Annotated in this window: 78 protein-coding genes (1 of these 78 running past the window's edge); 59 read left to right on the top strand and 19 right to left on the bottom strand. The window is 72.5% G+C overall.

Going from position 1 to position 86,076, the window contains the following annotated elements; genetic code table 11:
- Positions 1-886, bottom strand: an 886-nt coding sequence (locus ABT008_RS16690) for an acyl-CoA dehydrogenase family protein (protein ID WP_502890440.1), incomplete at its 3' end; no start/stop codon positions are given.
- Positions 887-975: 89 nt separating this feature from the next.
- On the opposite strand from ABT008_RS16690, the gene ABT008_RS16685 reads away from it, so the two are divergent.
- Entirely contained in the window at positions 976-1,452 is a 477-nt protein-coding gene (locus ABT008_RS16685) for a MaoC family dehydratase (protein WP_350697104.1), read from the top strand.
- A gap of 52 nt (positions 1,453-1,504) precedes the next feature.
- On the opposite strand, the gene ABT008_RS16680 is transcribed toward ABT008_RS16685, so the two are convergent.
- From ABT008_RS16680 to ABT008_RS16670, 3 genes are read right to left on the bottom strand one after another with little or no spacing between them, the layout of a single operon-like run.
- Positions 1,505-2,020, bottom strand: a complete 516-nt coding sequence (locus ABT008_RS16680; protein WP_350697103.1) for a flavin reductase family protein — start codon at positions 2,018-2,020, stop codon at positions 1,505-1,507.
- Positions 2,017-2,835, bottom strand: coding sequence for a VOC family protein (locus ABT008_RS16675; protein ID WP_350697102.1), 819 nt, complete (start codon positions 2,833-2,835; stop codon positions 2,017-2,019). Before ABT008_RS16675 ends, ABT008_RS16680 begins: the two co-directional genes overlap by 4 nt.
- A complete protein-coding gene (locus tag ABT008_RS16670; RefSeq protein ID WP_350697101.1) occupies positions 2,832-3,569 on the bottom strand; it encodes an enoyl-CoA hydratase/isomerase family protein in 738 nt (245 codons plus the stop codon). Before ABT008_RS16670 ends, ABT008_RS16675 begins: the two co-directional genes overlap by 4 nt.
- A 193-nt stretch (positions 3,570-3,762) precedes the next feature.
- Between ABT008_RS16670 and ABT008_RS16665 the strand changes: the two genes are divergently transcribed.
- Genes ABT008_RS16665 through ABT008_RS16615 form a run of 11 tightly spaced genes read left to right on the top strand, consistent with a single transcriptional unit; the run spans position 3,763 to position 15,819 of the window.
- Positions 3,763-5,286, top strand: coding sequence for an ABC transporter substrate-binding protein (locus ABT008_RS16665; RefSeq protein WP_350697100.1), 1,524 nt, complete (start codon positions 3,763-3,765; stop codon positions 5,284-5,286).
- 2 nt (positions 5,287-5,288) lie between these two features.
- A complete protein-coding gene (locus ABT008_RS16660) occupies positions 5,289-6,131 on the top strand; it encodes an ABC transporter ATP-binding protein (RefSeq protein ID WP_350697099.1) in 843 nt (280 codons plus the stop codon).
- On the top strand, positions 6,128-7,051 hold the full coding sequence (locus ABT008_RS16655) for an ABC transporter permease (protein WP_350697098.1): 924 nt from the start codon (positions 6,128-6,130) through the stop codon (positions 7,049-7,051). The genes ABT008_RS16660 and ABT008_RS16655 overlap by 4 nt, the downstream gene beginning before the upstream one ends.
- A 5-nt stretch (positions 7,052-7,056) precedes the next feature.
- Positions 7,057-7,944, top strand: coding sequence for an ABC transporter permease (locus tag ABT008_RS16650; RefSeq protein WP_350697097.1), 888 nt, complete (start codon positions 7,057-7,059; stop codon positions 7,942-7,944).
- Positions 7,941-8,732 carry an ABC transporter ATP-binding protein gene (locus ABT008_RS16645; protein WP_350697096.1) on the top strand — a complete coding sequence of 264 codons (792 nt, stop codon included), beginning with the start codon at positions 7,941-7,943 and terminating at the stop codon, positions 8,730-8,732. Before ABT008_RS16650 ends, ABT008_RS16645 begins: the two co-directional genes overlap by 4 nt.
- Positions 8,723-10,153 carry a zinc ribbon domain-containing protein gene (locus ABT008_RS16640; RefSeq protein ID WP_350697095.1) on the top strand — a complete coding sequence of 477 codons (1,431 nt, stop codon included), beginning with the start codon at positions 8,723-8,725 and terminating at the stop codon, positions 10,151-10,153. Before ABT008_RS16645 ends, ABT008_RS16640 begins: the two co-directional genes overlap by 10 nt.
- On the top strand, positions 10,143-11,327 hold the full coding sequence (locus tag ABT008_RS16635; protein WP_350697094.1) for an acetyl-CoA acetyltransferase: 1,185 nt from the start codon (positions 10,143-10,145) through the stop codon (positions 11,325-11,327). The genes ABT008_RS16640 and ABT008_RS16635 overlap by 11 nt, the downstream gene beginning before the upstream one ends.
- Positions 11,324-12,247: an SDR family NAD(P)-dependent oxidoreductase gene (locus ABT008_RS16630; RefSeq protein WP_350697093.1), complete on the top strand. Its 924-nt coding sequence runs from the start codon at positions 11,324-11,326 to the stop codon at positions 12,245-12,247. Before ABT008_RS16635 ends, ABT008_RS16630 begins: the two co-directional genes overlap by 4 nt.
- A 1-nt stretch (position 12,248) precedes the next feature.
- A complete protein-coding gene (locus tag ABT008_RS16625) occupies positions 12,249-12,743 on the top strand; it encodes a VOC family protein (protein ID WP_350697092.1) in 495 nt (164 codons plus the stop codon).
- Positions 12,743-14,266 (top strand): class I adenylate-forming enzyme family protein, encoded by a 1,524-nt coding sequence (locus tag ABT008_RS16620; protein WP_350697091.1) that lies wholly within the window; start codon positions 12,743-12,745, stop codon positions 14,264-14,266. Before ABT008_RS16625 ends, ABT008_RS16620 begins: the two co-directional genes overlap by 1 nt.
- Complete coding sequence (locus tag ABT008_RS16615; RefSeq protein WP_350697090.1) at positions 14,263-15,819, top strand: class I adenylate-forming enzyme family protein; 1,557 nt, start codon at positions 14,263-14,265, stop codon at positions 15,817-15,819. The genes ABT008_RS16620 and ABT008_RS16615 overlap by 4 nt, the downstream gene beginning before the upstream one ends.
- Before the next feature lie 3 nt (positions 15,820-15,822).
- Here ABT008_RS16615 and ABT008_RS16610 read toward each other — a convergent pair whose 3' ends face one another.
- Entirely contained in the window at positions 15,823-16,806 is a 984-nt protein-coding gene (locus ABT008_RS16610) for an MBL fold metallo-hydrolase (protein WP_350697089.1), read from the bottom strand.
- 70 nt (positions 16,807-16,876) lie between these two features.
- Here ABT008_RS16610 and ABT008_RS16605 point away from each other — a divergent pair, with 70 nt between their 5' ends.
- The 10 genes from ABT008_RS16605 to ABT008_RS16560 all read left to right on the top strand — a co-directional run bounded on the left by ABT008_RS16605 (position 16,877) and on the right by ABT008_RS16560 (position 27,669).
- Positions 16,877-18,424 (top strand): AMP-binding protein, encoded by a 1,548-nt coding sequence (locus ABT008_RS16605; RefSeq protein WP_350697088.1) that lies wholly within the window; start codon positions 16,877-16,879, stop codon positions 18,422-18,424.
- A gap of 30 nt (positions 18,425-18,454) precedes the next feature.
- Positions 18,455-19,606: an acyl-CoA dehydrogenase family protein gene (locus tag ABT008_RS16600; RefSeq protein ID WP_350697087.1), complete on the top strand. Its 1,152-nt coding sequence runs from the start codon at positions 18,455-18,457 to the stop codon at positions 19,604-19,606.
- A 13-nt stretch (positions 19,607-19,619) separates the two neighbouring features.
- On the top strand, positions 19,620-20,648 hold the full coding sequence (locus ABT008_RS16595; protein ID WP_350697086.1) for an acyl-CoA dehydrogenase family protein: 1,029 nt from the start codon (positions 19,620-19,622) through the stop codon (positions 20,646-20,648).
- Positions 20,649-20,721: 73 nt separating this feature from the next.
- Positions 20,722-21,822, top strand: a complete 1,101-nt coding sequence (locus ABT008_RS16590) for an LLM class flavin-dependent oxidoreductase (RefSeq protein ID WP_350697085.1) — start codon at positions 20,722-20,724, stop codon at positions 21,820-21,822.
- The gene (locus ABT008_RS16585; RefSeq protein ID WP_350697084.1) at positions 21,819-22,823 is read left to right on the top strand and encodes an LLM class flavin-dependent oxidoreductase; all 1,005 of its coding nucleotides are present in this window, start codon (positions 21,819-21,821) and stop codon (positions 22,821-22,823) included. The genes ABT008_RS16590 and ABT008_RS16585 overlap by 4 nt, the downstream gene beginning before the upstream one ends.
- Positions 22,820-24,367: a class I adenylate-forming enzyme family protein gene (locus ABT008_RS16580; protein WP_350697083.1), complete on the top strand. Its 1,548-nt coding sequence runs from the start codon at positions 22,820-22,822 to the stop codon at positions 24,365-24,367. The genes ABT008_RS16585 and ABT008_RS16580 overlap by 4 nt, the downstream gene beginning before the upstream one ends.
- On the top strand, positions 24,367-25,365 hold the full coding sequence (locus ABT008_RS16575) for an LLM class flavin-dependent oxidoreductase (RefSeq protein WP_350697082.1): 999 nt from the start codon (positions 24,367-24,369) through the stop codon (positions 25,363-25,365). Before ABT008_RS16580 ends, ABT008_RS16575 begins: the two co-directional genes overlap by 1 nt.
- A gap of 9 nt (positions 25,366-25,374) precedes the next feature.
- Positions 25,375-26,346 carry an enoyl-CoA hydratase/isomerase family protein gene (locus tag ABT008_RS16570; RefSeq protein ID WP_350697081.1) on the top strand — a complete coding sequence of 324 codons (972 nt, stop codon included), beginning with the start codon at positions 25,375-25,377 and terminating at the stop codon, positions 26,344-26,346.
- A gap of 7 nt (positions 26,347-26,353) precedes the next feature.
- On the top strand, positions 26,354-27,337 hold the full coding sequence (locus tag ABT008_RS16565) for an LLM class flavin-dependent oxidoreductase (protein ID WP_350697080.1): 984 nt from the start codon (positions 26,354-26,356) through the stop codon (positions 27,335-27,337).
- On the top strand, positions 27,334-27,669 hold the full coding sequence (locus ABT008_RS16560) for a VOC family protein (RefSeq protein WP_350697079.1): 336 nt from the start codon (positions 27,334-27,336) through the stop codon (positions 27,667-27,669). Before ABT008_RS16565 ends, ABT008_RS16560 begins: the two co-directional genes overlap by 4 nt.
- A gap of 237 nt (positions 27,670-27,906) precedes the next feature.
- Here the strand turns inward: ABT008_RS16560 and ABT008_RS16555 are convergent, their stop codons facing one another.
- Together ABT008_RS16555 and ABT008_RS16550 are read right to left on the bottom strand one after the other, a co-directional pair.
- Entirely contained in the window at positions 27,907-28,272 is a 366-nt protein-coding gene (locus ABT008_RS16555) for a hypothetical protein (RefSeq protein WP_396748209.1), read from the bottom strand.
- 52 nt (positions 28,273-28,324) lie between these two features.
- Positions 28,325-29,518 (bottom strand): DUF418 domain-containing protein, encoded by a 1,194-nt coding sequence (locus ABT008_RS16550; protein WP_350697078.1) that lies wholly within the window; start codon positions 29,516-29,518, stop codon positions 28,325-28,327.
- A 259-nt stretch (positions 29,519-29,777) separates the two neighbouring features.
- On the opposite strand from ABT008_RS16550, the gene ABT008_RS16545 reads away from it, so the two are divergent.
- Both ABT008_RS16545 and ABT008_RS16540 read left to right on the top strand, forming a co-directional pair.
- Positions 29,778-30,779: a GntR family transcriptional regulator gene (locus ABT008_RS16545; protein WP_350697077.1), complete on the top strand. Its 1,002-nt coding sequence runs from the start codon at positions 29,778-29,780 to the stop codon at positions 30,777-30,779.
- 375 nt (positions 30,780-31,154) lie between these two features.
- A complete protein-coding gene (locus tag ABT008_RS16540) occupies positions 31,155-32,375 on the top strand; it encodes a hypothetical protein (protein ID WP_350697076.1) in 1,221 nt (406 codons plus the stop codon).
- 22 nt (positions 32,376-32,397) lie between these two features.
- Here the strand turns inward: ABT008_RS16540 and ABT008_RS16535 are convergent, their stop codons facing one another.
- Positions 32,398-33,216 carry an MOSC domain-containing protein gene (locus tag ABT008_RS16535; protein WP_350697075.1) on the bottom strand — a complete coding sequence of 273 codons (819 nt, stop codon included), beginning with the start codon at positions 33,214-33,216 and terminating at the stop codon, positions 32,398-32,400.
- Between the two features lie 154 nt (positions 33,217-33,370).
- Here ABT008_RS16535 and ABT008_RS16530 point away from each other — a divergent pair, with 154 nt between their 5' ends.
- From ABT008_RS16530 to ABT008_RS16500, 7 genes are all read left to right on the top strand, one after another.
- Positions 33,371-34,579, top strand: coding sequence for an MFS transporter (locus ABT008_RS16530; RefSeq protein WP_350697074.1), 1,209 nt, complete (start codon positions 33,371-33,373; stop codon positions 34,577-34,579).
- 88 nt (positions 34,580-34,667) lie between these two features.
- Entirely contained in the window at positions 34,668-36,224 is a 1,557-nt protein-coding gene (locus tag ABT008_RS16525) for an ABC transporter substrate-binding protein (RefSeq protein ID WP_350697073.1), read from the top strand.
- Complete coding sequence (locus ABT008_RS16520; protein ID WP_350697072.1) at positions 36,221-37,270, top strand: ABC transporter permease; 1,050 nt, start codon at positions 36,221-36,223, stop codon at positions 37,268-37,270. Before ABT008_RS16525 ends, ABT008_RS16520 begins: the two co-directional genes overlap by 4 nt.
- The gene (locus tag ABT008_RS16515; protein WP_350697071.1) at positions 37,267-39,321 is read left to right on the top strand and encodes a dipeptide/oligopeptide/nickel ABC transporter permease/ATP-binding protein; all 2,055 of its coding nucleotides are present in this window, start codon (positions 37,267-37,269) and stop codon (positions 39,319-39,321) included. Before ABT008_RS16520 ends, ABT008_RS16515 begins: the two co-directional genes overlap by 4 nt.
- Positions 39,322-39,324: 3 nt before the next feature.
- Entirely contained in the window at positions 39,325-40,077 is a 753-nt protein-coding gene (locus tag ABT008_RS16510) for an ABC transporter ATP-binding protein (RefSeq protein ID WP_350697070.1), read from the top strand.
- 190 nt (positions 40,078-40,267) lie between these two features.
- The gene (locus ABT008_RS16505) at positions 40,268-41,071 is read left to right on the top strand and encodes an AfsR/SARP family transcriptional regulator (protein WP_350697069.1); all 804 of its coding nucleotides are present in this window, start codon (positions 40,268-40,270) and stop codon (positions 41,069-41,071) included.
- Positions 41,072-41,100: 29 nt separating this feature from the next.
- Positions 41,101-41,553: a nuclear transport factor 2 family protein gene (locus tag ABT008_RS16500; protein ID WP_350697068.1), complete on the top strand. Its 453-nt coding sequence runs from the start codon at positions 41,101-41,103 to the stop codon at positions 41,551-41,553.
- 46 nt (positions 41,554-41,599) lie between these two features.
- On the opposite strand, the gene ABT008_RS16495 is transcribed toward ABT008_RS16500, so the two are convergent.
- Both ABT008_RS16495 and ABT008_RS16490 read right to left on the bottom strand, forming a co-directional pair.
- A complete protein-coding gene (locus ABT008_RS16495; protein WP_350697067.1) occupies positions 41,600-42,307 on the bottom strand; it encodes an SDR family NAD(P)-dependent oxidoreductase in 708 nt (235 codons plus the stop codon).
- An 82-nt stretch (positions 42,308-42,389) separates the two neighbouring features.
- Entirely contained in the window at positions 42,390-43,301 is a 912-nt protein-coding gene (locus tag ABT008_RS16490; protein ID WP_350697066.1) for an MBL fold metallo-hydrolase, read from the bottom strand.
- Positions 43,302-43,396: 95 nt separating this feature from the next.
- Here ABT008_RS16490 and ABT008_RS16485 point away from each other — a divergent pair, with 95 nt between their 5' ends.
- The 7 genes from ABT008_RS16485 to ABT008_RS16455 all read left to right on the top strand — a co-directional run bounded on the left by ABT008_RS16485 (position 43,397) and on the right by ABT008_RS16455 (position 49,645).
- Positions 43,397-44,251: an AfsR/SARP family transcriptional regulator gene (locus tag ABT008_RS16485; protein WP_350697065.1), complete on the top strand. Its 855-nt coding sequence runs from the start codon at positions 43,397-43,399 to the stop codon at positions 44,249-44,251.
- 13 nt (positions 44,252-44,264) lie between these two features.
- Positions 44,265-45,338: a phosphotransferase family protein gene (locus ABT008_RS16480; RefSeq protein ID WP_350697064.1), complete on the top strand. Its 1,074-nt coding sequence runs from the start codon at positions 44,265-44,267 to the stop codon at positions 45,336-45,338.
- Positions 45,339-45,405: 67 nt separating this feature from the next.
- On the top strand, positions 45,406-45,939 hold the full coding sequence (locus tag ABT008_RS16475) for a flavin reductase family protein (RefSeq protein WP_350697063.1): 534 nt from the start codon (positions 45,406-45,408) through the stop codon (positions 45,937-45,939).
- On the top strand, positions 45,936-46,988 hold the full coding sequence (locus ABT008_RS16470; RefSeq protein WP_350697062.1) for an LLM class flavin-dependent oxidoreductase: 1,053 nt from the start codon (positions 45,936-45,938) through the stop codon (positions 46,986-46,988). Before ABT008_RS16475 ends, ABT008_RS16470 begins: the two co-directional genes overlap by 4 nt.
- Before the next feature lie 8 nt (positions 46,989-46,996).
- A complete protein-coding gene (locus tag ABT008_RS16465) occupies positions 46,997-47,914 on the top strand; it encodes an amino acid ABC transporter permease (protein ID WP_350697061.1) in 918 nt (305 codons plus the stop codon).
- A gap of 8 nt (positions 47,915-47,922) precedes the next feature.
- Positions 47,923-48,708 carry an amino acid ABC transporter ATP-binding protein gene (locus ABT008_RS16460; protein ID WP_502890441.1) on the top strand — a complete coding sequence of 262 codons (786 nt, stop codon included), beginning with the start codon at positions 47,923-47,925 and terminating at the stop codon, positions 48,706-48,708.
- A 37-nt stretch (positions 48,709-48,745) separates the two neighbouring features.
- The gene (locus tag ABT008_RS16455) at positions 48,746-49,645 is read left to right on the top strand and encodes an ABC transporter substrate-binding protein (RefSeq protein WP_350697110.1); all 900 of its coding nucleotides are present in this window, start codon (positions 48,746-48,748) and stop codon (positions 49,643-49,645) included.
- A 13-nt stretch (positions 49,646-49,658) separates the two neighbouring features.
- Here ABT008_RS16455 and ABT008_RS16450 read toward each other — a convergent pair whose 3' ends face one another.
- The gene (locus ABT008_RS16450) at positions 49,659-50,690 is read right to left on the bottom strand and encodes a ketoacyl-ACP synthase III family protein (RefSeq protein ID WP_350697060.1); all 1,032 of its coding nucleotides are present in this window, start codon (positions 50,688-50,690) and stop codon (positions 49,659-49,661) included.
- Between the two features lie 262 nt (positions 50,691-50,952).
- Here ABT008_RS16450 and ABT008_RS16445 point away from each other — a divergent pair, with 262 nt between their 5' ends.
- Genes ABT008_RS16445 through ABT008_RS16430 form a run of 4 tightly spaced genes read left to right on the top strand, consistent with a single transcriptional unit; the run spans position 50,953 to position 54,752 of the window.
- The gene (locus ABT008_RS16445) at positions 50,953-51,957 is read left to right on the top strand and encodes an acyltransferase domain-containing protein (protein WP_350697059.1); all 1,005 of its coding nucleotides are present in this window, start codon (positions 50,953-50,955) and stop codon (positions 51,955-51,957) included.
- Positions 51,958-51,980: 23 nt separating this feature from the next.
- Positions 51,981-53,249 (top strand): beta-ketoacyl-[acyl-carrier-protein] synthase family protein, encoded by a 1,269-nt coding sequence (locus ABT008_RS16440; protein WP_350697058.1) that lies wholly within the window; start codon positions 51,981-51,983, stop codon positions 53,247-53,249.
- A complete protein-coding gene (locus tag ABT008_RS16435; protein WP_350697057.1) occupies positions 53,246-54,457 on the top strand; it encodes a ketosynthase chain-length factor in 1,212 nt (403 codons plus the stop codon). Before ABT008_RS16440 ends, ABT008_RS16435 begins: the two co-directional genes overlap by 4 nt.
- 31 nt (positions 54,458-54,488) lie before the next feature.
- Entirely contained in the window at positions 54,489-54,752 is a 264-nt protein-coding gene (locus ABT008_RS16430) for an acyl carrier protein (protein ID WP_176092683.1), read from the top strand.
- A gap of 46 nt (positions 54,753-54,798) precedes the next feature.
- On the opposite strand, the gene ABT008_RS16425 is transcribed toward ABT008_RS16430, so the two are convergent.
- The 5 genes from ABT008_RS16425 to ABT008_RS16405 form a co-directional block, all read right to left on the bottom strand.
- Complete coding sequence (locus ABT008_RS16425) at positions 54,799-55,749, bottom strand: aromatase/cyclase (RefSeq protein ID WP_350697056.1); 951 nt, start codon at positions 55,747-55,749, stop codon at positions 54,799-54,801.
- An 84-nt stretch (positions 55,750-55,833) separates the two neighbouring features.
- Complete coding sequence (locus ABT008_RS16420; RefSeq protein WP_350697055.1) at positions 55,834-56,991, bottom strand: amidohydrolase family protein; 1,158 nt, start codon at positions 56,989-56,991, stop codon at positions 55,834-55,836.
- A gap of 42 nt (positions 56,992-57,033) precedes the next feature.
- On the bottom strand, positions 57,034-60,126 hold the full coding sequence (locus ABT008_RS16415; protein WP_350697054.1) for an AfsR/SARP family transcriptional regulator: 3,093 nt from the start codon (positions 60,124-60,126) through the stop codon (positions 57,034-57,036).
- A gap of 77 nt (positions 60,127-60,203) precedes the next feature.
- Complete coding sequence (locus ABT008_RS16410; RefSeq protein WP_350697053.1) at positions 60,204-61,235, bottom strand: LLM class flavin-dependent oxidoreductase; 1,032 nt, start codon at positions 61,233-61,235, stop codon at positions 60,204-60,206.
- A gap of 16 nt (positions 61,236-61,251) precedes the next feature.
- Positions 61,252-61,710 (bottom strand): MarR family winged helix-turn-helix transcriptional regulator, encoded by a 459-nt coding sequence (locus tag ABT008_RS16405; RefSeq protein ID WP_131053973.1) that lies wholly within the window; start codon positions 61,708-61,710, stop codon positions 61,252-61,254.
- Positions 61,711-61,908: 198 nt separating this feature from the next.
- Here ABT008_RS16405 and ABT008_RS16400 point away from each other — a divergent pair, with 198 nt between their 5' ends.
- The 3 genes from ABT008_RS16400 to ABT008_RS16390 all read left to right on the top strand — a co-directional run bounded on the left by ABT008_RS16400 (position 61,909) and on the right by ABT008_RS16390 (position 66,081).
- On the top strand, positions 61,909-63,399 hold the full coding sequence (locus ABT008_RS16400; RefSeq protein WP_350697052.1) for a DHA2 family efflux MFS transporter permease subunit: 1,491 nt from the start codon (positions 61,909-61,911) through the stop codon (positions 63,397-63,399).
- Positions 63,400-63,493: 94 nt separating this feature from the next.
- A complete protein-coding gene (locus tag ABT008_RS16395; RefSeq protein ID WP_350697051.1) occupies positions 63,494-64,471 on the top strand; it encodes a quinone oxidoreductase family protein in 978 nt (325 codons plus the stop codon).
- Positions 64,468-66,081, top strand: coding sequence for an FAD-dependent oxidoreductase (locus tag ABT008_RS16390; protein ID WP_350697050.1), 1,614 nt, complete (start codon positions 64,468-64,470; stop codon positions 66,079-66,081). Before ABT008_RS16395 ends, ABT008_RS16390 begins: the two co-directional genes overlap by 4 nt.
- Here ABT008_RS16390 and ABT008_RS16385 read toward each other — a convergent pair.
- The gene (locus tag ABT008_RS16385) at positions 66,058-67,437 is read right to left on the bottom strand and encodes an AfsR/SARP family transcriptional regulator (RefSeq protein ID WP_350697049.1); all 1,380 of its coding nucleotides are present in this window, start codon (positions 67,435-67,437) and stop codon (positions 66,058-66,060) included. The genes ABT008_RS16390 and ABT008_RS16385 overlap by 24 nt on opposite strands.
- Positions 67,438-67,634: 197 nt before the next feature.
- On the opposite strand from ABT008_RS16385, the gene ABT008_RS16380 reads away from it, so the two are divergent.
- Both ABT008_RS16380 and ABT008_RS16375 read left to right on the top strand, forming a co-directional pair.
- Positions 67,635-68,555: a zinc-binding dehydrogenase gene (locus tag ABT008_RS16380; RefSeq protein ID WP_350697048.1), complete on the top strand. Its 921-nt coding sequence runs from the start codon at positions 67,635-67,637 to the stop codon at positions 68,553-68,555.
- Positions 68,556-68,580: 25 nt separating this feature from the next.
- The gene (locus tag ABT008_RS16375; protein WP_350697047.1) at positions 68,581-69,369 is read left to right on the top strand and encodes an SDR family NAD(P)-dependent oxidoreductase; all 789 of its coding nucleotides are present in this window, start codon (positions 68,581-68,583) and stop codon (positions 69,367-69,369) included.
- 51 nt (positions 69,370-69,420) lie between these two features.
- Here ABT008_RS16375 and ABT008_RS16370 read toward each other — a convergent pair whose 3' ends face one another.
- Positions 69,421-69,726, bottom strand: a complete 306-nt coding sequence (locus ABT008_RS16370) for an antibiotic biosynthesis monooxygenase family protein (protein WP_131054866.1) — start codon at positions 69,724-69,726, stop codon at positions 69,421-69,423.
- Positions 69,696-70,811 carry an alkene reductase gene (locus tag ABT008_RS16365; protein ID WP_350697046.1) on the bottom strand — a complete coding sequence of 372 codons (1,116 nt, stop codon included), beginning with the start codon at positions 70,809-70,811 and terminating at the stop codon, positions 69,696-69,698. The genes ABT008_RS16370 and ABT008_RS16365 overlap by 31 nt, the downstream gene beginning before the upstream one ends.
- 312 nt (positions 70,812-71,123) lie before the next feature.
- On the opposite strand from ABT008_RS16365, the gene ABT008_RS16360 reads away from it, so the two are divergent.
- The 12 genes in view from ABT008_RS16360 to ABT008_RS16305 are tightly spaced (at most 18 nt apart) and all read left to right on the top strand, a layout consistent with a single transcriptional unit that may run on beyond the window.
- Positions 71,124-72,779 (top strand): ABC transporter substrate-binding protein, encoded by a 1,656-nt coding sequence (locus ABT008_RS16360; protein WP_350697045.1) that lies wholly within the window; start codon positions 71,124-71,126, stop codon positions 72,777-72,779.
- Between the two features lie 18 nt (positions 72,780-72,797).
- Entirely contained in the window at positions 72,798-73,808 is a 1,011-nt protein-coding gene (locus tag ABT008_RS16355) for an ABC transporter permease (RefSeq protein ID WP_350697044.1), read from the top strand.
- Positions 73,808-74,692: an ABC transporter permease gene (locus ABT008_RS16350; protein WP_131054862.1), complete on the top strand. Its 885-nt coding sequence runs from the start codon at positions 73,808-73,810 to the stop codon at positions 74,690-74,692. The genes ABT008_RS16355 and ABT008_RS16350 overlap by 1 nt, the downstream gene beginning before the upstream one ends.
- 2 nt (positions 74,693-74,694) lie before the next feature.
- Positions 74,695-76,734: a dipeptide ABC transporter ATP-binding protein gene (locus ABT008_RS16345; protein WP_350697043.1), complete on the top strand. Its 2,040-nt coding sequence runs from the start codon at positions 74,695-74,697 to the stop codon at positions 76,732-76,734.
- Positions 76,731-78,782: a hydantoinase/oxoprolinase family protein gene (locus tag ABT008_RS16340; protein WP_350697042.1), complete on the top strand. Its 2,052-nt coding sequence runs from the start codon at positions 76,731-76,733 to the stop codon at positions 78,780-78,782. The genes ABT008_RS16345 and ABT008_RS16340 overlap by 4 nt, the downstream gene beginning before the upstream one ends.
- Positions 78,779-80,467, top strand: coding sequence for a hydantoinase B/oxoprolinase family protein (locus ABT008_RS16335; protein WP_350697041.1), 1,689 nt, complete (start codon positions 78,779-78,781; stop codon positions 80,465-80,467). The genes ABT008_RS16340 and ABT008_RS16335 overlap by 4 nt, the downstream gene beginning before the upstream one ends.
- Positions 80,460-82,145 (top strand): hydantoinase B/oxoprolinase family protein, encoded by a 1,686-nt coding sequence (locus tag ABT008_RS16330; RefSeq protein ID WP_350697040.1) that lies wholly within the window; start codon positions 80,460-80,462, stop codon positions 82,143-82,145. Before ABT008_RS16335 ends, ABT008_RS16330 begins: the two co-directional genes overlap by 8 nt.
- Positions 82,142-83,389, top strand: coding sequence for an amidohydrolase family protein (locus tag ABT008_RS16325; protein WP_350697039.1), 1,248 nt, complete (start codon positions 82,142-82,144; stop codon positions 83,387-83,389). The genes ABT008_RS16330 and ABT008_RS16325 overlap by 4 nt, the downstream gene beginning before the upstream one ends.
- Positions 83,386-83,799, top strand: a complete 414-nt coding sequence (locus ABT008_RS16320) for a nuclear transport factor 2 family protein (protein WP_350697038.1) — start codon at positions 83,386-83,388, stop codon at positions 83,797-83,799. The genes ABT008_RS16325 and ABT008_RS16320 overlap by 4 nt, the downstream gene beginning before the upstream one ends.
- Positions 83,796-84,800 carry a zinc-binding dehydrogenase gene (locus tag ABT008_RS16315; protein WP_350697037.1) on the top strand — a complete coding sequence of 335 codons (1,005 nt, stop codon included), beginning with the start codon at positions 83,796-83,798 and terminating at the stop codon, positions 84,798-84,800. The genes ABT008_RS16320 and ABT008_RS16315 overlap by 4 nt, the downstream gene beginning before the upstream one ends.
- Positions 84,797-85,126, top strand: coding sequence for a TIGR04076 family protein (locus ABT008_RS16310; RefSeq protein ID WP_350697036.1), 330 nt, complete (start codon positions 84,797-84,799; stop codon positions 85,124-85,126). Before ABT008_RS16315 ends, ABT008_RS16310 begins: the two co-directional genes overlap by 4 nt.
- Positions 85,126-86,076, top strand: the 5' portion of a protein-coding gene (locus ABT008_RS16305) for an LLM class flavin-dependent oxidoreductase (RefSeq protein ID WP_350697035.1). 48 nt of this gene lie beyond the right edge of the window; 951 of the gene's 999 nt are visible here — the first part of the coding sequence; the start codon lies at positions 85,126-85,128; the stop codon falls past the right edge of the window. Before ABT008_RS16310 ends, ABT008_RS16305 begins: the two co-directional genes overlap by 1 nt.

Raw genomic sequence — 86,076 nt, 5'->3', positions numbered from 1 at the left:
CCTCCAGCTTCATGCCCATGTCGGCGAGCATGAACTGCACACCCTGGAACTCGGCGATCGCCTTGCCGAACTGCTTGCGCTCGGCGACGTACCCCTTGGCGTAGTCGAGCGCACCCTGCGCGATGCCGAGCGCCTGCGCGGCGATGGTGACCCGGGTGTGGTCCAGCGTCTTCATCGCGGTGCCGAAACCGGTACCCGGCGCGCCGATGATGCGGTCGGCCGGGATGCGGACGTTGTCCAGGTAGACCTCGCGGGTCGGCGACCCCTTGATGCCGAGCTTCTTCTCCGGCGCACCGAAGCTGACCCCGGGGTCGGAGCGTTCCACCAGGAACGCGGAGATGCCCCGCGAGCGGGCGTCCGGGTCGGTCACCGCGAAGACCGTGTAGTACTCGCTCAGGCCGGCGTTGGTGATCCAGCGCTTCACGCCGTTGAGGACCCAGGTGTCGCCGTCGCGCTCGGCGCGGGTGCGCATCCCGGCCGCGTCGCTGCCGGCCTCCGGCTCGGAGAGGCAGTACGAGAACATCGCCTCGCCCCGGGCGACCGGGGGCAGGTACCGCTGCTTGAGGTGGTCGTCGGCGGCGAGCAGCAACGGCATGGTGCCGAGCTTGTTGCCGGCCGGGATCAGCGACGAGGTGGCGCAGGCCCGGGCGACCTCCTCGATCACGATCGCGGTCGCGAGGGCGTCGGCGCCGGCGCCGCCGTACTCGACGGGGATGTGCGGCGCGTGGAAGTCGGCCGCGCGCAGGGCGTCGTAGGAGGCCTGCGGGAACTCGGCGTTCTCGTCGGCGGCGGCGGCGTGCGGGGCGACCCGGTGGTCGCAGACCGCCCGGACGGCCTCGCGAACGGCCTCGTGCTCCTCGGGCAGTTGGTACGCGGAAAACGCCACGGAGAACCTCCTCGTCCTGAACCCTGGCGGGAGCATACCATCCGGTCGGTATGCTTCATCTCCCGTCGTCCCACGAATGGAGCCGTCCGATGCGTACCGCCTCCCGCACCATCGCGCCCACCCCGGCCGACCTGCTCGACCTCGTCGGCCGGGAGTTGGGTGCCAGTGAGCCGCAGGTGATCACCCAGGACGAGGTCGACCGCTTCGCCGACGTGACCAAGGACCACCAGTGGATCCACGTCGACGTGGAGCGGGCCCGCTCCGGCCCGTTCGGCACGACGATCGTGCACGGGTTCCTCACCCTGGCCCTCGTCCCGCGTCTGCTCGCGGACATCCTGGAGGTCAAGACGTTCTCGATGGGCGTCAACTACGGGCTGGACCGGGTCCGGTTCGTCAAGCCGCTGCCGCCGGGCGTGCCGATCCAGGGCACCGCGACGCTGCTCGCCGCCGAGCCGATCGCCGGGGTGCAGGGCGGCGTCCAGGCCAAGGCGTCGGTGGTGGTGGAGTTCGCCGAGGACTCCACCACCTGCTGCGTGGCGGAGATCCTCTTCCGCTACCTGCCGTGACGGTGGTGGCCGCCGGGCGTACCGGCGGTCACTCTCCCGGCGTCTCGGCGGGTCACTCTCCCGGCGTGCTCGACGGTGCGACGAACCGTCCCCGATAGAACGACAGCGCCGGGACGCTCGTCGGCTTCAGGTGCACGTGGTCCACGTCGAGCAGGATGATCACGTGGTCGCCGCTGGTGATCGCGGTGTCGCGACGCCCGGCCAGGACCGCCGGCGTGCCCGGCAGCAGCGGCACCCCGTCGGGGCCGGGCACCCAGGACACGCCGTCGAGCTTGTCCGCCCCGGACAGCCCGGAGGTGGCGAACCGGCGGGCCACGTCCTCCTGGTCCTGGCTGAGGATGTGGATCGCGATCCGGGCCGAGTCCATCAGCACCTGGAAGCTCGACGAGGAGCTGGTGACGCAGAACAGCACCTTGGGGGGCCGCAGCGAGACCGAGGTGAAGGAGTTCACCGTCAGTGCGGCGACGGTGCCGTCACCGGTCACCGCGGTCACCGCCGTGACGCCGGTGGGGAAGTGTCCGCACACCTGGCGGAACTCGGCGGAGTCGAACAGGGGCTCGGCCGTCATCGGGTCACCGCCGGGTCGGAGGAGGGATGGTGTGGGCGTAGTCCGCCTTCGAGCTGGATCAGGCAGAGGGTGTGCCCGCCGGGATCCTTCACCAGGTGCAGGCGTCCGTGCGGGCTGTCGACCGGGCCCACGGTGGGCGTACCGCCCAGCCCGACGACCTGGCGCAGCGCCTCGTCCAGGGAGGCGACCGCGAAGTAGGTGATCCACTTCGACGGGATCAGGTTCGGCCAGTCGTTGTCGAGGGCGAGCACGCCGGCGACCGGCACGTCGTCGAGCATCAGCAGGCTGTACGGGCGGGCGGTGGGGGAGTCGCCGTGCCGTTGGGTGGTGTAGCCGAACAGCGACCGGTAGTAGGCCACCGCGCGGTCCGGCTCCCCGGTGTCCAGCTCGTTCCAGCAGAGCGCGCCGACCGAGTTCAGCATCTGCACACCGGACCGGGCCTCGCCCTGATAGAGGCCGAACGCGGCGCCGAACGGGTCGATGACGGCGGCACCGGTCCCGGCGGCGGGCAGGTAGCGCGGCGGGGTCACCAACTCACCGCCGAGCGCGACCGCCTGCGCGGCGGACCGGTGGATGTCGTGGACCGCGAAGTAGGCGATCCACCCCCGGGGTCGGCCGCCGTGCAGGGCGGTGGCATCGGAGATGCCGGCCACGTCGCGGCCGTCCAGGCTGCACATCCGGTACGTGGTGGTGCCCAGCCGCTCGGTCCGCACGGTCCAGCCGAACAACGTGCGGTAGAACCCCTCGGCCTGCTCCGGGTGCGGGGTGCACAGCTCCACCCAGACGGCCTCGCCGGGCCGGAACGGTTGACTCATCCGGTTGCCTCCCGGGTGCTCAGCCCCGCCACGATGGTGCCGGCGGAGATCTCGTAGGCCCGGTCTGGTCTGCCGGTCTCCAGGCTCGACTCGACGACCTGGACCACCGCGCGCACCGTCCGGGCCGGCACGGTGCGCAGCGCGTCGACGAGGGCGTCCACCGCACGGTCGACGTCGTCGTCGGGTACCACCTGCGCGACCAGGCCCCAGGCGAGCAGGTCCTGGGCGGTGGCCGTCGCGGCGCCGGCCAGCAGGTGGTAGGCGTGCGGACGGGGCACGGACCGGGCGATGGTGTGGCCGACTCCGGCGGGGGCGAAGCCGAACCGGGCCTCCGGGAGGGAGAGTCGGACGCCCTCGCCGGCGACCGGCAGGTGGATCGCGCTGAGCAGGCCGGCACCGAACCCGATGACCTGTCCCCGGACGGCGGCGACCACGGGCACGGGGAGTCGCCGGACGCGGTGCAGGGCGGCGTCGCTGTCCCGCAGACCGTCCGCGACCGTCGCGGCGGTCGCGCCGCGGAGTCGTCCGAACGCCGAGGTGTCCCAGCCGCCGCAGAAGTGCCGGCCGACCATGTCGAGGTGGATGACGGCGCATGCCTCGTCGGCCGCCGCGGTCTCCAGGGTGTCCACGAGATCGCGAAGCGTCGTGTCGTCGAGACAGTTGCCCCGGGCGCTGTTGTCGAACCGCACCCGGGCGACGTGGCCGTCGCGTTCGTGGGTGAGTGTGGGAGTCACCCTCGGCATAATACGTACCGGTCGGTATGAAGGCAATGTCCGGGCCTGACCTGCCCATGTGACGTGATTGTCATGAACGAGATACCGGCTCGACCCGTTGACTTGATACCGGCTGGTCGGTACTTTGTGGCGAACGTCACCGCCGCGTCACGCGGGGGTACGACGGGTCCATCCCCTGTGAAGGACAGCCATGATGATCATGAAATCCTCGCACTCACGGCGCACAGTGGCGCTCGCTACGGCACTGACGCTCGCCGGCATCGGCCTGACCGCCTGCGGCGACTCCGACTCGTCGGACTCCGGCGCGTCGGACTCGACGCCCATCCGGGCGCTGCTCGCGGCCCAACCGGCGACCCTCGATCCCATCGTCGGCGCACGGTCCGGTCAGATCGTCTGGGCCACCATGCTCGAGACGTTGATCGGCACCGACGACAACCTCGGCCCGGCCGACACCAGCCTGCTCACCAGCTGGACCCGCACCGACGCGACCACCTGGACCTTCACCGTCCGGCCCGACGTCAGCTTCAGCAACGGCGAGAAGGCCGACGCGGCGGCGGTCGCGAACACCATCACCCTCACCCGGGACAGCGAGGCGTCACAGCTGAAGTCCTACTTCGGCAACGTCACCTCGATCGAGGCCCCGGACGCCGGCACGGTCGTGCTGAAGACCAAGGCCCCGCAGTACAACATCCCGGACCTGCTCACCACGGTCTATCTCGTGCCCCCGAAGTACTACGAGGAGAAGGGCTCGGACGGCTTCGCCGCCGCCCCGGTCGGCACCGGCCCGTACGTGTGGGCGGGCGCCAACGCCGGACGCGACATGTCGGTGAAGCCCAACCCCGACTACTGGGGAACGGCACCCAGCAACCAGGGCATCACCTTCACCTGGGCCAACGAGGCCGCCCAGCGGCTCGCCCTGATCCAGAGCAAGAGCGTCGACATCGCCTTCGACCTCCCGCCGGCTCAGGCGTCCGCCGCCAAGGCGGCCAACGTCGAGGTGGTCAGCACCGAGACCGCCATGAAGATCATCGCCTTCCTGGACTCGACCAAGGCCCCGTTCGACAAGCCCGAGCTGCGTGAGGCGGCGGCCCTGTCCATCGACCGCGACGCGATCGTGCGCGGCATCTTCGACGGCCAGGCGGTCGCCGACGCCGGACTGCTCAACGTCCGGCCCGGCGAGCAGCCGGCGCAGAGCGTCACCCCGAACCTGGACCGGGCCAAGCAACTGGTCGGCTCCGGCGGCCCGACCGTGCAGATCACCTACCCGGCCGCGCAGTACACCAACATCGAGGAGGTCGCGCAGGCCGTGGGCGGCAGCCTGGAGCAGGCCGGTTTCAAGGTCAACTACGAACCGCTCGACTACGGCACGCTCGTCAAGCGCGTCATCGGCCGCCAGGTGCCCGGCATCGCGATCTTCGCCGGGGTGCCGAACGTCGCCGTGCCGGACTTCTTCGCCAGCGGCTTCATGAAGACCCAGTCGATCACCGGCAACTGCCCCGACCCGCGCTTCGACGAGATGGCCCAGGACGCGCTGGAGCAGGACGACGCCGACCAGGCCGCCCCGATCTACGAGCAGCTCAACACCATGGGCGTCGTGGAGAAGCACTGCTACGTGCCGCTGTACCGGCAGGTGTTCAACTACGCGACCGCTCCCGGCGTCACCGGCGTCGAGTTCGGTCCCCTGAACACCGTGGACTTCACGAAGACGACCCGCTGACGATGTCGGAGGCAGTGGAGACGGGGATGCCGGGCGACACCCGGCATCCCCGCACCCCGGAGGCGGACGTGCCCGTACTGGCGGTCGACGACCTCGTCGTCGAGCACCGCAACCGCAGTACGGGGGAGGTGTTCCGCGCGGTGGACCAGGTGTCGTTGCGCATCGCGGCCGGAGAGAGCGTCGCCGTCGTCGGCGAGTCCGGCTCCGGCAAGACGACGCTGGCGATGGCCGCGACCGGGCTCGGGCCACGTGGCTCGGGCGACATCCGGCTGCTCGGCCACTCGCTCGCCTCGATCGGGCGTGGGCAACTGCGCCGGCTGCGCCCCGAGGTGCAGGTGGTCTTCCAGGACCCGCACGGCTCCCTCGACCCCCGCCAGTCCGTCCGCTCCGGGCTGCGGGAACTGCGTACCCTGCAACCCCGCCGCACGTCCTGGATCACCGACGCCGACCTGCTCGGCCGGGTCCGGCTCGCGCCGGAGATCCTCGACCGGTTCCCGCACCAGCTCTCCGGCGGCCAGGCACAGCGGGTCTGCATCGCCCGCGCGCTGCTGATGCGTCCCCGGCTCATCGTCGCCGACGAACCGACCTCCGGGCTCGACGTCTCCGTCCAGGCCGACGTGCTGGCCCTGCTCCGGGAGATCCGGACGACCACCGGTGCCGCGCTGCTGATGATCAGCCACGACCTGGCCGTGGTCCGCGCCGTCTGCGACACCGTGCACGTCATGTTCCGTGGTCAGGTGGTCGAGGCGGGACCCTGCGAGACGGTCTTCGTGACACCGCGACACGACTACACGCGCGAACTGCTCGCCGCGATGCCCGGCGCGCGATGGAGGAACCGCCGATGAAGGCCAGCACCGTACGCCGGATCGGCGTCCGCCTCGCGTCGCTGTTCGCGTCGCTGCTCATCGCGCTCAGCCTGGCGTTCGCCCTCGGTCGTCTCTCCGGCGACCCGACCACGATGATCCTCGGGCCGATGGCGCCGCCCGAGCAACGCGAGGCGCTGCGCGCCGAACTCGGGCTCGACCAACCGCTCGTGGTGCAGTACCTCAACTACCTCAAGGGCGTCTTCACCGGCGACCTCGGGCAGTCGCTGCAGTTCTACCAGGCCAACACCGCCATGATCGCCGACCGGCTGCCGTACACCCTGCAACTGGTCGCCGCCGGCATGGTCCTGGCCATGCTCGTCGGCATCCCGCTGGGCGTGCTCGCGGCCACCCGGGAAGGCACCTGGTGGGACCGGGCCGCCTCCACGCTGGCCCTGCTCGGCCAGTCCGTGCCGGTCTTCTGGTTCGGCATGATGCTGGTGGTGCTCTTCGCGGTGAACCTCGGCTGGCTACCCGCCGGGCAGTCCGGCAGTCTCCGGCACCTGGTGCTGCCCGCCCTCACCATGTCGGTCTACCCGATGGCGCACATCGCCCGGCTGACCCGGGCCTCGATGAGCGAGGCGCTGGCCGAGCCGTACGTCGATGCCGCGCGGGCCCGGGGCATCGCCGGGCACCGCGTGGTCTGGCGGCACGCGTTCAAGAACGCCATGATGCCGATCCTGACCATCGTCGTCCTGCAGACCGGCATCCTGCTCTCCGGCGCGGTCGCCGTCGAGTACGTCTACTCCTGGCCCGGCCTCGGGCAACTCGCGTTGCAGGCCATCCAGTTCCGTGACTTCCCGCTGGTGCAGGCGATCGTGGTGTTCGGCGCCCTGGTCTTCGTCCTGCTCAACCTGCTCGTCGACGTCCTCCACTCGATCGTCGACCCGAGGGTGAGGTGAGTGCCGTGAGCCAACTCGAACTCGACCCGGTCACCGCGCCGGTGCCGCCGGCACGCACCGCCCGGCGTGCGCGTACCTCGGTGTTCTGGCTGTCCCTGCCGCTGGCCGTGGTCGCCGTGCTGGTGTTCGTCCTGCCGTTGACCGGGTTGCTGCCCGAGCGCGGGCAGAACCTGGACGCGACCCGGCAACCGCCCGGCTTCCTCGACGGCGGAAGCTGGGCACATCCGCTCGGCACCGACAAACTCGGCCAGGACCTGCTGACCCAGTTCGTCAACGCCGGCCAGCTCACGATCATGATCGGCCTGGTCGGCGCGCTGGTCGCCATCGGCCCCGGCACGCTGCTGGGCGTGCTGGCCGGCTACTTCCGGGGCTGGGTCGACCGGGTCATCTCGATCCTCATCGACGCCCAGCTCGCCCTGCCGTTCATCCTGGTCGCCCTCGCGATCATCTCGAACCGGGGCAGCTCGCTGCCGGTGCTGTTCCTGGTGTTGGCGCTCACCGGCTGGGCGGTCTGCGCCCGGGTCACCCGCTCGGCCACCCTGGCCGTACGGGAACGCCAGTTCGTGATCGGGCTGCGCGCCGCCGGTGCCTCGGAGGCCCGGATCGTCTTCCGGCACGTCCTGCCCAACCTCGCCGGGACCATCGTCGCGCTCGGCACGCTCCAGGTCGGCACCGCGATCCTGATCGAGAGCGCGTTGAGCTTCCTCGGCCTGGGGGTCGGACCCGCGCGGGCGAGCTGGGGCTCGATGCTCGCCTCCGGTCAGGACGAGCTGAGCCAGGCCTGGTGGCTCGCGTTCTTCCCCGGCCTCGCCATCACCCTGCTGGTGCTGCTGGTCAACCTGCTCGGCGACGCGCTGCTCACCCACCACGACCCACGGAAGAGGCGCCGATGACCGACCTGCTGACCATCAGCGGTCTCTCCGTCACCGCCCGGCTCGCCACCGACGACCTGCGGCTGCTCGACGCCGTCGACCTCGAGGTCCGGGGCGGCCAGATCGTCGGGGTGGTCGGCGAGTCCGGCAGTGGCAAGACCACCCTGGCCCGCTGCGTCGTCGGGCTGCTGGAACGCAACGTCCGGGTCGAGCAAGGCTCCGTCACGCTCGCCGGTGACGTGGTGGTGGCCCCCGGGGTGGACCGCACCGGACGGGTCCGGGGCAGCGCCGTGGGCATGGTGTTCCAGGACGCGTCGCGCTCGCTGAACCCGCTGATGAAGGTCCGTGTCCACCTCGCCGAGGTGCTGCGGCGACACGTCCCCGGCATCACCCGGGCCGAGATCGAACGCCGCTCGGTGCAGGTGCTGGAACAGATGCGCATCACCGACCCCACCCGAGTGCTGGACAGCTATCCCCACCAGCTCTCCGGCGGGTTGAAGCAGCGCGTCGCCATCGGCCTCGCCGTGGTCACCCGCCCCTCGCTGGTGATCGCCGACGAGTGCACCACCGCCCTCGACGTCACCACCCAGACCAAGGTCGTCGAGCTGTTCCGCACCCTGGTCGACGAACTCGGCATCGGCCTGCTGTTCGTCACCCACGACCTGATGCTCGCCAGCGACCTGTGCGACCGCATCGCGGTGATGAGCGGGGGACGGGTCGTCGAGGAGGGAGACGCCGAACGCGTACTGGACCGGCCGGAGCAGGACTACACACGGCGACTGCTCGCCGCCATCCCCTCGTGGAGCTGAAGGAGAACCCGGCACCCATGCACGAGCAGCACGGCATCGACGCGTACGCGGCATACGTTCCGGCGTACGCGCTCGACGACAACAGGATCGACGCGACCGGGCCGCCCCGCACCGGCGGGCCGGTACGCGGCGTCGCCGCCTTCGACGAGGACAGCATCACCATGGCCGTCGAGGCGCTGCGGCACATCGCCGCCGGCGCCCCGACCGACCGGCACCTGCTGCTGGCCACCACGAGCGCGCCCTACCAGGGGAAGACCTCCGCCGCCGTGGTGCACGAGGCGGTCGGCCTGGACCCCGGGATCAGCGCGGTGGACCTGCACGGGCACCGGTCCGGCGCGGTCGCGCTCGACACGGTCCTGCGGACCGGCGCGGTGGCCGCCCTCGCCGACGTACGGATCACCCGCCCGGGTGCGCCCGACGAACTGGCCCAGGGCGACGCCGCCGCCGCGTACGTGGGTGGCGGCACCCGCGCCGCCGTCCTGCTCGCCCGCGCCGGCCGGACCGTCGAGCTGCTCGAACGGTGGCGGCTGCCGGGGGAGCGCCACGACCGGGTCTGGGACGAGCGGTTCACCGCAGAGGTGCTGGCCGAGGCGGGGCTCGACGTGGCCCGACGGGCCCTGGCCGAGGCGGGCCGCGACGGCGTCGACCACGTGGTCGTGTCGTCGTCGAACGCCCGGTGCGCGGCGGTGCTGCGGCGCGCGCTCGGCGGCGCGGGCCAGGACGCGGCGGTCGAGCGGCTCACCGGCTTCACCGGCGCCGCCCACCCGGGCCTGCTGCTCGCCGCCACGCTCGACGAGGCGGAGCCCGGCCAGCACATCCTGCTGCTGTCGGTCACCGAGGGCGCCGACGCGTTCGTCCTGCGGGTGGGCGACCAGGTTCGCGCGGCGCGCGGCGGGCCGTCGGTCCGCGCCCAGCTCGACGCGCGGCACCGCCTCGGCTACGGCCGTTACCTGCGTTGGCGGGGGTTGCTGGACGTGCAGGGCCCGGCCCGGCCGGCGGCCCCGGCACCGGCCGCCCCGCCGATGCACCGCCGCGCCGGCTGGAAGTACCGGCTGGAGGGCAGCCGCTGCACCGCCTGCGACACGGTCACCACACCGCCCAGCCGCGTCTGCGCCCGCTGCGGCGTCGTCGCCTCCTCGGCGGAGCCCACCACCACGGTCTCCCTGCGCGACCGCACCGCCCAGGTCGTCTCGTCGACCCGTGACCACCTGACGACCATGCCGGAACCGGAGGTGGCGATCGTCGTCGCCGACGTGGCCGGCGGTGGCCGGCTCAGCGCGTACGCGACCGACGTCGACCCCGCCGACGTGGTCGTCGGGATGTCGATGACGCCCACCTTCCGGCGACTGTGGACCACCGACGCGATCCACAACTACTTCTGGAAACTCCGCCCGAGGAAGGACACCCTCGATGGCCAGTAGGCGTATGGCCCACGACGTCGCGATCGTCGCGATGGGCTGCACCCCGTTCCGGGACCACTGGCACTCCTCCGCCGACGACCTGCTGGTCGACGCGGTCCGCGAGTGCGTGGCGTCCCAACCCCGCCTGACCCTCGACGACGTCGACGCGTTCTGGGTCGGCACCCAGGGATCCGGCATGTCCGGGCAGACGCTGGCCCGCCCGTTGCGGCTGGTCGGCAAACCCGTCACCCGGGTGGAGAACTACTGCGCCACCGGCTCGGAGGCGTTGCGCAACGCCGCGTTCGCGGTGGCCTCCGGCGCGTACGACATGGTGATGGCGACCGGCGTGGAGAAGCTGAAGGACTCGTCGTACTCCGGCCTGTCGGCGGTCTTCCCACCGGCCGACGGCACCGACGTCGACTGGACCGCGCCGGCCGGGTTCTCCCTGCTCGCGCCCGCCTACCAACGCGCGTACGGGGTCGACGCCCGGGACATGCGCAGCGCCCTGACGAAGGTCGCGACGAAGAACCACGCCAACGGCGCGTTGAACGAGCGCGCCCAGTTCCGCAAGGCGGTCTCCGCCGAGGCCGTGGAGCGCTCACCCCGGATCGCCGGGGACCTCGGCGTGCTGGACTGCTCCGGCGTCTCCGACGGAGCGGCGGCGGCGGTGCTGGTGCGCGCCGAGGACGCCTACCGGTACACCGACAAGCCGATCTTCCTGCGCGGGATGGGCTTCGTCGCCGGCTCCGGTGCCGGGCTGGCCGCCGACGGCTACGACTTCACCACCTTCCCCGAGGTGGTCGAGGCGGCGCGGCAGGCGTACGAGCAGGCGGGGATCACCGACCCGGCCACCGAGATCTCGCTGGCCGAGGTGCACGACTGTTTCACCCCCACGGAGGTGGTGCTGATGGAGGACCTGGGATTCTCGGCGCGCGGAAAGGCCTGGCGCGACATCCTCGACGGCCGGTACGACCTCGGTGGCGCGCTGCCGGTCAACACCGACGGCGGGCTGAAGTCGTTCGGCCACCCGATCGGTGCCACCGGACTGCGGATGGTCTTCGAGTGCTTCACCCAACTGCGCGGGGAGGCCGGTGCGCGGCAGGTGCCCGACGCCCGGGTGGCCCTCGCCCAGAACCTCGGCGGCCAGCCGGGGTCCTGCGTCGCGTTCGTCGCGGTCCTGGGGAGCGAGCGATGAGCCGGGTCAGCCTCGACGGTCGGGTCGTCATCGTCACCGGCGCCGGCAACGGCATCGGCCGGGCGCACGCCCACACCCTCGCCGAGCGCGGCGCCAAGGTGGTCGTCAACGACCTCGGCGGCGCGGTCGACGGCTCGGGCTCCTCCGGTGCCGCGCAGACGGTGGTCGACGAGATCCGCGCGGCCGGTGGCACCGCCGTCGCGTCCACCGACTCGGTGGCCACCGCGGCCGGCGGCGCCGATCTGGTCGGCCGCGCCATCGACGCGTACGGGCGGGTGGACGCCGTCATCCACAACGCCGGCATCCTGCGTGACCGGACCCTGGCCAAGATGGCCGAGGAGGATGTCAGCGCCGTCCTCGACGTGCACCTGGCCGGCGCGTTCCACGTGCTGCGGTCCGCCTGGCCCCACCTGATCGGGCAGGGCTACGGCCGGATCGTGCTGACCAGCTCGTCGTCCGGGCTGTTCGGCAACTTCGGGCAGGCCAACTACGGCGCGGCCAAGGCCGGCCTGATCGGCCTGATGAACGTGCTCGCGTTGGAGGGCGCGCGCCGGGGCGTCCTGGTCAACGCCATCGCCCCCACCGCCGCGACCCGGATGACCGAGAACCTGCTCGGCGACCTGACCGACCGGTTCGACCCGCAGCACGTCGCGGCGGTGGCCACCTTCCTCGCCTCCGAACAGTGCCAGCTCAACCGGCACATCCTCACCGTCGGCGGCGGCCGGGTCGGGCGGATCTTCCTGGGCGTCACGCCCGGCTGGTACGGCGGCGTCGCACCGGCCTCGCCCGACGACATCCTCGACTCGATCGACGACATCTGCCGGCTGGACGACTTCATCGTGCCGGACAGCGGCGCCGACGAGGTCGCCCTGATCCAGCAGGCCCTGTCCGGGCCGTCGGACCGAACGGAAGGCGAGTGACATGCCGGTCAGCGAAGTGCACCACGTGGCGGTGACCGTCTCCGACGTCGACCGGGCCGCCGACTTCTACGAGAAGGCGCTCGGTTACCGCCGGACGCTGCGTACCGACGTCGGCGGGCCGGGCATCGAGGTGTCGCTGGGGCTGCCCGCCGGTACCACCGGCCGGGTGCAGTACCTCCAGGGGCCGAGCCAGATCGGCCAGCTCGAACTCATCGAGTGGAACGGCACCCCGACCCGGACCGCGACCGGCGGGCACTTGGAACTGGGCCCCTTCCTGCTCAGCTTCGCGGTGCCGGTGGACGAGATGGAGGAGCTGCACGCCCGGCTGGTCGCGCTCGGCGCCGAGTGCCTGACCCCGCCGAACCGGGTGCTGCTGGAGAACTACGGGTACATCACCGCGTTCGCGGCCCGCGACCTCGACGGCAACCTGTTGGAGTTCGTGTCGCTGCCGTCGCGGGAGGAGATCCTCGCCCGGCGGCGGGAGGCGGACGGCTGATGGCCGGCAGCAACTTCTCGCTGACGCTGCGTCGGCAGGCCCTGCGCCGGGCCGACCGGGAGGCCCTGGTCGACGGTGCGGCCCGCTGGACGTACGCCGAACTGGACGCCGACGTCGACCGGCACGCGGCGGCGCTGCTCGCGGCCGGGCTGCGCCCCGGTGAACTGGTCGGCGTGCTGGGGCGCAACACCGCCACGTACGTGCTCGAACTGCTCGCGTTGAGCCGGATCGGCGCGGTCTCGGTCCCGTTGAACTGGCGGCTGCACCCGAACGAGCAGGCGTACGTCATCGACCAGGCCGGCATCACCGCGCTGCTCTACGACGACGACTTCGCCGACGACGCGGGCCGGCTGCTGGCCGGTACCGGCCTGCGGACCGCCGTGGCCAACGGCGACCGGGTGGTCGGCGACGCCCGGCGGCTGGCCGCGCTGCTGGCCGGGCAACCGGCGGGCGTGCGGGTCCCGGACGCGGCCAAGGAACCGGGCGACGTGCACCGGCTGCTCTACACCTCGGGCACCACGGCCCGTCCCAAGGGCGTCATCCACACCTACGGCAACCTGACCGCCAACCACCTCGCCCAACTGCTCGAACTGGAACTCACCCCGCAGGACCGGATCCTGGTCTCCGCGCCGCTGTTCCACGTCAGCGGTCTGGAGGCACCCGGCCTGGCCACCTTCGTGGCGGGCGCGACGATGGTGCTGACGCCGACGTTCAAGGCGGCCGACATCGCCCGCGTCGCCGCCGAGGAACGCGTCACCGGCATGGTCCTGGCCGCCCAGATCCTCTTCGGCATGCTCGACCTTCCCGAGCCGCCGGACCTGCGGTCCCTGCGCTACCTGCTGTTCGCCGGGGTCGCGCCGAGTGTGCGGCAGGAGGTGAAACGGCGGCTGCCGCACGTGCGGCTGGTCGACACGTTCGGCATGACCGAGCTGTGCAACGGCGCCTGCTACCTCGACGCCGCCCACGAGCAGAGCAAGCTCGGCGCGCTCGGCGCACCGTTCCCCGGCGTCCGGATCGAGATCGTCGACGAGCAATTCCAGCCGGTGCCCCCGGGTGTCGAGGGCGAGATCGTGGTCCGGGGCGAGAAGGTCTCGCCCGGCTACTGGAACGACGACGAGGCCAACCGGCGGACCCGCCGCGACGGCTGGTTCCTCACCGGCGACGTGGGCCGGATCGACGCCGACGGCTACCTGTGGTTCGTCGACCGGCGCGCCGACCTGATCAAGTCGGGTGGGGAGAACATCGCCAGCGCCGAGATCGAGCGGGTCCTCGCGCAGCATCCCGACGTCGCCGAGGTCGCCGTCATCGGCGTACCGGACCCGACGTGGGACGAGGTGCCGAAGGCGTTCGTCATCCTGCGCGACGGCGCCACCGTCACCGGCGAGGACCTGCGCGAGCACTGCCGGGCCGAGCTGGCCCGGTACAAGGTCCCGAAGTACGTGCAGGTGGTCACCGCGCTGCCGCGCAACGACTCCGGCAAGGTGCTCAAGAAGGGGCTGCGCGAGATCGAGGCGGCCCGGTGAGCACCGCCAACCTGGCCGCCATGCTGGGCCGCAACGCGCGGCGCTTCGGCGACGACGACGCGCTGGTGTTCGAGGGACGACGGTGGACCCACCGGCAGCTCGACCAGGACGTCAACGCGCTCGCGGCCGGTCTCGCCGCCGAGGGGCTGGGCCGGGACGACCGGATCGCGATCGTGGCGAACAACGTGCCCGAGTTCCTCGTCCTGTCGCTGGCGGCGGCCAAGCTCGGTGCGGTCTTCGTGCCGCTGAACTACCGGCTGACCCCCGGCGAGATCGAGCGGCTGCTCGGGCACGCCAACGTGTGCGCGGTCGCGACCGTCCCCGAGTTCGCCGGGCTGACCGACCTGGCCACCGCCCGCCTGCCACAGGTACGCCGGTTCGCGCTGGAACCGATCGGCGACGGCTGGACCGACCTGCGGTCGCTGATCGAGGCCCACCGCGGCGCCCGGGTGCCCGACGTCGACCTCGATCCGGACGCCCTGCAACGGATCGTCTACACCTCCGGCACCACCAGCCTGCCCAAGGGCGTGCTGCTCACCCACGGCAACGTGAACATGAACATGCACGCCCAGATCGTCGAACTCGGGCTGCGGGCGGGCGATCGGATCCTCAACTTCGCGCCGCTCTACCACGTCGGCGGCACCGACCTGCCCGGCTACGGCATCTGGCACGTCGGCGGCTGCATGGTGCTCCAGCGACGCTTCGCCCCGGCGGCCGTGCTGGAGGCGATCGGCACCGAACGGATCACCGGGATGGTGATGGCCGCGACGATGCTCGACATGCTCCGGCGCGAGAGCGAGAACGCGGTGGACGCCGACCTGTCCTCGGTGCGCTGGGTCATCTACTCCCAGGTGAGCGCGGCCCTGTACGCGGTGGCGCGCACCCTGTTCCCGAACGCACGGCTGATCGAGGGGTACGGGCTCACCGAGACGTGCAGCGGGCTGACCTATCTGGACGCGGCCCACGCGCAGAGCAAGCAGGGCTCGGTCGGCATCCCGGCGCCGTGGGTCCAGGTGCGGGTGGTCGACGCCAACGGCGACGACGTGCCGGTGGGGGAGAACGGCGAGGTGATCGCGCGTGGGCCGAAGGTGAGCCCCGGCTATCTCGACGACCCGGAGGCGACCCGGGCCGCCTTCCGCGACGGCTGGTTCCACACCGGTGACGTGGGCTGCTTCGACGCCGACGGCTACCTCTACATTCGGGACCGCCTGAAGGACATGATCCGCAGCGGCGGGGAGAACATGTCCAGCGCCGAGATCGAGAACGTGCTGGCCGGCCATCCGCTGGTCCTGGCCGTCTCGGTGGTGGCGGCACCGCACCCGGTGTGGGTGGAGGTGCCGGTGGCGTTCGTGGTGGGCCGCCCGGGGCTGGACGCCGAGGACCTGATCGCGTACGCCCGGGAGCGGCTCGGCGGGTTCAAGGTGCCCAAGGAGGTCTACCTGGTGACCGAGCTGCCCACCAACCCGTCCGGCAAGGTGCTCAAGCGCAGTCTGCGGGAGGTGCGCCCGACGTTGCGGCCGGACTGGACGTACGGCGACTCGCGGTCCGGCTGAGCCTCACTTGTCGGTGCCGGTCGCCGTCCGCAGCAGGGCGAGGGCGTGCACGAGGTGGAAGCGGCGGGTGCCCCGACCCAACTCGTCCCACGGCTTCTGCCAGGTCATCCGCCGGGCCAGCGTCCACGCGTCGTCGCCGATGACGGTCAGGTCCCGCACCGTGTCGACCTCGTCGCGGTGGTACGCGGTCAGCTCGTCGACCCGGGCGGCGACGTCGCGGTACGGGAACTGGTGGGCCGGGCAGGCCACCGCCGCGTCGAGCGCGCGGATGCGGGCCAGGCTGCGGAACAGGTCGGCGGCGGGGTCGTCCTCGGGGCGGCTGACGATCGCGAGCTGGGTGGGCCCCTCGGCCATCATGGTGTCGCCGGTGAAGACCAGGCCACGGGTGTCGAGATAGACGGTGTGCCCGTAGGTGTGCCCCGGGGTGGGGACGGCGCGTACGGTCACGTCGCCGAAGTGGAACTCGGTCTCGTCGGTCACCGCCACGTCCGGCCGCAGGTTCTCGTGGTGCACGGCGACGTCGACGGCGTCGGCGTACATCGACTCGACCACGTCGACGGGGGCGCCGGTGAGGTCGAGCGCGGCGCGCAGTTGGGCGAGGAACGTCCCCCGGGTGCGGTGCATGGTGGCGAAGTCGTCGGGCCGGCCGATCACGATCCGCGCACCGGCGACCGTCTGGAGCCGGGCGGCGAAGCCGACGTGGTCGGGGTGGTTGTGGGTGAGCAGGACGGTGGTGATCGCCTCGACCCGGTGCCCGAGGGACTCCACGGACTGCGCGAACGCACGCCAGCAGGCCGGGTGGTCGTAACCGGCGTCGACGAGGACGAGCCCGTCGGCGGTCTCCAGGAGATAGACCGTGACGTAGCGCAGGGCGCTGCCGGGCAGGGGGACGGGCACGGCCCAGACACCGTCCACGACCTGGGCGGGTGCGGGCACCTCACGGGCGCGGTAGCTGGCGGCGTGGGCGTCGATCGCGGGTATGGACATCGTCGCTCGGCTCCCTTACGGTGGGACAACACAACATACCGGATGGTCGGAATTTAACTCAAGGAGTCCGATGAGCGAGGAGCGGACCGGCTTTCGGCTGTGGGCGACCGCAGCACCCGACCTGTGCGCGGTCGTCACCCCCGACGACCGCCGGATCTCCTACGGGGAACTGTTCGCCGAGGTGAACCGGATCTCGCACGGCCTGCGTACCCGGGCCGGGCTGGAGGTCGGCGACACGGTGGCCGCGGTCATGACCAACAGCGCCGGGATGATCGCGCTGTACCTCGCGGCGATGCAGTCCGGCCTGTACCTGGTCACGCTCAACTACCACCTCACCGAGCCGGAGATCGCGTACGTCCTGGCCGACAGCGGTGCCAAGGTGGTGGTCGGTTCGGCGCGGGTCGAGCAGGTCGTCGTCGCCGCCGCCGAGGCCGCCCCCGGCATCCAGGTCTTCGTCGACGGCACCCCGCAGACCGACCGGGCCCGGCCGCTGTCGGCACTCACCGACGGCATGCCGACGGTGAGTCCGGAGCAGGTCCCCGCAGGGTCGCTGATGATGTACACCTCGGGCACCACCGGCCGCCCCAAGGGCGTCAAGCGACCGCTGAGCGGCATCGACGCCGACGCCGGGGCGCTGACCTACCGGTGGCTGTTCGCCGAGTTCGGCATGGAACGCCCGGCCTTCGCGTCCTGGCTGGTCTCCGCGCCGATGTACCACTCCGCCAACATCACCCCGGCGATGGGCGCGCTGCACGCCGGCGGCACGATGGTGCTGATGGACGGCTGGACGCCGGAGGGCTTCCTGCGGCGCGTCCAGGAGCAGCGGGTCACCGGCACCAGCATGGTGCCGACGCACTTCTATCGGCTGCTGCAACTTCCCGAGTCGGTACGCGACGACTACGACGTCTCCTCGCTGCGCTACGTGCTGCACGGCGCGGCACCCTGCCCGCTGGAGGTCAAGCAGCGGATCATGGACTGGTTCGGGCCGGTGGTCTACGAGTACTACGGCTCCACCGAGGTCGGCACCACCATCGCCCGCCCGCACGAGTGGCTGGCCCACCCCGGCACGGTCGGGCGGCCGGCGTCCATCTCCACCCTGCGGATCCTCGACGAGCAGGGCGGGGAGGTGCCGGTGGGGCAGACCGGCATCGTCTACATGCGGCAGGGCGAGGACCGGGTCGAGTACCACAACGATCCCGGCAAGACCGAGGGCGCCCGCCGCGACGGCCTGATGACCGTCTGGGACGTCGGCCACGTCGACGCCGACGGCTTCCTCTACATCACCGGCCGGGCGTCGGAGCTGATCCTGGTCGGTGGCGTGAACGTCTACCCGGCCGAGATCGAGGCGGCGCTGCTGGCCCACGAGTGGGTTGCCGACGCCGGAGTCATCGGCGTACCCGACCCGGAATTCGGCGAGGTGCCGCAGGCGCACGTCGTCCTACGCGACGACGCACCCGAGGGTGACGCCGCCGTCGACGAGTTGCGCCGCTACCTCGCCGACCGGCTGGCCAAGCCGAAGCGGCCGGTGTCCTACCTGGTGCGCGACGCGCTGCCGCGCGATCCGAACGGCAAGCTCTACAAGGCCCGGCTGCGGCGCGCCCGTGAGGTGTCGGCGTGACCGGGCGCCACGACACGAGGGGAGGGACGGATGGACTTCGATGACAGCGCGTCCGACCTGGCGTTCCGGCGCGAGGTCGGCGCCTGGCTGGACGAGGCGCTGCGCGACGTCCCCGACCAGGAGGAGTTGTCGCAGGACGAGCGCGAGCACTGGTCGCGGGTGTGGCAGGACCGGCTCTGCGCCGGCAACTGGGCCGGCCTGTCCTGGCCGGTCGCGCACGGCGGCCGGGGACTGGACTCGTTGGCGCAGGCCATCTTCAACGAGGAGGCCGCGGTACGCGGGGCGCCGTACCCGCTCAACGGGGTCGGCATGATGCTCGCCGGACCGACCGTCATCGCGCACGGCACCGACGAGCAGCAGGCCCGGCACCTGCCCGGCATCCTGCGCGGCGAGGAGTACTGGTGCCAGGGCTTCAGCGAGCCCGGCGCCGGATCCGACCTGGCCGGCCTGCGGACCGCCGCGACGAAGGTGGACGGCGGCTGGCTGATCAACGGCGCCAAGATCTGGACGTCGAACGCGCACAACGCCTCCCGGTGCCTGCTGCTCGCCCGCACCGACGCCGACGCGCCCAAGCACCAGGGGATCACCTACTTCCTCGCCCCGATGGACGGGTTCACCGTCCGGCCGCTGACGATGATCAACGGGGACACCGAGTTCAACGAGATGTTCCTCGACGACGTCTTCGTCCCCGACGCCGACGTGCTCGGCGGGGTCGGCAACGGCTGGCGGGTGGCCCTGACCACGCTCGCCTTCGAGCGCGGCAGCATGGCACTGAACCTGTGGGTGTGGGCCCGCCAGGCGGTGGACCGGGTCGTCGACCTCGGGATCGCACGCGGGGTCGCCGACGACAACGCCTTCGTCGACGCGGTCGGCGCGTTGCAGTGCGACGCCGAGGCGGTGCGGATCGGGTCGATGCGGATGCTCGGCGAGAGCCGCGCCGGGGGAGTGCCCGGGCCGGAGACCTCGGCCCTCAAGAGCCTCTGGGCCGGGGTGGTGCAGCGCGCCAACCGTCTCGCCGTGCAACTCGACGACGCGGGCGGGGTGCTGGTCGACGGCGACGGCGCCGCCGCCCGGATGCGCCGCTACCTGCGCGCCCGTGCCCACACCATCGAGGGCGGCACGGAGGAGGTCCAGAAATCGATCCTGGCGGAGCGGGTGCTGAACCTGCCCCGCTCACGCTGAGCGGAGTCATCGCGTGCGGGCAACATTCACCCAGGAACAGCAGGACATCGCCAAGACCGTCGGCGCGCTGGCCGACCCGGAACGGGCCACCGGCGGGCTGCCGACGCACTGGCAGGCCCCCGCCGGTGACGCGGCGCTGTTGCGTGACTTCGGGCTCCTCGGGGTGCCGGAGCAGGTCGGCGGCATCGGGTCGAGCCTGATCGACCTGCTCGTCGCCGTCGAGGCGCTCGGCGAACGGCTCGTCGCGAGCCGGTTCCCGGCGCACGCCGCGGCGGTGCAACTGCTCTGCGGCAGCGGGCACGGTACGCCGCTGCCGGACGACGTGCTCGACGGCAGTCGGGTGCTCACCCCGGCGGTGGACGTCCCGGGGGACACCGCGCGGGCCGACCAGGTGTCGACCCGGACGCCGGTACGCACCCTGGTGCCGTACGCGGCGCAGGCGGACGCGGTGGTCGCACTGGGCGCCGCCGAGGGAGTGTGGACCACCCAGCCGGTCGCGGTGACCGCGCGCGAGTCGGTCGACCCGTCCGTGCCGCTGTCGGACGTCACGCTGCCCGATCCGCAGGACATCGTGCCGGCCGGCACCGGGGCGGCCCGCGCCACGCTGGTGGTCGCCGCCGAACTCTGCGGTGTCGCGCAGGGCGCCATCGAGCTGGCCGCCGAGCAGGCGCGTACCCGTCAGCAGTTCGGGCGGGTGATCGGCTCGTTCCAGGGCGTCGCCTTCCAGCTCGCCGAGGCGGCCACGGCCCGCAAGGCCGCCTGGGACCTGACCCTCTACGCCGCCTGGGCGGTCGACAACGGACGCCCGGACGCCGAGATCCAGGTGCACGCGGCCAAGGCGGCGGCCGGGACGGCGGCGGTGTTCGCCGCCGAGCGGTGCATCCAGGTGCACGGCGGCATGGGCATCACCATGGAGGCGGTGCCGCACCTGTTCCTGCGCCGGGCGTTGGTGCTCGACGCCCGATTCGGCCGCGGTTCCTGGCACCGCCGCCGTGCCGGCGAGCTGCGGATCGCCGCCCGACGTTCGTCGCAACCCCACTGACCTGCGAAACCCTTGCAGGCCGGATACCTACGGCGGTAACATACCGGCTGGTCGGAATAAACGAGGAGAAGCCGTGAAGTTCGGAATCATGAACCTGTTCCCGGTGAGTGACGGCACATCCGATCACCAGGTGCTGCGAGAGACCCTCGACGAGATCCAGCTGGCCGACGAGCTCGGGTTCGACTCGATCTGGCTGGCCGAGCACCACTTCTCGAAGTACGGCATTCTCGGCAGCCCGGTGAACTTCGGCATGGCCGTCGCCGAGCGGACCCGACAGATCACCATCGGCACCGCCGTCCTCGTGCTGCCGCTGCACCACCCGCTGCGGCTGGCCGAGGACATCGCCGCGCTCGACGTGCTCAGTGGCGGCCGGGTCTCCATCGGCGTCGGCCGCGGCTACCAGCCCGCCGAGTTCGCCGGCTTCGGCATCCCGCTGGAGGAGTCGAAGCAGCGCTACCAGGAGACGCTTGAGGTGCTGCGACTCGCGTTGTCGCAGGAGAACTTCTCCTACCACGGCAAGATCTTCCAGTACGACAACGTCACGACCTACCCCCGGCCGTACACGCCCGGTGGCCCGCCGATCCTGCAGGGCACCGTCTCCCCGGACAGCTTCCGCGAACGCGGCGCCGTCGGCGAATCGATCATCACCTCGCCGAACTTCACGCCGTTGGGCGTGATGCAGCGCAACTTCGACCTCTACCGGCAGAGCATGCGGGAGAACGGATTCGACATCAGCACCTACGACCTGCCCTTCATGCAGCAGGTCTGGTGCGGTGACAGCAGCGAGGGACTGCGCGCGGCCGCGCAGGCCGCCCTCAACTACTACAAGTCCGTCGGCAAGGTCATCCCCGGCTCGGAGGAGGCCATCGACAAGGAACGCGCCTACTACGCGGCGGTGGCCAAGAACATCGAGCTGCTGACGCTGGAGCAGACCCTGACCCACGGTGGCAACTTCGGCTCCGCGCAGCGCGTCATCGAGACCATCGAGATGCTGCGCGAACAGCTCGGCATCAACCACTACATCGGCTGGCTGCGGATCCCGTCGCTGGACCGCAAGGCCGCGCTCAAGTCGATGGAGGAGTTCGCCGCGAAGGTCATCCCGCACTTCCGCGCCACCGCCGCCAAGGACGACCAGGTGAGCGCGCCCGCCGCCGCCCAGGCGGTCGTCGGGTGAGGATCAGCTGCTTCCTCAGCGCCCAGTTCGACCCGGCGGCCTCGGCCACCGAGGGCATCGACGGCGTACTGGCCCAGGCGGCCGCCGCCGAGGCGGCCGGCTTCCACGCCGTCTACCTCGGACACCACTACCTGGCCCGGTCGGCGTTCGTGCAGCCGATCCCGCTCGCCGGTCACCTGGGACACGCCACCAGCCGGATCCGCATCGGCTTCGGGGTGCTGCTGGCGCCCCTGCTGAACCCGATCGCCCTCGCCGAGGAACTGTCCTCCCTCGACGTGCTGACCCGCGGACGGTTGACCGTCGGCATCGGCGCCGGCTACCGCCGCCGGGAGACCACCGCCTTCGGCGTGGCGTGGGAGGACCGGCTGCGCCGCCTCCGCGAGTACGTGCCGATCCTGCGCGCCCTCTGGCGCGGCGAGACGATCGACGCCGCCGGCAGTTGGGGCGAGGTGCCGCAGGCCAGCCTGCCGCTGCGCCCGGTGCAGCCCGGTGGCCCGCCGATCTGGATCGGCGCGTTCGCCGAACCCGCCATCCGACGCGCCGCCCGGCTCGACGCCCCCTGGCTCATCGGCCCCAAGGGCGACGACGCCGAACTCGCCCGACTCCTCGGCATCTACCGCGCCGAACTCGCCGAACGGGGCTTCGACCCGGTCCGCGAGTACCCGATGAGCCGCGAGGCGTTCATCGGCGACAGCTACCGCAGCGCCGTCGCGGCGGTCCGCCCCCACCTGCAACGCCAGTACGCGGGCTACAAGTCGTGGGACGAGGCCCAGTCGCTGGACCTGGACCGCTACCTTGCCCAGGACTGCCTGGTCGGGTCGGCCGACGAGATCGTCGACAAGCTCCGCCGCTGGGAGAACGACCTCGGCATCACCGAGGTGTCGCTGCGGCACCAGTTCGTCGGCGCCAGCCAGGAGGAGGCGATGGACCAGCTCGCCCGATTCGGTGCCGAGGTCATCAGCCGGGTCGCCACCCCGAGCACCGAGGAGGCGACACGATGAGCGGCGCGAATCTCGCCCTGATCCTGCACGGCCGCAGCACCGACCGGGCCGACGTGGCGGGCCTGCACGGCGAGGACGGCCGGTCCTGGACCTTCGACGAGATCGACCTGCTGTCCGGTGGCGTCGCCGCCGCGCTGCGCGCCGAGGGCGTCGGGGCCGGTGACCGGGTCGCCTGCTACCTCACCAACGGCCCGGAGGTCGTCTTCTTCCTCTTCGGCGCGTGGAAGATCGGCGCGGTGCCGGTGACGGTCAGCAGCCTGTACAACGCCGCCGAACTCGCCGAGTCGGTCGCCAAGACCACGCCGCGCCTGCTGCTCGTCGACGACCGTCGGCCCGAGGTGATCGCCGAGTTCCTGACCGGCACCGACCTGCCGGTCCGCTCGGTCACCGAACCGGTCGCCGGGGCACCGGCGCTGTCGTGGCGACACCCGACCCGGGTACCCGCCGTCGACGTCGCACCGGACGCGGAGGCGTGCATCCTGTTCACCGGCGGCACCACCGGCCGGCCCAAGGCGGTCAGCGTGACCCACGGCGGCTCGCGGGAGTCGCTGATGCGCCTGGCCCGGGTCGCCACCGGCACCGACGCCGAGGGCAGCGCCGCCACCGACGCGAAGCCCAACCTGATCGCCCTGCCGCTGTTCCACAGCGGCGGCCAGCACTCACTGCTCTTCGCGTACTTCGTCGGCCGGGCCGCGGTGGTCTGGGAACGCTTCGGCGTCGACCGGCTCGACGGGCTGATGCGACGCTTCGCCTTCGACAACTTCTTCTTCCTGCCCACCATGGTCTTCGACATCGTGCACACCGAACGGGACCTGCCCTTCGAGGGTGTGAAGTCGGTCCTGGTCGCCGGGCAGGCCATCTCGTGGCCGGTCCGGCGCGCCTTCGAGCAGCGCTACCACGTGCCCATCCTGGTCAACTACGGGTCCACCGAGGCCGGACACATCGCCGGGTGGAACGGCCGGGACATGAAGGCCGGCCGATGGAAGCCCGGCTCGGCCGGCCGGGTCTATCCCGGGGTGGAACTGGAGATCCGCGACGACGCCGGTGCCGCGCTGCCGGCCGGCGCGGAGGGCGAGGTGGTGGTCCGCTCCGCGTTGACCAAGGGGTACGTCGACGACCCGGACGCCTCCCGGGAACTGGTCCGCGACGGCTGGGTGCACACCGGCGACATTGGCTACGTCGACGACGACGGCGTGCTGTTCCTGGTCGGTCGGAAGCGAGACATGATCAAGTGCGGCGGCTTCCAGGTGTGGCCCGAGGAGATCGAGGACGAACTCCGCGAGCACCCCCTGGTCAACGACGTACGGGTGCTCGGCCGTCCCGACGACCGGCTGGGCGAGATCCCGGTGGCCCTGGTGGTCCGCGAGACCGACGACTCGATCCCGGATGCGGTCCTCGCCGACGGCATCGTCGCGTTCGCCCGCGACCGGCTGGCGCACTTCAAGGCACCCCGACGCGTCGAGTTCGTGCCCGTCCTGGAACGCAGCGCCACCGGCAAGACCAGCCGGGTCGCGGCGCCCGCCGCCGAGGGAGGTCGGAGCTGATGAAGTTCGGCATCATGGCGTCGCACCAGTACCCGCACGGCGACGACCTCGGCCGGCACCTGAGCGACCTGTTCGGCACCGTGGAACTCGCCGCCGAACTCGGCTACGACTCGGTCTGGACGATCAACCACTTCCAGTCCAACCTGGCCACCCCGCAGCCCATCTCGATGCTGGCCAGCCTCATCCCGCGCTCCGGCGAGATGACCCTCGGCACCGGCATCCTGCTGCTGCCGATGTTCCACCCGGTGCACGTCGCCGAGGAGTTCGCGACCCTGGACCACCTCTCCGGCGGACGGGTGGTCCTCGGCGTCGGCGCCGGCTACCGGGAGAACGAGTTCGCCGCCTTCGGCCTGGACCCGCAGGCCCGGTTCCGTCGCTTCGACGAGAGCCTGCGGCTGATCCGGGCCCTCTGGAGCGGCACGCCGGTCACCCACGACGGCGAGTTCTATCCGCAGGTCGACGCCACCATCGGCATCCGGCCGCTGACGCCGGGCGGCCCGCCGATCTGGATCGGCGCGGGCGGCCGCAAGGCCGTCCGCCGCGCCGCCCGCCTCGGCGACGCCTGGTACGCGCCGGGCAATTCGCCGAGCCGCCGCTTCCTGCCCGAACACCTCGCCGTCTACAACGAGGCCCTGGCCGAGTACGGCCGCGACCCCGCAGCCGTGCAACGGCCGGTCGGCGTCGAGCTGTACTGCGCGCCCACCACCGAACAGGCCGTCGAGGAGGCGCTGCCGCACGCCCGGCGGGAGTACTCCACCTACGCCGAGTACCCGGCGCTGCGCTGGCAGCGCGACCGCTTCGACGACCTGGTCCGCAACACCCTGTTGCTGGGCTCGCCGGAGTTCCTGATCGAACGCATCTCCGCCCTGCGGGACCTCGGCTTCGACCATCTCATCTTCCGTCCCGGATGGCTCGGCATGCCGACCGAGCGACTGCGCGCCTCGCTGCGACTGTTCGCCACCGAGGTGTTCCCCGCCTTCCGCACCAGCCGACCCTAAGGAACCGCCGTGAAGAAGACCGAAGCCGAACTGCTGGCCGACCAGTGGGACGTCGAGAACATGGAGGTCGACCCCGAGGTCCTCGCGACGTACGTCCGGTACGACGTGGACGAGGAGCGCTCCGTCGCGACGATCACCTTCGACCGCCCCGACCGGCTCAACGCCATCCCGGTCGCCGCCTTCGAGCGCGTCGGTGACCTGGTCCGCGAGGCGGAGACCGACGACCGGGTGAAGGTCATCGTGTTCAAGGGGGAGGGCGACCACTTCGGCACCGGCGCCGACGCCGCCGAACTCGGCCACTACATCGGCTACAAGACCGGCACCGACAAGGCGTCCCGCCGCCGCCCGGCGCAGCGGCAGCGCATCCTGCCCGACCGCAACGTGCTCAGCTCCGGCTTCACCCGGCCGATCATCGAGTCGTTGAAGGCGACCATCTGCCAGGTGCAGGGCTACTGCTACGGCGGGCACTTCCAGATCGCGCTCTCCGCCGACATCGTCATCGCCAGCCCCGACGCCCGGTTCACCCACCCGGCGTTCCGCTATCTCGGCCCGGCCCCGCAGGACATGTACCACTGGATCGAGAAGGTCGGCCTGACGACGATGAAGGACGTCATGCTGACCATGCGGGCCATCGGCGCCGAGGAGGGCGAACGCAAGGGCCTGGTCACCAAGGTCGTCGAGCGCGAGGAACTGTCGCGCTGGGTGGACGACTACGCCGACGCGATCGCCGTCATGCCGCTGGACTCGCTGATGATGGGCAAGTCGATGATGCAGGTGGTGATGGAGGCCCGGGGCAAGGGCCTGGGCGCGATGACCGGGTGGGTCGGCCACGGCTGGGCCACCAACGTCAGCTTCGAAGAGGGGGACTGGAACTTCCTCAAGGAGCGGCGGGAGAAGGGCATCGCGCAGGCGCTGGCCGACCGGGACCGGCTCGTCGCGCCGTACTTCCGGCTCAGCGACTCGCGGGCCCGCGAGAAGTAGGCCCGCGATGAAGTTCGGCGTCCTGCTCGACCACCAGTACGCGTACGACGACGACCTGGGTCGACGCCTCGGCGAAACCGTCGAGTACGTCCAACACATCCGCGACCTCGGCTACGACTCGGTCTACGGCATCCACCACTACCTGTCGTCGCTGCGCACCCCGCAGCCGCTGCCGTTGCTGAGCCGGCTGATCGACCACTCCGGCACGATGGAGCTGGGCACCGGCATCCTCATCCTGCCGCTCGGACACCCGGTGCACTGGGCCGAGGAGATCGCCACCATCGACCAGATGTCCGGCGGTCGCTTCGTCCTGGGCATCGGCGCCGGTTACCGCGAGGTGGAGTTCGACTCGTTCGGCATCGACCGGCGGACCCGGGTCTCGCGGATGAACGAGGCGCTCGCGGTGATGCAGCGGCTCTGGACCGGCGAGACCGTCCACCACGAGGGCCGACACTTCACCCTCGACGGCGTACGGTGCAGCGTGCTGCCCGTCCAACGGCCACATCCGCCGGTCTGGGTCGGTGCCAACGGCCCCACCGGCATCGCCCGGATCGCCCGTCAGGGCCTGCCTTGGCTGGCCCCGTCGAACGTCCGTCGCAACTGGGCCGTCGGCAACCTCGCCGACTACCGGGAGCAGCGCCGGGCGGCCGGCTTCAGCGAGGAGGGCGCGGTCTTCCCGATCCACCGCGACCTCTGCGTGGCCGACTCCTTCGACGACGCGTACGCCCTCGCCGGTGACGCGGTCCGCCGCTCCTACGGCGAGTACGTGCAGTACGGCATGGACTTCTTCGAGTCCCAGTGGGAGGCCATCAAGGAGCGGGCCCTCTTCTTCGGGTCCCCCGACGACATCGCGGCGAAGGTCCAGGACTTCGCCGACGCCGGTTTCAACCACTTCGTCTTCCGCGCGCAGTGGCTCGGCCTGCCCATCGAGGACTCGATCCGGATCGTCGAACGTTTCGCCCGCGAGGTCATGCCGAGGTTCCGCACATGAAGATCGGTCACGTGATCGTCCCCGCCGACGAGTTGGACGCCCAGCTCGACTTCTACACCGCCCTCGGGCTGACCGTCCGCTTCCGCGACGGCGACCGGTACGCCGCACTCACCGACGGCTCGGTGACCGTGGGACTGGCCGACGCGTCGCAGCAACCCGTCGCCGGCCGTACCCTGCTCAGCATCCAGGTCGACGACCTGGACGCCTGCCTCGCGCAGGTGACGGCCGGCGGCGGCACGGCGGGCGACACCGTGGTGGGCCCGCACGAGCGACGGGCGGTGGTCGTCGACCCGGGCGGGAACCCGCTCGTCGTCTACCAACGTCTCGCCTGACCGCCGTCCATCGAGGCCCGGAAGGTGCGTCGGTGGACGACGGCGGTCCCTTCCTGCCGTGCACCGGTGATCCGGTACCCCCGCCGACACGGCGCGATGATCGACTGCTCTAATACTCCAGCCGCACCTGGTGGAGTTGGAGTCTTCGCTGGTAGTGGGCTGTTCTGGCGCGGTACTGGTGTCGGCGTCGCCATCGTGACCATCGATGGATGTGGTCGAAGGGTCGGGCGGTGGTGATCAGGTGTGCCAGGAGACGGCGGACCTCGCCGAGGGCGAGAGGAATGAGACCGTCATCGGATTCGGTGCCCCCTTTTTGGCCTGCGCGGCGGTGGCGGTGAGGTAGGCGTGGGCGCATAGAACGAGAGTTATATGCCGGTACCAGGCGTCGTACCGACGCACCTGGTAGTGATCCAGGCCAACCTCGGTCTTGGCGGTCTGGAAGCACTCCTCTACCGCCCACCGGGTCCCAGCGATGCGGATCAGGTCCTCGTCCGGGATGCCTGCGGGGCCAAAGCACAGGTAGTAATTGTGCGCCCGCGAGTTCGTGGCCTGGCGGCGATGCCCGCCCGGGTTGAGGCGACGCGGGCAGGTGGACGTGGCCACCCAGGCAGTCGACGGCCAGCTGCGGGGCCGGGGGCCGGCCCAGGGCTTCCGCCTACCCGAGACTGTTTCCGGTGGGACCCGGTGCGCCCCGGTAGGTGAGGCGGCGCAGCGCCACCTCGGCCGGTCCGCGTACGCCCCGGCGGCGCATGAGGTCGGCGAGCAGCACCGTGGTCAGCCACACCGCCACCGCGATGCCCACGCCCACTGCGGGTGAGGTCAACCGCAGGTGGAGTGTGTAGGAGGAGAACAGTGCCGCCCAGGCCACCGACTGGGCCAGGTAGAAGGTCATGGAGCGCTGTCCGAGTGCGGCCAGGGCGTTGGCCACCGGTCCCTGCCGGCCGGCGAGGCGGGCCGCGACGAGGGCGATCAGCGCCGCATAACCCAAACCGCCCGCGTAGCCGCTCGCCTGGTGCAGGGCGGTGGTGACCAGGACGTCCCCCGGGTTGACGTCGGTCCACACCCCCGCCTTGTCCAAGGCCAGGGGGAGGCCGGCCACCGCGGCCAGGGGGATACCCACGAACGCGGTCACGCGCAACAGCCGCAGGTGCTCGTGGGGCCGCTCCAGAAGACGGTGCCGAGCCGCCAGCACGCCGAGCAGGAACGGGACGAGGGTGCTGACGAGCATCATCACGAACAGGACCGAGTACAGGGTCAGACGGAAGACGAGTTCGTTCACGAACCCGTCGGGCAGCACTGGCATGCCCTGCCCCGTCATGGCCATGTCGGCAGCGACCAGGGCATGGACGGCTGCGGCCACGGGCAGCCAGAGCACTGCCAGGAGCACCAGGGTCCGGTCGCGCAGCCGCAGAACGCCCACCAGGAGCAGCGCCACCAGGCCGTAGACGGCCAGAATGTCCCCGGGGAAGAGCAGCACCGCGTGTCCCAGCCCGAAGACGATCAACCACAGGCCGCGCCGGCGTAGCAGCCCGCGGGTCCGGGTCCAGGCGTGTTCCTGCTCGCTGCGGCGTCGGTAGATCACGGCCAGGCCGTAACCGAACAGGGCCGCAAACATGGGGTAGCCGCGCAGGTCGACGAACATGACGGTGCCTGCGGTGGTGATCTGGTCCGCAGTGGTGAGGGCGTTCTCGGGACCGCCGATGAACACGGTGAACAGGTGCGTGTGGGCAAGTGCGATGACCAGAAGCATGACGCCACGGGCCAGATCCGGCGCCAGGGAACGGCGGTCGAGCGGGAGCGGACCGGAAGCGGGAGCGGTCCGCGGCCCGGTGGTGGACGTGTAGGACATGGTGGCCTCCAAAGGGCCGCTGATTATGCGAAACGGCGTACGCGTCGAGGTGCACCCTCCGAGGCGGAGTGTACATAGTACGCACACTGTGGATTCCCTTGTGAGCCCTGCTTTACTGGGATTGCCGCCCCATCAGCACTAGTGCAGCAGGAGCGAAGGAGTACTCGCTGGTTCGGCCTGGTGCCGTGAGGGCAGGCAGTTCGCACTCCCCTGCGCACTAGTACACTGAAGCGACGGGGAACAGTCGAAGGGACCAGTGATGTCCGCCACTGCGGAACAGAAGTTGCCGCCCTACGCGCAGGTTGTCGCCGATATCCGTGCGCGTATCGACGCCAGGGAACTGCGACCGGGCGCGCGGGTGCCCTCCACGAGAGAGATCATGCGCGAGTGGGGGGTGGCCATGGCCACCGCCACCAAGGCGCTCGCGGCCCTGCGTCAGGAGGGTCTGGTCGAAGCGGTGCGCGGGGTGGGGACCCTCGTGCGGGATGCGCCCGTCGCTACGCCGCAAGCACGCGGGCAACAGGGGCAGCGGGTACGCCCACGTCCGGCGGAGGCAGGAGGAGGCCGCCCGACCACCGAGACCGCCATTACCAGAGAGGCCATCGTCCGGGCCGCGATCACCATCGCCGACGCCGAGGGAATCGACGGCCTGTCCATGCGCCGGGTCGCCACCCACCTGAGGGTGAGCACCATGGCCCTGTACCGCCACGTCGCGAGCAAAGAGGCACTGGCAACGGCAATGATCGACCAGGTCTACACGGAGCACGCCCTGCCCGAACCGCCGCCCGCCGACTGGCGACGAGCCCTCGAACTGGCGCTCCTGACTGAGTGGGACATCTACCGGAGGCACCCCTGGGCAGTTCGACTGACCATGCTCGCCGGGGCGGTCCAGTCCCCCGGGCTCGTGGAGAACGCCGAGTGGATGATGAAGGTGATCACCGCCCAGGGGCGATCCCCGGACGAGGCCCTGGCGATCCTCACCTTCGTGTCCGCCTACACCTCCGGTATGGCTCTCCAGGCCACGCGGGCGGTGGTGGAGGAGTACGAGTTCGGAATGGACGCCGAACACTGGTGGAGGTCCAGGGGTCCGGAGTTCCTCAGGATCGCCGAGCGGGGCCGGTTCCCCCTTACGTTCAGCGTCTCCGGGCCGCCCGACGTACACGCGATCTTTGGCCTCGGTATGAAACACCTGCTCGACGGACTCGCGCCGCTGATTGAAGGTCGAGGAGGCTCACCACAGGATCTGACGGCAGAGCCGTGACGCACTCAGGGTCCGGGACTACCGCCGCATCACCGCCTATCTATGTAGGGCTGCCGAGCTTGTAGCGGGCTTGGAAGCGGATCGCCAGGTCGACCCTGGTTTCGGCGGGTTCCCAGCGGTACTCCTCCAGAACCCAGGCGTGGGCGGCCGGCTACCGCCGGTCGCCCACGCTGCGTGAGGTGGCTGGGGTTAGTACTCCACCAGGTGCGGCTGGAGTACTAATCCGTCCTATGTCGACGAACAGGCCGACCTCACTGCCGAGGAACCGGAGTAGGGCGGCTCGTTGTCCCGGTCCGGGTGCCCTGGCCCGAGGGTGACCGGCATGTCGTGCGTGGTCGTGGGCACCTTCGAGCCCCGTGACAGGCAAGAGTGGCAATGACGTCGTCGGGATGGTTGGCCACCCCCGTCGGCATCGACGCGGACCACTGGGTGACACGTGCCGGAAACCGGACCGTCCTCGCGGTGGCCCACACGATCGCCAGTTGCCACCGCCTGCTCGACGTCATCGCGCAGATCGAGGACGATCTTCGGGTCCAGGTGGTCTTCACCGTGGCGCCGGACGTGTTCAACCAGCAGGTGACACCTCACCTGGAGCGGCTCGGCGCGCTGACCCTGCCCTGGTCGCAGGCCGTCCGGGAGCGGTTCGACCTCGCTGTCGCCGCCTCCTGGGGAGGGTTGCATCAACTGCACGCGCCACTGCTGGTCACGGCCCACGGCGCCGGGCGCAGCAAGCGGGTGCGCCCCGCACCGAACGGCGGCCCGCCCCTCGCCGAACCCGTGGTCTACGGTCTCGATCGTCAACGGCTGACTCATGGCGGGCGGGTACTGCCGAGCGCACTCGCCCTCTCTCACGAGCACGAGAGGGAGGTGCTGCGACGTCAGTGCCCGGAGGCACTCGACGTCGCAACTGTCGTCGGTGACCCCTGCGTCGACCGTCTCGCCGCCAGCCTGCCGCACCGATCCGCCTACCGGCGGAGCCTGGGAGTCGGCGACGACCAGGAACTGGTCCTGGTCAGCTCGACCTGGGGACCGGACAGCCTGTTCGGGCACCGACCCGACCTGTTGCCCATGCTGGTCAGCCAGCTCCCACCCGGGCATCACCGAGTGGCCGCACTGCTGCACCCCGCTGTCTGGGCCGCGCACGGACATCGCCAGATCCGAGTGTGGCTACGGTCCGGCCACGACGCGGGGCTACTGCTGCCCGACCCGACCCAGGACTGGCGAGCCCTCGTCGTCGCCGCCGACCGGGTGATCGGCGACCACGGCTCGGTCACCGCGTACGCCGCCGCCGTCGGCCGGGCGATCCTGCTCTGCCCCGGCCCACAGTCGACACCTGCCCCCGGCACGCCGCAGCACCTGGTCGCCACCGGTGCCGTACACCTGGATCTCGACCGGCCGCTGCTTTCGCAACTCGCCAAGGCCCGCGTCCTCGACCAGCAGGCGGTGATGGCCGCCCTGACCGGCCGACCGGGCAACGCCGGTCCGTTGCTGCGACGCATCATGTACCGACTCCTCGGCCTCACCGAACCAGGCCCTCCCCGGCGTACCGACCCGGTATCCGTGCCCACCGTCAACCACTGGCAGCCCGGGCGCTGACCCCCTCGCGGCGACGCGCCGGTCAGGACTCCTCCTGGCCGATGCGTAGTCGCCCCGGCTCGACCACCTCGGCGTAGACACCGAAGCAGGCCGCCTGGCCCAACCCGGCCACGGGGACGCGGTAGTGCCGGGCCAGCGCGCTCAGGACGCCGCGATCGGCGGGTACGTCTGGCTGGGCGAGCCCGGGGACGACGCACCGGGGCGTGGGTACGACCACCCGGAGCAGGACGTCACCGAGGCGCAGTTCCTGACCCGGCTCGGGATCACCAGGCGCGTCGAGCACCAGGTTCGGCCGGAAGCGTGCCGCGACCGCGCCGGCTCCGCCGGTCCGTGCGCCCAGCGCGGACAACGCGCCGGTGGTCACCAGGTGTACGGCACCGAAGTCGACGAAGCGCCCGCCCGGTTGTGCTCCGGCGAGGGCCGTGACGGTGTCCTGACCGGGGCGTACGTCGTCCATCCACTGCGGCACCAGGCCCGCGTCCTGCGGCACCGTCCGGTGCAGCCTCGGGTCGGACGGCACCTCCCGGGTCAGTCGCACCGGGCGGCCGAGATGGTGACCGAGCACCGCCTCCGCCTCGGCGGTCCCGGCCTGCACCTCGTGGCCGTCGACGCGCAGTGTCAGCGTCGGTTCGGGGCCGCCGTCGCGCAGCGTCGCACCGACGTCGAGCAGACGTCCCCACCGTCGCGGGTGTTTGGCGCTGCCGACGGTCGCGTCCTGCGGGTCGACGCACGCCCACGCCCGGTCGCCCCGCAGGCCCGTCGACTCGACGTCGACCTCCGGCAGGATCTCGGCCCGTGCGCTCTTGAGCGGATAGCGCCACAGCGCGACGACCTTCGGCATCGGTGACTTCCTCGCGCTCACGCCAACCTGGACGGTCCGAGGTTAACTGTCACCGGACGGAACCCCGGGAACTCGACCGGCCCGTCGGACGACGCGGTACGTGAAGGCGATCGACAACGGTCGCGGTGCCGGACGGCGAAGGTGGGGGATCGGGATGCCCGGGAGCGGGGCGGCGCGGTCCTTCACCGGCGCCCAGTGGGCGGTGCTGGTGAGCGGCCTGCTGGTCAACGTCGGCTCGTTCTCGATCTATCCGTACCTCGCGGTGCTGCTGCGCGAGCGGATGGGCCTGGGCATGGGACAGATCGGCGTCCTGCTCGGGGTGGCGACCCTGGTGCAGTTCGCCAGCGCACCGGTCACCGCGGCACTGGCCGAGCGGATCGGGTTGCAACGGTCCCTGCGCGGCGCGACGGTGCTGTACACGCTGGGCGGATGCGGCTTCCTGGCGGGGGAGGGGCGTCCGGCGTTCACCGTCGCCGGTCTGGTGCTGATCGCCGCCGGCGGCTCGCTCTACTCACCGGCGTACCGGGGATATCTGGTGCACGGCGTCGGCCCGCAGGCCCGGCCCCGCCTGGTCTCCGCCGGCAACGCCGCCGGGAACCTGGGCATCGCCCTCGGACCGGTGGTCGGAGCGCTGCTCATCCGGTACCCCGGGACGATGTTCGCCGTCGTCACGGCGCTCTACGCCGGTCTGGCGCTCGGGCACCTGTTCCTGCCCCGGGAACCGTCGGGTGCACCGACCGCGCCGGTGGAGCCGTTCCGGCGGGTGCTGTCCGGTGTGGCGGTGTTGCCGTTCGCCGTGACCGCGCTCTCCATCTATCTCTACATGCAGTTCTATCAGTACCTCTCCAGCTATGCGCAGGGACGGGTGGCCACCCTGGTCTTCGGGGCCGCCATGATGGGGTACTCCCTCGGCCTGGCCCTCGCCCAGCCGCTGGTGGCCGAGCGGGTCGGGCGGATGGCGTACCGGCCGGCGATGGCCATCGGCTTCGGCGCCCTGGCGGTCGGGATGGTCGCCTTCGCCGGTGGCCACTGGTCGACGCTGCTGGTCGGGGTGACCGTGATCAGCCTCGGCAACGCCGTGCTGTTCCTCAAGAACGACCTGGAGGCGCTGGCCCGGTCGCGCCGGTCCGCCACCGTGGTCTTCGGGCAGCAGCGACTGGCCGTCGGCGTCGGCTCGTTCCTCAGTGGCGTGGTCGGCGGCAACGCGTATGGGGCCTTCGAGTCGGCCGGGCTGCTGCCGGGGTTCTGGTTGGCCGTGGCGGCCCAGTGCGTACTGCTCCCGCCGCTTCTGCTGGCCGGACGCGCGCTGGTGCGGCGTCGTCGTGACGCGACGCCCGGGTCTCGGGCCGTCGGTCCACGGTGACTTCGCGGGAACCAGGTACGCCGCACCGCCGACTAGAGCTATCGAGCGGCCACCGCACTGCCGCCGGCTGACGTACCCGGGAGAACTCGTGCCGCGACCCCGTCCGCTCGTTGCCGCCCTCGCCGTGTCGCTGGCCCTGACCAGCGCCTGCGGTGCCGGCGCCGACGACACCGCCTCGTCGACCACCCTGCGCATCGCACTGAGCGCCGAGTCCGGCGCGCTGGACCCGCACGCGTTCACCGGCAACTTCCTGCTGCTCGACGCGCTCTACGAACCGCTGGTGACCTACGGCCGGGACGGCGTGCTGGAACCGGGGCTGGCGCAGTCCTGGACCGTCGCCGAGGACGGCCGGCAGGTCACGTTCGACCTGCGCGACGGCGTCCGCTTCACCGACGGAACGCCGGTCGACGCCGCCGCCGTCAAGTGGAACTTCGACCGCTGGGTGGGCAACGAGCGGTTCTCCTTCTTCCGCGCGTCCCGGGTGATCACCGCGGTCGAGGCCACCGACCCGGACACCGTACGCCTCACCCTCGCCGAACCGTACGAGCCGCTGCTCCAGGAACTGTCGATCGTGCGTCCCGTCCGGCTGCTCAGCCCGGCGTCGGCGGCCGCCGACGGCACGTTCGGGCAGCCGGTCGGCACCGGCGCGTGGAAACTGGACTCGACCAGCGCCACCGGTGCGGTGCTGACCCGCAACGACGACTACTGGGGCACCCGACCCGAGGTGGAGCGGCTGGAGTTCCGCGTCATCCCGGACTCCCAGGCGCGCGCCGACGCCCTCACCAACGGCGAGATCGACCTGATCGGCGGCGCCTACCTCGCGCCGATCACCCCGGTGGAGGCCAGGTCGCTCGGCGAACGCGACGACGTCACACTGCTCACCGGCGCACCGGACGTCTCCATCATGCTCGGGTTCAACCCGGACGGTCCGGCCGGCGACCGGGCCGTCCGAGAGGCCGTGAGTCGGGCCGTCGACACCACCGCCCTGGCGAGGACACTGCTGCTCGACTATGCCGAGCCGGCCCGGCGGGTGTTCCCGCCCGACGTACCGGACTCCGGCACCGACCTGCCGCTCGGGTTCGACCAGCAGGCCGCGAACCGGGTCCTGGACGCCGCCGGATACGTCCGCGACGGCGACACCCGCGTCAAGGACGGCACGCCGCTCGCGCTGCGGCTACTCGTCCCCGCCACCCCGGCCGAGGGACAACTCGACCCGCGCACCATGGCGGCGGCGATCGCCGCCGCCCTCACGGAGGTGGGCATCACCGTGGAGATCGTCCCGGTGGACGCCGCCACCTACTACGACGAGCGGGCCGAGGGCCGCTACGACCTGACGTTCTTCGAGACCCTCGGCGCACCGTACGACCCGTCCAGCTCGATCGTGTCGCTGTTCACCAGCGGTGCTAGGGCCCCGCTGTGGGTCACCCCGCAGACCGAGGAGCTGGTGGACAGGGCGCTGTACGCCCGCGACCCCGCCTCCCGCGCGGCGGCCCACCAGAGCCTGTACGACGCCGTCGCCGCCGACGTCGGGTTCGTGCCGCTGGCGTACCGGCCGCGCCTGTGGGCGGTACGCGACCGGGTGCAGGGCTTCGCCGTGCCGCCCAGCGACGTGGACCTCGAACTGACCGGGGTCACCCTCGGGTGACCGAGCCCGGGTGGCTGCGCCGCGCCGGTGGTCTGGTCGCACGCTGGACCGTCGACACCGTCGGCGTACTCCTCGCGCTCTCCGCCGGCACCTTCGCCCTCGTCCTGCTGGCCCGGGGGGACGCGGCGGCGATGCTGGCCGCGACCCGGGCCGGCCGCCCGGCCACCCCCGAACAGGTCGAGGCGGTCCGCGTCGAGCTGGGCATGGACGCCCCCGCCCCGGTGCGGTACCTGCGGTGGCTGCGCGACGCCGTCACCGGGGACTTCGGTGTGTCGCTGCGCACCGACACACCGATCGGACCCGAGATCGCCGACCGGGTCGGCGTGACCCTCGGCCTGGTCGCCGGGTCCACTGTGGTCGCCCTGACGGTGGGGGTGGGGGTCGGTGTCGCCGGGGCGGTGCTGCGTCGCGGCCCGGTACGCGGCGCCCTCCGTGTCGGGGCGCTGCTGGCCACCTCCGTACCGGCGTTCTGGCTCAGCTACCTCCTCGTGCTGCTGCTCGCGCTCCGCCTGGGCCTGGTGCCCACCTCGGGCATGGCCGGCCCGGCGACCTGGGTGATGCCGATGGCGGTGCTCGGCCTGCCGGCGGCCGGTGCCCTCAGCCGGGTGGTGGCCGTGACGCTGCGCGAGGCGCTCGACCGGCCCTACGTGCTGGCCGCGCAGGCCCGGGGAAGCGCGCCGCTGTCCATCGTGCTCCGGGACGGCCTGCCCAACGCCGCCGGACCGATCCTGTCGGTCGCCGGGTTCACCGTCGGCACCCTGCTGGTCGGCACGGTCGTGGTGGAACAGATCTTCGGCTGGCCCGGCCTCGGCGCCTACTTCGTCCGGGCCGCCGCCGCCCGCGACGTACCGGCCCTCCAGGCCAGTGCGCTCCTGCTCGGCGGCGGTTTCATCCTGGCCAACCGGCTCGCCGACGTGGTGCAGGCGCTCGTCGACCCGCGCTCCCGGCGCACCGGCGACGTCCGCGGGCACCGCGCCGGCCTCCGGTCGCCTGCTCGCCGAGATCCGAACCGTCGCGTCCCGGCCGCCCGAGGGGAGCCGACGTGAGCCGCCCGCCGAGAATCACCGGTCACCTGCGGACCGTGCTGGTGGCGCTGCCACTGCTGGTGTTCGCGGTCGTCGGACTGCTGGCGCCGCTGATCGCCCCGGCCGACCCGACCGCCAACGACCTGGCCGCGAGCCTGCGGCCCCCGTCGACCGAGCACCTGCTCGGCACCGACCAACTCGGCCGCGACCAGCTCAGCCGGATCCTGCACGGCGCGCGGATCTCGCTGACCGTCACCGCGGCGGTCCTGGCGATCTCGGTGACCGTCGGAGTGGTGGTCGGCACGATCGCCGGGTACCTGGGCGGCCGGGTCGACCGGATCGTGGCCCGGATCGTCGACATGGCCGTCTCGCTGCCGGGCATGCTGGTGGCGCTGGCCGTCGTCGGCGTACGCGGTGCGGGGACGGAGAACCTGGTCATCGCGATGTCGCTGTGGGCCTGGTCCCCGTACGCCCGCATCGCCCGGGCCCGGGTCGCCGGTCTGCGCGACAGCCCGCACCTGGACGCCCTGCGGCTGCTCGGCGCCGGCCCCGCCCGCATCCTCGGCCGGCACCTGCTGCCGCCCGCGCTCGGCCCGTGCCTGGTCTACGCCAGCACCGACGTCGGCGCCATCGTGCTCGGCGTGGCCACCCTGAGCTTCCTCGGCCTGGGCATCCCGCCGCCGCACGCCGAGTGGGGTCAGATGCTCGTCGAGGGGCGACCGCACCTCGGCTCGGCCTGGTGGTTGGCGTACCCGCCGGGCGTCGCGATCACCGCGATCGTGTTCGCGAGCAACCTGCTCGGCGAACGTCTGGCGGCCGGCGACGAACGCCCCTCGATCCTGCGATGGGTGCTCCCGACCCGCCCACGCGTCCGGCGTCCGCCATCGGCCGACACGTCCCCTGCTCCCGGCGGGCCTACCGTTTCCGCTGGGGCTCCCGCTCCCGGTGACGCACCGGCATCCGGCGGAGCCTCCGGTCCCGGCGGGGCTGCGGCTCTCGGCGGGCCTCCCGCTCCCGGTGACGCCGCGCTTCGGGGCGTGCGGGGCGGGGGCCTGCTGCGGGTCCGTGACCTCGTGGTCAGCTATCCGCACGGCGGCGGGCGGCGACGGGTCGTCGCGGGCGTCGACTACGAGGTGGCCAGGGGCGAGACCCTGGCGATCGTCGGCGAGAGCGGCAGCGGCAAGACCACCTCGGCCCTGGCCCCGTTCGGTCTGCTGGACCCGAGCGCCGTCGTCTCCGGCTCGGCGACGCTGCGGATCGGACCCGATGTCCACGACCTCGTCGGCCTCGCCCCGCAGGAGCGCCGCCGGCTCAACGGCCGCCGGGTGGGCGTGGTCTTCCAGGACAGTCTCGCCACCCTGAACCCGTTGCGGACCATCGGCGCGCACGTCGACGAGGCGGTCCGCAACGCCGGTCGCGGTGGCCGCCGGGCGGCGACCCGTCGTATCACCGAGGACCTGCTGCGTCTGGCGGGCCTGACCGATCCGGCCACGGTCGCCCGGAACTACCCGCACCAGCTCTCCGGCGGGATGCGGCAACGCGCGCAGATCGCCGTCGCGCTCGCCGGGCGGCCCGCCCTGCTGGTCGCCGACGAACCCACCTCCGCCCTGGACGTGACCGTGCAGTCCCACCTGCTCGACCTGCTGGCCCGGCTCCGTGACGAGCTGGACATGTCCATGATCATCGTCAGTCACGACCTGGCCGTGGTGACCCGGTCGGCCGACCGGGTGGCGGTCGTGTACGCCGGACGGATCGTCGAGTCCGGACCGCGCGACGCCGTGCTCGGCGATCCCGCCCACCCGTACACCCGTGGCCTGCTCGACGCCGTACCGCGTCCCGGGGCGGCGCCCGGCACCCGCTTCCGCACCATGCCGGGGCACTCCGGTGCCGGCCCGGACGACGCGCCGGGCTGCGCGTTCGCGCCCCGGTGTCCGATCGCGGTGCCCGCCTGCGCCCATCAGACACCCGTGCCGGTGACGCTGGACCCACGGACCGGGCACCGGTCGGCGTGCCTGCGGGCGCCCGGCCGTACCGAGCTGCCTGCTGCGGCCGGTGAACGGGACGGTGGCTGAGCGATGCTGCGGGTGGAACAGGTCAGTGCCGGCTATCCCGGCTCCCGCGAGGTCCCTCGGGTGGTCGAGGAGGTCACGCTCCGGGTCGACGCGGGGGAGATCGTCGGGCTCGTCGGCGAGTCGGGATGCGGCAAGACGACACTCGCCCGCGTGATCACCGGGCTGCACCGCCCGTACTCGGGGGTGGTCCGTTTCGCCGATGTGGACGTACACCGTCTGCGCGGCCGGGAGCTGCGCGCGCACCGGCGGCAGATCCAGATGGTCTTCCAGGACCCCTACCTGACCCTCAGCCCTCGCCAGACGGCCCGGCAGGCCGTCGCGGAGCCGCTGCACATCCACCGGATCGGCGACGCCCGGTCCCGGGCCGCGCGGGTCGCCGAACTGCTGGACCTCGTCGGGCTCGACCCGCAGGCGGGCGACCGCCGGCCCCGCGACCTCTCCGGCGGGCAGCGGCAACGCGTGGCGATCGCCCGAGCGTTGGCGCTCGGTCCCCGCCTGCTCGTCTGCGACGAACCGGTCACCGCGCTCGACGTCTCGGTGCAGGCGAAGGTCCTCAACCTGATCTGCGACCTGCGTGACCACCTCGGACTGGCCTGCCTGTTCATCTCCCACGACCTCGCCGTCGTCCGGCAGCTCGCCGACCGGATCGCGGTCATGCACCAGGGCCGCATCGTCGAGCAGGGCGTGACCGCGCAGGTCACCACCGCGCCGCGTCATCCCTACACCCGCATGCTGCTCGCGGCAGCCGAGATGTAAGGAGGGGTCCCCTGCTAACGCCTGGTGTATAGCAGGGGACCCCTCCTTACATCCGGGCGCTCCGGTAAAGCCTATCTTTTCAGTAGGTTTTAGGAGGTCAGTGAGCTGGGGACCGTTCGGCGGTAAGGGGATCGAAAGGAGTCCTCGGCATAGTCCTGGTCGCTGCGACAACGCGCGACAAGGGGGAGACATGCGGTTCAAGGTGTTGGGTCCGTTGACCATGATGCCGGGGCGACTGCCCAGCGCGCCGAAGCAACGGCAGTTGCTCGCACTCCTGCTCCTGCACGCCAACACCGTCGTCACCATCGACGACTGTGTCGACGAGCTGTGGGGTGAGCAACCACCGCACAGCGCGCACTCGACACTCCAGACGTACGTGATGAACCTGCGCCGGGTGCTGCGCCTGGAGGCGGAGCCGCCAGGCGGCGGGCGCATCGTCACCCGGGAACGCGGTTACGCCCTGCACCTGGAGCCGGGCGAACTGGACCTGGAGGACTTCCAGCGGGTGGCCGGCGACGGCAGCGAGGCACTCGCCGCCGGGCGGTACCCGGAGGCGGCCCGGCTGCTGCGCGCGGCGCTGGACATGTGGCGCGGCCCGGCCCTCGTCGACGTGCAGGCCGGCCCGATCCTGCGCGGCCGTCTCGACGGCCTGCGCGAGGTCCACCTCGCGGTGCAGGAGGAGCGGGTCGAAGCCGACCTGCGCATCGGTCGGCACCGCGAGTTGCTGGGCGAGCTGCGCACGCTGGTACGTCGGCACCCCACCCACGAGAACCTCTGCGCCCAACTGGCACTGGCGTTGTACCGCAGTGGTCGCACCACCGAGGCGCTGGCCGTGCTGCGGCAGCTGCGTACCACGCTCGGCGAGCGGTTCGGGCTGGAGCCGTCACGGCGACTGCAACGCCTGGAACGGGCCGTGCTGCGCGCCGAACCGGCGCTGGACCTGCCCGCCACGTCGTCCGTCGACCGCAGCGTGCACCACCTGCTCGTCAACTGATCCTCGTCACCGTCGCGAAGGAGGCAGCCATGCCGGTCACCGAGCCCGCCCGCACCCGACCGCCCACCATCGACGCCCGCACGTACGCCGAGATCCTGCAGTTCTACGCCCGGCACTTCCAGCTCCTCGACGAGGGACGGGCCGAGGAGTGGGCGGACCAGTTCACCGAGGACGGCGAGTTCGCGCAGAACGTCAAGCCCGAACCGCGCCGGGGCCGCTCCGCGATCGCCGCGTCGATGCGCCGGGGAATGGACAGCATCGCCGAGCGCGGGCTGGTCCGCCGGCACTGGTACGGCGCCGTGACGGCCGAACCGGCGGGCGAGGACGCGGTGCGGACCCGCTACTACGCCACCGTGTTCGAGACCCCGCGCGGCGGTGGCGAGGCGCGGGTGTACCTCAGCACCACCGCCGAGGACGTCCTGGAACGGCACGGCGACGGCTGGTTCGTCCGCCGTCGCCACGTCGCCCATGACGGGACCTGAGCCGGGGCGGCGGTCCGGTCCGGGCCGCCGCCGCGCGGCACCCGGCCTAGTAGTCCAGACCGCCGTCGACGTGCAGCACGTGCCCGTTGACGTACGAGCTGTCCGGCGAGGCGAGGAAGAGCACCGCGCGGGCCACCTCGTCACCGGTCGCGGCCCGGCCCGAGGCCAGCGAACCCCGCAGCCGACCCCAGAGCCGGTCGTTGGCGAGGATCTGGCGACCCATGCCCTCGTCGACCACACCGGGGGCGACGGCGTTCACGGTGACGCCGTCGCCGGCCAACTCGGCGGCGAGCACCCGGGTCAACGTCTCGATCGCCGTCTTCGACACGCTGTACGCGCCCGCCCCCACGATCGGCCGACGGGCCAGCAACGAGGAGACCGTGACCACCCTCCCGGCACCGGAGGCCCGCAGCAGGGGCGCGGCGGCCTGCACGCAGTGCAGCACGCCGGTCAGGTTGGTGGCGAGCACCTCGTCCCACTGCGACACCGGCAGGCCGACCAGCGGACCGGGTCGGCTGATCCCGGCGTTGGCGACCAGGATGTCCAGCCCGCCGTACCGGGCCTGCACGCCGTCGACCAGCGCGTCGACCGAGGCCCGGTCGGCGACGTCGACCGGGAACCGGTCCCCGGTCTCCGGTGCGCCGCGCGAGGCGGACACCACGGTGGCGCCGGCGTCGGTGAGCGTACGTGCGATGACCCTGCCCAGGCCGGCGGTGCCGCCGGTGACCACCGCGACCTTTCCCTTGAGGACCATGAGAACTCCCTTCCGCGTCTGCCGGACCACCGGTCCGGCCGTGTCGTGGCCGGTGCCGCGCACCGGCCGTCGCCGCCCGCCGCTACACCGACGTGACGAGCGGACCGCCGTGCAGGTGGACCATGTCCCGGACGACCGGCCGCGACGACAGGTACGCCCCGGGCGCCTCGCCGCGTTCCTCCGCGTACGCCCGGTGCAGGTTGGCGACGAGCCGCTCCGCCTCCGGCAGATGGGCGAACGGGTGCCCGGTGGCGCCCCGGGCCGCCGCCAACGCGGTCACCCGGTCGGTGACGCCCCGCCGGGCCAGCCCTCGCAACCAGTGCAGGTACGCCTCGGTGGCGTCGAGCACCTCCGGCCCGGTGACCTCACCGTGCCCGGACACCACCACGCGTGGTCGCAGCGCCCGGATCCGTGCGAGCGCGTCCAGCGAGCCGGTCACCGACCCCATCAGCACGAAGGGCGTCCGTCCGGAGAAGACGACGTCCCCGGCGAACACCACCCGCCGCTGCGGCAGCCACACCACCACGTCGTTGGTGGTGTGCGCGGGACCGAGGTGCATCAGCTCGACCCGTACCCCGCCCGGATCGAGGGTGAGCTGCTCGCGCAGCGTGACGTCGGGCAGACGCAGCCGGATCCCGGACCAGTCCACGTCGGGCCACAGCTCGCGCATGGCCAGCCCGGTACGCGCCATCTCGGCACGCGCCTGCTCGTGCGCCACGATCTCGGCGTCGGCCGGGAAGACACAGTTGCCGAAGACGTGGTCACCGTGATGGTGGGTGTTCACCACCACCTGCGCACGGCCCGGCGCGACCCGGCGTACCTGCGCGAGCAGCGCCTCGGCCCGATCCCGGGTGGCGGCGGTGTCCACCACCACGACGCGGTCGGCGCCGACCACGATGCCGGCGTTGCCGACACACCAGCCGCCCGGCCGCTGGACGTACGCGTACACGTCCGGTGCCACCGGCACCAGCGCGGCTCCTGGGTGGTCCGTCATCTCACCTCCGGTTCCACGGCGGGGTCACCGCCCCCAGTGAGCCCAACCGGGCTCGGTTCCGGCTGGAGCCGCCGTCTCGACCGGGAGGTCCGGCGATGACCATCGACGTCCTGGGTGGCCTGCGGGTCGGTGGCCCCGGCGGTGACGCCGGCCCCACCGCGCCCAAGCAACGGCAGTTGCTCGGTCTGCTGGTGCTGCGGGCCGACGAGGTGGTGCCGGCCGCCACCTGCATGCGGGAGCTGTGGCACGACCATCCGCCCCGCAGCGCGGCGACCACCCTCCAGACGTACGTCATGCACCTGCGCCGGGTCCTGGTCCACGCTGACGTGTCGGCGCGGGTGGTCACCTGCGAGCGCGGCTACCGGCTGCGGGTCGACCCGCTCGACACCGACCTCGGTGTGGTCCGTGCGCGGGTGCGTGAGGGCGAGGAGCGGGCCGCGGCCGACGACCCGACCCGCGCCGCCCGGTCGTGGCGGGAGGCGCTCGCGTTGTGGCGCGGCGCGGTGCTGGCCGACGTCCGCACCGGCCCGGTCGCCCAGCAGATCGCCGGTCACCTCGACCAGTGGCGGCTGCTGCTGGTGGAGCGTTACCTGGAGGCGGAGCTGCGTTGCGGCCGGCACCGGCAGGTGGTGCCCACGGCCACCGCCCTGGCCGGCCGCCATCCGCTCAGCGAACCGATCCACGCAAGCCTGATCAGCGCGCTGCACCGCAGCGGCCGGCAGGCCGACGCGGTACGGGTCTACGAAAGGCTCGCCGCCGCGCTGCGCCGCGACCTCGGTGTCCCGCCATCGGAGCCGCTGCGGCGACTCCACCAGGCCGTCCGCACCGGCGCGGCATGGCTCGACCCGCCCCCGCCCGCCGCGCCGGTGCTCTGCCTGGACGCGCTCTCCGCGCTCGACGCCGGTCGGCGGCCCTTCCTCGTTCCCACGCCACCCGGTGGCACATCCTGATCGGAGGCGGTCCGTGCCGATACCCGTGCAACGTGACCCCGAACTGACCCGTACCCGGCTCGCGCAGTGGCTGCGGGACACCCTGCCCGCCCACGACGTGGTGGTGGGCCCGGTGACCGTGCCGCGCACCGCCGGCTTCTCCGCCGAGATCCTGCTCTGCGACGCCAGGTGGCGTGAGCACGGCCGGGAGCGCACCGTGCCGCTCGCGGTACGGGTCGCGCCGACCGGGCACCGCATCTTTCCCGACCTGCGCTGGCGGGAACAGGTCGCGATGCAGGTGGCGCTCGCCGACACCGCCGTACCGGTGGCCCCGGTGCTCGGTCACGAACCCGACCCGCAGCCGCTGGGCGCGCCGTTCGTGGTGATGGTCCGCGTGGCCGGCGAGGTGCCGGCGGACCTGCCGTCGTACCACCGGCAGGGCTGGCTCGCCGACGCGACGCCCACGCGGCAGCGGGCGGTGTGGTGGCGGGCGCTCGCCGCGATGAGCCGACTGCACCGCCTCGACCCGGCGACCCTGCCGGTCACCGCCGCGCCCACCGGTGACCTGGAGTTCTACGCCGGACACCTGGACCACTTCGGCGCCGACGGCAACCCGGCCGTCGCGGCGGCGCTGGCGTGGCTGCGCGCCCACCGGCCACCGGCACCGGCCGCGCCCGCACCACTGTGGGGCGACGCCCGACTGGGCAACATCGTGTTCGCCGGAGACCGGCCCGCCGCCCTGCTCGACTGGGAGATGACCGACGTCGGCCGCCCCGAGAGCGACCTGGCCTGGTTCCTGCACATGGACCGCTTCCTGAGCGCCGGCATCGGCGCCGCACGCCTGCCCGGCCTGCCGACCCGCGCCGAGACGGTGGCGTACTACGCCCGACTGCTCGGCCGCCCGCTGGAACACCTGGAGTACCACGAGGTCGACGCGGCGTTCCGGTTCTGTGTCGTCACCGCTCGGGTGGTGCGGCTGCTGGAGCGCACCGGGGTGCTGCCGCCGGGTTCGGACTTTCCCCTGCACCGCAACGCGACCGCCCTGCTGCGCCGCCGACTCGCGGAGGCCGGTGTCGATCTCTCCAGCGCCGGTGTACCTGGCCTCTAGCGAGGACCGCCACTGTCGGCGCAGCGCGGGTCGGCCGCGCAGCAGGGCGCGGGTGGGAGGGGTACGCATGGCGGTCGACGCGTCCACGTTCCGGACGCTGTTCGGCACGGTACCCGGCGTCGTGGCGGTGGTGACCACCCTGGACGGTGACGAACCGGCCGGACTGACCACCAGCGCGGTGTGCGAGGTGTCGCTGGACCCGCCGCTGCTGCTGGTCTGCCTGGACGAACGGTCCCGCACCCTGCCCCGGATCCTGCGCAGCGGCGCCTTCACGGTCAACTACCTCGCCGGGCACCGGCGCGACCTCGCTGCCCGCTTCGCCGGCAGCGGCGCGGACAAGTTCACCGACGTGCCCTGGACGGGGTCGCCAGGAGCCCGGGGTGCACCACGGCTCGACGACGCGTCCGCCGCCCACGCCGAGTGCACGGTGCGGCACGCGGTGCCGCTCGGTGACCACACCGTGGTCGTCGGTCTGGTCGAGGCGGTCATGGTCACCGGGCACGCCCCACTGCTGTACCGGCGCGGGACGTACCGCGCCTGGTCCGACGCCGCCACGGTCGCACCGGTCGTGGCCCGTCCGAACCCGAGGGAGCTGGCATGAAGTTCGGCATCAACCTGTTCCCGACCGTCGGCCCGCAGGACAAACCGGCCGGGCAGTACTTCTCCGAGAGCCTGCGGCTGGCGGAGCTGGCCGACGAGTTGGGCTTCCACCACGTCAAGACCGTCGAGCACTACTTCTCCCCGTACGGCGGTTACAGCCCCGACCCGGTCACCTTCCTCGCCGCCGCGGCCGCCCGGACCCAGCGGATACGCCTGGTCACCGGCGCGGTACTGCCCGCCTTCACCCACCCGGTCAAGCTCGCCGGCAAGCTCGCGATGCTCGACGGCATCTCCGGTGGTCGGCTCGACGTCGGCTTCGGCCGGGCGTTCCTCCCCGACGAGTTCCACGCGTTCGGGATACCGCTAGACGAGAGCCGGGCCCGCTTCGACGAGGGGGTGGCCGCCTGCACGCTGCTGTGGACCACCGAGAACGCGGTGTGGGAGGGCCGGTTCCATCGCTTCGGCCCGGTCACCCTGCTGCCCCGGCCGGTGCAACAGCCGCACCCCCGGATCCTGGTGGCCACCGCCAAGTCACCGGAGTCGGCCGAGGCCGCCGGCCGCAACGGCCACGGCGTGATGCTGGTGCCCTCGATCAACTCGCGCGAGCAGGTGCAGGACGTGCTGGCGCTGTACCGCAAGGCCGCGGCGGCGAACGGCTTCACCCCGACCGACGAGGACGTCCACATGAGCTACAACGCGTTCCTGGCCGAGGATCCCGACGAGGCGCGGAGGCTCGGGCGCGGCTACTCCGAGCAGTCCCACCGGACGCTTGCCGACGCGGTGTCGGCCTGGGCGCACACCCGCAGCACCGACTACCCGGGTTACGAGAAGATCGTGGAGCGGGTCGGCAAGGGCGACTTCGACCGGCAGGTCGCCGCCGGCAAGGCCCTCGTCGGCTCACCGGAGCAGGTGATCTCGGCGGTGGAGAACATCCGCGAGTGGTTCGGCGACGTGACGCTGAGCCTGCAGGTGGTGTCCGGCAACGTCCCGTACGAGCAGGCCGCCCGCTCCCTGCGGCTGTTCGCCTCGCACGTGCTGCCCCGGTTCTGACGGCACCGGTGACCACCCGCACGGTCGTACCGACCGACACCTACCTCACCGCCCCGCCCGCCCCACCCGCGTACCGGCGCAGCCGCCGGGTCGCCGCACTGGCCGGCCTGGTGGTGCTGCTGCTCGTGTTGCAGAACCTGGCGCGCAATCCCGCGCTCCAGTGGGACGTGGTGGCGCAGTACCTCACCGCCGACGTCATCCTCGACGGGCTCCGGATCACCCTTTTGCTCACCGCGATCGCCCTGGTCGGCGGCTTCGCCCTGGGTACGCTGCTGGCGGTCATGCGGCTCTCCGGCAGCCTGCTGTTGCAGTCGGTGAGCTGGGGGTACACCTGGCTGTTCCGGTCCGTGCCGATCCTGGTGCAGCTCCTGTTCTGGTACAACATCTCGCTGCTCTACCCCCGCATCACCGTCGAGGTGCCGTTCGGCCCGACCCTGCTGGACGTGCAGACCCGAGGTCTGATCAACGGCTTCCTCGCCGCGGTCATCGGGCTCACCCTGCACGAGGCGGCACACGCCAGCGAGATCGTGCGTGCGGGCCTGCTGTCGGTGGACAAGTCGCAGACCGAGGCGGCCCAGGCGCTGGGACTGTCGCGGACGCGGACGTTGTGGCGCATCGTGCTGCCACCGGCGATGCGCGCCATCGTGCCGCCCTCGGCGAACCAGGCCGCCGCGCTGCTCAAGGGCACCTCGGTGGTGAGCGTGATCGCCGGGCAGGACCTGCTCTTCTCCGTCCAACTGATCTACAACCGCAACTACCTGGTGATCCCGCTGCTGCTGGTGGCGACGCTGTGGTATCTGCTGTTCACCACCATCCTCAGTGGACTCCAGTATCTGCTCGAACGCTACTTCGGGCGCGGCAGCGGCCGGAACGGCCTGCCCCTGCGCGCCCGTCTGCGTGCCCTGGCCGACGGAGCGGAACGGTGAGCGCCACGATGCACGACGACGACCCGCTCCGGCCGATGGTGCAGCTCGTCGGCGTCCGCAAGGCGTTCGGCGCCACCACCGTGCTCGACGGCGTGGACCTCACCGTCGGCCGGGGGACCGTCACCTGCGTCGTCGGCCCGTCCGGCTCGGGCAAGAGCACCCTGCTGCGCTGCGTCAACCGTCTGGAACGCGCCGACGCCGGCATGGTCCTGGTCGACGGTCGGCCGGTCGGCCAGGTGCTGCGGCGCGGCCGACTGGTCGAGGCGTCGCCACGGCTGCTGGCCCGGCACCGCACCGAGGTCGGGATGGTGTTCCAGGCGCTGAACCTGTTCCCGCACCTGACCGTCGTGCAGAACCTCGTGGAGGCACCCATCGCGGTGCAGCGGCTGCCCCGCGACGCGGCCCTCGCCCGCGCCCGCGAGCTGCTGGACCGGGTCGGCCTGGCACACAAGGAGCGCTCCTACCCGCGCGAGCTCTCCGGCGGCGAACAGCAGCGCGTCGCCATCGCCCGCGCCCTGGCGTTGCGTCCCAAGGTGATGCTCTTCGACGAGCCGACCAGCGCGCTGGACCCGGAACTCATCGGCGAGGTGCTCTCGGTGGTCCGCGACCTCGCCTCGGGCGGCATGACGATGCTGATCGTCACCCACGAGCTGCGCTTCGCCGCCGAGGTCGCCGACGAGATCGTCTTCATGGACCGCGGTCGCATCGTCGAGCAGGGGTCACCCGCCACGATGCTCGACCGCCCTCGCGAGGAGCGCACCGCGCGGTTCTTCGCCACCATCCTCAACCGTTGAAGGAGACAAGGTGTATTTGTCGCGTCACACCCGCAGGATGGTCGCCGTGACGGCGACCGCCGTGCTCGGCCTGCTGACCGGGTGCGTCCACGCCGCGCCGGCCCCCACCGGTGGGGAGGCGCCCGCCGACCTCGGCGCCCAGGACGTGGTGTCGCAGGTGCAGGCCGCACCCGACATCGCGGCGCTGCTGCCGGCCGAGATCCGCGAGCGCGGTCGGCTGACCGTCGGCTCGGCGGTGGGTACCCCGCCGATCGCCTTCCACCCCCAGGACGGCGGCCCGCCGCGCGGCGTCGACATCGACATCGCCGACGCGGCCGCCCGGGTCCTCGGTCTGACCGTCAGCCGCGAGCAGGTCAGCGGCGCGTCGCTGCTGACCGGGCTGACCGCCGGTCGGTTCGACGTCGGCACCGCCAACTTCGCCGTCACCGAGGAACGCAAGAAGGTGCTGGACTTCACCGTCTACCTCACCGACGGCACCGGTTTCATGGTCCGCGACGACAGCTCGTTGCGCGAGGTCACCGACGTGTCGCAGTTGTGCGGGTTGACCATCGGCACCGGCGTGGGCAGCACCTTCGAGCAGGACCTGCGCCAGCGGGAACGAGTGTGCGTCGACGCCGGCAGACCATACAAGATCAGCACCTACAGCGACGCCGCCGCGCACTTCCTGGCCCTGCGGGAGGGACACGTCGACATCCTGGTCAGCACCTCCAGCGTGCTGCGCTACGCCGCGAGCCAGCAGCCCGGGCTGCGCTTCGTCGGCGAACTGGGCCGCCGTGACGTCGGCCTGGCCACCAGCAAGGGCGCCGGTCTCGCCGAACCGCTGCGGGCCGCGGTGGACCGGCTGATCGCCGACGGTACGTACCGCCGGATCCTGACCAAGTGGCACCTGGAGGCCAGCGGGGTCGAACGGTCCACGGTGAACCCGGCGGCGGCCTGAGGCGTAGCGCCCCTCACCCCGTCCACCCGGGCACCTCGTCGATCTCCAGCAGCGCACAGGTCCACGTGTATCCCGCTCCGACCCCGGCGAGCAGCACCCGCTCGCCGGGGCGCAGCGTTCCACTCTCCACCAGGTGCGCGAGCCCGCTGAACTGGTCGCCGGCACCCAGGTGGCCGACCGTGCTGGCCCAGGCCCAGGTAGTGACGGCCCGGTCCACCTGCCACGGGCGCAGGTACGACGAGGTGAGCCGGCGCAGCCCGAAGTGCGGCAACACGTACCGGTCCACGTCGGCGAAGGTCAGCCCCGCCTCGGCGAGTGCCCGGTCCAGAGCCTCCGACTGACCGGCCACCACCCGACTGATGCTGTACGACACCCCGGTGCGGGCGACGAACGCCTTCTTGACCGCGTCCAGGTCCACCGGCCGCCGCTGGGCCAGCGGCGCGACGCCGAACGGGTCGTCGCCACGGTGCAGGCCCTCCAGGTCCGGCTCCGAGACCGTCACCAGGCTCAGCAGGCGTGCGAACCCGGTGTCCCGGGAGAGCACCAGGGCCGTACCCGCGTCGCCGTACACCGTGCCGGGGTCGCTGTTCCACCTGTCGAAGCCCGGCGGGCAGAAGCGGTCCCCGGTGGTGAGCAGCGCCGCGGCCCGTCGGGGCGCGGCGGTGAGGTACGCCGCCGCGAGGTCGAGGGCGGCGAGTCCACCGTTGGAGAGCTGGCGGACCTCCAGCGCCGGGCAACGGTTGCCGAGCACCATCCGCTGGATGTACGACGCCGGCGCCCACACGTCGTGTCCCTGGTGGTAGACGGTGGCGTGCAGCAGCAACGCCACCTCGTCCGGGGTGTGCCCGGAGCGCTTGACGGCCAGCTCGGCGGCGCGTACCGCCAGTTCCGGCCCGGATTCCTCGGTCGACACGCTCACCGCGTCCAGGCCGGTCTGCGTCGCGAGCCGCTGACTGCACCGACCGTCGGCGACCGCGTCGATGACCCGCGTCCGCCCCGGCACGTACGCGGCCACGGCGGCCACCCGGATTCCGTCGAATCGCATCTGTCTGCCGCTCCCTCGGATCACCGGATCGCGACGGGCTCCGCGCGCCCACCGCCGCCGGATCGTCGCTCGTGGCGTCGGTCCGGCGGCGGATCGCCGGCCGGTCGTGGGGCGGGCGATGGCGCGGAGCGCGCCGGGGGCTCGCCTCGGCACCGCCGTCGCGTACCGCCACGGTCGCGCGCCGTGCTCGGCCGGGACTCGAGAACCCATCGAGCGGGTACGCCTTGAGCCGCCCTCAAGTGACAGGTGCGACGGTCGGGGCATGTCCGCACCCACGACCCGACGCGTGGCCCTGCTCTTCCCCGGCCAGGGCGCCCAACGGCCCGGCATGGCGGTCGGCCTCTACCACGGACACCCGGGCTTCCGCCGCCACGTCGACGAGGTGTTCGCGCTCTGGGGGCCGGAGGGCGACGCGATCCGCGCCGACTGGCTCACCGACCGCCCGGCCGTACCCCTGGACGACCTGCGGCGCGCGCAGCCGCTGCTGTTCGCGATCGGCTGGGGGCTCGGGCGCACGTTGCTCGACGACGGCCCAGCGCCGGTGGCCCTGCTCGGCCACAGCGTCGGCGAGGTGGTGGCGGCGACCCTCGCCGACGTGCTGAGCCTGCCCGACGCGGTACGTGTGCTCCGCGACCGGCTCGGGCACCTCGCCGACGCCCCGCCCGGCGGCATGCTCGCCGTCGCGGCCACCCCCGAACAGGTGCGGCCGTACCTCGGTGGCGGGGTGGTCGTCGGCGCGGTCAACGGGCCGGGGCAACTGCTGCTCGCCGGCCCGGAGGCACCCCTGACCGATGTCGAGCAGCGGCTGCGCGCCGCCGCGGTGACCTGCCGCCGGGCCCGGTCGACCACCGCGTTCCACAGCCCCGCACTGGCCGACGCCGCCGCACGTGCCGAACCACTGCTGCGCACGCTCCCGCTGCGCCCGCCACGCCTGCCGCTGTTCTCCTGCTACACCGGCCGCCGGGTGACCGCCCAGGTGGCCACCGACCCGGCCTACTGGGCCGCCCAACCGGCCGCACCGGTCCAGTTCGGCGCCGCGCTGGACGCCCTGCTGGCCACGGCGCCGCAGGTGCTCGTCGAGGCCGGCGCGCCACACGGACTGACCACGCTGGCCCGCCGCCACCCGGCGGTACGGCAGGGCCGGTGCACGGCGCTGGCCGCGCTCCCGACCCACGCCGGCAGCCGCGACGCGGACCTGGTCGCCGTCGCCACGGCCCGGACCGCCGTGGAGGGCGTCCGTTTCCAGGAGGGCTCGACCGTCGCTTGAGCACCCGCTGCGACCGTCGGACCATGAGCCGTCGCGTGGTCGTCACCGGACTCGGGGCCGTCGCCCCGGGTGGTAGCAACGTCAAGCAGTTCTGGGACCTGCTCTCCTCAGGCCGCACCGCAACCCGGGGCATCACCGCCTTCGACCCGTCGCCCTACCGCTCGCGGATCGCCGCCGAGTGCGACTTCGACCCGGTCGAGGCCGGGCTCGGCCCGCAGGAGGCCCGGCGGATGGACCGGGCCACGCAGTTCGCCGTGGTCGCCGCGCGGGAGGCGGTCGCGGACAGCGGCCTCGACCTGCCGGGCGAACAGGGCCACCGGGTGGCGGTGTCGCTCGGCTGCGCGGTCGGCTGCACCACCAGCATGGAGCGGGAGTACGTCGTGCTCAGCGACGGCGGCCGGTCCTGGCTGGTCGACCCGACGTACGCGGTCCCGCAGCTCTACGACTGGTTCGTGCCCAGCGCGGTGGCGGCCGAGGTGGCACACGTCGTCGGCGCGCAGGGACCGGTCGCCCTGGTCTCCGACGGCTGCACCTCCGGCCTCGACGCGGTCGGGCACGGCGCCGAACTGATCCGCGAGGGCAGCGCCGACGTGGTGGTCACCGGCGGCACCGACGCGCCGATCTCACCGATCACCCTGGCCTGCTTCGACGCGATCAAGGCCACCAGCCCGCGCAACGACGATCCGGAGCACGCGTCGCGTCCGTTCGACTCGACCCGCAACGGCCTGGTGCTCGGCGAGGGCGCCGGGGTGCTTGTCCTGGAGGAGCTGGAGCATGCCCGCCGCCGAGGGGCCCCGGTGTACGCCGAGGTCGCCGGCTTCGGCAGCCGCTGCAACGGCTACCACATGACCGGGCTGCGCGCCGACGGCGTGGAGATGGCCGAGGCGATCCGGGTGGCGTTGGCCGAGGCGCACCTGGCACCCGAGCAGGTCGACTACGTCAACGCCCACGGGTCGAGCACCAAGCAGAACGACCGGCACGAGACGGCCGCCTTCAAACGCAGCCTGGGCGAGCACGCCTACCGGGTGCCGGTCAGCTCGATCAAGTCGATGATCGGGCACTCGCTCGGCGCGATCGGTGCGCTGGAACTGGTGGCCTGTGCGCTGGCGATGGAGCACCACCTGGTGCCGCCCACGGCCAACCTGCACGCACCCGACCCCGAGTGCGACCTCGACTACGTGCCGAACGTCGCCCGCGAGCACCGCACCGACACGGTGTTGAGCGTCGGCAGTGGATTCGGCGGCTTCCAGAGCGCGGTGGTGCTGGCCCGGCCCGATCGGCGGGCGGCGTGAACGCCCCGGTCGTCACCGGCCTCGGCGTGGCCGCACCCACCGGTCTCGACGTCGAGGCGTACTGGCAGGCCACCGTGCAGGGGCGCAGCGGCATCCGGTCGATCACCCGCTTCGACGCCACCGGCTACCCGCTGCGGCTCGCCGGTGAGGTGCCCGACTTCGTCGCCGAGGAGCACCTGCCGGGACGGCTGCTGCCCCAGACCGACCGGATGACCCGACTCAGCCTGTACGCGGCCGAGCAGGCCCTGACCGACGCCGGGGTGCCGGCGGTCGAGGGCGTCCGGTACGACGTCGGCGTGGCCACCGCCTCCTCGATGGGCGGCTTCGAGTTCGGGCAGCGGGAACTGGAGAACCTCTGGAGCAAAGGCGGCAGCCACGTCAGCGCCTACCAGTCCTTCGCCTGGTTCTACGCGGTCAACTCGGGACAGATCTCGATCCGACACAACCTGCGGGGGCCCGGTGCCGCGCTGGTGACCGACCACGCGGGCGGGCTCGACGCGATCGGGCACGCGCGACGGCAGATCCGTCGTGGCACCCCGGTGGTGCTCACCGGCGGCGTCGACGGCGCACTGTGCCCGCTCGGACTCGCCGGTTGGCTCAGCACCGGCGGGTTCAGCAGCCGTACCGACCCGCGACGGGCGTACCTGCCGTTCGACGCGGACGCCGACGGTGCCGTGCCCGGCGAGGGAGGCGCGCACCTGGTGCTGGAGGACGCGGAATCCGCGCGGGCCCGGGGTGCCCAGGTCTACGGCGAACTGGCCGGCTACGCCGCGACGTTCGACCCGGCCGGTGTGCCCGCGACCGGGCTGCGTCGCGCGATCACCGGCGCGTTGCGTGATGCCGGCATCACCTCGGGAGACGTGGACCTGGTCCTCGCCGACGGTGCCGGTGACCGCGCGGCCGATCGGACCGAGGCGACCGACCTGGCGGAGATCTTCGGGCCACGGCGGGTGCCGGTCACCGCGCCCAAGAGCACGGTCGGCCGGCTCCAGGCCGGTGCCGCCGCACTGGACCTCGCCACCGCACTGCTCGCCATTCGCGACGGCGTCGCGCCGCACACCGTCGGTGTGGACGCCCCCGCTCCGGACTGCCCGATCGACCTGGTCACCGGTGAGCCCCGGTCGCTGCCGCTGCACCACGTGCTGGTGGTGGCCCGGGGCCGGGGCGGCTTCAACGCCGCCGCCCTGCTCCGCCGCGTCGCCTCGTGACCCGGACCGACACCGACCCGAAAGGACGACCATGACCGCCGACCAGCCGCTCCACCTCGACGACCTGCGCCGCATCCTGCGTGCCTCGGCCGGCGAGGACGACTCCGTCGACCTGGACCGCGAGATCCTGGACACCCCCTTCGTCGACCTGGGTTTCGACTCGCTCGCCCTGCTGGAGACCGTTTCCCGGATCTCCCGTGAGTACGCCGTGACGCTGCCGGACGAGGTGGTCGAGAGCTGCGACACGCCACGATCGCTGCTGGACTACGTCAACCGGACGGCGACCGGGGTCTGAGCAGTGCGACGGGCGCGGCGGGCCGGTCGGCCCGCCGCGCCTGCTCTCAGTCGGCGACCGGTTGCAGGTGCCGCCGCGCCTGCTCCAGCGTGCGACGGCTGTTGGTGCCGAGCGAGCGGCGGACCAGGTCCCGGGCGTCGGCGAGGGTCGCCGAGTCGCCGAGCAACGCGGCGACCCGATCCGGGCGCAGCACCACCGTGTGGTGCGACGTGGCGACCACGCCGTCCCGCTCGGGGCGTAGCGTCCAGGTGCCGGTGTGCGCCGCGAGCAGCGGCGGCAGCACGGTCTGCTTGTAGACGATCCGGTCGGTGGGGAAGCAGACCCGCACCGACCTGGTGGTGTGCACGCTGTCATCCGGCGCGACGGTGTCCATCTCCAGGATCTGCACGCCGGGCTCGTCCTCGGTCAGCTCCACCCGGGCCACGTGCGGCAGCCGCTCCCGCCAGCGGTCGGCGTGGTACAGGAAGTCGTACACCTCCTTTGCCGGGGCGGCCACGAACACCTCGTCGGCGAAGGAGAGCAGGGTGCCGTCCTCGGCGGACTCCGCCGCCGCGCGCAGCGCGGCCAGCTCGGCGGTGCTGTTGTGCTCGACGGCCCGTGCCACCCACTCGGCGGCGTCGGGGTCGTCGTCCACCACGGAGTAGTCGTGCAGCAGGACGACCCGGGTGCCGCCGTCGATCGGTTCGAGCCGCCATTCGCCGCCCATCGAGGCCACCGGCGCCGCCGACACCTCCTGCCGGAACGTGATCCGGCCCTGCGCCGGTGTCAGCGTGCGGCGGGAGACCCAGGAGCGCACCACGCCGTTGGCGGTGGCCCACAGCCGTAGCCGTTCGCGGTGCAGTGGACCGTCGGCCTCCCGCTCGATCAGGTCCACGTGGACGGTGGGAGCGAACGTGTACGGCCAGCGGGTGACGTCGGCGATGATCGGGTACACCGCGTCGACGGATGCGCTCACGTCGACGGTGTGGCGTGTGGTGTGGACGGTGGGTTCGGGCACGGGGGGCCTCCTGCCGGCTCGGTCGGGATACCCGCCGAGCCTCCCGCGCGCCGATCGACGTCCGGTCCAGCACCGTTGGAGGAGTTACCGCACCCGCTGTCCGGCGCGCAGGACGGCGGCGACGCGCCGCAGCGCACCGGGCTCGACGGTCGGGTCCCCGTGCACCGCGAGCAGGTCGGCGTCGTACCCCGGTGCGATCCGGCCGATCCGGTCGGCGAGTCCGCAGACCTGTGCGGCCCCGGAGGTCACCGCCCGCAGCGCGGCCGTGGGCGGGACGCCGAGACCCACCATCGCCTCGACCCCGTACGCCAGCGACCCGTGCGGCTTGCCCGGCCCGCAGCCGGCGTCGCTGGCACACGCGACGGGGACACCGGAACCGGCCACCCGGCGCAGGGCCGAGTGCACCGCCGCCCGGCGCGGGTCGCCCCCGCCGCCACCGGGTCCGGCGGTGCCGAGGGTGAGCGTGATCCGGGTCCCGGCCGCCGCCATCCGGGCCAGCAGCGGCGGGTCGGCGCGCACGCCGTCGGCGGTGACGAAGGTGCAGTGTTCGATGCCGTCGAAGCCGGCCGTGACCGCGGCGGCGATGCCGTCGGCGGCGTGGCAGTGCCCGGTGACCGGCAGCCCGTACCGGTGTGCCTCCCGCACGATCGCGGCCAACTCCACCGGCCCGAACTGCATCTCGTGCGGCAGCGAACCCGGGGTGAGCTGGCCACCGGTCACCACGACCTTCACCACGTCGACCCCGCGTTCGGCCCGCTGCCGCACCGCGGCGCGGATCGCGTCGACGCCGTCGACCTCGCCGCCGAGGAACCAGCAGTGCCCGCCGTACGACGTGATCGGTGGTCCGGCGACGAGCAGCCGGGGCCCCCGGTGCGGCGTCTCGGCGGTCTCGGCCCGGACCCGGAGCCCCAGGTAACCCCGGTCGCCGAGGTCACGCGCGGTGGTGACACCGGCGTCGAGCGTCGCCGTGGCGGCGGTCCGCATCCGGGTCAGCAGGGTGTCGTCGTCGGCGACGGCGAGACTGCCCATGGTGTCCGGTGTCGCGTCGAAGGCCAGGTGGACGTGGGCGTCGACGAGTCCGGGCAGCAGGGTCGTGTCGCCCAGGTCGACCAGCTCGGCGCCGGGTGGCGGCGGGCCGTCCAGGACCGCCTCGATCACGCCGCCGGAGAGGAGCACGGTGGGCCGCGCCATCGGCACCGGGCGGACCCCGTCGAACAGTCGCCGTGCCCGTAGCGCGAGCATGTGCCTCCTCCGCGTGCCGCCGGTCGTTGCCGGGGCAGCGTGTCAGCTCGCGCTAGAGGCTCGCCGGAGCCCGGCGCTCACCTGCCGGACGTGCGCCTGCAGACGGACCGAGGCGGCGGCCCGGGCCGCACCGGCCGCCTGCCGGACGTTCTCGCGCGCCTCCCGGTGGTGGCCGTGTCGCTGGGCCAGCACGGCCAGCCCGGTCAGCGCCTCGCATCGCGCCTGCGGGTGGCCGATGCGCTCGGCCTCGCGCAACGCGATCCGGTACTCCGGCTCCGCCAGATCCGTCCGGCCCTCGTCCTGGTGCAACGCGGCCAGCAGGTTGCGGGCGTTGACCAGCAGCGCCACATACCCGCCCTCCTCGGCGAAGGCCATCGCCCGGCCGACGTGCCGGTGTGCCCGGTCCCGGTGCCCGGTGGCCCGACCGACCCGGGCCAGGCCGTAGGAGGCGAGCGCCACGGAGTGAGCCGACCGGGCGAACCGCCCGAGCCGCAACGCCTCCCGCAGCCACCGGACCGCCTCCCGGTGCGCGCCCATGTCGCCGCAGACCGTGCCGAGCCGGGCCAGAATCTCCGGCTGGGCCGAGCAGGAACCGAGGCGGTCGCCGATGCGCGCCGCCGCCATCAGGTGTCGGCGGGCCAGCCGCAGGTCACCGCGCCCGTGGTGGGCCATCCCGAGGTGCAGCAGGCAGCGCGCCTGCGCCTGGCGCAGGCCGAGTCGCCGGCACAGCCGCAGGCCACGGTGGAGCAGTCGGATGGCCTCGTCGAACCGTTTCCGGGGGCGCTGGAGCCGGTGCATGGCCAGCGCGGTGACCGCGACGATCTCCAGTGGGGCCGGCCCGTGCCGGTGCAACCGGTCGCGGGCGTGCCGCAGGTGCGGCTCGGCGGCGGCCAGGTCGTGCAGGCCCTGCAACGCCAGGCCGAGGTTGAGTCGGGCGATCGCGGCGTGCACCGGCTCGCGGGCCGGGTCGGTCGCGTCGACCGCCGCCTCGGCGGCCAGCCGCCAGTCGGCGTGGTGCCGGTCGGCTCCGCACGGACCACGCAGCGCGTCGGTCAGCCGGACCGCCAGCGGCACCAGACCCGTGGACGCGGCGTGCACCGCGACCGCGACCAGGTTGCGCCGTTCCCGTGCCAGCCAACCACGGGCCGCCCGGCGCCCGCCGAACGTCGACGTCCGGTGGGTGGCGGGCACCCGCACCACGTCCGGGTGGCAGAGCCGCACCGCCTCGTCGGCCGTGCGCAGATACCACTCGCCCAACCGGCGCAGTGCCGCCCGACGGTACGCGGGTGCGTCCTCGGCGCGTCCCCGCTCGGCGGCGTAGCGCGCCATCAGGCTGTGCAGGCGTACCGCACCGTCGCGGGCCTGCTCGACGAGTTGGGCGCGGACCAGCTCGTCCAGCCCCTGCGCTGCGGTGGCGACCGGCAGACCGGCCAGCTCCGCGACGGTCTCGGCGCGGTGCGACACTCCCGGCACGAGCGCCAACAGCCGGAAGATCCGCCGGGTACGCGCCGGCAGCGCGGTGTACGCGAGATGGAACGCGGTCCGTACCGCCGCGCGCCGGCTGCCGGGCAGACTCAGCGCGTCGAGCGGATTGGCGCCGAGCAACTCGACGAACTCGCCGATGCCCTGGGTCGGATGGGTGGCGAGGTGGGCCCCGGCGATCCGTAGCGCCAACGGCAACCGGTCACAGTGGGCGACGAGCGCGTCCAACGCCGCGCGTTCCCGCTCGACCCGGTCCGGGCCGATCATGACGGTCAGCAGCGTCGTCGCCTCGGTGGGGGAGAGCACGTCGAGGGAGACGACCCGCACGCCGGGACACGAGGCGAGGGCCTCCGGTCGACCACGGTGCGTGACGAGAACCGCGCAGTCGGCGGCGAGCGGGAACAGACCGCGCAGCGCCGAGGCGTCGTGCAGGTCGTCGATGACGATGAGCACCCGACGGCCGGCGAGGCGGCGCTGCAACGCGCGAGCACCGGCGGCGGGGGTGGCCGGTGGACGGTCCTCCCCGGCGGCGGTCAGCAGCTCGGCGAGGAACTGCGGCCAGTCACGCCCGTCGCCGTCCGGCTCGCTCGCGTGCACGTACCACTGGCCGTCGGGGAACCGGTCCCGCAGGCGGTGTGCGGTGCGGACCGCCAGCGCCGACTTGCCGACGCCGGGTGCCCCGGTCAGGCAGACCACCGGTGGGCCGTCCGGCGTCGACCGCAGCGCCGCGTCCAGCTCCGCCAGGAGATCGGCCCGACCGGTGAAGTCGGCGACGTCCGGCGGCAGTTGGCACTGTGCCCGCCAACCGGTGCGGGCGGCCACCACGGGACGGTCGGCCCGACTCTGCGGGGTCCGGGGTCGCGCGGTGTCGCCGGTCTCGGCGAGCAGCCGACGGTACCGCTGCCGCAGCTCCAGGCCGGGCGTCGCGCCGAACTCCTCGCGCAGCCGGTCCCGGGCCCGGTGGTACGCGGCGAGCGCGGCAGCCCGGTCACCGCTGCCGGCGAGCGCCTCCATGAGCTGTGCCCACAGGCGTTCCCGCTGCGGGTGGGCGACGACGGCGGTGCGGAGTTCCCCGACGACCTCGGCGTGCCGGCCCAGGGCCAGTTCGAGTTCGAAGCGCCGTTCCGTCAGGTGCAGCAGGTCCGCCACCAGGCCGGTGACCACCTCCTGCCGGATGCGTACCGACGGCACCAGGGCGAGCGGTTCCCCGCGCCACTCGGCCAGCGCCTGCCGTACCCAGTGCACTTCGGCGTCCGGCCGTCCGGCCCGTCGTGCCTCCCGGGCCCGGGTCGCCGCCTCGCGGTAGCGGTGCAGGTCCAGTGATCCGGGCGGCACGACGATGCGGTACGCGCCGGGCCGGGTCTCGATCGGCGCGGGCACCTCGGGGCGGATCCCGGCGAACAGGGACCGCAGCCGGGAGAGGTGCACGTGGAGGGCGGCCCGGGGGTTCTCCGGCGGCCGGTCGTGCCACGCCGCGCCGACCAGTTCCGGCGCGCCGACCCAGGTGTTCGCCCGCAGCAGCAGCGCCGCGAGGAAGACGCGTTGCTTCGGGGCGGTGACCGGCACCGGGTGGCCGGAGAGCATCGCGACCAGGGGTCCCAGGACCCGGTACTCGTCGTCGGCGGTCTGCCCGGTTCCGGCTGTCGCGGTCACGCGGCCTCCTGGACGGTGGGCCTCTTATCGTCGCGCCTCGATGTTTCCGGACGGGAAATGCGTGCCGGTCACATCCGTCATGTGGGTTGCAGGGTGGCGAGCGCCGACCGTCGGGGCACATCCCGTGGACGCAGACCGCACGCCTGGGCCAACAGCGCGTACGAGCGCACCCGTGCCTGGTGGTCGTGGATCGTGGAGAGGACGACGAACTCGTCCACGCCCACCGCCTCGCTCATCGCGGCGAGCTGTCGCGCTACCTCGTCGGGGGAGTCGACCAGGTAGCGCGGCCACTCGGTGCGCTCGGTCAGCAGGTCCTCGCCGAGGCCGGGCAACTGGGCGAGTGCCACCTCGGCGGGCGGCACCGGCCGCAGGTCGCCACGGGACATCCGGTGGCGGAACAGGCGCTGGCTGGCGAAGACGTGCTCCGCCTCCGCGCGCGTCGGTGCACAGTAGACGCCGATGCCGACCATCACCCGAGGGGTGCCGCCGGTGCGCGGGTCGAAATGCCGACGGTAGGTCTGCACCGCCTCGGTGACCAGCTCCGGGCGGCCGAAGTGTGCGAACGAGTACGGCAGCCCTAGTCGACCGGCCAGGGCCGCGCTCGGTGGACTGGCGCCGAGCAGCCACACCTGGGGTGTGCCGTCCACCGACGGCATGATGCCGCCCTGGTCACCGGGGACGCCCAGGAAGGCCCGCACCGCGTCGACCTGCTCGCCGAAGGCGTCGTCGGAGGAGGTGTAGAGGTGCGGGTTGAGCAGCCGGGCGTCGCGGGAGCTGGCCCCGGCACCACGCCCGATGCCGAGGTCGACGCGGCCCGGCGCGAGAGCCTGGAGCACCCGGAAGGTCTCGGCGACCTTGAACGGGCTGTAGTACGGCAGCAGCACCCCGCCGCTGCCGATGCGTATCCCGCTCGTCTCGCCGCTGAGCCGGGCCACCATGACCTCGGGGGCGGGGCTCGCGAACGACGGCGTGGCGTGGTGCTCGGCGAGCCAGTAGCGGTGATAGCCGAGCGCGTCGGCCGCGCGGGCCAGGTCGAGAGTGTGGTGCAGGGCCTGGGTCGGGGTGGACCCCTCGGGGATCATCGACTGGTCGAGGATCGACAGCTGCACGGGTGCTCCCTGCGGGTCAGGCGTCGGCGGGCAGGCCGACGGGGCGGGTGAGCCGCGCGACGACGGAGGCCAGGCGCTCGTCGAAGGCGGCGGCGTCCAGGGCGGTGGCCAGCTCCGCCCGGCATGCCTGTGCGGCCAGGGCGTGCCGTTCCAGGCCGGGCTCGGTGATCTGGCAGTAGACCCCACGGCGGTCGTGTGCGCAGCTCACCCGGGCCGCGAGTTGCTTGGCGGTCAGGCGGGTGACCAGGCGGCTCATCGAGGACTGGTCGAGGGCGACCGCGTCGCTGAGGTCCTGGATGCGCATGCCCCGAGGGTTGCCCCGGGTCAGTTCGTCGAGCACGAGCAGCTCGGTGAGGGTCAGGTCGAAGTCGCGGGTGAGCCGCCGGTCCAGCGTCTGCCCGAGTCGGCCGGTGAGGACGGTCAGCTGCCGCCACAGGGCGAGCAGGTCGGGCTGTCCGTCGCGTCGCTCCGCCATCGCGCCCCCTTCGTCTGCTGACGCCCTACCCTACATGTCGCTGCTCATTCAATGTAACAGCATCTTTTATTCGCGTCAGATGACGAGTCCAGGCAGGGAAACACGCGCGGCAGGCGCTTGTGTGCGACAAAATGTGTGTGCACATGCATGTAGTATCCCTGCGTCAATCCCCGATCACCCGGCTCGGAGGTCCACATCATGTCCAGTGACACGCCGTCCCTGGCCGCAACCGACGGGGCCGCATCGCGGCGGGCACCCGACGACGCGCCAGATCCCACCGGCCCGGCCGTCGACGACCGCCTCGATCCGGCGTTCCTCAAGATGGCCGGCGTCCTGCTGCTGGCCCTGCTCATGGCGCTCCTCGACGAGACGATCGTCAACGTCGCGGTGCCCCGCCTGACCGCCGTCTTCGACGCGCCCCTGTCGACCATCCAGTGGGTCACCGCCGTCTACCTGCTCGCCGTCGCGATGGCCACCCCGGTCGCCGGATGGGGAGTGGACCGGTTCGGCGGCCGACGAGTGTGGATCTTCGCCGTCGTGCTGTTCACCCTCGGCTCCCTGCTGTCCGGCCTGGCCTGGTCCGCCGAGAGCCTGATCGCGTTCCGCGTGGTCCAGGGCCTCGGCGGAGGCATGATCTTCCCGGTCGTGCAGGCGCTGATCGCCCGGGCCGCCGGCCCTGCCCGGGTCACCAAGGCGATGGGCCTCATCTCGATCCCGCTCACCGTCGGCCCGGTGCTCGGCCCGATCCTGGGCGGCTTCTTCGTCGACGACATCAGCTGGCGGTGGATGTTCTTCATCAACCTGCCGGTCGGCGTGGTCGCGCTGGTGCTCGCGCTGCGTGTGCTGCCCGCCGACGGTCCCACCGGGGACGCCGCCGCACCGAAGCTGGACCTGCTCGGCCTGGCCCTGCTCTCGCCCGGTTTCGCCGCGCTGATCTACGGCCTCGTCACCGCCGCGCACCGTGGCGACTTCGGCGACGGGCGGGCGGTCACCGCGTTCGTGGTCGGCGCGGCCCTGCTCGTGGCGTACGTGCTGCACTCCCTGCGCACCGCCGCGCCGCTGATCGACGTACGGCTGTTCCAGCGGCGCGGGTTCACCATGTCGGTGGTCACCATGCTGCTCGTCGGCGCGGTCGCCAACGCGCTGCTGTTCCTCACGCCGCTCTACTACCAGCAGGCACGCGGGTTCGGGGCGTTGCATGCCGGCCTGCTGATGGTCCCCTCCGGCATCCTCGGCGCCGCTGGTGCCATCGCCGTCGGCAAGGCCGGGGCCCGCCTGACCGCGCGGGCCACCGCACCGATCGGCATGCTGCTCGCCGCCCTCGCCGCGCTGGTGCTCTCCGGCGTCGGCCCCGACACGTCGCAGACGCTAACCGCCGTCGCGTTCGGCGTCGGCGGGTTCGGCATCGGGTTCACGGTGCCGGGCGTGATGGCGTTCATGTACCTCGCCGTCGGTGCCGCCGATGCGCCCCGGGCCACCAGCGCGCTGTTCATCCTCAACCAGATCGGCGGGTCGCTGGGCATCGCCGTGGTGGCGGTGGCCCTCCAGGACCGCCTCGCCGCCGCCGGCACCTTCGCGCCCGACGCGTACGGCCGGACGTACTGGTTCGTGGTCGGGTTCGCGCTCGTGGCCGGTCTGGCCGCGGCGTTCGTGCCCGGGCCGCTGCGCGCGCCCCGACAACCCGCGTGACGCTGGGGGCGTCCTCGACCCGGCCGCGAGTGCCTGCGGCTAGAACCGGCGGTGGCGGCACCGCGCCGCCGGTCGACGGAAGGGGAGCCCCCGCATGCGCGTCATCCGTTACTCCGAGCACGGCGGTCCCGAGGTGCTGACCGTCGACAAGGTGCCGGTGCCGGAGCCCGGCGAGGGTCAGTTGCGCGTCCGGGTCGAGGCGGTGGGCGTCAACTTCATCGAGACCCAGCTACGCTCCGGCACCGCGCCGTTCCCGTCACCGGTGCCCAGCGCCCCGCGCGGGGACGTGGTGGGCCGGGTGGAGGCGGTCGGACCCGGCGAGCACCGCTTCGCGGTCGGTGACCGGCTGGCCGCCTGGGGTGTGGCCGACGCGTACGCCGACCAGGTCCTCGTCACCGACGGGCAGGCCGTCGCCGTACCCGACGACGTGTCGCCGCCGGTCGCCACCGCGCTCGCCTCGACCGCCCAGGTCGCCGCGAACGTGCTCAGCGTCGGCCGGCTCGCCCCCGGCGAGTCGGTGCTCGTGCACGCCGCCGCCGGGGCGATCGGACACCTGGTCACCCAGTTGGCGAAGCTGCGCGGCGCCGGGACCGTGATCGGCACGGTCGGCTCGCCGGAGAAGGCGGCGTTCGTCCGCGACCACGGTGCCGATGTCGTGGTCGACTACACCGCACCCGACTGGGCCGAGCAGGTGCGGGCGGCGACCGGCGGCACCGGGGTGGACGTGGTCCTGGACAGCGTCGAAGGACCGGTCTTCGCGCCCAGCCTCGCGCTGCTGAAACCGCTCGGCCGCCTGGTCTACTACGGATTCGCGGGCGCCGACGGCGACGTGGCGCGGGTCGCCCTGACCGACCTGCTGGGTCTCAAGAGCATCGTGGGCACCGCGTTCGACGCCTGGCTCGCCGCCGCGCCCGAGGAGGCGGAACGCAATCAGCGGGAACTGACCGAACTCGTCCGCGACGGTCGGCTGCGGGTGGCGGTGCACGCGGTCCTGCCCCTGGAGGAGGCGGCGCAGGCCCACCGGCTCATCGAGGACCGCCGCCAGCTCGGCCGCGTGGTGCTGGTCCCGTGACCGCCGTCGAACACCGGCCGCTGCTGGTGGTCGGTGCCGGCCCGGCCGGTCTGAGCACCGCGATCTTCGCGAGCCTGCACGGGGTACGCCCGCTGGTCGTGGAGCGCCGCGCCGGTACGTCGACCGGGGTCAAGGCCACCGGCCAGTATCCGCACACCATGGAGGCGTTGCGGGTGGCCGGTCTGGTGGACCGGATCCGTGACCTGAGCCGGCCGGACCGCACCGAGTTCTCCATGGTGCTCGCGCCCCGGCTGGGTGGGCCGGTCACCCGGACGCTGGTCAGCGGCCGGGAGCTGACCATGCGACACGTGTCGCCCGAGGACTGGGGGACGGCCAGCCAGTCCGGTGCGGAGGCGGCCCTCGCCGAGCGGGCGCGAGGGCTCGGTGCCGAGGTGCGCTTCGGCACCCGGCTGCTCGGGTTCGCGCAGGACGAGGACGGTGTCACCGCGTTCCTGGAGGAGACCGAGACCGGTACGCGCCATCGGGTGCGGGCGTCGTACCTGGTCGCGGCCGACGGGTGGCGCAGCCCGGTGCGGGAGTCGCTCGGCGTACCCCTGCGTGGCCGGGGCGTGGTGGGGCAGGTCCTGCGGGTGCTGTTCAAGGCCGACCTCAGCGAGCCGCTGGCGCACACGCCCGGTGCCGCCGACGGCTCCCGGTTCGCGGCCTTCCACGTCGACCGGGCGGTGCTGTTCAACACCGAGATCCCCGGCCTGTACGGCTACTTCCGCAACCTCACCCCGGAGCTGCCGGAGGGCTGGCACCGGTCCCGGGAGGCGATCGCCCGGCAGATCACCGTCGACCTGGGACTCGACCCGGACCTGCCGATGGACATCACCGAGTACGGCGAGACTTCCATCGCCTGCGCCGTCGCCGAACGGTTCCAGGTGGAACGGGTGCTGCTGGCCGGCGACGCCGCCCACGTGATGCCGCCGACCGGCGGGCTGGGCGGCAACACGGCGATCATGGACGGGTGGTACCTGGGCTGGCGGCTCGCCGCCGTGATCCAGGGCTGGGCGGGGCCCGACCTGTTGTCGACGTACCAGGCCGAGCGGGGGCCGTACGCCCGGCTGCTCGTCGAGCAGCAGTTCGCCAACCTGGTCGAACGGATCGCGCCGGAGCTGCGCGACGACGAGGTGCCCGCCCCGCTGCCACCGGCCGTGCTCACCTTCGGCTACCGGTACCCGGCCGGTGCGGTCCTGCTCGAACCCGGCGACGACGGCGCGCTCGTGGAGGACCCGACCACGGCCACCGGCCGGCCCGGATCACGGGGGCCCTTCCTGCCGCTCACCGGCCCGGACGGCGCCGACACCTCCACCACGGCGTTGTTCGGCACGGGTTTCGTGCTGCTGACCGGGTCGGCGGGAACCGCCTGGGCTGAACCGGCCACGCGGGTCGCCGAGCGGCTCGGCGTGCCCCTGGTCGTGCACACGATCGGCCCGACGGGGGAGTACGCCGACCGGGACGGCCGGTTCGGCGCCCGCTACGGCATCGAGCCCGACGGCGCCACACTGGTGCGGCCGGACCGGTTCGTGGCCTGGCGATCGGTCGGTCCGCTGCCCGATCCCGAGACGCGGCTGGAGCAGGTGCTACGGACCCTGTTGCGTCGATGAGACCGCGGTGGCGGCCGGAGGCTCCCCGGTCCCGTGGTGTCGGGAGGCGTCCGGGTCGCCGCCCCACGCCTGCGGCGCGAACGGTCGGGCACCGTGCAGCGCCACCAGCTCCGGCACGATCGTGTCGCCGACGGTCAGCACCGCGCACCGGGAGGTGCCCGGCAGCAGGTCGTGCACCTGCTCGGCGTCGCGGACGTCGTCGAGCACCAGCAGCACGCGCCGGTCGGCGAGCCGGGCCCGGTACGCGGTGACCAGTTCCCGGCGGCGCAGCGGCATCGCGTCGGCGGCCACACCGGAGCGGCGCAGCAGCTCGGCGAGCACCTCGACCGGGTCACGCGGGCGACCGGCGGGGTCGGTCAGCCGTACGTACCACTGCCCGTCCGGGAACGCCGCGCGCAGCCTGCGGGCCAGCGCCGCCACGTCTGCGGTGCGGTCCGGGCCGGGCGGACCGGCGAGACACACCAGGGGCAGCGCAGTGCCGGCGTCCCGGCCGGCCAGCGCGGCGGCGACGGCCGGCCAGCCGGGTCCGCGCGGCTGTCGGTCGGCGTCGACCGGCGGCAGGTCGGTGCGGGTGTGCCAGCCGTCCCCGGCGACCCGCCGGTACACCGCCTCCAGCTCCGGCCCGGGTGTCAGGCCCAGCCGGGTCCGCAGTGTCGCGCGGGCCCGCTCGTACGCGGCCAGGGCCGCCGCCCGGTCACCGGCGCGTTGCAGGGCGGTCACCAGCAGGCACCACAGCCGTTCGCACACCGGGTACGCGACGACCAGGTCCCGCAACTCGGTCACCAGCTCGCTGGCCGGACGGGTGGCCAGCTCCAGTTCGTAGCGCCGTTCGAGCAGCCGTAACCGCTCCTCGACCAGCACCGGGGTGACCTCCTCGGCGAGCGACGGCACCACCGCGAGGGACGCCACTGTGGCCGGTCGCGCCGGATCTGCGTGCCACTGCGCCAACGCGGCCCGGACGTGGGCGAGTTCCCCGGCCGGGTCGTCGCCACGTCGGGCCTGCTCCGCCCGGCGGGCGGAGGTGCGGAACCGGTGCAGGTCCACGGTCTCCGGTGGGGTACGCAACGCGTAGCCGCCGCCGAGGGAACGCACCCGGGGGCGGGGCGAGGTCGTCGGCGCACCGGGGCGGTCGCCGAGCACCGCGCGCAGCCGGGCCACGTGCACGTGCAGCGCGGCGGCGGGTCGGGCCGGTGGGCGGTCACCCCACAACCGGGGGTAGAGCTCGTCCAGCGACACCTCCTCGTTGACCCGCATCAGCAGGGTCACCAGGAGGGCCTGTTGCTTCGGGGCGCCGATGAGCAGCGGTCGCCCGTCGATCGTGACCTGCAGCGGCCCGAGAATGCGAAAGTCGGTCACCGAGTCCCCCGTCGAGCGGCGGAATGCACGCACAGTGTCAGGGCGACTACCGTCGCCCGCCTCGGACATCGTGCTCGGGTCGGGCGGCACCGGCAACGCGTATCCCAGTGACGCCCATCTCACCGGCGACCCTCCACCAGGACTCCAGCACCCGCCGGTACGAAGGGCGGGAACCCGTCGTACCGGTGGAGGTCGATGTGAAAGCACTGGTCACGTCCGTGGACGAGCCCGACGGGCTCCGCCTGGAGTCCGTACCCGAGCCGCGTCCGGCGCCCGGCGAGGCGCTCGTCGAGGTGCACGCCGTCGCGGTGAACCGCGCGGACCTCCTGCTCGCCGCCCGGCAACCGCCCGGCGCCCGGCTCGGGCTGGACGTCGCCGGCACGGTGGTCCGCGCCGCCGACGACGGCACCGGGCCACCGATCGGCACACCCGTCGCGGGCGTGGCGGCGTCGACCGGATGGGCGCAGCTCGCGGCCGTGCGGACCGACCGGCTCGCGGCCATACCGCCCGGGGTGGAACCGGCCGTCGCGGCGGCGGTGCCGGTGGCCGGTCTGACCGCCCTGTACGCGCTGCGGCGCGCCGGGTGGCTGCTGGGTCGCTCGGTGCTGGTCACCGGTGCCAGCGGTGGCGTCGGCGGCTTCGTGGCCGACCTGGCGGCGGCCGGCGGCGCCACCGTCCTCGGTTGGGTGGGCACCCCGGAACGCGGCCGGCACCTGACCGAGCGGGGCCACCGCGTGCACGCCGACTACGCGACACCGCCGCAGGAGCCGGTCGACGTCGTCGTGGACAGCGTCGGCGGGACGGTGTTCCGGGAGGCGTTCGTGCGGTTGCGCCGGGGCGGGGTGGCGGTGGTGTTCGGCAACACCGTGCGCGCCGAGCTGGTCCTGCCCCCGGACTGGGGTCACGCCCGCGCCGGGGTACGCCTGGAGCACCTGTTCCTGCTCGACGAGCTGGAACGGCACCGGGCCGACGAGGACCTGGCGACGCTGTTCGGGCTCGTGGTGGACGGGCGGCTGCGTCCGCACGTCGGGCTGCACGCGGACTGGACCGACGCCGCCACGGCGGTGCGGGCCCTGCTGGAGCGCCGGGTCACCGGCCGCGTCGTACTCACCCTGTGATCGACGATCGAGGAGGACAACGGAGATGACGACACCGAAGCGTCCCGGTGCGGCGCTGGTGACCGGCGGTACGAGCGGGATCGGGCTGGCCGTGGTGGAGACGCTGGCCGAGCAGGGCTTCCCCGTCTATTTCTGTGCCCGCGACGCGGCACAGGTGGCCACGGTCGTCGACAAGCTGCGCGGGCGTGGCCTGGAGGTCGACGGGGTCGCGGCCGACGTGCGGTCCCCGGACGACGTGGTCCGGCTGGTCGCCGCTGCGGTGCAGCGGTTCGGACCGGTGACGGTGCTGGTGAACAACGCCGGCCGGTCCGGTGGCGGGGTGACCGCCGAGCTGGACGACGCGCTCTGGGAGGACGTACTCGCCACCAATCTCACCTCGGTGTTCCGGGTGACCCGCGAGGTGCTGCGCGCCGGTGGCATGCGCGAGGCCGGTTGGGGCCGCATCGTCAACATCGCCTCGACCGCCGGCAAGCAGGGCGTCGCGCTCGCGGCGCCGTACACCGCCTCCAAGCACGGGGTGGTCGGCTTCACCAAGGCGGTCGGGTTCGAGCTGGCCGGCACCGGCGTCACGGTCAACGCGGTGTGCCCCGGGTACGTGGAGACGCCGATGGCGGTCCGGGTGCGCCAGGGGTACGCGGCACACTGGCAGACCACCGAGGACGCGGTGCGTCAACGGTTCGAGGCGAAGATCCCGCTGGGCCGGTACTCGACGCCCGAGGAGGTCGCCGGGCTGGTCGGCTACCTGGTGACCGACACGGCCGCCTCGCTGACCGGGCAGGCGCTCAACGTCTGCGGCGGTCTCGGGAACTACTGACACAGGCGACGGCCGCCGGAGCGCGCTCCGGCGGCCGTCGGACTCGGTGGATCAACCGGTGACGCGGTCGGCCTCGTACTGGAAGACCGGCTCGGTCAGGTGCGGTTCGCCCTTGATGATGCCGGTCAACCGGTCCAGCCGGGTCCGGAACTCCGGCTCGTGCAGCGCGGTGCGGAAGGACTCCTCGTCGGTCCACTCGGCGATGTTGTAGTACGTCGACGGATCCTTCTGTGACCGGCTCAGCACGTACCGGATCAGGCCCGGTCGGGTCTGCATGTACTCGGCCACGCTGGCGTAGTGGCGTTCGAGGTCCTCGGCGGCGCCGATCAGCGTGAGCTTGTTGACGAATACGACCATGACGCGGTGTTCCCTTCCGTGTCGTCGATGCGCGGGTAGTCGAGATAGCCCCGGCGACCGCCCTGATAGAAGGTCGTCGGGTCCGGCGGGTTGAACGGGCTGCCATCGGCCAGACGGCGGGGCAGGTCGGGGTTGGCGAGGAACTGCTTGCCGAAGGCGAGCGCGTCGAACCCGGCGGCCAGCGCGTCGGCCACCGCGGCCCGGGTGGCCTCCGGCCCGAGGTTGCCGGTGCCGGGGTTGAGCACCACCGCCCCGTCCCAGCGGGCCCGGACGACCCGGGTCAGCTCCGGGTCGGAGCCGTGCACGAGGTGCAGGTACGCCAGGTCGAGCGGGCGCAGCGCCTGGAGCAGGGCGGGGTACACCTCGTCGGCGTCCGGCTCGGTCATGTCGTTGAGTCCGAAGCCGGGCGACAGCCGTAGCCCGACCCGGTCCGCGCCGACCGCCGCGCCGACCGCCTCGACCAGCTCGACGGCGAAGCGCACCCGTCGGTGCGGTGCGCCGCCGTACTTGTCGGTGCGGCGGTTGGTGACCGCCGACAGGAACTGGTGGACCAGGTAGCCGTTGGCGCCGTGCAGCTCCACGCCGTCGAATCCGGCGGCGACGGCCGTCTCGGCGCACCGCACCACGTCCTCGATCGCGTCGGTGATGTCGGTCGGCGACATCTCTCGCGGCTCGGGGTGTTCCTTCGGCCCGTCGAACGTCCGGGCCAGTCCGGCCGCCGGCACCGGTGAGGGGGCCAGCGGCCGGTGACCGTACAGGGCCGGGTGACCGATTCGTCCGGCGTGCATGATCTGGAGCACGATACGGCCGCCGGCCTCGTGGACCGCCCGGGCCACCGCCGTCCACGCCTGGGTCTGCGCGGGGGTGTGCCACTGCACGCTGTACGCGTGGCCGACCGCCCGTGGTGCCGGGTTGGTCGCCTCGCTGACGATGAGCCCGGCGTCGGCCCGCTGGGCGTAGTAGTCGGCCACGTACGGCAGGGGAGTCCCGTCCCGGGTGGCGCGTCCGCGGCCCATCGGGGCCATCACGATCCGGCTGGGCAGCCGCAGGCGACCCAGTCGGACCGGATCGAAGAGCGTCGGCATCGGGGCAACCTCCTCGCTGGGTGGTGCCTGATGCTCGCCCGGGATTCTCAAGGGCCCGTGGAGCCTGGCTACAGGTCGGGCCCGACCTCCGGAGGGCGGGGGCCTGGTGAACAGCCGTACGTATCAGTTGTGTGAACTTGTGTGAACACTTGCGCCGCACTTCATCAGCCGTTCGGCCGGGTCAGGGTGACAATTTCGGGACTTCCGCCGTGAACAAGGGTTGGGGTCTTGTTCACCTCCACCTAATCCGATAGAACACGAGTGGGTCCGCTGCGCGGCCCGTCCGCCTCGTAGTTCTAGGAGGACTACTTCATGGCACGTACACCTGGTGTGGGCCCCTCCTCGCCCGCCATCTCCCGCCGCGGGGTGCTGCAACTGGGCGGCAGTTTCGCGCTCCTGCTCACCACTGGCGCCTGCGCCGCGAACAGCGGCTCGAACTCGGACGACGGAACGTCCGGCGGCCCGACCGCCAGCACGCTGCGGATCGCGGTCTCGAGCTACCTGTCGAGCTGGGATCAGGACTTCGTCGGCTTCGACCTGACCGCGCTGATGCTGTTCAAGAACGTCTTCCCTTACATGATCGACTACGGCGTCACCACCGCCGGTGACAGCCAGATCCTCGACACCCAGAACATCACCCCGACCTTCGCCGAGTCCTTCGAGCCGGACGCCGAGCAGAAGGTGTGGACGTTGAAGCTGCGCCGGGGCGTCACCTTCGCCAGCGGCAACGAGATGACCGCGGCCGACGTGAAGTGGTCCAAGGACCGCGCTTTCGCCGCCCAGGCGAACGTGGCCGGCGTCTACCGCACCATCGGTCTGACCGAAGCCGACCAGGTCAAGGTCGTCGACGACTACACCGTCGAGTTCCACCAGGCGTTCCCGAGCGCGCTGACCCGGCAGATCCAGGCGATCTCGCTGTACGTCTTCGACTCGGAGGAGGCCAAGAAGCACGCCACCGCCGACGACCCGTGGGCCAAGGAGTGGTTCGCCAAGAACGCCCCCACCGGCGGTTACTACAACGTCACCAAGGCCACCCAGGGGCAGGAGATCGAGCTGGCGGCGAACACCGGCTACCCGGGACCGGACGCGCCCAAGACGCCGACCATCCGGATCTCCGTGGTGCCCGCCGCCTCGAACCAGCGGCTGCAACTCCAGGCCGGTGACATCGACGTCGCCCTCGGCGTCAGCCAGCGCGACATCGAGGACCTGCGCAGCACCGACGGGGTCAAGGTGATCTCGGCGGCCAGCAACCGCCAGGTCGCGATCCAGATGTCGGTCACCTCGGCGCCGTTCGACAACGTCGACGTCCGCAAGGCGCTGGCCTACGCGGTGCCGTACGAGCAGATCATCAACAACGTGTACGGCGGCGACGCCCGTGCCGCCAAGAGCCCGGTGCCGCTGGACATGCCCGGGTACGACGAGAGCGGCTACCCGTTCACGCACGACGTGGACCGGGCCCGTGCCGCGCTGAACGCCGCCGGTCGCGCCTCGGTCGAGTCGGAGCTGGTCTTCGAGGCCGACAACGAGGAGCAGCAGCGCATCGCGGTGCAGGTGCAGAGCGAGGCGGCGAAGGCCGGCATCAACCTCAAGCTGACCCCGCTGGACCCGGCCACCCTCGGCGAGCGGCGGACCCGCAAGAACATCCCGCTCCAGCTCACCTCCGGCCAGCTCTGGGTCAACGACGTCGAGTACATGCTCGCGACGAGCTTCGTCAAGGGCGCGAACCTCAACTACTCGAACTACACCAACGCCGAGATCGAGCAGATCTACGAGCGGTCGCACACCACCGTCGACGAGGCGGACCGCACCGCGTTGTGGCAGCGGGTCCAGCAGATCCTCGCCGAGGACGTGCCGTGGGTGGTGATCTGCCAACCCAACTTCAACCTGCCGGTGCGTGAGTCGGTGGCCGGCTGGGTGCAGCCGATGGACGGCCTCGCCCGGCTGCGCTACCTGACCAGGTCGGCCTAGGCGCGGCCGGCTCCCTTCATGCGAATCCTTCGTTTCGTCGTCAGGCGGCTGCTCCAGCTCATCCCGGTGTTGCTCGGGGTGGTCGTCCTGACCTTCCTCATCGTCCGGGTGCTACCCGGCGACCCGGTCCGGAGCATCCTCGGCCAGAACGCCAGCGAGGCCGACGCCGAGGCGGCCCGCGCCCGGTTCGGGTTGGACCAGCCGTTGTGGCGGCAGTTCCTCGACTACCTCGGCGGGCTGGTCACCGGTGACTTCGGCACGTCCATCCAGAGCGGCGGTTCGGTCGGCGCGGAGATGGCGCTGCGGATCGGACCCACCCTGGAACTGGTGGTCATCGCGGTCTCCATCGCGCTGGTGGTGGCCACCGTGCTGGGCGTCTGGTCGGCCCGGCGGGCCAACAGCGTCGGCGACCACGGCGTCCGGCTGTTCGCCCTGGTCGGCAACTCCATCCCGGAGTTCTGGCTGGGCCTGGTGCTCGTGCTGGTCGGCTACAGCATGCTGGGCTGGTTCCCCGCGCCCAGCGGACGGGTCGACCCGGAGACGAACCTGACCCCGTTGACCGGCGCCGGCCTCGTCGACGCCGCGCTGACCGGGAACGGACCGGCGCTGGCCAGCGCCGCCGCCTACCTGGCACTGCCGGTGCTCACCCTGGTCGTCGGCGTGATGGCACCGCTGCTGCGCAGCGTTCGGGCGTCGGCCCTGGAGGTGCTCAACTCCGAGGCGTACACCGCGGCGGCGGCGCACGGGCTGCCGCAACGGACCCTGCTCTACGGCTATTTGCTGCGCTCCACGCTGCTGCGGCTGCCGGCCCTGGCCGCGTTGGTCTTCGGCACCGCCATCGGCTCGACCGTCCTGGTCGAGTACGTCTTCTCCTGGCAGGGCTTCGGCCAGTGGGCGCTGCGCGGCCTGCTGTACCGGGACTACCCGGTGGTGCAGGCGTCCGTTGTGGTGATCGCGCTCTGCTACGTGCTGGTGTTCCTCATCGCCGACGTGGTCCACGCGATCCTCGACCCGAGAGTGAGGATCTGATGGCAGACCTGCGCGGTGTCGGCCCCGGGGACGCCGGCGCCGACGCGGTGATCGTCACCGGCAGTCGGGACGACCGCTTCTCCCGCATCCTGATCATCACCGGCGCGACCATCCTGGCCGTGGTCGCACTGGCCGCCCTGGCCGCGCCGCTGCTCTCCTCGTGGGGCGCGACCGAGGTCGACCCGAACGCCACCCTGGCCGCCCCGGGCGGCGCGCACCTGCTCGGCACCGACACCAACGGCATGGACATCTGGAGTCGGGTGCTGCACGCGGCCCGGCTGGACCTGGGCATCGCGGTCGCCGCGGTGGCCTTGGCCGTGGTGGTCGGCACGCTGCTCGGCCTGGTGGCCGGCTACCGGGGCGGCTGGATCGACGACGTCCTCATGCGGGTCGTCGACATCTTCCAGGCGTTCCCCACCTTCATCCTGGCCCTGGCGGTGGCGGCTCTGCTCGGCAACGGCACGGTCAACCTCATCATCACCATCGCGGCGGTGAACGCCCCCGCGTACGCCCGACTGGTCCGCGCCGAGGTACGCACCCAGCGGGAGCTGCCGTTCGTCGACGCCGCGGTGACCTCCGGCGCCTCGACGACCGGCATCCTCTGGCGGCACCTGCTGCCCAACAGCCTCACCCCGGTCCGGACGATCGCGCCGCTGAACTGCGGCTGGGCGATGCTCACCCTGGCCGGCCTCTCCTTCCTCGGGCTGGGCGTCAGCATCCCGGAGGCCGAGTGGGGCGCCATGATCAGCCTCGGCGCACCGGACGTGGTCGGCGGCCGGTGGTGGACCAGCGTGCCGCCCGGCCTGGCCCTGTTCGTCTCCGTGCTGGGGTTCAGCCTGCTCGGCGAGGGCCTGCAGGAACGCGCGAACGCGAAGCGGCGGTAACCATGCTCTCCATCGAGAACCTCTCCGTGGTCATCCACCGTGCCGGCCGGCAGGTGGCCGCTCTCAGCGACGTCAGCCTCACCGTCTGGCCCGGCGAGGTGGTCGGCCTGGTCGGCGAGAGCGGCGGCGGCAAGAGCATGGTGGCCCGCGCGGTGGTCGGCCTGCTGCCGTCCGGCGCGCACGCCAGCGGGCGGGTCCGCTTCGACGACGCGGACGTGCTGCGGATGGACGAGACGGCCCTCGCCGCCCACCGGGGACGCGGCGCGGCGATCTGCTTCCAGAACCCGCGTGGGGCGCTGAGCCCCACCCGTACCGTGGGACGCCAGCTCACCGACCGGCTCGTCACCCACCAGGACATGTCGGCCGAACGGGCCCGCGAGGCCGCGCGGGAGCTGTTCGAGGCGGTCGGCATCCGCAACCCGCAACGCCGCCTGGAGGCGTACCCGCACGAGCTGTCCGGCGGCATGGCCCAGCGGGTGATGATCTCGCTGGCCACCGGCTGCGCCCCCGGTCTGCTGATCGCCGACGAGCCGACCACCGGCCTGGACGTGACGCTCACCCGGGAGATCCTGCGCCAGTTCCGGCACGCCGCCGAGGTGGACGGTCGCAGTGTCCTGCTGATCTCGCACGACCTCGCGTCGATCGCCGAGGTCTGCGACCGGGTGGTGGTGCTCTACGCCGGCACCGTGGTCGAGAGCGGGCCGGCCGACCAGGTCTTCCGGGAACCGGCGCACCCCTACACGCGGGCGCTGCTGCGGTCGGTGCCCGACGTCGGCGGTCGACCGGTGGTGGCCACTCCCGGCGCCATGCCGCTGCTGCGCGAGGCGCCGCACCAGTGCCCGTTCGCGGCCCGCTGCCCGCACGCCGACGACACCTGCACCAGCAGCCGGCCGCCCACCACCCCGATGGACGCGCCCGCCGACGAGATGGACGCGCCCGACGACGACTGGACGCTGGCCTGCTACCACCCGCAGACCGGCCCGATCGCCACCGACGAGGCGGCACCCACGCCCACCGTCGCACCCGCCGCGACGGAGTCCGGGTCCGCCGTGCTGGAGATCGAGGACGCGCACGTGGTCTACCGCAGCCGATTCGGTTCCGGCGGACACCACGCGCTGCGCGGCGTGAGCCTGCGCCTGGGACCCGGCGAGACGCTCGGGGTGGTCGGCGAGAGCGGCTGCGGCAAGAGCACCCTCGCCAAACTCATCATGGGACTGGTCGCACCCAGCTCCGGCACCGTCGCCGTCGCGGGGCAGCACCTGGTGCGGCAGCCGGGCCGGCCCGCACCCCGGGGCCGGGAACTACGCCGCCTGCGGACCCGCGCCCAACTCGTCTTCCAGGACCCGATCGGGTCGCTGAGCCCGAGGCGTACCGTCGGCGACTCCATCGCCGAGCCGCTGCGCGCCGCCGGACTGCCCGCCGCCCAGCGGGAGGCCCGGGTGGCGGCGGTGCTGGACCGGATGGAACTCGACCGGTCCATCCTGCGGCGCTACCCGCACGAGCTCTCCGGCGGCCAGGCCCAGCGCATCGGCATCGCCCGCGCATTGGTCGGCGAGCCCGACCTGATCGTCTTCGACGAGCCCACCTCGGCCCTCGACGTCACCGTGCAGGCCCAGATCCTCGACGTGATCGCCGACGTCACCGCCGACACCGACCGGGCCTCGGTCTTCATCTCGCACGACCTGGCCACCGTCCGTGGCTTCGCCGACCGGGTGGCGGTGCTCTACCTCGGTCGCGTGGTGGAGGAGGGGCCCGTCGACGTCGTGTTCGACACCCCCCGCCACCCCTACACCCGGGCACTGCTGGCAAGTGCGCCCCGCCTCGGCGCGCCGCCCGCGTCCGTCGCGGGGGTGGAGCTGGTCAAGGACCTGGAGGAGACCGACGCGGCCACCGGCTGCGCGCTCGCCGCCCGGTGCCCCTTCGTCACCGACACCTGTCGCTCCGAGCCGCAGGAACTTCAGTCGTACGGCGCGAGCCGGGCCGCCTGCTGGCGCGTCCCGGAACTTCCCGCCCTGATCGGAAAGCAGGCCGACACGCCATGACCCGTCGCCCCATCCGGCTGGCCGTCGACATCGGCGGCACGTTCGTCGACGCGATGGAACTGGACACCCGCACCAACCGGGTGCGTTTCCGCAAGGCGTCCACCACCCCGGCCCGTCCCGCCGACGGGGTGCTCGCCGCCATCGAGGCGCTCGGCACCGACCTGTCCGAGGTGGAGCTGTTCACGCACGGCACCACGCTGGGACTGAACGCGGTGCTGGAGCGTCGCGGCGGCCGGACCGGGATCATCACCAACGAGGGCTTCCGCGACATCTTCCTGATCGGCCGGGGCAACGTGCCCTCCGACCACATGTACGACTTCCAGTACCAGCGCCCGCCGAGCCTGGTGCAGCGCCGCTTCACCGCCGGGGTACGCGGTCGACTCGACCACCGGGGCCGGGTGGTGGAGGAACTGGACCCGGACAGCGTCCGCGCCGCCGCCCGCACGCTGGTGGTGGACCACCAGGTGACCTCGATCGCGATCTGCTTCCTGCACTCGTTCCTGGACCCCACCCACGAACGCGAGGCGGCCCGGCTGATCCGCGAGGAGTTCCCCGACGTCAGCCTCTCGCTCTCCACCGACATCGTGCGCGAGTACCGCGAGTACGAGCGGACCAGCACCACCGTGTTGGAGGCGTACATCCGGCCGATCTTCGAGCGGTACGTCGACGAGTTGGAGTCCGGCCTCGCCGAGCGCGGCTTCGCCGGACAGTTCCTCATCATGCGCTCCGGCGGTGGCTCGATGACCAGCGCGGTGGCGAAGACGTCCCCGACGCACACCGTGCTGTCCGGCCCGGCCGGCGGCATCGTCGGCGCCGCGTACCTCGCCTCGGAGCTGGGCCGGGAGCGGCTGCTGACGTTCGACATCGGCGGCACCTCGCTGGACGCCTGCGTGATCGAGAACGGCACCGCCGTCGCCGCGTACGAGGCGCAGTTGGAGCACTTCCCGCTGCTGATCCCGACGTACGACATCCGGACCATCGGTGCCGGTGGCGGCTCGATCGCCTGGCTGGACCGGGGGCTGCTCAAGGTGGGCCCGCAGAGCGCCGGAGCCGACCCGGGGCCGGTCTGCTACGGCCGGGGCGGCACCCGCCCGACCGTCACCGACGCGGCGGTGGTGCTCGGCTACATGGACCCGGACCGGTTCCTCGCCGGCACCATGGGCCTGCACGACACGGCGGCGCGGGCGGCGATCGACGAGCAACTGGCGCAGCCGCTCGGGCTGGACGCCACGGCCGCCGCCGCGGGCGTCTTCGACGTGCTGCTGGCCCGCACGGTCGGCGCGGTCCGCCAGATCACCGTGGAACGGGGACACGACCCCCGGCACTTCTCGCTGCTGGCCTTCGGCGGTGCCGGGCCGCTGCTGGCCCCGCTGCTGGCGCGCGAGATGGGCATCGGCGAGGTCGTCGTGCCGTTCGCGCCGTCCGGCTTCTCCGCCTGGGGCATGTTGTCGGCGGACATCGTGAACGACTTCAGCCGTACCGTGATGGCCGGCCTCGACGAGGTGGGGCTGGACGAGCTGGAGGAGCTGTTCAAGGCCGTCGAGGCGGAGGCGGTCGCCTCGCTGGTGGACCAGGGCGTGCCGGCCGACCAGGCCGTGCTGGAGCGCCAGTTCGAGGTGCGCTACCTGGGTCAGGAGCACAGCCTGATGGTGACCGTCGGGTCGACGCTTGACCGTGACGCGGTGCGCGGTGCCTTCGACGAGGTGCACCGGGCCCGCTACGGCCACACCATGGACAATCCGCTGCAACTGCTCAACCTGCGGGTCCGGGGCATCGGCCGGACCACCCGCCCGGAGCTGGGCACCCACCCGCGCGGCGACGGCGACCCGTCCCGGGCGCTGCTCACCCACCGCGACGCGTACGACTTCGGCTCGCGCGCCGTGGTCCCGTTCGCCGTCTACGACCGGGCCGCGCTGGAACCGGGCGACACGTTCAGCGGTCCGGCCCTGGTCGACGAGGGCACCTCCACCACGGTCGTGCCGAGTGGCCAGCGCGTCACCGTCGACGAGCACCGTTACCTGCTGGTCACCCTGGAGGAGTCGGCATGACCACACTGGACGGCGCCCAGGTCGAGGTCGTCCGCAGCTATCTGCTGTCGGCGGCCGAGGAGATGCGGGCCACCCTGATCCGGACCTCGTTCAACCCGGTCATCTACGAGGTGCACGACTTCGGCCTGTCGATCTACGACGCCGACCTGCGCCTGGTCGCCGAGGCCACCGGGCTGACCTTCTTCCTCGGCGCGAACGACTTCTCGCTGGCCAAGGGCGTGGAGTACGTGGGTCGGGAGAACCTGCACCGGGGCGACGTGGTGCTGTTGAACTACCCGTACTGGAACGCCGCGCACGCGTACGACGCGACGCTGTTCGCGCCGGTGTTCCGGCCCGACCCGGCGGACGCCGACGCCGACGGTGACCTGGTGGGCTTCCTCTGTGTCCGGGCGCACTGGATGGACCTGGGGGCGAAGGATCCGGGGTACGTGTTGGACTCGACGGACATGCACCAGGAGGGGTTGATCTTTCCGGGGACGAAGGTGGTGTCCCGGGGTGTGCCGGTGCGGGAGATCCACGAGTTGATCCGGTTCAACTCGCGGATGCCGGACGCGGTGCTGGGTGATCTGCACGCGCAGATCGCCGCGCTGCGCACCGGTGAGCGCCGACTGCTGGAGATCATCGAGAAGTTCGGCCGGGACACCGTCTCCGCCGCCGTCGACCACATCATCGCCGACGGTGAGGCCCGCACCCGGGCCGCGCTGGCCACCCTCCCGCAGGGCACCTGGACGGCCGAGGACTGGGTCGACGACGACGGCATCACCGACGACCCGGTCAAGATGCGGGTCACGGTCACCGTCAGCGATGAGCGTTTCGTGGTGGACTTCGCCGGCTCGGCACCGGCCACCCGGGGGCCGATCAACATGCCGTTCGGCGCCACCGAGGCGATCTGCAAGGTCGTCCTCAAGTCGCTGACCTCGCCGGACGAACCGTCGAACGCCGGGACCGTCGCCCCGCTGGAGGTACGCGCCGAGCCGGGCACGCTGTTCCACGCCGTCTATCCGCAGCCGACCTTCACGCTCTGGACCGGCATCGTCGCCGTCGAGTTGATCCTCAAGGCGTTGGCGCAGGGGATGCCGGAGCGGTTGCCGGCGTCCAGTGGTGGTGACGTGCCGGGGTTCATGATGGTCGGCGCGAACCCGGAGACGGGTCAGATCTTCGCGGTGAGCAACAACGACCTGGTCGGCTGGGGCGGCACCCCCGAGCACGACGGCATGGAGGCCGCCACCCACGTCTCCGGTAGCACCGGGCGGGGCACCCCGATCGAGGTGATGGAGGCCCGCACCGGGATGTTCTTCGAGCGGGTGGAGATTCGGACGGATTCGGGTGGTGCGGGGCGGTTCCGGGGTGGGTGTGGGTTGCGGCGGGATATTCGTTTCGTGTCGTCGGGGGAGTTTCTTTCGGTGATCAAGAAGACGCGGAGTGCGCCGTGGGCGTTGGCGGGTGGGTTGTCGCCGGAGCCGAATCAGGTGGTGGTGTTTCCGGGTACGGATCGTGAGGCGCGGGTGAGTACGCGTCGGACTGCGGTGGTGGCGGGTGATCGGGTGTCGTTGTTGACCGCTGGTGGTGGTGGTCATGGTGATCCGGGTTTGCGGGATCCGGAGGCGGTACGCCGTGACGTGGCGGAGGGATACGTCTCCGCCGAGGTCGCCCGCGAGGTCTACGGGGTGGACGTCGATGGGTGAGCCCCCGGTCGACGGCGCGACGGTCGAGGTGATCGGCAGCTACCTCACCTCCGCCGCCGAGGAGATGCGGGTGACGCTGGTGCGTACCGCCTTCAACCCGGTCATCTACGAGGTGCACGACTTCGGCATCTCCGTCTACGACCGCCACCTGCGGCTGGTCGCGGAGTCGACCGGGCTGTCCCGGTTCCTCGGCGCGAACGACTACTCGCTGGCCAGGGGCGTGGAGTACGTGGGTCGGGAGAACCTGCACCCCGGCGACGTGGTGCTGCTCAACTACCCGTACTGGAACGCCGCGCACAGCTACGACGCCACCCTGTTCGCCCCGGTCTTCCTGCCCGACCCGGCGGACGCCGACGGGGAGGAGCTGATCGGTTTCCTCTGCATCCGCGCGCACTGGATGGACCTCGGGGCGAAGGATCCCGGGTACGTGCTGGACTCGACGGACATGCACCAGGAGGGGTTGATCTTCCCGGGGACGAAGGTGGTGTCCCGGGGAGAGCCGGTGCGCGAGATCCACGAGTTGATCCGGTTCAACTCGCGGATGCCGGACGCGGTGCTGGGTGACCTGCACGCGCAGATCGCCGCGCTGCGTACCGGCGAGCGCCGACTCACCGAGGTGTACCGCCGGCACGGCACGGCCACCGTGGACGCCGTGGTCGAGCGGCTCATCGCCACGGCCGCCGAATCCGCCGCCGAGGCGGTCGCCGCCCTGCCGCAGGGCACCTGGACGGCCGAGGACTGGCTCGACGACGACGGCGTCACCGACCAGCCGATCCTGATGCGGGCCACGGTGACCGTCGCCGACGGCACGTTCACGGTGGACTTCGCCGGTTCCTCACCGGCGGTCCCGGGCCCGGTCAACCTGCCGCTGGGCGCCACCATCGCCACCTGCCGGGTCGCCTTCAAGGCGATCACCACCCCCACCGAGCAGAGCAACGCCGGGCACTTCGCCCCGCTGCGGGTACGCGCCGAGCCCGGCACGCTGTTCCACGCGGTCTACCCGGCGGCGACCTTCACCCAGTGGACCGGGACGGTCGCCCTGGAGTTGATCTACAAGGCGTTGGCGCAGGGGATGCCGGAGCGGCTACCCGCGTCCAGTGGTGGTGACGTGCCCGGGTTCATGATGGTCGGCGCGAACCCGGAGACGGGTCAGATCTTCGCGGTCAGCAACAACGACCCGGTGGGCTGGGGCGGCACCGTCGACCACGACGGCATCGGCCCGGCGAACCACCTGTGCCAGACCCAGGCCCGCAACACCCCCGTCGAAGTCCTGGAAGCCAAGACCGGGATGTTTTTCGAGCGGGTGGAGATTCGGACGGATTCGGGTGGTGCGGGGCGGTTCCGGGGTGGGTGTGGGTTGCGGCGGGATATTCGTTTCGTGTCGTCGGGGGAGTTTCTTTCGGTGATCAAGAAGACGCGGAGTGCGCCGTGGGCGTTGGCGGGTGGGTTGTCGCCGGAGCCGAATCAGGTGGTGGTGTTTCCGGGTACGGATCGTGAGGCGCGGGTGAGTACGCGTCGGACTGCGGTGGTGGCGGGTGATCGGGTGTCGTTGTTGACCGCTGGTGGTGGTGGTCATGGTGATCCGGGTTTGCGGGATCCGGAGGCGGTACGCCGTGACGTGGCGGAGGGATACGTCTCCGCCGAGGCCGCCCGTGAGACCTATGGAGTGATCGCATGAGCACCGTCGAGCCGAACCTGTTGCTGGCCCACTGCACCGTGCTGGACGCGCGCGTGGTGGACGGCGTGAACCCGATCCCGGACGCCGCCGTCTGGGTACGCGGCGACCGGATCGCCGCCGTCGGCCCGTACGCCGAGGTGGCGAAGGAGGCGCGGGACGCCGGTGCGGTCCGCGAGGTGGACCTGGACGGGGCGTACCTGACGCCCGGTCTGGCCAACATGCACACCCACTTCTCGCTGTCGCTGCCCGGCGCCGGCGGCGACGACGTGAAGACGATGGGGCCGCACGACCTGGCCTACTACATGGCCGACGGGGCCCGGCGCACGCTGCACTGCGGCGTGACCACGGTGCGCTGCGTCGCCGAGAAGGACCACGCCGACTTCGCGTTGCGCCGCGCCATCGCCGCCGGTCGGGCCCAGGGCCCCCGCATCCACACCGCCGGGCGGGCGCTGGTCTGCACCGGCGGGCACGGCCACGAGAGCAGCGACACCCTGGAGTGCGACGGACCGGTCGGGTTCCGCCACGGCGTGCGCAGCCAGATCAAGGCCGGCGCGGACCTGATCAAGGTGATGATCTCCGGCGGCATCGCCGGGGAACACGAGCGCATCAACACCCCGCAGTTGTTCACCGACGAGCTGGCCGCGGTGCTGGAGACGGCACACGCCTGGGGCCGCAAGGTGACCGCGCACGCCGGACCGGCCGAGGTGATCGGCGCGGCGGTGGAGCTGGGACTGGACTGTGTGGAGCACGGCTACCAGCTCACCCCGCAGGTCGTGGCGCGGATGGCGGAGCAGGGCACCGCGTTGGTGCCGACGCTGCTGGTGACCCGGTGCAAGGAGTTCTTCGACGAGCTCGGCGTACCGGAGTGGATGCAGTGCCGCTCGCTCGGAGCTGGCCCCCGGCACCTGGAGAGCTTCGCGATGGCCGTCGACGCCGGGGTGGAGGTGCTGCTCGGCAGCGACATGCCGCCGTTCTGGCACTTCGAGGGCACCAATGCCACGGTCCGGGAGCTGGAGTACATGGCCGAGCGGATCGGCCCGGCGCGGGCGTTGCACGCCGGCACCCGGGGCCCGGTGCGCTGGCTGGGGGTCGAGGAGGACCGGGGCACGGTCGAGGTCGGCAAGCTGGCCGACCTGATCGCGATGGACGAGGACCCGCTCGCCGCCACCTCGGCGTTCCGGGGTGTGCGCTGGGTGATGAAGGGCGGGCGGATCGCCCGGGACGACCGGACGGAGACGGCATGACGATCGTGGCAACCGACGCGGCACACATCGCCGCGCTCATCGACGACCTGTACGCGGCCTTCCTCGCCGGGGACCGCGACCGCTTCGACGGGCACCTGCACGCCGACGTGACCACCTGGGAGACCCACCTGCCCGGGCCGTTGCGGACCCGGGCGGAGCTGGACGCCTACCGCGACCAGCGCGACGCCGCCGGTGAGCGCCCGCAGTTGGCCGTGCTCGCGGCGCAGGACAAGCGCATCGACGTGTGGGGCGACGTGGGCCTGGCCCGCTATCTGCTGATCGCGCGGGCCGGTGCCGAGGACCCGCCGTCGTCCGCCCGCGTCACCGACGTGCTGCGCCGCGTCGACGGCCGGTGGCAGATCGTGCACCACCACGCCGAGTCGCTCCGCGAGCCGGTGGCGGCGCGATGATCCGGCGGCTGGTCGCCCACGACACGGGTGAGCCCGGTCGGGTGCTGTCGGTGGCCGAGCGGCCCGACGACCCCGCGCCCGGTCCCGGCGAGGTCCAGCTCGCGGTCCGCACCGTGGGGCTGAACTACCTCGACGTCTCGCTCTGCCGGGGCGAGTACCCGGTGCGGCCGGAGCCGCCGATGACCCCGGGTGTCGAGGCGGCCGGTCGCGTGGTGGCGGCCGGTGCCGGTGCCGAGCACCTGCTGGGCCAGGAGGTCATCGCCTGCCCGGCGCTGCCGCGCGGTGCCCTCGGTGACACCGTGACGGTGGATGCGACCGTGGTGGTGCCCCGTCCGTCCACGGTGGACCCGACGGTCGCGGCGGCCCTGCCGGTCACCTACCAGACCGCCTGGTTCGCGCTGGAACGCGCCGGGGTCACCGCCGGGCGGACGGTGCTGGTGCACGCCGGTGCCGGTGGGGTCGGCATCGCCGTCACCCAACTCGCCGTCGCGCGGGGCGCGCGGGTCGTGGCGACCGCCGGTGGCCCGGCGAAGACCGAGGTGTGCCGGGCCCAGGGGGCCTCCGTGGCGATCGACTACACCGGCGAGGACTTCGTGGCGGCGGTCCGGGAGGCCACCGACGGGCAGGGCGTGGACGTGGTCGTCGACCCGGTCGGCGGTGACCTGCTCGCCCGGTCGCTGGACTGCCTGGCCTTCGAGGGCCGGCTGGTCAGCGTGGGTGCGGCCGGTGGCCCACCACCGCCGGTCGACCCGGCCCGGCTCATCGCGGCGAACGCCGACCTGATCGGACTCTCCTGGGGCTCGCAGTACCCGTGGCGTCGCCCGGAGGCGGTCGCCGCCGCCTACCGGGCGCTGTTTGACCTCTGTGACTCCGGCGCGGTCCGGCCCCCGGTCAGCCGGGTGGTGTCGCTGGCACAGACCCCGGCGGCCCTGGACGACCTGGCCGCCCGACGGACCACCGGCAAGATCATCGTACGACTCGACGAGGAGGAGCGAGGATGACCGACAGCCCGGACGGCGACATGGAGATCTACGACCTGAAGGTGACCGTGGACCGCATCGAGGGACGCTCGGTCTGCGGCATGGACGTCGGCGACTCCTTTGACCTGGTCAACAGCGCCCACCTGCGGCTGCCCGAGGGCAAGCACTTCTGCGTCTACGCCCTCGCCGCCGTGCTGCCCTTCCTCGCCGCGAAACAGCGGGACCTGGCCGCCGGGGACTGGCTCGACCAGGACTCGCACTTCGCCTGCCCGGACCCGGAGGAGCGGCTGATCATGAAGGTGGAACGCACCTGCCGACGCCGGATGAACTCGGCGGACCTCACCTGATGACGGTCGAGATCGGACTCGGTCTGCAGAGCGACAAGCCGGCCGGCGCGTACGCCCGGCTGGCCCGTGCTGCCGAGTCGCACGGATTCGACGTGCTGACCGTCTTCGGTGACCTGATGTACCAGCCGCCGATCTTCCCGCTGCTGGAGATGGCCCAGGCCACCAGCCGGGTACGCCTCGGCCCGGCCTGCCTGAACCCGTACAGCCTGGCGCCGTACGAGATCGCCGGCCAGCTCGCCGCGCTCGACCTGGCCTCGGCCGGACGGGCCTACCTGGGGTTGGCGCGCGGCACCTGGCTCGGCGCGGTCGGTCTGCCCCAGCCGAAGCCGCTGGCCACCATCGAGGAGGCGGCGGCGGTCGTCTACCGCCTGCTGCGCGGTGACCGGGACGGTTACCAAGGGCAGGTCTTCACGCTGGCCCCGGAGACCGCGCTGCGCTACGCCGTGCAGCGCCCCGATCCGCCGCTGCTGATCGGCGCGTGGGGACCGAAGGGCGCGGCCCTGGCCGGTCGGATCGCCGACGAGATCAAGGTGGGCGGCAGCGCGAACCCCGACATGGTGCCGGTGGTCCGGGACCGCCTCCGGGTCGGTGCCCGCGCCGCCGGACGTGACGTGGACGAGGTCGGCATCGTCCTCGGTGCGGTGACGGTGGTGGACACCGACGGCGAGGCGGCGCGGGCCAAGGCCCGTACCGAGGTCGCCATGTACCTCGCGGTGGTCGCCGACCTGGACCCGACGGTCACCCTGCCGAACGGCCTGGTGGCGCGCGTCGGGGAACTGGTCGACGCGGGCGAGCACGACGCCGCCGGGCGGCTGATCCCGGACGAGGTGCTCGACCGCTTCGCCTTCTCCGGCACCCCGGAGCAGGTCGCCGCCCAGGCGCAGCAGCTCATCGACGCCGGGGTCCGGCGGGTGGAGTTCGGCACCCCGCACGGGCTGACCGACGACCGG

Origin of the sequence: Micromonospora sp. NPDC002389, from assembly GCF_040296095.1 — a bacterium.
GTDB lineage: Bacteria > Actinomycetota > Actinomycetes > Mycobacteriales > Micromonosporaceae > Micromonospora.
Note: the sequence above shows the minus strand (reverse complement) of the source record. Positions and strands in the feature narration are given on the sequence as shown.

Excerpts from the sequence above, each read along its gene's own strand:
- ABT008_RS16685 (WP_350697104.1), top strand. The coding sequence starts at position 976 with ATGCGTACCGCCTCCCGCACCATCGCGCCCACCCCGGCCGACCTGCTC.
- ABT008_RS16680 (WP_350697103.1), bottom strand. The coding sequence starts at position 2,020 with ATGACGGCCGAGCCCCTGTTCGACTCCGCCGAGTTCCGCCAGGTGTGC.
- ABT008_RS16675 (WP_350697102.1), bottom strand. The coding sequence starts at position 2,835 with ATGAGTCAACCGTTCCGGCCCGGCGAGGCCGTCTGGGTGGAGCTGTGC.
- ABT008_RS16665 (WP_350697100.1), top strand. The coding sequence starts at position 3,763 with ATGATCATGAAATCCTCGCACTCACGGCGCACAGTGGCGCTCGCTACG.
- ABT008_RS16660 (WP_350697099.1), top strand. The coding sequence starts at position 5,289 with ATGTCGGAGGCAGTGGAGACGGGGATGCCGGGCGACACCCGGCATCCC.
- ABT008_RS16655 (WP_350697098.1), top strand. The coding sequence starts at position 6,128 with ATGAAGGCCAGCACCGTACGCCGGATCGGCGTCCGCCTCGCGTCGCTG.
- ABT008_RS16645 (WP_350697096.1), top strand. The coding sequence starts at position 7,941 with ATGACCGACCTGCTGACCATCAGCGGTCTCTCCGTCACCGCCCGGCTC.
- ABT008_RS16635 (WP_350697094.1), top strand. The coding sequence starts at position 10,143 with ATGGCCAGTAGGCGTATGGCCCACGACGTCGCGATCGTCGCGATGGGC.
- ABT008_RS16630 (WP_350697093.1), top strand. The coding sequence starts at position 11,324 with ATGAGCCGGGTCAGCCTCGACGGTCGGGTCGTCATCGTCACCGGCGCC.
- ABT008_RS16625 (WP_350697092.1), top strand. The coding sequence starts at position 12,249 with ATGCCGGTCAGCGAAGTGCACCACGTGGCGGTGACCGTCTCCGACGTC.
- ABT008_RS16620 (WP_350697091.1), top strand. The coding sequence starts at position 12,743 with ATGGCCGGCAGCAACTTCTCGCTGACGCTGCGTCGGCAGGCCCTGCGC.
- ABT008_RS16610 (WP_350697089.1), bottom strand. The coding sequence starts at position 16,806 with ATGTCCATACCCGCGATCGACGCCCACGCCGCCAGCTACCGCGCCCGT.
- ABT008_RS16605 (WP_350697088.1), top strand. The coding sequence starts at position 16,877 with ATGAGCGAGGAGCGGACCGGCTTTCGGCTGTGGGCGACCGCAGCACCC.
- ABT008_RS16600 (WP_350697087.1), top strand. The coding sequence starts at position 18,455 with ATGGACTTCGATGACAGCGCGTCCGACCTGGCGTTCCGGCGCGAGGTC.
- ABT008_RS16580 (WP_350697083.1), top strand. The coding sequence starts at position 22,820 with ATGAGCGGCGCGAATCTCGCCCTGATCCTGCACGGCCGCAGCACCGAC.
- ABT008_RS16575 (WP_350697082.1), top strand. The coding sequence starts at position 24,367 with ATGAAGTTCGGCATCATGGCGTCGCACCAGTACCCGCACGGCGACGAC.
- ABT008_RS16565 (WP_350697080.1), top strand. The coding sequence starts at position 26,354 with ATGAAGTTCGGCGTCCTGCTCGACCACCAGTACGCGTACGACGACGAC.
- ABT008_RS16560 (WP_350697079.1), top strand. The coding sequence starts at position 27,334 with ATGAAGATCGGTCACGTGATCGTCCCCGCCGACGAGTTGGACGCCCAG.
- ABT008_RS16550 (WP_350697078.1), bottom strand. The coding sequence starts at position 29,518 with ATGTCCTACACGTCCACCACCGGGCCGCGGACCGCTCCCGCTTCCGGT.
- ABT008_RS16545 (WP_350697077.1), top strand. The coding sequence starts at position 29,778 with ATGTCCGCCACTGCGGAACAGAAGTTGCCGCCCTACGCGCAGGTTGTC.
- ABT008_RS16540 (WP_350697076.1), top strand. The coding sequence starts at position 31,155 with ATGACGTCGTCGGGATGGTTGGCCACCCCCGTCGGCATCGACGCGGAC.
- ABT008_RS16535 (WP_350697075.1), bottom strand. The coding sequence starts at position 33,216 with ATGCCGAAGGTCGTCGCGCTGTGGCGCTATCCGCTCAAGAGCGCACGG.
- ABT008_RS16530 (WP_350697074.1), top strand. The coding sequence starts at position 33,371 with ATGCCCGGGAGCGGGGCGGCGCGGTCCTTCACCGGCGCCCAGTGGGCG.
- ABT008_RS16510 (WP_350697070.1), top strand. The coding sequence starts at position 39,325 with ATGCTGCGGGTGGAACAGGTCAGTGCCGGCTATCCCGGCTCCCGCGAG.
- ABT008_RS16505 (WP_350697069.1), top strand. The coding sequence starts at position 40,268 with ATGCGGTTCAAGGTGTTGGGTCCGTTGACCATGATGCCGGGGCGACTG.
- ABT008_RS16500 (WP_350697068.1), top strand. The coding sequence starts at position 41,101 with ATGCCGGTCACCGAGCCCGCCCGCACCCGACCGCCCACCATCGACGCC.
- ABT008_RS16495 (WP_350697067.1), bottom strand. The coding sequence starts at position 42,307 with ATGGTCCTCAAGGGAAAGGTCGCGGTGGTCACCGGCGGCACCGCCGGC.
- ABT008_RS16490 (WP_350697066.1), bottom strand. The coding sequence starts at position 43,301 with ATGACGGACCACCCAGGAGCCGCGCTGGTGCCGGTGGCACCGGACGTG.
- ABT008_RS16485 (WP_350697065.1), top strand. The coding sequence starts at position 43,397 with ATGACCATCGACGTCCTGGGTGGCCTGCGGGTCGGTGGCCCCGGCGGT.
- ABT008_RS16475 (WP_350697063.1), top strand. The coding sequence starts at position 45,406 with ATGGCGGTCGACGCGTCCACGTTCCGGACGCTGTTCGGCACGGTACCC.
- ABT008_RS16470 (WP_350697062.1), top strand. The coding sequence starts at position 45,936 with ATGAAGTTCGGCATCAACCTGTTCCCGACCGTCGGCCCGCAGGACAAA.
- ABT008_RS16460 (WP_502890441.1), top strand. The coding sequence starts at position 47,923 with ATGCACGACGACGACCCGCTCCGGCCGATGGTGCAGCTCGTCGGCGTC.
- ABT008_RS16455 (WP_350697110.1), top strand. The coding sequence starts at position 48,746 with ATGGTCGCCGTGACGGCGACCGCCGTGCTCGGCCTGCTGACCGGGTGC.
- ABT008_RS16450 (WP_350697060.1), bottom strand. The coding sequence starts at position 50,690 with ATGCGATTCGACGGAATCCGGGTGGCCGCCGTGGCCGCGTACGTGCCG.
- ABT008_RS16445 (WP_350697059.1), top strand. The coding sequence starts at position 50,953 with ATGTCCGCACCCACGACCCGACGCGTGGCCCTGCTCTTCCCCGGCCAG.
- ABT008_RS16440 (WP_350697058.1), top strand. The coding sequence starts at position 51,981 with ATGAGCCGTCGCGTGGTCGTCACCGGACTCGGGGCCGTCGCCCCGGGT.
- ABT008_RS16430 (WP_176092683.1), top strand. The coding sequence starts at position 54,489 with ATGACCGCCGACCAGCCGCTCCACCTCGACGACCTGCGCCGCATCCTG.
- ABT008_RS16420 (WP_350697055.1), bottom strand. The coding sequence starts at position 56,991 with ATGCTCGCGCTACGGGCACGGCGACTGTTCGACGGGGTCCGCCCGGTG.
- ABT008_RS16405 (WP_131053973.1), bottom strand. The coding sequence starts at position 61,710 with ATGGCGGAGCGACGCGACGGACAGCCCGACCTGCTCGCCCTGTGGCGG.
- ABT008_RS16400 (WP_350697052.1), top strand. The coding sequence starts at position 61,909 with ATGTCCAGTGACACGCCGTCCCTGGCCGCAACCGACGGGGCCGCATCG.
- ABT008_RS16395 (WP_350697051.1), top strand. The coding sequence starts at position 63,494 with ATGCGCGTCATCCGTTACTCCGAGCACGGCGGTCCCGAGGTGCTGACC.
- ABT008_RS16375 (WP_350697047.1), top strand. The coding sequence starts at position 68,581 with ATGACGACACCGAAGCGTCCCGGTGCGGCGCTGGTGACCGGCGGTACG.
- ABT008_RS16370 (WP_131054866.1), bottom strand. The coding sequence starts at position 69,726 with ATGGTCGTATTCGTCAACAAGCTCACGCTGATCGGCGCCGCCGAGGAC.
- ABT008_RS16365 (WP_350697046.1), bottom strand. The coding sequence starts at position 70,811 with ATGCCGACGCTCTTCGATCCGGTCCGACTGGGTCGCCTGCGGCTGCCC.
- ABT008_RS16360 (WP_350697045.1), top strand. The coding sequence starts at position 71,124 with ATGGCACGTACACCTGGTGTGGGCCCCTCCTCGCCCGCCATCTCCCGC.
- ABT008_RS16355 (WP_350697044.1), top strand. The coding sequence starts at position 72,798 with ATGCGAATCCTTCGTTTCGTCGTCAGGCGGCTGCTCCAGCTCATCCCG.
- ABT008_RS16350 (WP_131054862.1), top strand. The coding sequence starts at position 73,808 with ATGGCAGACCTGCGCGGTGTCGGCCCCGGGGACGCCGGCGCCGACGCG.
- ABT008_RS16345 (WP_350697043.1), top strand. The coding sequence starts at position 74,695 with ATGCTCTCCATCGAGAACCTCTCCGTGGTCATCCACCGTGCCGGCCGG.
- ABT008_RS16340 (WP_350697042.1), top strand. The coding sequence starts at position 76,731 with ATGACCCGTCGCCCCATCCGGCTGGCCGTCGACATCGGCGGCACGTTC.
- ABT008_RS16335 (WP_350697041.1), top strand. The coding sequence starts at position 78,779 with ATGACCACACTGGACGGCGCCCAGGTCGAGGTCGTCCGCAGCTATCTG.
- ABT008_RS16330 (WP_350697040.1), top strand. The coding sequence starts at position 80,460 with ATGGGTGAGCCCCCGGTCGACGGCGCGACGGTCGAGGTGATCGGCAGC.
- ABT008_RS16325 (WP_350697039.1), top strand. The coding sequence starts at position 82,142 with ATGAGCACCGTCGAGCCGAACCTGTTGCTGGCCCACTGCACCGTGCTG.
- ABT008_RS16320 (WP_350697038.1), top strand. The coding sequence starts at position 83,386 with ATGACGATCGTGGCAACCGACGCGGCACACATCGCCGCGCTCATCGAC.
- ABT008_RS16315 (WP_350697037.1), top strand. The coding sequence starts at position 83,796 with ATGATCCGGCGGCTGGTCGCCCACGACACGGGTGAGCCCGGTCGGGTG.
- ABT008_RS16310 (WP_350697036.1), top strand. The coding sequence starts at position 84,797 with ATGACCGACAGCCCGGACGGCGACATGGAGATCTACGACCTGAAGGTG.